Source organism: Bowmanella yangjiangensis, from assembly GCF_018531185.1.
Taxonomy (GTDB): Bacteria; Pseudomonadota; Gammaproteobacteria; order Enterobacterales; family Alteromonadaceae; genus Bowmanella; species Bowmanella yangjiangensis.
This window is the reverse complement of record NZ_JAHDJU010000001.1, coordinates 1-115,343: the sequence shown is the minus strand read 5'-3', so window position 1 is coordinate 115,343 and position 115,343 is coordinate 1. Positions and strand designations below refer to the sequence as shown.

98 protein-coding genes, 5 tRNA genes and 1 rRNA gene (1 of these 104 running past the window's edge) are annotated in these 115,343 nt (G+C 49.4%); 35 read left to right on the top strand and 69 right to left on the bottom strand.

Annotation, left to right across the window (positions count from 1 at the left end; all coding sequences use genetic code 11):
• From KJY73_RS00520 to KJY73_RS00510, 3 genes are all read left to right on the top strand, one after another.
• On the top strand, positions 1 to 640 hold the 3' portion of the coding sequence (locus KJY73_RS00520) for a carboxylate/amino acid/amine transporter (RefSeq protein WP_214339216.1). Its footprint begins 212 nt before the window's first position; only the last 640 of its 852 coding nucleotides appear in the window; the start codon falls outside the window, past its left edge; it ends in the stop codon at positions 638 to 640.
• A gap of 119 nt (positions 641 to 759) precedes the next feature.
• Complete coding sequence (gene mgtE / locus KJY73_RS00515; protein ID WP_232848356.1) at positions 760 to 2,121, top strand: magnesium transporter; 1,362 nt, start codon at positions 760 to 762, stop codon at positions 2,119 to 2,121.
• A gap of 133 nt (positions 2,122 to 2,254) precedes the next feature.
• A complete protein-coding gene (locus tag KJY73_RS00510) occupies positions 2,255 to 4,237 on the top strand; it encodes a methyl-accepting chemotaxis protein (protein ID WP_214339213.1) in 1,983 nt (660 codons plus the stop codon).
• Between the two features lie 9 nt (positions 4,238 to 4,246).
• On the opposite strand, the gene KJY73_RS00505 is transcribed toward KJY73_RS00510, so the two are convergent.
• The gene (locus KJY73_RS00505) at positions 4,247 to 5,482 is read right to left on the bottom strand and encodes an MFS transporter (RefSeq protein WP_214339211.1); all 1,236 of its coding nucleotides are present in this window, start codon (positions 5,480 to 5,482) and stop codon (positions 4,247 to 4,249) included.
• A 143-nt stretch (positions 5,483 to 5,625) separates the two neighbouring features.
• Between KJY73_RS00505 and KJY73_RS00500 the strand changes: the two genes are divergently transcribed.
• Entirely contained in the window at positions 5,626 to 7,962 is a 2,337-nt protein-coding gene (locus tag KJY73_RS00500; RefSeq protein WP_214339208.1) for a glycoside hydrolase family 65 protein, read from the top strand.
• Entirely contained in the window at positions 7,959 to 8,615 is a 657-nt protein-coding gene (gene pgmB, locus KJY73_RS00495; protein ID WP_214339205.1) for a beta-phosphoglucomutase, read from the top strand. Before KJY73_RS00500 ends, pgmB begins: the two co-directional genes overlap by 4 nt.
• Positions 8,616 to 8,647: 32 nt before the next feature.
• Here pgmB and KJY73_RS00490 read toward each other — a convergent pair whose 3' ends face one another.
• The 3 genes from KJY73_RS00490 to arcB form a co-directional block, all read right to left on the bottom strand.
• Positions 8,648 to 9,667 (bottom strand): LacI family DNA-binding transcriptional regulator, encoded by a 1,020-nt coding sequence (locus KJY73_RS00490; RefSeq protein WP_214339202.1) that lies wholly within the window; start codon positions 9,665 to 9,667, stop codon positions 8,648 to 8,650.
• 94 nt (positions 9,668 to 9,761) lie between these two features.
• Positions 9,762 to 12,014, bottom strand: coding sequence for a TonB-dependent receptor (locus KJY73_RS00485; RefSeq protein ID WP_214339187.1), 2,253 nt, complete (start codon positions 12,012 to 12,014; stop codon positions 9,762 to 9,764).
• A 339-nt stretch (positions 12,015 to 12,353) separates the two neighbouring features.
• On the bottom strand, positions 12,354 to 14,702 hold the full coding sequence (arcB, locus tag KJY73_RS00480) for an aerobic respiration two-component sensor histidine kinase ArcB (protein WP_214343155.1): 2,349 nt from the start codon (positions 14,700 to 14,702) through the stop codon (positions 12,354 to 12,356).
• A 701-nt stretch (positions 14,703 to 15,403) separates the two neighbouring features.
• Between arcB and gltB the strand changes: the two genes are divergently transcribed.
• Both gltB and KJY73_RS00470 read left to right on the top strand, forming a co-directional pair.
• Positions 15,404 to 19,870 carry a glutamate synthase large subunit gene (gltB, locus tag KJY73_RS00475; RefSeq protein WP_214339185.1) on the top strand — a complete coding sequence of 1,489 codons (4,467 nt, stop codon included), beginning with the start codon at positions 15,404 to 15,406 and terminating at the stop codon, positions 19,868 to 19,870.
• 15 nt (positions 19,871 to 19,885) lie between these two features.
• The gene (locus KJY73_RS00470; protein WP_214339183.1) at positions 19,886 to 21,301 is read left to right on the top strand and encodes an FAD-dependent oxidoreductase; all 1,416 of its coding nucleotides are present in this window, start codon (positions 19,886 to 19,888) and stop codon (positions 21,299 to 21,301) included.
• Positions 21,302 to 21,355: 54 nt separating this feature from the next.
• Here the strand turns inward: KJY73_RS00470 and KJY73_RS00465 are convergent, their stop codons facing one another.
• On the bottom strand, positions 21,356 to 21,826 hold the full coding sequence (locus KJY73_RS00465; protein WP_214339171.1) for a CBS domain-containing protein: 471 nt from the start codon (positions 21,824 to 21,826) through the stop codon (positions 21,356 to 21,358).
• Positions 21,827 to 21,912: 86 nt separating this feature from the next.
• Between KJY73_RS00465 and KJY73_RS00460 the strand changes: the two genes are divergently transcribed.
• Together KJY73_RS00460 and KJY73_RS00455 are read left to right on the top strand one after the other, a co-directional pair.
• Positions 21,913 to 22,242, top strand: a complete 330-nt coding sequence (locus KJY73_RS00460; protein ID WP_214339168.1) for a hypothetical protein — start codon at positions 21,913 to 21,915, stop codon at positions 22,240 to 22,242.
• Positions 22,243 to 22,342: 100 nt separating this feature from the next.
• Complete coding sequence (locus KJY73_RS00455; protein WP_214339165.1) at positions 22,343 to 22,912, top strand: DUF2726 domain-containing protein; 570 nt, start codon at positions 22,343 to 22,345, stop codon at positions 22,910 to 22,912.
• Between the two features lie 109 nt (positions 22,913 to 23,021).
• Here the strand turns inward: KJY73_RS00455 and KJY73_RS00450 are convergent, their stop codons facing one another.
• The 3 genes from KJY73_RS00450 to KJY73_RS00440 all read right to left on the bottom strand — a co-directional run bounded on the left by KJY73_RS00450 (position 23,022) and on the right by KJY73_RS00440 (position 24,293).
• Positions 23,022 to 23,447, bottom strand: a complete 426-nt coding sequence (locus KJY73_RS00450; RefSeq protein ID WP_214339161.1) for a GNAT family N-acetyltransferase — start codon at positions 23,445 to 23,447, stop codon at positions 23,022 to 23,024.
• An 80-nt stretch (positions 23,448 to 23,527) separates the two neighbouring features.
• A complete protein-coding gene (locus KJY73_RS00445; RefSeq protein WP_206594933.1) occupies positions 23,528 to 23,965 on the bottom strand; it encodes an SRPBCC family protein in 438 nt (145 codons plus the stop codon).
• A complete protein-coding gene (locus KJY73_RS00440) occupies positions 23,946 to 24,293 on the bottom strand; it encodes an ArsR/SmtB family transcription factor (protein WP_214339158.1) in 348 nt (115 codons plus the stop codon). The genes KJY73_RS00445 and KJY73_RS00440 overlap by 20 nt, the downstream gene beginning before the upstream one ends.
• A 171-nt stretch (positions 24,294 to 24,464) precedes the next feature.
• Between KJY73_RS00440 and KJY73_RS00435 the strand changes: the two genes are divergently transcribed.
• The 10 genes from KJY73_RS00435 to KJY73_RS00390 all read left to right on the top strand — a co-directional run bounded on the left by KJY73_RS00435 (position 24,465) and on the right by KJY73_RS00390 (position 32,257).
• On the top strand, positions 24,465 to 24,908 hold the full coding sequence (locus KJY73_RS00435) for an SRPBCC family protein (protein ID WP_214339147.1): 444 nt from the start codon (positions 24,465 to 24,467) through the stop codon (positions 24,906 to 24,908).
• Between the two features lie 181 nt (positions 24,909 to 25,089).
• Positions 25,090 to 25,794: a 5'-methylthioadenosine/adenosylhomocysteine nucleosidase gene (locus KJY73_RS00430; protein WP_206594927.1), complete on the top strand. Its 705-nt coding sequence runs from the start codon at positions 25,090 to 25,092 to the stop codon at positions 25,792 to 25,794.
• Positions 25,795 to 25,798: 4 nt separating this feature from the next.
• Positions 25,799 to 26,755, top strand: a complete 957-nt coding sequence (locus KJY73_RS00425; protein WP_214339145.1) for a cobalamin biosynthesis protein CobD/CbiB — start codon at positions 25,799 to 25,801, stop codon at positions 26,753 to 26,755.
• Complete coding sequence (locus KJY73_RS00420; protein ID WP_214339143.1) at positions 26,755 to 27,564, top strand: cobalamin-binding protein; 810 nt, start codon at positions 26,755 to 26,757, stop codon at positions 27,562 to 27,564. The genes KJY73_RS00425 and KJY73_RS00420 overlap by 1 nt, the downstream gene beginning before the upstream one ends.
• 78 nt (positions 27,565 to 27,642) lie before the next feature.
• The gene (gene ahcY / locus KJY73_RS00415) at positions 27,643 to 29,022 is read left to right on the top strand and encodes an adenosylhomocysteinase (protein WP_214339139.1); all 1,380 of its coding nucleotides are present in this window, start codon (positions 27,643 to 27,645) and stop codon (positions 29,020 to 29,022) included.
• Between the two features lie 96 nt (positions 29,023 to 29,118).
• Entirely contained in the window at positions 29,119 to 29,490 is a 372-nt protein-coding gene (locus KJY73_RS00410; protein ID WP_214339136.1) for a rhodanese-like domain-containing protein, read from the top strand.
• Positions 29,487 to 29,909, top strand: a complete 423-nt coding sequence (locus KJY73_RS00405; RefSeq protein ID WP_214339133.1) for a hypothetical protein — start codon at positions 29,487 to 29,489, stop codon at positions 29,907 to 29,909. The genes KJY73_RS00410 and KJY73_RS00405 overlap by 4 nt, the downstream gene beginning before the upstream one ends.
• 12 nt (positions 29,910 to 29,921) lie before the next feature.
• Positions 29,922 to 30,314, top strand: coding sequence for a DUF2721 domain-containing protein (locus KJY73_RS00400; protein ID WP_206594914.1), 393 nt, complete (start codon positions 29,922 to 29,924; stop codon positions 30,312 to 30,314).
• Positions 30,311 to 30,886, top strand: coding sequence for a GNAT family N-acetyltransferase (locus KJY73_RS00395; protein WP_206594906.1), 576 nt, complete (start codon positions 30,311 to 30,313; stop codon positions 30,884 to 30,886). The genes KJY73_RS00400 and KJY73_RS00395 overlap by 4 nt, the downstream gene beginning before the upstream one ends.
• Positions 30,887 to 30,907: 21 nt before the next feature.
• Positions 30,908 to 32,257 carry an NAD(P)/FAD-dependent oxidoreductase gene (locus KJY73_RS00390; RefSeq protein WP_214339131.1) on the top strand — a complete coding sequence of 450 codons (1,350 nt, stop codon included), beginning with the start codon at positions 30,908 to 30,910 and terminating at the stop codon, positions 32,255 to 32,257.
• Between the two features lie 66 nt (positions 32,258 to 32,323).
• Here KJY73_RS00390 and tyrS read toward each other — a convergent pair whose 3' ends face one another.
• The gene (tyrS, locus tag KJY73_RS00385) at positions 32,324 to 33,523 is read right to left on the bottom strand and encodes a tyrosine--tRNA ligase (RefSeq protein WP_214343154.1); all 1,200 of its coding nucleotides are present in this window, start codon (positions 33,521 to 33,523) and stop codon (positions 32,324 to 32,326) included.
• A gap of 199 nt (positions 33,524 to 33,722) precedes the next feature.
• Between tyrS and KJY73_RS00380 the strand changes: the two genes are divergently transcribed.
• Positions 33,723 to 35,009, top strand: a complete 1,287-nt coding sequence (locus KJY73_RS00380) for a peptidoglycan DD-metalloendopeptidase family protein (RefSeq protein ID WP_214339129.1) — start codon at positions 33,723 to 33,725, stop codon at positions 35,007 to 35,009.
• A gap of 18 nt (positions 35,010 to 35,027) precedes the next feature.
• On the top strand, positions 35,028 to 35,489 hold the full coding sequence (locus tag KJY73_RS00375; protein ID WP_206594896.1) for an Lrp/AsnC family transcriptional regulator: 462 nt from the start codon (positions 35,028 to 35,030) through the stop codon (positions 35,487 to 35,489).
• A 33-nt stretch (positions 35,490 to 35,522) separates the two neighbouring features.
• Here the strand turns inward: KJY73_RS00375 and KJY73_RS00370 are convergent, their stop codons facing one another.
• From KJY73_RS00370 to KJY73_RS00345, 6 genes are all read right to left on the bottom strand, one after another.
• Complete coding sequence (locus KJY73_RS00370; protein ID WP_214339117.1) at positions 35,523 to 36,017, bottom strand: SRPBCC family protein; 495 nt, start codon at positions 36,015 to 36,017, stop codon at positions 35,523 to 35,525.
• Entirely contained in the window at positions 36,018 to 37,802 is a 1,785-nt protein-coding gene (locus KJY73_RS00365) for a trans-sulfuration enzyme family protein (protein ID WP_214339114.1), read from the bottom strand.
• 206 nt (positions 37,803 to 38,008) lie between these two features.
• Positions 38,009 to 38,584 (bottom strand): glutathione S-transferase family protein, encoded by a 576-nt coding sequence (locus KJY73_RS00360; protein WP_214339111.1) that lies wholly within the window; start codon positions 38,582 to 38,584, stop codon positions 38,009 to 38,011.
• Between the two features lie 20 nt (positions 38,585 to 38,604).
• A complete protein-coding gene (locus KJY73_RS00355) occupies positions 38,605 to 40,020 on the bottom strand; it encodes a hypothetical protein (RefSeq protein ID WP_214339108.1) in 1,416 nt (471 codons plus the stop codon).
• A 142-nt stretch (positions 40,021 to 40,162) separates the two neighbouring features.
• On the bottom strand, positions 40,163 to 40,507 hold the full coding sequence (erpA, locus tag KJY73_RS00350) for an iron-sulfur cluster insertion protein ErpA (RefSeq protein ID WP_206594887.1): 345 nt from the start codon (positions 40,505 to 40,507) through the stop codon (positions 40,163 to 40,165).
• Between the two features lie 83 nt (positions 40,508 to 40,590).
• Positions 40,591 to 41,313 carry a DUF6776 family protein gene (locus KJY73_RS00345; protein ID WP_214339105.1) on the bottom strand — a complete coding sequence of 241 codons (723 nt, stop codon included), beginning with the start codon at positions 41,311 to 41,313 and terminating at the stop codon, positions 40,591 to 40,593.
• 93 nt (positions 41,314 to 41,406) lie between these two features.
• Between KJY73_RS00345 and KJY73_RS00340 the strand changes: the two genes are divergently transcribed.
• From KJY73_RS00340 to KJY73_RS00330, 3 genes are all read left to right on the top strand, one after another.
• Positions 41,407 to 43,089, top strand: a complete 1,683-nt coding sequence (locus KJY73_RS00340; protein WP_214339103.1) for a chloride channel protein — start codon at positions 41,407 to 41,409, stop codon at positions 43,087 to 43,089.
• On the top strand, positions 43,086 to 43,517 hold the full coding sequence (gene hemJ, locus KJY73_RS00335) for a protoporphyrinogen oxidase HemJ (RefSeq protein ID WP_214343153.1): 432 nt from the start codon (positions 43,086 to 43,088) through the stop codon (positions 43,515 to 43,517). The genes KJY73_RS00340 and hemJ overlap by 4 nt, the downstream gene beginning before the upstream one ends.
• An 86-nt stretch (positions 43,518 to 43,603) precedes the next feature.
• Complete coding sequence (locus KJY73_RS00330; protein ID WP_214339101.1) at positions 43,604 to 44,095, top strand: AAA family ATPase; 492 nt, start codon at positions 43,604 to 43,606, stop codon at positions 44,093 to 44,095.
• A gap of 196 nt (positions 44,096 to 44,291) precedes the next feature.
• Here the strand turns inward: KJY73_RS00330 and KJY73_RS00325 are convergent, their stop codons facing one another.
• Both KJY73_RS00325 and KJY73_RS00320 read right to left on the bottom strand, forming a co-directional pair.
• Entirely contained in the window at positions 44,292 to 45,176 is an 885-nt protein-coding gene (locus tag KJY73_RS00325) for a PhzF family phenazine biosynthesis protein (protein WP_214339099.1), read from the bottom strand.
• Positions 45,173 to 46,057: a DMT family transporter gene (locus KJY73_RS00320; RefSeq protein ID WP_214339097.1), complete on the bottom strand. Its 885-nt coding sequence runs from the start codon at positions 46,055 to 46,057 to the stop codon at positions 45,173 to 45,175. The genes KJY73_RS00325 and KJY73_RS00320 overlap by 4 nt, the downstream gene beginning before the upstream one ends.
• Positions 46,058 to 46,155: 98 nt before the next feature.
• Between KJY73_RS00320 and KJY73_RS00315 the strand changes: the two genes are divergently transcribed.
• The 3 genes from KJY73_RS00315 to hemL all read left to right on the top strand — a co-directional run bounded on the left by KJY73_RS00315 (position 46,156) and on the right by hemL (position 49,496).
• Positions 46,156 to 47,049 (top strand): LysR family transcriptional regulator, encoded by an 894-nt coding sequence (locus tag KJY73_RS00315; protein WP_214339095.1) that lies wholly within the window; start codon positions 46,156 to 46,158, stop codon positions 47,047 to 47,049.
• A 115-nt stretch (positions 47,050 to 47,164) separates the two neighbouring features.
• Positions 47,165 to 48,181: an aspartate carbamoyltransferase gene (locus KJY73_RS00310; protein WP_214339093.1), complete on the top strand. Its 1,017-nt coding sequence runs from the start codon at positions 47,165 to 47,167 to the stop codon at positions 48,179 to 48,181.
• A 34-nt stretch (positions 48,182 to 48,215) separates the two neighbouring features.
• Positions 48,216 to 49,496 (top strand): glutamate-1-semialdehyde 2,1-aminomutase, encoded by a 1,281-nt coding sequence (gene hemL / locus KJY73_RS00305; RefSeq protein WP_214339090.1) that lies wholly within the window; start codon positions 48,216 to 48,218, stop codon positions 49,494 to 49,496.
• Between the two features lie 4 nt (positions 49,497 to 49,500).
• On the opposite strand, the gene KJY73_RS00300 is transcribed toward hemL, so the two are convergent.
• Positions 49,501 to 50,415 carry a GGDEF domain-containing protein gene (locus tag KJY73_RS00300; RefSeq protein ID WP_214339087.1) on the bottom strand — a complete coding sequence of 305 codons (915 nt, stop codon included), beginning with the start codon at positions 50,413 to 50,415 and terminating at the stop codon, positions 49,501 to 49,503.
• A 206-nt stretch (positions 50,416 to 50,621) separates the two neighbouring features.
• On the opposite strand from KJY73_RS00300, the gene KJY73_RS00295 reads away from it, so the two are divergent.
• A complete protein-coding gene (locus KJY73_RS00295; RefSeq protein ID WP_214339084.1) occupies positions 50,622 to 52,736 on the top strand; it encodes a tetratricopeptide repeat-containing diguanylate cyclase in 2,115 nt (704 codons plus the stop codon).
• Here KJY73_RS00295 and mrcB read toward each other — a convergent pair.
• The 5 genes from mrcB to KJY73_RS00270 all read right to left on the bottom strand — a co-directional run bounded on the left by mrcB (position 52,733) and on the right by KJY73_RS00270 (position 62,982).
• Positions 52,733 to 55,045: a penicillin-binding protein 1B gene (mrcB, locus tag KJY73_RS00290; RefSeq protein WP_214339081.1), complete on the bottom strand. Its 2,313-nt coding sequence runs from the start codon at positions 55,043 to 55,045 to the stop codon at positions 52,733 to 52,735. The two genes, KJY73_RS00295 and mrcB, sit on opposite strands and share 4 nt — an antisense overlap.
• On the bottom strand, positions 55,045 to 57,495 hold the full coding sequence (gene hrpB / locus KJY73_RS00285) for an ATP-dependent helicase HrpB (protein ID WP_214339077.1): 2,451 nt from the start codon (positions 57,493 to 57,495) through the stop codon (positions 55,045 to 55,047). Before hrpB ends, mrcB begins: the two co-directional genes overlap by 1 nt.
• 15 nt (positions 57,496 to 57,510) lie before the next feature.
• Positions 57,511 to 59,145, bottom strand: coding sequence for a tryptophan halogenase family protein (locus KJY73_RS00280; protein ID WP_214339074.1), 1,635 nt, complete (start codon positions 59,143 to 59,145; stop codon positions 57,511 to 57,513).
• 9 nt (positions 59,146 to 59,154) lie between these two features.
• The gene (locus KJY73_RS00275) at positions 59,155 to 59,937 is read right to left on the bottom strand and encodes a hypothetical protein (protein WP_214339071.1); all 783 of its coding nucleotides are present in this window, start codon (positions 59,935 to 59,937) and stop codon (positions 59,155 to 59,157) included.
• A gap of 117 nt (positions 59,938 to 60,054) precedes the next feature.
• Positions 60,055 to 62,982 (bottom strand): TonB-dependent receptor plug domain-containing protein, encoded by a 2,928-nt coding sequence (locus KJY73_RS00270; protein WP_214339068.1) that lies wholly within the window; start codon positions 62,980 to 62,982, stop codon positions 60,055 to 60,057.
• Positions 62,983 to 63,230: 248 nt separating this feature from the next.
• Between KJY73_RS00270 and thpR the strand changes: the two genes are divergently transcribed.
• Positions 63,231 to 63,785 carry an RNA 2',3'-cyclic phosphodiesterase gene (thpR, locus tag KJY73_RS00265; RefSeq protein ID WP_214339065.1) on the top strand — a complete coding sequence of 185 codons (555 nt, stop codon included), beginning with the start codon at positions 63,231 to 63,233 and terminating at the stop codon, positions 63,783 to 63,785.
• A 76-nt stretch (positions 63,786 to 63,861) separates the two neighbouring features.
• Here the strand turns inward: thpR and KJY73_RS00260 are convergent, their stop codons facing one another.
• Positions 63,862 to 66,852, bottom strand: coding sequence for a TonB-dependent receptor plug domain-containing protein (locus KJY73_RS00260; protein ID WP_232848355.1), 2,991 nt, complete (start codon positions 66,850 to 66,852; stop codon positions 63,862 to 63,864).
• A 226-nt stretch (positions 66,853 to 67,078) separates the two neighbouring features.
• Here KJY73_RS00260 and purU point away from each other — a divergent pair, with 226 nt between their 5' ends.
• On the top strand, positions 67,079 to 67,933 hold the full coding sequence (gene purU, locus KJY73_RS00255) for a formyltetrahydrofolate deformylase (RefSeq protein ID WP_214339062.1): 855 nt from the start codon (positions 67,079 to 67,081) through the stop codon (positions 67,931 to 67,933).
• 49 nt (positions 67,934 to 67,982) lie between these two features.
• On the opposite strand, the gene KJY73_RS00250 is transcribed toward purU, so the two are convergent.
• The 16 genes from KJY73_RS00250 to rpsJ all read right to left on the bottom strand — a co-directional run bounded on the left by KJY73_RS00250 (position 67,983) and on the right by rpsJ (position 78,492).
• Entirely contained in the window at positions 67,983 to 69,050 is a 1,068-nt protein-coding gene (locus KJY73_RS00250) for a DUF3137 domain-containing protein (protein ID WP_214339060.1), read from the bottom strand.
• A complete protein-coding gene (locus KJY73_RS00245; RefSeq protein ID WP_332874142.1) occupies positions 69,047 to 69,613 on the bottom strand; it encodes a LemA family protein in 567 nt (188 codons plus the stop codon). The genes KJY73_RS00250 and KJY73_RS00245 overlap by 4 nt, the downstream gene beginning before the upstream one ends.
• Positions 69,614 to 69,728: 115 nt before the next feature.
• Positions 69,729 to 71,102 (bottom strand): Re/Si-specific NAD(P)(+) transhydrogenase subunit beta, encoded by a 1,374-nt coding sequence (gene pntB, locus KJY73_RS00240; protein WP_214339057.1) that lies wholly within the window; start codon positions 71,100 to 71,102, stop codon positions 69,729 to 69,731.
• The gene (locus KJY73_RS00235) at positions 71,103 to 72,656 is read right to left on the bottom strand and encodes a Re/Si-specific NAD(P)(+) transhydrogenase subunit alpha (RefSeq protein WP_214343144.1); all 1,554 of its coding nucleotides are present in this window, start codon (positions 72,654 to 72,656) and stop codon (positions 71,103 to 71,105) included.
• Between the two features lie 149 nt (positions 72,657 to 72,805).
• Positions 72,806 to 73,366 (bottom strand): hypothetical protein, encoded by a 561-nt coding sequence (locus tag KJY73_RS00230; protein WP_214339054.1) that lies wholly within the window; start codon positions 73,364 to 73,366, stop codon positions 72,806 to 72,808.
• A gap of 173 nt (positions 73,367 to 73,539) precedes the next feature.
• On the bottom strand, positions 73,540 to 73,800 hold the full coding sequence (gene rpsQ / locus KJY73_RS00225; RefSeq protein WP_206594823.1) for a 30S ribosomal protein S17: 261 nt from the start codon (positions 73,798 to 73,800) through the stop codon (positions 73,540 to 73,542).
• A complete protein-coding gene (gene rpmC, locus KJY73_RS00220; RefSeq protein ID WP_206594821.1) occupies positions 73,800 to 73,991 on the bottom strand; it encodes a 50S ribosomal protein L29 in 192 nt (63 codons plus the stop codon). Before rpmC ends, rpsQ begins: the two co-directional genes overlap by 1 nt.
• Entirely contained in the window at positions 73,991 to 74,404 is a 414-nt protein-coding gene (gene rplP, locus KJY73_RS00215; RefSeq protein ID WP_188693952.1) for a 50S ribosomal protein L16, read from the bottom strand. Before rplP ends, rpmC begins: the two co-directional genes overlap by 1 nt.
• Before the next feature lie 3 nt (positions 74,405 to 74,407).
• Complete coding sequence (rpsC, locus tag KJY73_RS00210) at positions 74,408 to 75,118, bottom strand: 30S ribosomal protein S3 (protein ID WP_206594819.1); 711 nt, start codon at positions 75,116 to 75,118, stop codon at positions 74,408 to 74,410.
• 9 nt (positions 75,119 to 75,127) lie between these two features.
• Positions 75,128 to 75,460: a 50S ribosomal protein L22 gene (gene rplV, locus KJY73_RS00205; protein ID WP_102794230.1), complete on the bottom strand. Its 333-nt coding sequence runs from the start codon at positions 75,458 to 75,460 to the stop codon at positions 75,128 to 75,130.
• A gap of 11 nt (positions 75,461 to 75,471) precedes the next feature.
• Entirely contained in the window at positions 75,472 to 75,747 is a 276-nt protein-coding gene (rpsS, locus tag KJY73_RS00200) for a 30S ribosomal protein S19 (protein WP_206594817.1), read from the bottom strand.
• Positions 75,748 to 75,762: 15 nt separating this feature from the next.
• Entirely contained in the window at positions 75,763 to 76,587 is an 825-nt protein-coding gene (gene rplB / locus KJY73_RS00195; protein WP_214339051.1) for a 50S ribosomal protein L2, read from the bottom strand.
• 14 nt (positions 76,588 to 76,601) lie between these two features.
• Positions 76,602 to 76,904, bottom strand: coding sequence for a 50S ribosomal protein L23 (rplW, locus tag KJY73_RS00190; protein ID WP_188693968.1), 303 nt, complete (start codon positions 76,902 to 76,904; stop codon positions 76,602 to 76,604).
• Entirely contained in the window at positions 76,901 to 77,506 is a 606-nt protein-coding gene (gene rplD, locus KJY73_RS00185) for a 50S ribosomal protein L4 (protein ID WP_102794234.1), read from the bottom strand. Before rplD ends, rplW begins: the two co-directional genes overlap by 4 nt.
• 17 nt (positions 77,507 to 77,523) lie before the next feature.
• Positions 77,524 to 78,162, bottom strand: a complete 639-nt coding sequence (gene rplC / locus KJY73_RS00180; RefSeq protein ID WP_206594815.1) for a 50S ribosomal protein L3 — start codon at positions 78,160 to 78,162, stop codon at positions 77,524 to 77,526.
• An 18-nt stretch (positions 78,163 to 78,180) separates the two neighbouring features.
• Positions 78,181 to 78,492, bottom strand: a complete 312-nt coding sequence (gene rpsJ, locus KJY73_RS00175) for a 30S ribosomal protein S10 (RefSeq protein ID WP_010179497.1) — start codon at positions 78,490 to 78,492, stop codon at positions 78,181 to 78,183.
• A gap of 358 nt (positions 78,493 to 78,850) precedes the next feature.
• Between rpsJ and KJY73_RS00170 the strand changes: the two genes are divergently transcribed.
• Together KJY73_RS00170 and KJY73_RS00165 are read left to right on the top strand one after the other, a co-directional pair.
• Complete coding sequence (locus KJY73_RS00170) at positions 78,851 to 81,073, top strand: GspE/PulE family protein (RefSeq protein WP_232848354.1); 2,223 nt, start codon at positions 78,851 to 78,853, stop codon at positions 81,071 to 81,073.
• Positions 81,074 to 81,143: 70 nt separating this feature from the next.
• Complete coding sequence (locus KJY73_RS00165) at positions 81,144 to 82,160, top strand: GGDEF domain-containing protein (RefSeq protein ID WP_214339048.1); 1,017 nt, start codon at positions 81,144 to 81,146, stop codon at positions 82,158 to 82,160.
• Between the two features lie 40 nt (positions 82,161 to 82,200).
• Here KJY73_RS00165 and KJY73_RS00160 read toward each other — a convergent pair whose 3' ends face one another.
• The 3 genes from KJY73_RS00160 to trhP all read right to left on the bottom strand — a co-directional run bounded on the left by KJY73_RS00160 (position 82,201) and on the right by trhP (position 84,317).
• Entirely contained in the window at positions 82,201 to 82,590 is a 390-nt protein-coding gene (locus KJY73_RS00160; RefSeq protein WP_214339042.1) for a GFA family protein, read from the bottom strand.
• Positions 82,591 to 82,729: 139 nt separating this feature from the next.
• Positions 82,730 to 82,975, bottom strand: coding sequence for a YfhL family 4Fe-4S dicluster ferredoxin (locus KJY73_RS00155; protein ID WP_214339040.1), 246 nt, complete (start codon positions 82,973 to 82,975; stop codon positions 82,730 to 82,732).
• A 4-nt stretch (positions 82,976 to 82,979) separates the two neighbouring features.
• Positions 82,980 to 84,317, bottom strand: a complete 1,338-nt coding sequence (gene trhP, locus KJY73_RS00150) for a prephenate-dependent tRNA uridine(34) hydroxylase TrhP (RefSeq protein WP_214339038.1) — start codon at positions 84,315 to 84,317, stop codon at positions 82,980 to 82,982.
• 271 nt (positions 84,318 to 84,588) lie between these two features.
• Between trhP and fusA (KJY73_RS00145) the strand changes: the two genes are divergently transcribed.
• A complete protein-coding gene (gene fusA, locus KJY73_RS00145) occupies positions 84,589 to 86,682 on the top strand; it encodes an elongation factor G (protein WP_206594810.1) in 2,094 nt (697 codons plus the stop codon).
• Between the two features lie 232 nt (positions 86,683 to 86,914).
• The gene (locus KJY73_RS00140) at positions 86,915 to 87,682 is read left to right on the top strand and encodes a hypothetical protein (protein ID WP_214339036.1); all 768 of its coding nucleotides are present in this window, start codon (positions 86,915 to 86,917) and stop codon (positions 87,680 to 87,682) included.
• Positions 87,683 to 87,728: 46 nt separating this feature from the next.
• On the opposite strand, the gene KJY73_RS00135 is transcribed toward KJY73_RS00140, so the two are convergent.
• On the bottom strand, positions 87,729 to 88,781 hold the full coding sequence (locus KJY73_RS00135; protein ID WP_214339034.1) for an aldo/keto reductase: 1,053 nt from the start codon (positions 88,779 to 88,781) through the stop codon (positions 87,729 to 87,731).
• Between the two features lie 123 nt (positions 88,782 to 88,904).
• On the opposite strand from KJY73_RS00135, the gene murI reads away from it, so the two are divergent.
• Complete coding sequence (gene murI / locus KJY73_RS00130; protein WP_214339032.1) at positions 88,905 to 89,753, top strand: glutamate racemase; 849 nt, start codon at positions 88,905 to 88,907, stop codon at positions 89,751 to 89,753.
• A gap of 4 nt (positions 89,754 to 89,757) precedes the next feature.
• On the opposite strand, the gene KJY73_RS00125 is transcribed toward murI, so the two are convergent.
• The 25 genes from KJY73_RS00125 to rrf all read right to left on the bottom strand — a co-directional run.
• A complete protein-coding gene (locus KJY73_RS00125) occupies positions 89,758 to 90,840 on the bottom strand; it encodes a hypothetical protein (protein WP_214339029.1) in 1,083 nt (360 codons plus the stop codon).
• Positions 90,841 to 90,918: 78 nt separating this feature from the next.
• On the bottom strand, positions 90,919 to 91,518 hold the full coding sequence (locus KJY73_RS00120; protein ID WP_206594805.1) for a TIGR02466 family protein: 600 nt from the start codon (positions 91,516 to 91,518) through the stop codon (positions 90,919 to 90,921).
• Between the two features lie 165 nt (positions 91,519 to 91,683).
• Positions 91,684 to 92,868 (bottom strand): elongation factor Tu, encoded by a 1,185-nt coding sequence (gene tuf, locus KJY73_RS00115; protein WP_214339021.1) that lies wholly within the window; start codon positions 92,866 to 92,868, stop codon positions 91,684 to 91,686.
• Positions 92,869 to 92,934: 66 nt separating this feature from the next.
• Entirely contained in the window at positions 92,935 to 95,040 is a 2,106-nt protein-coding gene (fusA, locus tag KJY73_RS00110; protein ID WP_214339027.1) for an elongation factor G, read from the bottom strand.
• Between the two features lie 15 nt (positions 95,041 to 95,055).
• Positions 95,056 to 95,526, bottom strand: a complete 471-nt coding sequence (rpsG, locus tag KJY73_RS00105) for a 30S ribosomal protein S7 (protein ID WP_188699268.1) — start codon at positions 95,524 to 95,526, stop codon at positions 95,056 to 95,058.
• Positions 95,527 to 95,605: 79 nt separating this feature from the next.
• Complete coding sequence (gene rpsL / locus KJY73_RS00100) at positions 95,606 to 95,980, bottom strand: 30S ribosomal protein S12 (protein WP_102798949.1); 375 nt, start codon at positions 95,978 to 95,980, stop codon at positions 95,606 to 95,608.
• 230 nt (positions 95,981 to 96,210) lie between these two features.
• A complete protein-coding gene (gene rpoC, locus KJY73_RS00095; protein WP_214339024.1) occupies positions 96,211 to 100,392 on the bottom strand; it encodes a DNA-directed RNA polymerase subunit beta' in 4,182 nt (1,393 codons plus the stop codon).
• 74 nt (positions 100,393 to 100,466) lie between these two features.
• On the bottom strand, positions 100,467 to 104,495 hold the full coding sequence (rpoB, locus tag KJY73_RS00090; protein WP_214343140.1) for a DNA-directed RNA polymerase subunit beta: 4,029 nt from the start codon (positions 104,493 to 104,495) through the stop codon (positions 100,467 to 100,469).
• A 282-nt stretch (positions 104,496 to 104,777) separates the two neighbouring features.
• Positions 104,778 to 105,143: a 50S ribosomal protein L7/L12 gene (gene rplL / locus KJY73_RS00085; protein ID WP_206596319.1), complete on the bottom strand. Its 366-nt coding sequence runs from the start codon at positions 105,141 to 105,143 to the stop codon at positions 104,778 to 104,780.
• A 64-nt stretch (positions 105,144 to 105,207) separates the two neighbouring features.
• Positions 105,208 to 105,702: a 50S ribosomal protein L10 gene (gene rplJ, locus KJY73_RS00080; protein ID WP_206596320.1), complete on the bottom strand. Its 495-nt coding sequence runs from the start codon at positions 105,700 to 105,702 to the stop codon at positions 105,208 to 105,210.
• Positions 105,703 to 105,929: 227 nt separating this feature from the next.
• Positions 105,930 to 106,625, bottom strand: coding sequence for a 50S ribosomal protein L1 (gene rplA, locus KJY73_RS00075; protein WP_206596321.1), 696 nt, complete (start codon positions 106,623 to 106,625; stop codon positions 105,930 to 105,932).
• 4 nt (positions 106,626 to 106,629) lie between these two features.
• Positions 106,630 to 107,058, bottom strand: a complete 429-nt coding sequence (rplK, locus tag KJY73_RS00070) for a 50S ribosomal protein L11 (protein ID WP_206596322.1) — start codon at positions 107,056 to 107,058, stop codon at positions 106,630 to 106,632.
• Between the two features lie 200 nt (positions 107,059 to 107,258).
• On the bottom strand, positions 107,259 to 107,795 hold the full coding sequence (gene nusG, locus KJY73_RS00065) for a transcription termination/antitermination protein NusG (RefSeq protein WP_206596323.1): 537 nt from the start codon (positions 107,793 to 107,795) through the stop codon (positions 107,259 to 107,261).
• Position 107,796: 1 nt separating this feature from the next.
• Complete coding sequence (gene secE, locus KJY73_RS00060; protein ID WP_206596324.1) at positions 107,797 to 108,174, bottom strand: preprotein translocase subunit SecE; 378 nt, start codon at positions 108,172 to 108,174, stop codon at positions 107,797 to 107,799.
• A gap of 167 nt (positions 108,175 to 108,341) precedes the next feature.
• Positions 108,342 to 108,418, bottom strand: a tRNA-Trp gene (locus KJY73_RS00055).
• Between the two features lie 283 nt (positions 108,419 to 108,701).
• Positions 108,702 to 109,886, bottom strand: coding sequence for an elongation factor Tu (gene tuf, locus KJY73_RS00050; protein WP_214339021.1), 1,185 nt, complete (start codon positions 109,884 to 109,886; stop codon positions 108,702 to 108,704).
• A 62-nt stretch (positions 109,887 to 109,948) separates the two neighbouring features.
• A tRNA-Thr gene (locus KJY73_RS00045) sits at positions 109,949 to 110,024 on the bottom strand.
• A 7-nt stretch (positions 110,025 to 110,031) separates the two neighbouring features.
• Positions 110,032 to 110,106 (bottom strand) — tRNA-Gly (locus tag KJY73_RS00040).
• A gap of 105 nt (positions 110,107 to 110,211) precedes the next feature.
• Positions 110,212 to 110,296 (bottom strand) — tRNA-Tyr (locus tag KJY73_RS00035).
• Positions 110,297 to 110,305: 9 nt separating this feature from the next.
• Positions 110,306 to 110,381 (bottom strand) — tRNA-Thr (locus KJY73_RS00030).
• A gap of 136 nt (positions 110,382 to 110,517) precedes the next feature.
• Positions 110,518 to 111,267 (bottom strand): type III pantothenate kinase, encoded by a 750-nt coding sequence (locus tag KJY73_RS00025; protein ID WP_214339019.1) that lies wholly within the window; start codon positions 111,265 to 111,267, stop codon positions 110,518 to 110,520.
• The gene (gene birA, locus KJY73_RS00020; protein WP_214339017.1) at positions 111,245 to 112,225 is read right to left on the bottom strand and encodes a bifunctional biotin--[acetyl-CoA-carboxylase] ligase/biotin operon repressor BirA; all 981 of its coding nucleotides are present in this window, start codon (positions 112,223 to 112,225) and stop codon (positions 111,245 to 111,247) included. The genes KJY73_RS00025 and birA overlap by 23 nt, the downstream gene beginning before the upstream one ends.
• Complete coding sequence (gene murB / locus KJY73_RS00015) at positions 112,222 to 113,211, bottom strand: UDP-N-acetylmuramate dehydrogenase (RefSeq protein ID WP_206596326.1); 990 nt, start codon at positions 113,209 to 113,211, stop codon at positions 112,222 to 112,224. Before murB ends, birA begins: the two co-directional genes overlap by 4 nt.
• A gap of 98 nt (positions 113,212 to 113,309) precedes the next feature.
• Positions 113,310 to 114,821 carry an acetyl-CoA hydrolase/transferase family protein gene (locus KJY73_RS00010; RefSeq protein WP_214339008.1) on the bottom strand — a complete coding sequence of 504 codons (1,512 nt, stop codon included), beginning with the start codon at positions 114,819 to 114,821 and terminating at the stop codon, positions 113,310 to 113,312.
• 427 nt (positions 114,822 to 115,248) lie between these two features.
• Positions 115,249 to 115,343, bottom strand: a 5S ribosomal RNA gene (gene rrf, locus KJY73_RS00005); the annotation flags it as partial.

Here is a 115,343-nt window from a genome sequence, read left to right as displayed (position 1 = left end):
GTATGGTTTCTATTACCACGCATTTCTTTATCTGACCGTGCCAGAGGTGTTGCTGTTCACTGTGATGACACCGCTCTACGTTACCTTGGTCAACGATCTTCTGGATCAGCGTTTTCGAATCAACTTTCTGATCTGTGCCCTGGTCGCAACAGCGGGTGCCGCAGCGATCCGCTACGATGGCATAGACAGTGGCTTTATTCGCGGTTTTTTCATCGTACAGGCCGCTAACTTATGTTTTGCCACTGGCCAGGTTTTGTATAAGAGAATGGCCAGTCAATTCGAGTTACCCCAACATCAGGTGTTCGGTTGGTTCTTTATCGGTGCCAGTCTGGTTGCCTGCTCCAGTTTTGCCCTATTTGGAAACCTTGAGATGTTGCCTGCCACCGCACAGCAGTGGGGTATTCTGATCTATCTCGGCGTGGTGGCGTCCGGTCTGGGATTCTTTGCTTGGAACAAAGGAGCTACGCAAGTAGATGTCGGTACCCTGGCAATCATGAACAATCTGCTGATCCCAGCAGGCATTATGGTCAACTTACTGATCTGGAACCGTGAAGCGGATCTGCTGCGTCTGACACTAGGTGGCGCTATTATACTACTGGCGTTACCGCTCAATCATTGGTTGCTACGACGACAAACATGATAATTGCCCAGGTAATGGGAGTCTGTGACTAGCTGAGCAATATTCCTGCTGACCTTACTCACCACTTACTCTAAACTAACAACAGAAAATCAATAAGTTGTACAAGGGCCTGAGCTAAATTGGAACCAGCATTCGAATCGCAATCCTCATACCAGCAGCTACAGGCCATTAACGATGCCCTGTCCAGCGGCATGTATGTGCATGTGCGTAAAATGCTCCACCACATGCCAGCGCCGGATGTGGCGTTTTTGCTGGAATCCACCCCGGCCAAAAGCCGCGCGGTATTATGGCAACTGATTGACCCCGAATTTCACGGTGACGTGCTCGAAGAACTGTCGGAAGACGTGCGAAACGGCATTATCCGCCAGATGGTGCCGGAGAAACTCGCCGATGCTCTGGAAGACATGGATACCGACGATCTGGCCGAGCTGTTGCGCGGCCTGCCGGACACTATTTTCCAGCAAGTACTGCATTCCATGGACGAACAGGACAGGGTGCGGGCCGAACAGGCGTTATCTTTCGGCGAAGGCACCGCCGGTTCTATTATGAACACCGACACCATCACCTTGCGCCCGGAAGTGACGGTTGACGTGATTTTGCGTTATCTGCGTCTCAAGGGTGAAGTACCGGAAGATACCGACGCCTTCTATGTGGTCAACCGCCACGACAAACTGATTGGGATAGTGCCGGTCATCCGTTTGCTGACCTCCACCTCGGATATGACGGTGGAAGAGCTGATGGACGAAGACGCGGAAACCATTCCGGTAGACATGCCGGAAAGTGAAGTAGCCAAGCTGTTTGAACGCTATAACTGGATTTCCGCCCCGGTGGTGGACAATGAAGATCGCTTGCTAGGCCGGATCACCATCGACGATGTGGTCGACATTATCCGCGAAGAAGCGGAACACAGCATGATGAGTATGGCCGGTTTGGATGACGAAGAAGATACCTTCGCACCAGTGATGAAAAGTACCGGACGACGCTCCATCTGGCTGGGGGTAAACCTGGTTACGGCGCTACTGGCGGCTATGGTCAGTGATTTATTTGAAGCTACCTTAAGCCAACTGGCGGTGCTCGCCATCCTTAATACCATAGTGCCCAGCATGGGCGGGGTAGCGGGTAATCAGACCCTGACTCTGGTTATTCGTGGTATGGCCCTTGGTCATGTCAGCCCCAGTAACAGCCGCTGGTTAGTCAGCAAAGAGCTGGCCATCGGCGCGCTCAACGGCGTGATCTGGGCCGTGCTGATTGCCGGGGTGGTAGCCATCTGGAAGCAGGATCTGATGCTTGGCGCTATTATTGCCTTCGCGATGATGGTCAATATGCTGGCAGCTGGTTTAGCCGGTGCCACCCTGCCGCTGTTAATGAAAAGACTGAAAATCGACCCGGCTCTGGCTGGCTCGGTCATTCTCACCACCATCACAGATGTGGTGGGCATCTTTGCTTTCCTGGGCACTGCAACCCTATTGATGATGCCCTGATAATAATGTTGCTGAGCTGTAGCGGAAGCAACTGAAAATCAAACTATTTTATTGCAAAGCAAAGTGCTTTGCGGTGTTCTTAGTCTATCCTAATGAAGCGAATCTTCCCGACACATAACAGTGAGATAGACGCATGGCAAAAGATCTGTTGATAAAGACTAAAGCCAGTTATTTAGGCGCCGGCCTGCTTGTTGCGGCCATTGTCGTTATTTACCTGGTTATGCAGACACTGGCTTTACCCGTTATTCAACAGGAAGTTGAAAAGCAAGCCTTAGTTAGGGTCTCAGACAGTGCTGCACAGCTGCGCACAGAGTTAGCTCAAGGTGCCACCCTAACCCAGAACCTCGCCGCGCTGGCACAACACCTCCCTCTGGAAGAACAACGTTTTGATAGCCTGATGCCCGTACTTATCAACCAGTTTGGTAACGTCAACATTGCCGGGGGCGGTATCTGGCCTGAACCCAATGCCTTCGACAGTAATCAAACGCGCTATTCGTTTTTTTGGGCCAGAAATAACAATGGTAGGCTGATCAAATCCAATGACTACAACGACCCAACTGGCACCGGCTACCATAATGAGAGCTGGTATCAGGCTGGCAAGCAATTAAGTACAGGTCAATGTGGCTGGTCGGAAGCCTATGAAGACAGCGCTAGTGGTGTAGCCATGGTCACTTGCACCGTGGCAATACAACGTGCGGGTAAATTCTGGGGCGTAGCCACAGTAGATTTACGTCTGGCGGGCCTGGCCAATTTATTCCGTGAGCAAAACAAAGCATCTGGCGGTTACCTTTTTCTGCTGGGTATGAACAATCAAGTGATCAGTTTTCCAGACATTCGCAGTGAACGCCTGGATATGCTGAGTCTGGATGACATCACTAACCGGGATACCAGTTTGCGCCCGTTGCTCATGGCCATTAATCAGGGCAAGAACATTACACCATTGCCAGATGGAGTTGTCGAAGGAGACAGCAGCCTGCTGGCCTTACAATCTTTACCCCAAGAGGGTATGAAGCTCGGCTTGGTATTGCCCAGTCAGGTGGTTCAAGAGCCAGTAAGTCATTTAAGTTATAGCCTGTACGGTACGCTATTACCTTTGATTGCACTTTTTGTTGGTGTACTGATGTTCTATGCCAACAAAGTGCTTGGTTGGGTAAATGAAACCACAGACCAAATCAAGCGGCTGATCAGTGGCGGAGCCTCCGCGACCTTGCAGATAGATACTCAAGATGAGATTGGTTTGCTTAAACAAGCAGTAAACAACTATGGCGAACACCTCAATGGTTTGCTACGCCAAATTGCGGCAGAAGCCGCCGAATCCAAGCTGCGTGCTGAAGAACTCAGTAAAATGGCTCACGCCCTTAAAGATCGGGCCGAACAGCAACTTGGCGAAAACAATATGCTGGCAGCGGCCATCAATCAAATGGCCAGCAGCGCGGCGGAAGTGGCCAACAACACCCGCAGTACATCAGGGACGGTGGATGATTCTCAAGGGTTGGTAAAAAGGCGCTTACAGGATGTGGTGGCCAATAATCAGGCCAACGAAGAACTATCAGGGGTACTACAACAAACCGCCAACATCATTAATCAGCTTTCAGGTGATGCCCAGCAAATGGGCGCCGTTTTGGATGTCATCAAAGGAATATCCGAGCAAACCAACTTGCTAGCGCTTAATGCGGCCATTGAAGCAGCCCGGGCTGGCGAACAAGGTCGAGGCTTTGCTGTCGTCGCCGATGAAGTCCGTACCCTAGCAGGACGCTCTCAGTCTTCGGCCAATGAAATCGAAAACATGATTGCTCAATTGCAAAGCTCTGCCAAGCAAGGGGTAGACATTATTCTCAGCTCCCAGTCGCTGTCAGAGCAGACCGTTGAGCGCTCCAATAAGGTCATCGCTGGCTTCAATGAGATTGTCGAGGCCTTTGGCGGCATCAGTGATAGCACCACACAAATTGCCACAGCAGCTAGTGAACAAGCCAAAGTGGCCAGTGAAATTCACCGACTGGCCGAAGGTATCCGCGAGAGCAATGAACTGAACTCCAGAGATGCTACTGCGCTTAGCGAGTTAAGCCGCTCCTCATCGGCACTTTCCAACCGCCTATATGAACTCAGCCATCCCTGACCCGGGCCTTCAGGCCCGGCTAACTGCCAGGGTGGCCTGACGGAAATAAAACAAACTGATCAGAATTGCAGCAATGGGCAGCAACGACAGATAAAACGCCGTCTGCCCACTAAAACTGCCAAATACAAAGCCGGTAATCAACGAACCTGTAGTACCCCCCAGGGCTGAAAATATCACTATTAAGCCCGTCATACCTGAATGCTGTGATGTTGGCAGCGAAGACAGCATAATTGAATTAATCGCCGGATATATAGGTGCCATAAACAGCCCGATTAGGGGAAAAACAAAGGCGGCCATCGGCGCACTGGTCCAACTCATATCAGGCTGAGGTTGTGCCAGGTTAGCCAGGGGCATAGAAACCAAAACAAGTAAGGCCATGGCCACCAGGCATATATTCAGCAGCAGATACCAGTTAATTCGCTGCATCAGTACTCCCGCACCCAATCGACCAATCGCCAGACAGGCAGCAAAAATGCTGGTAGCTTGCACACTCATATCTGCCGGTAGATGCAACACTTGATTGTTAAAGGTCGGTAACCAGGTTCCCAACCCTTGTTCGATCAGCACATATAAAAATGCCGACAAGATAAAGACAAGCACCAGGGGCTTATAGGTCAGCCTAAGCATGGCCAGAAATTCATCTGCGGGTTTGCTGCCCTGAACCGGAACGGGATTAGCAAAATGAGTGCGCCAAAGCAGCATCGCATTCAATCCGGCCAGCAAAGCCAAACACCAATAGACCTTTAACCAATCTCTGGAAGTGGGATCCTGCCCATCAATAAAGGCACCAAATAACCAATATCCCGACAGCACACCCAGCATAAAAATACCCTCAATGGTATTCATTACCGAGGCATGCTGTTGCTTGTTATCACTGATTAACCCCACAGTTGAATACAAAGAGACCTTTACCAGACCAAAAGCGCTACCTACACAAAAAAACAGTAGTTTGGTCATCCAAAACTCGGGAATGAGAGGCATGAGCAAGCAACTAGCAGTCACAAGCAAAGTCCCCAATAACATGGCATTACGATAACCAAGTCGCGGCAGGTAAGCAGCAAACATAAAAGACACTAAGGCGATGGGTAAGTCTTTAAACCCCTCTAAAACACTGGCAGCCTCTTTACTGACACCATAACTATTGATTACCTGCAATATCACGGTACCCACACTGTTCAGTAATATGGCAAACAGAAAATAAGTCAGCATCAGTGAATATTTCACCTGAGCTCTGTTCGTGATCATCTGATTCTCCGCATACAGCCTATTAGGGCATTTGTCTCTTATATCAAGAGAATCGAGTTTACCTAAATTTAACACAATTGCAATCGATTGCAAAAGCAGCTAATCTTGCCGTTATTCAGAGTCCATCCCAGAGTTTCAACCTTATGAATGTATTGCCCCAAAATCTGCTTTTTACACCCCAGCCCTGGCAATTAGAGGCGAATAAGCTGACAGCCGTACAAAGCATGTTGGAAGAAACTCTGTTTGCCCTGGCCAATGGCTACCTTGGTACCCGCGGGACCATGGAAGAAGGAGCCGTTGCCAATCATCAAAGCTGTGAAGGTACTTATCTGAATGGGGTATACCATAGTGAAAAAATTACCTATGGCGAAGTGGCATACGGCTATGCCAGCCACAACCAGAAGATGCAACAGGTTCCCAACGGCAAGGTCATAAAGCTCAAGCTGGACGACCAGCCGATTAATCTTGCCGACGCCATGGAAGCGACCCGATGGCTGGACTTTCGCACTGCTACCTTGCACAGACAGATGCGCTGGCAAAGTAACAGCGGTCGGCAACTGAGCCTGAATACCCGCAGATTTGCCTCGCTCAGCCACCCTAATCTGCTTTGTTTACGCATGGAAATCCTGGCCGAGAACTTCAGTGGCGATATTGAACTTAACGCATTGTTGGATGCTGGCTACCGCTTTTCTCCGAATAAAGACGATCCCAGAGTCGGCGTTCTCAGTCTGGATGACAGTTTGGCCCTTTATCAGCAGCACGCAGGTGACAACGACGCCTGGATGCTGCACCGGGTCAAAGGCGGCGAATTTAATATTGCCTCGTTAAGCACCCTTAACTGCACTGTTACGCCACGCCATATCAGTCAAATTACCCATGAAAAACAAGTGGGTCAGCAATGGCTATTGCCTCTCAAGCAGGGTGAACCAGTAATAGTGGAAAAATACATCTGTTACCAGCATAGCAAAGAACTGACATTCGAAACTCTGCTGGATGAGGCGCAACAAAAGGTGCATGAGGCCAAGATGTTGGGCTGGGATGCGTTGCATAGTCAACATCAACAGGCCGCAGACGCATTCTGGCAGAATACCGATGTGCAGATAGACGGCGACCCTGCGCTACAGCAAGGCATCCGGTTCAATCTACTGCACTTGTTTATGTCCATTGGCAAAGATGGCCACAGCAATATGGGCGCCAAAGGCCTGACAGGCCATGGCTATGACGGCCATTACTTCTGGGATACCGAAATCTATATCCTGTCGGTGATGACCGCAACAAACCCCGAATTAGCCAAACGTTGCCTGGAATATCGTTATCGGACGCTGGAGGGTGCACGCCAACGGGCACGCCAAATGTCACACTCACAAGGCGCCTTGTATCCATGGCGTACCATAGGCGGTGATGAATGCTCAGCATTTTTTCCGGCAGGTACCGCGCAGTACCATATCAATGCCGCCATTGCCCATGCTCTGCGCAGCTATTATTCGGCCACAGCAGACTGGCAATTTATGCAAGAGATGGGCGCTGAAATACTGTTTGAAACCGCCAGGCTATGGCTCAGTCTGGGTCATTTCAATGCCAGACGGGATGGCCAGTTTTGTATCGACGGCGTGACGGGCCCGGATGAATACACTGCAATCGTCAGCAACAACTTCTATACCAATGCGATGGCCAAGGCGCATCTGCGGTTTGCCGTGCAAATGGCAGCAAAATTTCGCCACAAAGATTTAACCGCCTATGAGCAGTTGTGCATCAGGTTAAGTCTGAGTGAATCAGAGATATCCGCTTGGAAACAGGCCGCTGAGAAGATGTACCTTCCCTTTGATGAAACCCTGAAAATTCACGCTCAGGATGATAGTTTTCTCGACAAGCAACCCTGGGATTTCGCCAACACCCCGAGGGATAAATATCCGCTGCTGCTGCACTTCCATCCGCTGGTAATTTACCGCCATCAGGTGCTGAAGCAGGCCGATGTGGTATTGGCCATGTATTTGCTGGACGACACCTTTGACCAAGCACAAAAGGCCCGTAATCTGGCCTACTATGAACCGTTAACCACCCACGACTCTACCCTGTCAAGCTGCATACACAGTATAGAATTTGCCGAAACGGGTGATTATCAGCGCGCTTATGAGTTCTTCCATGACACAGTGAGGATGGATATAGATAACCGCCACGGCAATACCGAATACGGCGTCCATACCGCTTGTATGGCCGGTTCCTGGATGAGCATAGTGCATGGTTTTGCCGGTGTGCGAATGCGACCAGATGGCTTAACGGTTAACCCGCACCTGCCGGATCATTGGCAGGGTTATACCTTTAACCTGCAATATCAGGGCCGGCAAATCCAAATAAAAGTCAGTAAAGACAAAGTTAGTTACTTACTCAAAGACGGCGAAAGTCTAAGTCTTCAGCAAGGCACGCAACAAGTACAGCTGAACAAAGGGCAATGGCTGAATGTATCGCGGGGCGACTTATGAGCATTTGCGCCTTTATCTTTGATCTTGACGGGGTACTAACTGATACCGCCGAATACCACTATCAAGCCTGGGCTGCCCTGGCCAAGGAGCTGGATGTCGCCTTTGACAGGCAGGATAACGAACAACTCAAGGGCGTTGACCGCATGGGCTCGCTGCAGTTTATTCTGGATAAAGGTGGGTTACAGCTTACCGCTAGCCAAAAACATGCCTTTGCCGATAAAAAAAATCGCCATTACCAGCAATTGATAGCACATATGAGCGAAGCAGATTTGTTTGATGGTGTGCATGACTTGTTCGCACAACTAAAACAAGCCGGTATAGCCATAGGTCTGGCCTCAGCCAGTAAAAATGCCGGTATGGTTATCAGTCGGCTGGGTATCAGTCAGGACTTTGATTACGTGGCAGACGCGGCAAAAATCACGCAAGGTAAACCGCATCCGGAAATATTTCTTACTGTCGCACAGGCTTTGGGCGCAGAACCTGCTCAATGTGTGGGCGTGGAGGATTCGCTGGCAGGTCTGCAAAGCATCATTGATGCAGGTATGCAGTCAATAGGCATTGGTGATGCAAAGGTACTCGAGCAAGCTCAGTGGATCTATCCACATATCAAGGACTTGCAACTGGCTACCGTACTTAAACAGGCAGCTAATTAGCCGGGGTCGCAAGGGCGCGGCCCTTCCTTGATTTAGTGCGATTTGCGACTGGACTCCCGGACAATCAATTGCACGTCCAGCACTTGCGATCGCACTGTTTTACCCGCCAGTTTATCCAGCAGTTTGTTAACCAGTAACTTACCGCCTTCCAGTGTTTGCTGACGTATGGTAGTCAGTGAAGGGTGGCAGAACATAGACAGTGCCACATCGTCAAAACCCACCAGCGCAATATCATCAGGAATTTGCTTACCCACATCCATCAGCTTCTTCAATGCGCCCAGCGCAATCACATCACTCACGGCAAATATGCCGTCCACGTCCTCTGGCCCACGCTCCACTAATTGTGTGGCACTGCGATAGCCTGACTCGCTGGTAAAGTCTGTTTCAAAGCTTAGCTTCTCGTCTATCTCAAGGCCCGCCTGCTGTAAGGCTAGGCAATAACCTTGCCAGCGCTGTTCCATTTCACTATGGCTAATGTCACCAAAAAACGCGATTCGCTTACAGCCCTGATTAAGCAAATGGTTCACCGCCAGGTATGCGCCCATCTTGTTGTCACTGCCAACTGTGCAGTAGTGGCTATCCGGCAATGTCGCTCCCCATACCACAAAGGAGCAATCCTGCTGGGCGAGTCGGTCAATGCGGGCGTCATGTTCGCCCTGCCCTATTACAATCAAACCGTCTGCACGTTTGGAGTCAAAGTAGTAATCCCGCCAATCATCCGATGCGGTACGCGTATTCGACAACAGCATATCGTAGCCATGACGGGTCAGTTCATCGGCAATGGCACCAAGCATATCCAGTAGCCAGGGATCGGAAATCCCCTGTTCGGTGCGCTCCTTAAACAATACCACCACAGCAATCACCATGGTTTTTTGCGTACGCAGAGCGCGCGCTTTAGCATTTATCTTGAAATTATGTTCGCGGGCAACGTCCTGAATACGACGACGGGTTTTCTCAGCAATCAGCGGATTGTCATTCAGAGCGCGGGATACGGTGGACTCGGAAACGCCAAGGAGTTTGGCAATGTCAGCGATGCTTTTGGCGCGAGTCATGAATCTGCTTCTTTGAGTTGTGCTTGGCCCAAGGTTATCAAATTGCTCCACCCAGAGAAAAGACAAAGGTGGCCAGTGGCCACCTTTAATTTTCCTAGAAGTTGTATCCTATGCTGAGTCGCATCGACCTTGGCATAATGTATCGACCATTAGGCGCTGTAGGGTTACGAGGATCCCCCTCGGTAAGCCCTTCTTTGTCCGTCAGGTTATCCACTGACAAGCGCACATTCAATTGGTCGGTAATTTCCCAGTAGGCGCCCAAATCCACCTTAGTGTAGCCTTTCAACTCGCCCAGGTTGTCATCACTTATCCAGCGGTCATCCACTGAAGTTAATGTGCCATACAGGGTTACAAAGTTGCCGCCATCCAATTCAATATCGTAACTTGGCGTCAGACGCATTTGCCAGCCGGGTTGACGCTGGGATTCGTTGCCAATCAGGTTTGCATTACTACTTTTTGTGATCTCGGTATCCTGGATTGTTGCATTTAGATTCAGGTTCAAACCGAAGTCAAAACTATAGTTACCATCCAGCTCTATGCCTTTGGCCTCAGTGACAGACAGGGTGGCAGGCTGCCCCGGCAAAGCCACAGTGCTGCTTTCCACTTCGTTAAAATAAGCAGTGGCGTACAGACTGTAATTGTCGGCCGCCAGCTTATAGCCCAGCTCGTACTGCTTGATATCGAAAATCAGGTCATTACCCCCTTCATACTGGGAATAATTGTCACGAAAATCGTCGAAATACGGCATTTTGCTACCGTCATTTACCCTGGCGAAGATACCGGAATTATCGGTCAGCATATAATTAACGCCTGCCGTCCAGGATGTCGTATCTTCATCGTATTGCACCGGCTTATTAATACTACCGTCCAGGCCTTCATCGACGCTGTAGTCGATTTGATGATTCTCGCGGCGAACACCGAGATCCAAGGTCAAATCATCAGTGGTCTTGTATTCCAGGGCAGTGTAAAACGCACGGGTAGCGCCGTCGCCGGTGGAACTGATATCGTAGTTCCAACCACAACTATCCAAGTTATCGTTACAATCTATACCGCTCAGGTTTTCTCCACCAGGGGCCACCACATGATAAGACTGATTGCCTAAAGACCACCAATCTTTGGCCTCAAAGTTCGAGGTATAGAGCCCAAAGGTGACTTTCAGTGCATCCAGTTGTTTGGTCAGTGACAAGTCATTAGTAAAAGACTCGATTTCCTTTAATACCACCCATCGCCCGACCTGTTGCACCAATGTACTACCCTGGTAGGTTTGACCTGTCACCGCCCCTGTGGCGCTGCTGCCGTTATCCGCCACAGCAGACAAAGCAATTGGCGCACCGTTCGGTACCAGACCATAAGTATTGGCATCGCCCTTGGTGTAGTTAAAACGATCAGAAAACTGCCAGCCATCGGCGAACTCCAATTGAATCTTACCGCCGGATACCGAGCCGTCCCAGCCCCGGCCATTGCCAAAATCAAATGCTTGGCTGGTACCCTCTGGACCAAATTGAATGCTGGCCTGACGGTTTAGCGTACCGATTTGGGTATACTCGTTGTCTACGCCAGACACCAAGGGCGTGGGTAAATACCAGACACCGTGATCATCAGTCACTCTGGTGTAGAAATTCATTTTGCCGTTATCCAGTTCTTTGGTGATATTGAGGGTAAACTGGTGCCCCTTTTCCGAGTTAAAACCCGCATCCCGAATTCCCGGCGAACTGGAGACATAACCGCCAATCATATAAAACAGATCATCCGCCAAGGCGCCGCTGACCATGGCATCCACACGCTGCAAGTCGTAGTCGGAGGTGGTGTATTTAAATACGCCCTCGGTGACCTCAGAGCCTTCCTTGAGCAGGAAGTTAGTCGTCAGCCCTGGCTGTCCATTGGAAATAACCGGGTTGGTACCACCACGTAAGGCTTCCATATAAGCCACGGTTTCATCCATACGAAATAACGTGGAGTTTTCCAGGAAAGACAATGTCGGTGGTTGAAAGAGCGGTGCGCCTTCCATCTGCACAGTCAAAAACGGGGCATCACCTGTACCAGGAAACCCGCGCACAAACACATTGGCCCCGGATACACCACCCGAGCTCTCAGACCAGACCCCCGGCACAGCCTTAAATAAATCGGCAGTACTTTTCGGGGCTAGTTTTTTGATGGCTTCAGCGGAAAGATTGGTGATAGCAAAACTTGCGTCTACCTTACGTACCGCCGTACCTGTGGGCGTACCTGTTACTACAATCTGCTCAAAGTCCTTAGCTTGTTCTTTATCATCAGGTACTTCCTGTGCCCAGGCGCTTTGCATTGCCGCCGATACGGCAATGGCCAGGATAAGTTTGTTGCTTTTCATTGCTGGTCCCCAGTTATCTTTATGATTTTGCTAACTAATCTTCAATTCTCGACGATCAATATTTAGAAAAATATTCCGCCGATTTGCCACTGTGTTGATTAAGACAGGTTAAAAATAGATCTAATTGCAATCGATTGCAATAAAATCGAAATAAAATGTTTTGAAAATGTTAAATTCAATTTAAATGGCGTGTGTGGAGAATAAGCTGGTTAACAAACGACAATTCGGTAGTGAGTTCAGGCAATAAAAAACAACATCATTTTGGAAACGATTGCATAAAACATGGGTTGTACGCTGTCTGGCTAGATAAGCCGCCAGACAGCACAAAGCCATCAGAAATCAGTCATCAATAGTTTGATCAGACAACCAATTATTGAGAGATTGAATATCCAGCTTAAGGGTATCTTGCAACTCCTCAACCCAGTCATAAACATTCTGCCACCAGGCCGGATGATCGCCCTGTTGAATTTGGTTAGCTATCTTCTGCACCCTGGACAGCCCAACAGACCCCGCTGCGCCTTTAATTTTGTGAGCCTGAGCGCAGACTTCATCCTTGTCCTTGGCACTTAAGTTGGTCAACAGGATTTCCATGTATTGCGGAATACTCTGATTGAACACGTTGACACTGGTGCTGAGCATTTCAGCGCCTATGGTATCCACCAGCATCTGTAACATGTCCAAATCCAGTACAGACTCACTCTTAGCCGGTGTACTTGTCTCAGGTAAACAAGGCAGCTCAGAGGCATCGCAGAACAGCTGGTTGAATACTTCCACCACCCGACTTTTCTTAATGGGTTTAGAAATAACGTCATCCATTCCCTGATCCAGATATTCCTGACGGGTTTTAATCACGTTGGCAGTCAATGCCACCACAGGCGTCCCAACAACAAGTTCTTCCTCATGCATGCGGCTGACCACTTCAAAGCCGTTCATATCAGGCAGTTGAATATCCAGCAGGATCAGGTCGTAATGATTAGCTCTGGCCATATCCAGTGCCTGACGCCCGGTCATCGCCACTTCCACCGTCTGCCCCAGTTTTTCGAGCAAGGCCTTAGCCACAATCACATTCAGCTCAATATCTTCTACCAGTAATATCTTCAAACCGGTAATTTTGAGTTCAGCTAATTGTGCCGGGCGGGTACTGATAGCTAATGGCAATTCAACGGTAAAACAGGTGCCTTTACCCACTTCACTGGTCACCCGGATATCGCCGTCCATCAGCTCCACCATTTTCTTACAAATGGCCAAACCAATCCCGGTACCGGTGGCGCTCTGGTGGTCTGGGTGTTTAACCTGATAGTACATGGCAAAAATCTTAGGTAATTCTTCTTCAGGGATCCCCACTCCGGTATCCGCTACTTTAAAAACTACGTTGCAGATACCGTTTTTGGGCGCCTCCGCCGACAGGCTAAAGCTCACCGAGCCCTGCTGTGTAAACTTCACCGCATTGAATAACAAATTCCACAACACCTGGCGCAGCCTGGTGCCATCTGCCTCAACAAAATCAGGCAAAGGCTCGATCATTTGCGTCTGGAAATTGAGGTTTTTGTCTGCCACCAACAACTGAATGATGCTGGACAGTTCAGAAAAGAAGTCCTTGAGGCTAACGGTCTTAAGCGCCAACTCCAGCTTATCGCGCCCCAATTTATCGATGTCTATAATGTCGTTAAAAATATTACCCAGGGTAATTGCACTGGCGTAGATGGTGCTAACCCAGGCATATTGCTCATCGGTCAGCTTAGTGTCTCTGAGCATACGACTTAAGCCTACTATGCCGTTGAGTGGCGTACGCAATTCGTGGCTGATAGTGGCAATAAAAGCAGTTTTATCGCGGCTGGCTTTTTCCAGCGCCACCTGAGAGTGTTTACGCTCGGTGATATCACGACCGAAGGCCAGTAAACCTAAGCGGTTACCTTCTTTGTCAAAGAACGGCACCTTACGCATTTCATAGTAGCGCTTGCTACCATCGGCAAACCGCAGCCATAGCTCATCGGTAATGCCAACATTGTTCTCCAATACTTCGTGATCACTTGCCACTACCTGATTAGCCAGATCTTCGTCATACACTTCATGGGGCGTCAGTCCCATCAGCTCGGCTTCGGTTTTACCTGTCATCTGTTCGGCAACCGTATTACAGCCGGCAAAACGTCCTTCTTCGTTGCGGAAATAGATCAGATCCGGGCTGGCATCGATGATTGAACGCAGCAGTGAGGACAGCCTTAATGCATGCTGTTCTTTCTCCGACTTCTCGTATATTTCCTGCTCCAGCTCAGCAAAGACTTTTTCTCTGTCTTCCTGCGCCTTGCGCCGCTCTTCTATCTCGATATTTAACTGGCGAATATTATTTTGTAACTCACGATTCAGCAGCACGTCCTCTTCACGCAAACTTTCCAACTGTGCAACCACGTCCTTGAGGTTATGACGGCTAATCTCCAACTGTCTGACCAGCTCACTGAAGAAATACAGTACCCAGGGCGCACTTAACAATGTCAGCATAATGGCAGAGGCAAAATCCTCCACATGGACTTCACCTGTCATATACAAACGAATGAAATAAGAGCCGGCGATGGTGAATATCAGGGTCAGTATCACAAACAAAATGCTAATGCGCAGGGTGCCAAAACGGTCGACAAATTGCGCGAAACGGATGGCCCAGGATTCATTTTGGCTGGAAGGTGAAGGTTGCATAGGGAAGATTTCCACTGACGACAATTGTCGGCATCCTAGCAAGAGCCAACAACAATGCCCAAGCTGATTTTAGCTTGTCCCTGCAAGTACTCTGAAATTGCTACAGTTCGCTAACAACAGATAAACATTTATATTCACATTTGATGAATATTAATTCATCCAAAAACAAATCACCCCTGCCTGCTTTTTATACGATTTTGGTCGTATACAGATATCAGTACATTTGGTTATAAGCTAACAACCAAAGCAGCAAAATGCTCAGAAGCCGACCAGTTCGGAATATTTATCCTAATTTTCCATAAAAATAACCAAATGCATTTCGAGCTTATTACTCTTGGGTAATTGATTTGTAGAAGCATTGTGGTATTTTCATTAGCCGCTCTTTATGGGTGCATAAAGATTCGTTATTGGTGCAGGCAGGCTTGAGGTCGGCCAATAACTAAATAGGAATGCGGAAAAGGCCATTGGCCAAGAGGCGTCGACGTCGGCTAAAACCGACACGATATGAACCAAGGTAGAAGGGAATAAACTGCCTTGTTCAAACAAGAAAGACTGGTAACCCCAAATAAAAATAGAACCTGTCACAGGTCATCCTAACGACACAGGCGCATGAAATAACGGACCACAAAGAGTCCAGCACATGCCACCCCTGAATAAAAACATCACCCTGCCCAGTCGAACGGTTGAAGGAGTCATGAGTAATGAGACTATATAACCCGAACGATTCTCGGGATAACTGTGGTTTTGGCTTGATTGCCCATACACAAGGGCAACCCAGCCACAGTCTGGTTAAAACCGCTATCCATGCGCTGGATCGTATGCAGCACAGGGGCGGAATTGCCGCAGATGGTAAAACAGGCGACGGGTGTGGTTTGCTGCTGCAAAAACCCGATGCTTTCTTCCGCGCTATCGGCGAGGAAAAAGGCTGGAAGCTGGCCAAGAAGTACGGCGTTGGCATGGTATTTCTCAGCCAGGATCCGGTGCAGGCCCAACAGGCTCGGGATATCCTCAACGAAGAATTGCAAAAAGAAACCCTGGACGTACAGGGCTGGCGTGTCGTGCCCACTAACCCGGAGTTACTGGGTGAGTTGGCGCTGACCGGATTACCGCAAATTGAACAGGTGTTTGTTAACGCACCGCCAGGCTGGCGTAAGAAAGACGTGGAACGCCGCTTGTTTATGGCTCGCCGCCGCACCGAAAAGCGCATGGCCCATGATGCGGATTTCTATATTGCCTGCTTGTCGAACCTGGTAACTATCTACAAGGGCTTGGTCATGCCCAAAGATCTGCCGAATTTCTATTTGGATTTGGCCGATGAACGCATGCAATCCGCCATTTGCGTATTCCACCAGCGTTTCTCCACCAACACATTGCCAAGATGGCCGCTGGCTCAGCCTTTCCGTTTCCTGGCGCACAATGGTGAAATCAATACCATCAGGGGTAACCGCGAATGGGCCGAGGCCCGTACTTATAAATTCCGCACGCCGCTGATTCCGGATTTGCATGACGCCGCGCCTTTCGTCAATTTTGAAGGTTCGGACTCCTCGTCACTAGACAACATGCTGGAGCTATTCCTGGCCGGTGGCATGGATTTGTTCCGTGCTATGCGCTTACTGGTGCCACCTGCGTATCAGAACAATGACACCATGGACCCGGACCTCAAGGCATTCTACGAGTTTAACTCAATGCACATGGAGCCCTGGGATGGCCCGGCCGGTATCGTGATGACCAACGGTCGCCACGTTGCTTGTAACCTGGATAGAAACGGTCTGCGTCCGGCCCGCTATGTGATCACCAAAGACGGCCTGATTACCCTGGCCTCTGAAATAGGGATTTGGGATTACCAGCCCGAAGACGTAGTAGAAAAAGGCCGTGTCGGTCCTGGTGAAATGCTGGCGGTGGACACTTACACAGGTAAAGTACTGCATTCCAGCGAGATCGATGAAGATCTGAAAAACCGCCATCCTTATCGTGAATGGCTGGACAAACACATCAGCCGTTTGCTGCCTATCCAGAAATGCGATGCCAGCCTGATTGGTGTACGTCTGTTTGACGATGACATGATGAACACCTACTACAAGCAGTTTAATTACAGCTACGAAGAAATTCAGCAGGTGATCAAGGTACTGGCCAAAGATGGCCAGGAAGCGGTTGGCTCAATGGGTGATGACACCCCAATGGCTGTTCTGTCAGGTAAGCATCGCACTATTTACGACTATTTCCGTCAGTTGTTTGCACAGGTGACCAACCCGCCAATCGATCCGCTGCGGGAAAACCACGTAATGTCACTGGCGACCTGTATTGGCCGTGAGCAGAACGTATTCAGCGAAACCTCTGGCTATGCCAACCGGGTGTTGTTTGAGTCGCCGATCATGGTCTATACCGACCTCAAACAACTGCGTGAGTATGACTCAGAGTACTATTACTCCGAAGTCATCGACCTCAACTACGCACCCGAAGAGGGGCTGAAAGCAGCGCTGAAACGTGTCTGTGATGAGGCCGAATACCTGGTCAGACAGAAAAAAGCGGCCTTTGTGATCCTCTCGGATCGCAAAATAAAAGCCAATCGTCTGCCTATCCCGGCGCCAATGGCAGTGGGAGCGGTGCAGCGCCGGTTGGTGGAAAAAGCCCTGCGCTGCGACGCCAATATAGTGGTAGAAACTGCCTCGGCGCGCGACCCGCATCACTTTGCCGTATTAATTGGCCTGGGCGCCACGGCGGTTTACCCCTTCCTGGCCTATGAAGTTATCGAACAGATGGCGGATAAAGGCGAGCTGGATATTCCCTTAATGGAAGCGGTACTGAATTATCGTAAGGGCATCAATAAAGGTCTGTATAAGATCATGTCGAAGATGGGTATCAGCACCGTGGCCAGTTATCGCTGCGCCAAGCTGTTCGAAGCCATAGGTATTCATCAGGATGTGATGAAGCTATGCTTCCACGGCGTACCCAGCCGTATCCAAGGTGCCAACTTCGACGATTTTGAGCAGGATATTCAAAACCTTAACCGTATTGCCTGGATTAAGCGTAAAACCATCAGTCATGGTGGCTTGCTTAAGTATGTGCACGACGGTGAATACCATGCCTATAACCCGGATGTGGTCAGCACCTTGCAAAAAGCCGTAGTCAGTGGTGAGTACGCCGACTATCAGGAATTTGCGGCGCTGGTTAATGAGCGCCCGGTGGCGCATATCCGTGACTTGCTCAAGCTGAAGTTCAGCCAGCAAGGTATCGACATCAATGAAGTGGAGCCGGTGGAAGCCCTGTATCCGCGCTTTGATACCGCCGCTATGAGTATAGGTGCCCTCAGCCCCGAAGCCCATGAAGCCCTGGCCATTGCCATGAACCGTTTGGGCGGTCAGTCCAACTCAGGAGAAGGCGGTGAAGATCCTGCGCGTTTTGGTACCGAGAAAAACTCGCGTATTAAGCAAATTGCCTCCGGCCGCTTTGGTGTTACCCCACACTATCTGGTCAACGCCGATGTGTTGCAAATCAAGGTAGCACAAGGTGCCAAGCCCGGTGAAGGTGGTCAGTTGCCGGGTGACAAGGTCAATAAATACATCGCTGAGCTGCGCTATTCGGTGCCAGGCGTGACCCTGATTTCACCGCCGCCGCATCACGATATTTATTCTATTGAAGATTTGGCTCAGCTGATTTTCGACCTGAAACAGGTTAACCCTAAGGCACTGATTTCGGTCAAGCTGGTCTCTGAGCCAGGGGTCGGCACTGTCGCCACAGGTGTAGCCAAGGCCTATGCCGATCTGATTACGGTATCCGGCTATGACGGCGGTACCGGTGCCAGCCCGCTCACCTCGGTAAAATATGCTGGTAGCCCTTGGGAACTGGGTCTGGCGGAGAGTCAACAGGCTCTGGTGGAAAACGGCCTGCGCCATAAAGTAAGAGTACAAACCGACGGTGGTCTGAAGACCGGTCTGGACGTAATCAAGGCCGCTATTCTGGGCGCTGAGAGCTTCGGTTTTGGTACTGGCCCTATGGTGGCGCTGGGTTGTAAATATCTGCGTATCTGCCATTTAAATAACTGCGCTACTGGTGTTGCCACTCAGGATAAGAACCTGCGCGACAACTACTTTATTGGTTTGCCGGACATGGTCATGAACTACTTCAAGTTTATTGCCCGTGAAACACGCGAACTGATGGCCGCTTTAGGTGTACGTAAACTGGAAGAGCTGATTGGCCGTACCGAATTGCTCGAGGTTATCGACGGCTTCAATGCCCGCCAGCAACGCCTGGATTTGTCACCGATTCTGGCCAAGCCAGAAGCTGCGGCACACACTAAGCTGTTCTGCTCCGAGGTAACCAACGCGCCGCTGGATAAGGGGGAGCTGAACCTGCAGATCCTGCAAGACGTTCAACAAGCCGTAGAGAACAAGAGCGGTGGCAGTTGGCGTTACAGCATTCGTAACACCGACCGTTCTGTGGGTGCCCGCATTTCCGGCTATATTGCCGAGCGCCATGGCAACCAGGGTATGGCCGACTATCCGCTGCGCATTACGCTGACCGGCACAGCCGGACAAAGCTTCGGCGTATGGAATGCCGGAGGTCTGGAACTGCACCTGATTGGTGATGCCAACGATTATGTGGGCAAAGGCATGACAGGCGGCAAGATCACTATTCATCCACCGGCGGGCGTGCATTACGCCACGCACGACAGCGCCATTATGGGTAACACTTGCCTATACGGCGCAACCGGCGGCAAGTTGTTTGCGGCGGGTCGTGCCGGTGAGCGTTTTGCCGTGCGCAACTCCGGGGCAGTTGCTGTCGTGGAAGGCACAGGTGATAACGCCTGTGAGTATATGACAGGCGGTATCGTCGCCATCCTGGGTCAGACCGGCGTTAACTTTGGTGCCGGTATGACAGGAGGTTTTGCCTATGTACTGGACAAGGCCAATGATTTTGATCGCCGCGTTAACGCGGATCTGGTCGAGGTACTGAGTATCGACGATAAGCCGATTCTGGCCGAGCACCTGCGTGGCTTAATCAACCAGCACTACGAAGAAACTGGCAGTGAACACTCACTGGAGATCCTCAGCCAGTTTAATCAGTACTTAAAGCAGTTCCGCTTGGTCAAACCTAAGACCAGCGATGTGAAGAATCTGCTGGGTCATATCAGCCGTTCCAGCGCCGAGTTGCGCGTTCAGGCCCAGTAAGGAGGAAGAAACACTATGGCAAAAAACGTATATCAGTTTGTCGATGTCGAGCGTATCGATCCTCCCAAAAAGCCAGCGGCCATCCGTCGTAGCGAATTTGCCGAGATCTATCAGCCGATGAGCGATTCTCAGGCTGCCGGACAGGCTGACCGCTGTCTGGATTGCGGTAACCCCTACTGTGAATGGAAGTGCCCGGTGCACAACTATATTCCGCAGTGGCTGAAGCTGGCCAACGAAGGCCGGATTTTGGAAGCCGCGGAGCTGTCACACAAAACCAACAGCTTACCGGAAGTCTGTGGCCGGGTGTGTCCGCAGGACCGTCTGTGCGAAGGTGCTTGTACCTTAAGTGACGACTTTGGCGCCGTGACCATCGGCTCCATTGAGAAGTTTATTACCGACACGGCGTTTAAAATGGGCTGGCGACCGGATATGTCCGGTGTGGTCAAAACCGAAAAACGCGTGGCCATCGTCGGTGCAGGTCCGGCAGGCCTGGCCTGCGCCGATATTTTGGTGCGTAACGGTGTCACACCGGTTGTGTTCGACAAATATCCGGAAATCGGTGGCTTGCTGACCTTTGGTATCCCGGCCTTTAAGCTGGAAAAAGACGTTATTCAGCTACGCCGCGAGATCTTTACCGAAATGGGTGTGGAGTTTGTACTGAATACCGAAATCGGCAAAGACATCCCCTTCCAGCAGTTACTGGATGAATACGATGCGGTATTCCTGGGCATGGGTACCTATCGCTATATGCAAGGTGGCTTCGATAACGAATCTGCACCTGGTGTATATGAAGCCCTACCTTACCTGATTGCCAATACCAACAAGTTGATGGGACTGGAACAAGCTGCCTTTGACTATGTGGATATGAAAGGCAAGAAGGTGGTGGTGCTAGGTGGTGGTGATACCGCTATGGACTGTGTGCGCACTGCCGTGCGCCAGGGCGCGGAAAAGGTTATCTGTGCTTATCGTCGTGACGAGGAAAACATGCCAGGTTCACGTCGGGAAGTACAAAATGCCCGTGAGGAAGGGGTGGACTTCCAGTTTAACCTGCAACCTCTGGATATAGCTGTCGATGAAGCGGGCCGAGCCTGTGGCGTTAAACTGGTGAAAACCCAGTTAGGCGCACCGGATGCCGCGGGTCGTCGCAGCCCCGAAGCTGTGCCCGGTTCCGAGCATGTACTGGAAGCCGATGCGGTGATTATCGCTTTTGGTTTTCAGCCAAGTCCGGCCAACTGGTTTGCTGATTACGGCATTATCCTGGATGAAAAAGGCCGGGTCAGAGCACCAGCTAAAGGCAAGTACCCCTTCCAGACCAGTAACCCCAAGATCTTCTCTGGTGGTGATATGGTTAGAGGCTCAGATTTGGTGGTTACCGCTATCTTTGAAGGCCGCCAGGCCGCCGAAGGTATTCTGGACTACCTCAACGTCTGATAAAGCAAACATTCGAGAAGCTAAAAACGCAGCCTAGGCTGCGTTTTTTATAGGTCAGATAATATCGTCCCGGTGCTGCAATGGCTGATGGTAAGCATCAAATTGCCTGTCGCGTTTGGCCTTCCCTTCCGACAACAAGCGCAGTATATCGCGCCAACTTAAAATTCCGATGGGTTTGCGGTGTTCATCTATTACCGGCAGGCAGGAAATTTTTTGCTGGTTCATCAGGCTAATTGCATCGTAGATGTCATCGTCTTGTGTCAGCACCCACAGTTGGCGCGTCATAATCTGATGTACTTTCTTATTCAGCGTCGCGGTATCCCGGAGGGTTTCCGAGGCCGTACCCAAATTAGGGCTGAGCGCTTTAAGCAGGTCGCGGTCCAAAACCATACCCACCAATTGGTCGTTTTCCACCACCAGCAAATGATGAAAAAGCTTGGCAGCAAAAATGCGTTGCACCTCGGCAAGACTGGCATCTGCGCCGATAGTTACCACTCGCTTGGTCATCACTTTTTCCAGACTCATCTTATACCTTTGTATCACACCGGCTATTTGTCGCCCCCTGCGGGACATTCTATAGTAACCATACCTCATTAAGAGACTTGCACACCATGGCGATTAAAAAATCCTGTTTGTTGCTGCTGGCGCTCTCTGCGTCGAGCCTGGCCGCAACAGACTGTCCCGAACAGTTCCATCAACTGCCGCTGGTTGAAAAGGCTGGTTCTTGTCACATATTTGACGACAAGCTACCGGCAACCTTGAGTTATTTCTCAGCCCTGACACCGGCACAGACTCTGGCCTTTTATCAAGACCAACTTAGCGATGCGTTACAAAGTCAAAGTAAAGACCGTCAGGTATTAGAAGACAAGCAAGGTCGCTGGGTTGTGGTGATCTCGGCCGATGGCAAGGGTAGCCAGATTGATATGCTGGTAAAAGAATAACCAGAGCCTTCACCCCGGCCAGTTCTGGCACCTAATTTGCAGACTCTCCCATACTTGCGCCAAGTGTCAAAAGCTTGGCTTATTTTCTTTGGAGACTGCTATGGAACTGACCATTGTTCTGCTAATGATGCTAATTGTGGTGGCTATCGGCGCCATTAAACTGACGGGCGAAAAGCTGGCCTTTCCGTTTAAAAAACGCAGTAACCTGTTTACCCCCGTCGAACGCACTTTCCTTGAGCTGCTCGAAAGCGCTGTTGGCCATCAATACCGGGTCATCTGCCGGGTCAAACTCAGCGATATTCTCAGCCTGCGCCAGGGCACCGACAAAAAAACCGCGCGTAGCGCGTTACAAAAAGCCGCTTCCAGACAACTGGATTTTGTACTGTGTGACAAAACCGATATGAGTCCTGTGGTGGCAGTGGATCTGGTGCATAACGCCGGAAAAGACGGCTACAAAAGTCAGCGCGACTGGTATGTCAGCAGCAGCCTGGATGCCGCCCGCATTCCACACTTGCGCATTAAGGTGAAGTCGGGTTATTCGGCCCAGGAAATTCGTGATTGCATCGAGGCCAAACTGGCCCCCATGCGTTACAAAGAACCGAAAAAGCCCCTGGTACAAGGCACGATTAAAGACGATAAGGCTGGTTTGGGCCGCGCCATAACGGCATAAGTATTTATGATGGAGCCAGGGAAGGCATTCCTATTTTAGTTGGTTGATTAACGCAGCCCGAGGTCAGCAGGCCACTTTGCGAAGAAGTCTTTTTAAAGGTTTACTACCTTCACTTTACAAATCGGCACATACCTAAGCCTAGTTCGCTGCCATTGCGTTCCAGGTAGCCGTAGTCACGATAAAAGCCTTCCTTCCCTTTGGCGGCCAATAAACCTACTGTTGCTCCCGGTCTTGCGGCTTGTTTAAGGAAATCTTCGACCCTTCCCATCAGCAAGTGGCCAATACCGCATCTTTGCCAATCGGGGTGAACAACCACATCCTGAATATAAAAGTACATATACCCATCCCCTACCACTCTGGCCATACCCACCAGTTGGTTGTTGTTACGCAAGGTGACGTGATAAAGCGAGTTTGCCAGGCTGCCAATCATCGATTGTTCGTCCAAATCATTAGACCAACCCACCAGCGCTCTCAAGTGGCGATATTCACTGGCTGACGGGGCAATCTCATCAACACTTAAACCCTCAAGTTGCATGATTAAATCATCCAGTAAAAAACCATTGATGGCCGAATAGGGAGAGAAATTTTCGCGTCATTGGTAGGTACAAATGGTGGTTACTTTGTTGACACCAGCTGCGTAGCCAAGCGTTCCAGATTATCCAGACAACCTTGCCAGCCTTCATTATGTTTGCCACGCACCTCTTCATTAGGAAATTGATGATGGGTCAGGGTTAGCTCGGTGCGATTGGGCGACAGGGCCTTAAAGTCTAGACTCACCCTGCTGTTTTGCACCAAATGGGAATTCCAGCTAAACGCAATATGGTGATAACGGTGAATGGCGCTGTACGTACCGTAATGGCGGTAATCACCTGACGGCAAATGCATAATCACTTCATACTCACCCCCCAAGGTAAAGCTGTTATTGACGGTACTGGGGGCATTTGGCTGCTGTCCCTTAAAGAACCATTTCATCATTAATGCCGGCTTGGACCAGGCATCAAACAACTGGCGCTTGGCACAGGGAAACACACGCTTAACTATGATGGGATCCATTCACCGCCTCTTGCGTCTTCAAAAAGTGCTCCAGTTCGTCAAAGCGACCAGACCAGAATGCGCTATCCATGCTGATAAAACTCAATACTTCCTGCCAGATAGCCAGCTCCAGATGACAGTAGGTTTCCTTTCCGCGTTTACTTTTAACTATCAGTTGCCCGGCTTCCAGTAAACTGATGTGTTTGGATGCGGCACTGATTTTCATCCCGACACGGGCCGCCAGCTCACCTATGGACTGTGGCCCGCCTGCCAACTCGGCTAATAACAAACGTCGCCGTCGGTCAGATAACGCGAAAAATACCGCATCCAGTTTGTCGTCATTTTCCATGTTTGGAAACCTTAGTTTTTTTGTCGCTCGAAAATGGAAATATTTTTCTTATTATTCAATTAGATATTAGAGACCAGCATTTCATTTGCATACTATTTCATTACCCTGGCAAAAGCCTAGCATAGGGTATCGACGCCAAGTAAGCGCGTCCTACTCATAAGGAGACAGGCTATGCCAAATATTTGTTTAACTTTTTCAACCTCACACCCCGCTGAAAAAATTCACCAGGCACTGACCAGACTGGAAGGTCTGAAAGCCTGGTGGACGCATGATGTTCATGGGCAATCCGGTGAAGGACAAATACTGACCTTCACTTTCAGCAACAACGGCAGTTTTGATATGCAGGTTATCAGAAACGATGGCCGCCAAGTCTGCTGGAAATGCATCAGAGGGCCAGAGGACTGGCTGGGCACCCATATTGAATTCAACATACAAGAGACTCCCGCACACAACCAATTGATGTTCCGCCACACCGGCTGGACTGAGGAAAATCCCTTCTTTCATCATTGCTCTACCAAGTGGGCAACCTTCTTGTTAAGCCTCAGAGACTATGTGGAAACCGGGCAGGGGCGGCCTTTTCCCAATGATGTAAAAATTGAAGCCAATGGCATGTAATTTCTCTTGGGTCTGGTGGAAATTTTCACTCAGGCCCCGCTCTTCGTAGCACAAGCCGATTTTAGCGTTGCCTCTCCATCGCGTCTGCCAGCTATAAACTCCTGACGCCCAATTTTTAATTCTTGGACTGACCGTCCCAAGTTATTAAACTAGCGGCCAATTTCCCCTATGAAGTAATGTCATGAAAATAGCCATTCTGGGCGCAATGGATCAGGAAGTTGCGCTGCTTAAAGAGTCTTTGAAGAACATCAACCACACCCGCCATGCGCATCTGGATTTTTATGATGGCACTATGCATGACGTGGAAGTGATTCTGGTCAAATGTGGTATCGGCAAGGTCGCCGCATCCGTCGCCACGACATTGATGATTGACCAGTTTGCCCCGGACTTTGTGATCAATACAGGCTCCGCCGGTGGCTTTGACACTGACTTAGTGGTAGGCGATGTGGTGATTGGCAGCGAAGTCTTACACCATGATGCCGACCTTACCCATTTTGGCTATCAGGCTGGACAAATGGCCGGTATGCCAGCGCGCTATACCTGTGATCCGCGCCTGATTGCGGCAGCAGAACATGCCACCCGCGATGTGCTGCATGTCAATTTTAGAACCGGCCTTATCTGTACCGGCGACGCCTTTATCGGCTGCGATGATGCCGCCGCAGTGCTTCGCGACAAATTCCCGGACATGAAAGCGGTGGAAATGGAAGGCGCAGCCATTGCTCAAACGGCGCATATGCTGGATACGCCGTTTTTGGTAATCCGCTCCCTGTCAGATATTGCCGGCACCAGCTCAAAGGTTTCTTTTGAGCAGTATTTGGAAAAAGCGGCCAAAAATTCTGCCAATCTGGTCATGGATATGATCAAGACCTTGTCGCAGTCCCGCTAAGATCATGCTGGCCGAGCTGTTCTTCCATCCCCAATTACAGGCAGTCTGGTTATTGCTTGTGGTGGTTATGGTCGAAAAGCTCTGGCGCTGGCCAGCTAAATACCATCCCTTATCCTTTTTCCGTTTGCTGGCTAGTCGCATGGCTGCCAAGGTTAACCCCAAAGGCCATAGTATTGGTCAGCAGCGTTTGTCAGGCAGCCTGGGCCCTATTGTGGTGCTCGCCCCCATTCTGGTCTGTATTGGGCTGTTTATCTACCTGGCAGAGTTCCCAGCCTTTTTTGATGCCTTCTTGCTGTTTATGGCACTGACCTACCAGCCCGTGCTGGATGCCTTAGGTAAAATTCAACGAGCCTTGGATGCTGGCAAAAAATCCCTGGCCCGAAATCTTGCCCAGCCACTACTGCTACGGGATACCGAACAACTCACCAGCATGGGCTTAAGCAAAGCCGTGATTGAAAGCGGGTTACTGCGTTTTTATCACCAGTATGCCGCTGCGCTGTTCTGGTACATGCTGCTTGGCGGGCTGGGTGCCCTAACTTACCGGCTGCTGTACGAATTCAGTCAGGTTTGGAATGTGCGTCAAGCCGAGTATCGCTATTTTGGCGCACCTTTGGCCTGGGCATGTCGCTGGCTGCAATTTTTTCCGTCCCGGCTTAGCATGTTGTTATTGCTGTTGGTACATGCGCCCCAGAAAGGCAGCAAAGCAGGCATTCAACAAGGCGCCCAACGCACGCCCAGAGTGACCTTGCTGGCTTATTCAGGTGCCGCCTTGGGTATTCAGCTAGGCGGACCGGCTTTTTACAACGGCAACAAAGTCCGCCTGCCCAAATGCGGTGGCGAGCGCCAAGCCGAACCAGCCGATATCCAGACAGCCAAGATGGCCATAGTAAAAACCCAGTGGTTGGTGATTTCACTGAGCTTGCTGTTATCTACCCTGCCCTTGTTTATCAAAGGAATATGATGAAAGGTCTTATTGTTTCCCTATTTTTATTACTGCCCGGCCTGTCAGTGTTTGCCGCTGATCGCATAGTCAGTCTGGCACCCCATACCACAGAGCTGGTGTATTCTCTGCAAGCCGGCGAGCAGCTAGTGGCAGTGAGTGAGTTTAGCGATTATCCGGAAGCGGCCAAAACGCTGCCACAAGTTGCCAGTTACCAAGGTGTGAATTTCGAAGCCCTGATGCGTTTAAAGCCGGATTTAATTCTGGCCTGGCAAGGAGGTAATAAGCCGCAGGATATTGAACGGCTGCAGTCACTGGGCTTTGAGGTATTTTTATCCAGCCCCCAAAGGCCGGAAGATATAGCCAGCGAGTTGAAGGCATTGGGTAAACGTCTGGGTAAGTCTGAACTTGCCGCACAACTGGCGGATGACTATCTGCAAAAGCTGCAAAAGCTGAGAGACACTTACGCTCAGCAAACAGAGGTAAAGGTCTTTTACTATATGTGGCCAACGCCCATGATGAGTATTGGCCCGCATGCCTGGGCCAGTCAGATGCTTGCTATCTGTAACGCGCAGAACGTGTTCGCTGATGCCCTGTCCGATTACCCCGAAGTCGCGATGGAGGGGGTGCTGGCGCACAAACCCACACAAATTGTCGCAGCCTTTGAACAGCCCAGATCACAGCTATTGGCATTCTGGCAGCCATGGAAAGCCGTGCTAGCGGTCTCTGATGAAGCCATTCACAGCGTTAACCCAGATACCCTGCATCGTTTTTCCCTGCGCTTGCCAGAAGGCATCAGCGAACTGTGTGGGAAACTTCATACTCCTTAATGCCTTTGATTTGAAAGCTTACTAAATCAATACCATGCTTATTCCATATTCACCAACCCAAATAAGGGAGCAGGATAGATGGGAGCCGGTTTATCAGGAGATTTTAAGGTAGCCAATCTGGCCCTGGCGGAATGGGGCCGCAAAGAGATACAGATTGCCGAATCAGAGATGCCCGCTTTGATGGCGATTCGGCATAAATACCAGCAGCAGCAACCCTTAGCTGGTGCTCGTATTCTCGGCTGCATTCATATGACCATTCAAACCGCGGTGTTGATTGAAACCCTTACCGCCTTAGGGGCTGAGGTTCGCTGGTCGTCCTGTAATATCTTCTCCACTCAGGATCATGCCGCTGCCGCTATGGCCGCCGCGGGAGTGCCAGTTTTTGCCTGGAAAGGTGAGACCGAAGTCGAATACGAATGGTGTATCGAGCAAACCATTGTCAAAAACGGCACGCCCTGGCAGGCCAATATGGTGCTGGACGACGGTGGCGATCTCACCGCCATGCTGCATGACAAATATCCGCAAGTGCTCGAAAAGGTCCATGGCATTACCGAAGAAACCACCACTGGGGTGCATCGCCTGCAGCTAATGCTCAAGCAAGGCCAGCTTAAGGTACCGGCTATTAACGTCAATGATTCGGTGACTAAGTCCAAAAACGATAACAAATATGGCTGTCGCCACAGCCTTAACGATGCAATCAAACGGGCGACCGACCATTTACTGGCAGGCAAAAAAGCTCTGGTGATTGGTTACGGCGATGTGGGTAAAGGATCTGCACAGTCCTTACGCCAGGAAGGCATGATTGTCAGAGTCTGCGAAATTGATCCCATTTGCGCCATGCAGGCCTGCATGGACGGCTATGAGGTGGTGTCACCCTATCGTATGGGTAACAACAGCGGCAAATTGGAAGATATCGATCAGTTGTTAATGCAAAACATCGATCTGGTGGTGACCTGCACCGGCAATATCAATGTCTGTGATGCCAATATGCTCAAGAGTCTCAAGGCTGGCGCGGTGGTCTGTAATATCGGCCACTTTGATCATGAAATTGATACGGCTTTTATGCGTAAGCACTGGCACTGGGAAGAAATTAAACCCCAAGTACATAAGATACACCGCAGCGACAATCCTCAAGATACGCTGCTGTTACTTTCAGAAGGGCGATTGGTAAACCTGGGTAATGCCACTGGCCACCCTTCCCGGGTAATGGATGGGTCTTTTGCCAATCAGGTGCTGGCACAGATACATTTGTTTGAAAAAGCCTTTGCCGATTTGGACAACGCCGAAAAAAGCGAGAACTTGCGGGTAGATGTGCTCCCCAGATATCTGGATGAAGAAGTCGCCAGATATATGGTCGAGGGATTCAGTGGTGTCATTACCCGCCTTACCGCTCAGCAGGCTGATTACATTCAGGTGGGTATAGATGGCCCCTTTAAGCATCCAGACTACCGTTATTAATAAGTTGGTGTTTACTGACAACAAGGCAAGTATGACGCTGTACTCAGACAGCCCATTGGGTTTAATATGCTTGAAAAATAACAAGGCGAGTGGTCTATGCGCATCATCACCCTACTAGTGTTTTTCTTTTCCAGTCTAGCCTTAGCGACTGAAAGCGGTTTTGCATCCATTTCGGCACAGCAGTTGTTACAAGTAAAACAAGACGTTGTAGTTGTCGACGTAAGAAGCCCTGAAGAATATGCAGAGGGTCATGTTCCTGGCGCCATCAACCTGCCGCATGACCGAATCAGCGAATTTCTGTCGCAGTTGGAAAATGACAAAAGCAGCTCGTTAGTATTGTATTGCCGCTCAGGTCGTCGTGCCAAGCTGGCCGCCAATGAACTCCATAAGCTGGGCTTTGACAACATTTCCTTGCTGGAGGGCGATATGCTTGGCTGGCAGGAACAGGGTCTTCAGGTTGAAAAATGAGCCAATACTACGGCAAAAACGACAAATACGGTCGCTACGAGCTAAGCGCCGAAGGGCCATTGCTGATTGCCAAAGTGACCGGAGTATTGGGTACAGGTCTGAGTAAAAGCTATCTAAAGAACCTGACCGAGTTAGCTGCTCAGTTTCAAAACAAGCCATGGGTATACATAGCCGATTGCAACGGTTATCAGGCATCGATCCCCGAAGCTGCGGAAAATTTGCGACGAGCTTACACCGAATGCCTGAAACTGGGATGCGTGGGCGACGCCTACTGCATTGATTCAGCGGTTGGCATCAACCAACTGGCGCAAATCCGTAGGCAAAGCCAAATAAATACTGATATTCATGACAGAATCTTCGCCGATATGGACAAAGCCAAGGCGGCCATGTTGAAATTCCTGCAGGACGCTGTTTTCTGAGCCTAATTTTCCATGAATATCACGCTAACCACTCCAGCCATGTTGTTTCCGGCTATCTCATTGCTGTTACTCGCCTACACCAATAGGTTTGTGACCTTAGCCACCATCATCCGCAATTTTGTCGATAACAGCGACAGCACCCATAAGCAAATAGCCAACCTGCGCAAACGCATTCAACTAATCAAACGCATGCAGGAAGCCGGAGTGGCCAGCTTCTTTTTGTGTGTTTTATCAATGCTGGCTATCTACCTGAATTACCAAGTAGCAGGCAGCTGGATATTCGGTCTTAGTCTGATTCTGTTACTCTGGTCTCTGTGGCTGTCGGTAGCCGAAATTCGTATTTCTGTAGAAGCGCTGGACGTTTATCTACAAAGTCTGAACATTCAAACCAATAAGAAAAAATGAGCAATATTAAGTACTTCCCCCTACATGAAGACCATTACGAGCGTCTCTTGGCACTAGCCAACGGCGTGCATGGCGATAATTACATGGATTTACCATCACTCAAAAGCTATCACCAGGCTGGCCTGGTTAATGGCATTAATGCCAGTTGGGTAGCACTGGATGGTGAACGTCTGGTCGGCTTTCGCCTCACCTGGGCTGCCGGTAACTGGCAACCGGATAAATGGTGCAGCCCCGAGTTGTGGGGACATCCTCAGGACAAGGTTTGCTACTTCAAATGCAATACCGTTGACAGCACCTATCGTGCAGCAGGTATTGGCTCGCAAATGTTAAAGTTGTCTATTCAGGAAGCTGCGAAACAAGGTGCCAAGGCAGGCCTTGCGCATATTTGGATGCAAAGCCCCGGCAACAGCGCCTTTAAATACTTCTCAAAATGCGGTGGCAAGCTGGTCAAGGAGCATCCAGGGAAATGGCAGGAGAACTGCGACAACGAAGGCTATGTGTGCCCGATTTGCGGTACGCAATGTGACTGTGTGGCAGCGGAGATGCTGCTAACCTTCGAGGATTTAAACTAACCTCTGCAAACCGGGTAGCGCATGTTGTCGAGCTTTTATGATCCACTTTTGGATAGCAACCCCGGCACGGGGCTGCCCTACCCGGAGTCTTACTGGGCACAGGGGATTAGCCCCTGGTCTGCGCCAGCCCTAAGTGGTGAACAACAAACCGAGGTAGCCATCATTGGTGGTGGTTATACCGGTTTGTCCTGTGCCTGGCATCTGGCCAGTCAGCATGGTATTCAGCCTACAGTGCTGGAAGCCAATCAGATTGGCTGGGGCTGTAGCGGGCGTAATGGCGGTTTTGTTTTAAACGGTACAGGTCGGTTGTCATTTTCCCAGATCGAAAGCAAATGGGGTGAACAAACCGCACAGGCTGTTTATGCAGAGTATCGCCAGGCCATTGATACCGTGTCAGCGTTAATCGAGGTCGGCAGTATCCCTTGCGAACCTGTTTATGGCGGCTATCTAAAGATTGCCCATAACCGCCAATCTGTTGATCAACTTAAACAGCAAGCTACGCTGATGCGGGACAAATTTGGTGATCCGCTGCGTTTTATAAGTGCCCATGAGCTGGGGCAGAACTTTTTACACAGCCCTCAAGCCCACGGCGCTCTGCATTATCCTTATAGCTTTGGCCTGCATCCGCTCAAACTGGCACAAGGTTATGCGAATATGGCGCGTCAAGCTGGCGCTAGCATCCACCCTCAGTCGCCAGTCATACAGGTACGGCCTGAAGGCAGTAAGATTCGCCTGCTGACTCCAAGCGGTTCACTACTGGCAAATAAACTGGTTATCGCCAGTAACGGCTATACACCTAACCAGTTTCATAGTGCCGTGGATAAACGCCATTTCCCAGTGCTATCCAGCATTATCGTGACTTCACCGCTTAGCGCAGCGCAGCTAGAGGCATCTGGCCTCAAGAGCGGTCTGATGGCTATGGATACCCGCACACTGAAATACTATTACCGGCTAATGCCGGATAACCGCCTGTTATTTGGCGGACGAGGCGCTATCCGCGGTAAAGACGCCAACCACCCGGTATACAAAAAACGTTTATTGAAGGCATTGATACAAACTCTGCCAGCGTTGGATGGGATCCAGGCCGAGTATTTCTGGAGTGGCTGGGTGAGCGTATCTTTGGATGATTATCCACGCATTTGCCAGGCCGATGACGAGGGCCGGGTTTTCTATGCAATGGGCTATTGCGGCTCGGGGGTCTCGTTTGCCAGCCAAGCTGGAAAACGGCTGGCCCAGCGCGTAGCCGGAGACCTGAATTTACCGGCATTACCTTTTATGCAGTCGCCTTTGCCCACGTTCCCAATGGCACAGTTTCGACGCCTGGGGCTTTGGGCTTTTTATCACTGGGGGCGTTTAAAAGACGCGCTTTAAAGGAAAGTGCAGATAACAAGAACGAAGACCGGCCTACAAACAAAGGTTTGCAGACCGGTAGATAGATTACCCTAGTGTTATTCTAGCAAACTTGCGCTTACCCACCTGGTAAACTGTTGTACCCGGCTCTGTTACGACCAATTTGCCATCTTCCAGCTTTTCACCATCCAGTTTGACTGCGCCTTGCTTAATCATACGCAGGGCCTCAGAGGTAGAACCCACCAATTCAGCCTCTTTGAGCAAATTGGCAATAGGCAGCCCCTCTGCAGGTAAGCTGATAGTCAATTCTGGCATTTCATCCGGCAGCGCATTTTTGGAAAAACGCTGGATAAAATCCTGATGGGCGGCTTCGGCCGCATCCATGTCATGGAAACGCTCAATAATTTCCTTAGCCAGCAGGATCTTCATATCACGTGGATTAGCGCCATCGGCAACCTGTTGTTTCAACGCGGCGATATCTTCCAGTGGTTTGAAGCTAAGCAGGTCGTAATAACGCCACATCAAATCATCGGAAATAGACATGACCTTACCAAACATGTCCGTAGGGCTGTCGGTAATACCAATATAGTTACCCAGCGACTTGGACATTTTCTGCACGCCGTCCAAACCTTCCAACAGAGGCATCATCAGCACTGTCTGTGGGCGCATACCTTCGTCTTTTTGCAGCTCCCGGCCCATTAGCAGGTTGAAGCGCTGGTCGGTACCACCTAATTCCATGTCACTTTCCAGCGCCACAGAATCCCAGCCTTGTACCAGCGGGTAGAGGAATTCGTGAATAGCGATAGGCTGTCCACCAGCGTAACGCTTTTTAAAATCGTCCCGTTCCAGCATGCGCGCTACAGTCTGACGCGCCGCTAGTTTAATCATGCCATCAGCTCCCAACTGGCTCATCCATTCGGAGTTGAACCGCACTTTGGTTTTGGCTGGGTCGAGAATTTTGAAAACCTGCTCTTTATAGGTCTCGGCATTCGCCAGTACATCTTCCCGGGAAAGTGGCTTACGGGTTACGTTTTTGCCGGTGGGGTCACCAATCATGCCGGTGAAGTCACCAATCAGAAAGGTTATCTCATGACCTAACTGTTGCAAGGTACGCAGCTTATTGATCAGCACCGTATGGCCCAGATGCAGATCGGGGGCCGTGGGATCAAAGCCGGCCTTGATCTTCAGAGGCTTGCCCTCTTTTAGCTTCTCGATCAATTCCTCTTCCAGCAGGATGTCTTCGCTGCCTCGCTTAATCTCCGCAAAGGCGGTTTGCCAATCTGTCATCAACTTGCTTCTCATTCGGTCCGGGACATAAAAATAGCTGGCCATTCTAGCCTTGCCCTTGGGGTAATAAAAGGCACGGGAGTAGAAATTCTCGCCAGAAGCATATATTCTGCGCTGAAGCGCCCGTTCTGTGGAACCCTTTTTCATGCCACAGGTCTGAATGCCGTTGTTATGAATTTTGAGTAAGAGGTTGTAGTAGGTGGTAAAGCAAACCTTAAAACAACTACCCAAGCCACATAAGTGGATGATTGCAGGTTTAGGCTTGGTGGCTTTTTTGGCATTTGTATTGCCCTCTGAGCCCGCCACAGCATCCCGCCAAACGGAAGAGCTGGAACTGGGTAAACGCTATCCGTTGCAGTTAACAGTGGATGAGCTCCCGTCTCTGCATGTTAGTGAAAGCCGTTTTCAATGGAAAAAGTTCAAAGTTGAGCGTGGAGACAACCTCGCCAAGATTTTTTCCCGTGCCGGATTGAGCCCTCAAGATACCTATAAAGTGTCCAACGCAGGGAAAGACGCCAAGACGCTGTTAAAAATGATGCCGGGCGACACCTTGCGACTGGCTATTGACGAACAAGGACAGTTCCAAGCGCTAAGCTACAACATTTCAGCTACCGAAACCTTATTCATACAACCAGATGATCAAGGGCTCCTAACCAGTAGCATAGAAAACAAAGACGTGGATGTACGCCTCGGTTATGCCAGCGGCACCATCAAGAGCAGTTTCTGGAACGCCGGTATTGCTGCCGGTATGTCTGAAGCCCAAATCATGAGCCTGGCCAATATCTTCGGCTGGGATATCGACTTTGCGCTGGAATTGCGTGAAGGCGACAATTTTAATCTGGTATTTGAAGAAGAGTTTATCGACGGCGAGTTTATTGGCTACGGCAAAATTCTGGCAGCAGAATTTACCAACCAAGGCGAAGTATATCAGGCCATTCGTTACGAAGATGGCAATTACTACACCCCGGAAGGACGCAGTATGCGTAAGAGTTTCCTGCGGGCGCCGGTAAACTTTAAATACATCAGTTCCAACTTCAATCCCAAGCGTTTTCACCCTATCCAAAAACGGGTGAAACCACACAATGGCATTGACTATAGAGCCAACACTGGCACACCTGTGGTCGCCGCGGGTGACGGTAAGGTTATCGCGTCGGCTTACAACAAATACAATGGCAACTATGTGTTTGTTCAGCACGGTGAAAAATACATGACCAAGTACCTGCACTTCTCCAAACGTGCGGTGAAAAAAGGCCAGACCGTTAAACAAGGTCAGGTGATTGGTTATGTCGGCTCCACTGGTATGTCACAAGCGCCGCACTTGCACTATGAATTCCTGGTTGATGGCGTACACCGCAATCCTCGTACCGTCACACTGCCCAAAGCCGAGCCGATTGCCAAACAGGACAAGACCAAATTCCTGGCCCTGGCCGAACAGTATATGGCTCATTTGGAAAACAACCGCCGCATTATGCTGGCCATGCGTTGAGGCACACCGGCACCTATCATGCGCCCCCTAGACAATACGGATTTGCAGATTTTAGCGCTGCTATACAAGGACGCGCGACTGACAAACAAGGAACTGGCCAGTCGCGTTGGGTTAGCTCCATCCTCTTGCCTGGAGCGTGTTAAACGCTTGCAGGCTGAACAGGTTATTCAGGGCTCAAGCTTGACGCTAAATATGAGCGCACTAGGCGGTCATATACAAGCGATGATTGCGGTAAGACTATCAAACCACAACCGTGAAACCGTAGATGCCTTTATGGCTGACTTGTTGCCTATGCCGGAAGTCATGCGCCTTTATCATATGGGTGGTGAAAATGATTTTCTGGTACATGTCACGGTATCGGATACCCATCATCTACGTGACTTTGTGTTTAATGCGGTTACCGCCAGGGCCGAGGTCAATCACGTGGAAACCGCACTGGTCTACGATTACTGCCAGAGCCAGAGCCTGCCAGAGTTTTAACTAAAACAGCTGACGCCAGCCATCCAGTAACTTTTACAATGTCAGTAGAGACAATTTTTCCAGGCAACCTATCCAACCGGCCTGATGGTCGTCAGCCATCGCTTGATCGGTAAAGCCACTGTGAGTAAGAGTTAGCTCAGAGGTGTGCTGGTTGATACCGGCAAAATCCAGACTCACTTCAGTAACCAGCTCACTACCCTGCCACTGCCAACTGAATACCAGTTTCTCGTTGTCCTTAATTTGTAAGTACTCGCCCATCACGATGTGATGATTAAAATCCGTATCCTGCATCACCAGACGAAACTTTCCTCCTTCCTGAAAGCTGGACATAAGCTGAGCCACTAACATGTCGCCCGGCGCCCACCATTGCTGCATTAATTCTGGCTTGTGCCAGGCATCAAACAAACGAGACAGAGGCGCATCAAACTTAACATTCAGGGTGAATTGATACATAGGTTGTCCATAAACAAACTGCAATGCCCTATCATCGGCAGACAGGGCATTATCTGCAATCTTTTTATCCGGCACTCATTCCAATAACACCGCCATACTGGGGCCAGACGTATAGTGCTGCTCGGCACTGGTAATAGCCACACGCTGATACAAGGCATCGATGTCGGCTGGCGACATGAATTTTTCACTGAAGCCTGGTCTTAACGGATCAATATGCAATTTGGCACTTTGGATAAACTGGGCAATTAACTCCTTAACGTTGTCGGTACCCATCGCCACGCGCATGGTGGTAAGAAAGATACCGGCAGCATGTTGGTCAGCTTCGGCCAGCTCAGAATGAGACGTCAGGGCCGGGCATAAAATAATGGTGTTGTTCTGTCCAATAGATACCTGATGACTAAAAGCTGGCTCCAGGGAGTCAAAAAAACGCACAAAGGTCTGTCTATCCAGACTGGCGCCTTCCATATCAACGGTAAACAGCGAACAGGGCCAGCCATGACGCATCAGCTTGCGACGCAGCTCGGCATTAGGATGCCCCTCTACCGCGTGGCTATTCACCCTAAAATCTGGGTGAGAAGCCAAAAAGCGGCAAAAGACCTGGGTGTTAATCACCTTGGATAACATGCGCTGCTCCAGGGTTTTCATGCCGTTAAGCACATCAAAGGCTTTCTCGGAGTCCAGAAACGCGCCTTTGATGTAAAACACATCCCAGAACATGGTTTGTGACCAATCCACCCCATTAACCTTATCCCCCTTGGCCTGGAACATGCGGTGATTCTCGCCTATCACTACCCCGGCTGTGGTGGCACCGCTTCCACAAATATCTTTGGTGTAGCTGTGTACCAGATAATCCGGTCGCTCAGCCTTGTCAGCACATTGCAGTGGCTGACTAAGTACCGGTGTGGCCAGGGTGGCATCCAACATAACCAGATGATTTCCCTGATGAGCAAGACGGCAGATACCCGGCACATCCAACACATAGCCGTGGGGGTTACAAGGCGATTCCAAATAAACGTGTAACTTCTTGCCCTGCGCCAGACGGTCAGCGTGTTTAGCTTTAACCCCTGCTAAAAAATCGGCAAATTCATCGGCCTGATAACCGTCAAACCACTCAAGCTGAATCGCCAGGCGGTCTGCTCTGGCAAAGTAGTCATGCAGTAACTGAAACACGCCGCCATAAATATTACGCGACACCACTAACACATCACCATGTCGCAGCACGTTGGACAACATGCCGTCTATCGCCGCCATTCCGGAATTAAAATTCCAGGCCAGATACTCTGCCGCATAAGACCCAGCCTCCAAGTCAACAATGGCATTAGCCAACGAAATAGCGGTTGGATTTAACAGGCGAGAATAAATCTGGTGGGTCGCTTCTTTGCCCTGAAAAGCATCATCCACCCATTCGGTGCAGGCATAAACATAGGTTGCAGTGCGCACCACTACCGGCGTTGCTGAAAACAGCGCCGTGACATTGTCAAACAGCGGATAGTGATTGCGAGCCAGCTGTGAGCCTTGCTGGCGGTGCAAACTTTGATGTACTGCCCGAAAGGGGTTTTGCAGGGTATCTAATACCTTAGCTATTTGGAATGACAGAAATTTTTTGGCATTAAAACGGGCAATCTTATCCTCCCGACTAAGCCCTTCCAGGGTGTTCTGGGTAACCTGCCAGAGGCGGGCAACATCCCCCTGGGTCTGGTATAGATGCAACGCCGCCTGATAGAGCGCCTGACCATAGTCCGACGTAGCATCAATACCAAAGTGCTGTAATTGTTCCTGTGCCAACTCCTGCACTGTTTCTGCGTGAGAGCTATTGCGCCGCGGAGAGAGTTGCTTTGCTTGCTGAATATTATCTGACATAAATCTGCCTAATAGGTACGAATTGCAACCAGCCTAAACAGAATTATATTTTAAATAAACAAATTTTTAACAAATAAAAGATGGATGAATTCATATTAATCCAAACAATAAACAAAAAAGAAAACTATGTAAGGTGACTCAAGCTAGAAACAATAGGCGAAGCAGGCAGCCCCGTCTGGCGGGGCTATTTAAGAAGGGAAAACAGGCTACTCGCGTGGATCGGTTGCCTGAGATTCTGCTTTAGTCGCGTGTTTGGCATGAAAAGCCATTAGTGAAGGATAAGTCTGCACATCATGCAATTCACGGAACAGTACCCAGTCCAATAAGCAATACAAACAAATCGCTGGATAATCCCATTGGTCGAATTCACCGTCTGCCGCAAGTTTTTCCAATTCAGCAAACACGGTTTCAATGCGCTCTTGCTGCAGGCGGAAAATAAGTTTGGCTGAGTCGGCCACAACATCAGAACGCTTCATTAGCAGCGCCTGTACCAGGGCATCATTGACCGAATCAATCAAGGTCAGGGTATTTTCCTGTGCCCAGCTCAACCTGGTCAGTCCCAACTTCTCACTCAGGTAACGAAAAATCACCCGAGAATCAAAAATCACTTCACCATCATCGTCCAGCATGGGGATTTTCAAGGTCGGGTTTAACGATCGCAGCAATTCTCTATCTGCACCTTCGAAAATCTGCATATTGATAAACTCATGGTCGTGATCGACCAACAGCAGGCGTAAACGGCGCACAAAAGGTGAAGTGGTTGAGCCGTATAGCTTAAGCATGGCAATGCTCCATTTGATGTTTAAGGGGATTTTGTTAGACGAGCCTGTTGATAGCTGGCCTGGTCAGGAAAGTAACCAGCTGCTGCGCCAGATGCAACCAAATGCCGGAAACTCTGCTCAAAAATTTTCCTTAGTAAATGACCACGACTGGTATTTTGAAATACCACGAACAAAGGTAGGGCTTCTTTGATCTCACGCTGCACGTAGATAGCCTTTTCCTCATCACTCAAGTTGTAGCTAAAATCCACCAGCAGATCCACACGCTGGCTTTGCAGTAGCTTGACGCAGTCCAGCAGGTTGCTGGCCTCATAAATCTCAAGATTGGCGGGTAGCCAACTGGCGAACTCATAGCCCAGCACATGGCAGGCCTTACCTGGTTTCCCCCCGTCTAGCATGGCCGTCAGGCGGGAAGCATCCGCCGCCACAGCCACCACGGGATACTCATAGTCAATATGCACATTGGAACGAAGGGCACCCGCTGGAACTTCATAAGCGTAGGCCCCTACCAGCATGTCAAAGCGGCCTTCCACAAACTCTTGTTTAGCGCGTTTCCAGTTTGATTGCCGCGTTTCCAGCTCCACGGCCTGATCAGCAAAAACCTCGGCTAACATGCGCCAATATGTCGACTGTGGGGTGTCCGTGTAGCCCTGCCAATTGCCCGATATCGCAGACACTTTGCTGCTTGGCCCTAGGGAGGGGGCGATATGTATTGGTGGGATCCCATACTTCTGACGTAGCCGCCACACTTCACCGGTCAACTCCATCTCTTCCAGTTTGCTCGCCAGCTTTCTGGCCAGCGAAGCATGCTTTGCGTGTAAGTAATGAAATATGGAGGCATTATCCAGTGGGTATTGGATCCAATGTGCTGAGCTTTGATAAAAGCTCGCTGGCACAATCAATTCGGTCATGATTGCCGCATCCACCCGCTTTAACCTCAGCATGTCCAATACCGCGTTGGTATCACCTAGTTTCAGGATTTGCGGATGCACCGGCTGACGATTGAAATAGTCTTCCTGAAACTGAAATCCCCTTAATGTCACCAGACTATTAAGGTCGCCCAGTTCACATAGTCCACAGCGACGCCGGTCAGCCAGCAACACTAAATTGAAATCGTAGAGAGGGAAAGGCACTTGAATCAGATTTGGGTACACGCTTCCTATGCTCTGCCCCCTGTCTCGCAAGCCATCCAAGCGCCCTTCGTCAGCCTCAATAAAGCTGCGCCCAAGGGGCATGGACTCAAGCTCGAGACGATAACCAAGAGAAGCATAAGCATTCCCCAGCAGTTCCCCAACAAACTGGCTGTAAGGACTATCCGGCTGAATGGGGCTGTCCATTTTAAGCGGTTTTAGCTCCTCGTCTGCCAACAGCGGTCCGCTAATAGCGATAAGGAGTAACCCGGCCCAACACATCAAACGGGCTCGGTAATATCTATTCAAATGGAACAAACTCACAAGCTAAGTAAGAATTAATACCATACTAGAGCGTGTTAAATATTTGTATATGAATTTTGTTTTTGGCAGGAAAGTTTGGCCTAAGCCAGAGAATTGCTGGCCCGCAACCTATTACGGGCCAAATTGGTCAGATGCTGAAGCTGGAGCCACATCCACAGGTGGTGGTGGCATTCGGGTTATTAACCAGGAAACGGCTGCCATCAAGCCCTTCGCTGTAGTCAACCGTGCCGCCTACCAGATACTGCAAACTCATAGGGTCAACCACTAATGTCACACTGTCTTTATCAATGGTGGTATCACCATCGTTAACCTTTTCATCAAAGGTAAAGCCATATTGAAAGCCCGAGCAACCACCGCCAGTGACAAACACCCGTAACTTGAGGTTCGGGTTTTCTTCTTCTTCAATCAACGCTTTGACCTTGCGGGCCGCCGCATCGGAGAATTCAACAGGATAGGCTGATTCGACAGACATCTTTAACCTCAATCAGGACCGAAAAAACCGGGTGCACCGGTTGTATGCAAACGCCGCTATTATCTTATACCTGACTATTTCAATCAACTATTCAGTTCGGCCGTTTCCGACACCGACAACAACCACTCAAAGCTGCGTTTTTGCTCACCCTTTTTAGGCTTCGTCAGGCTGCAATCCACTTCGAGACGCTGAGGAATAAAGCCTTCTGGCAGTTGGAACAACCCTTCCAGCACCTCAAAATAGCGGAATCGAAAGCCTAGGGGCTTGCTGTCATCGCCCATTAAGTCAGTAAGTACCAACTGCGACGGCGTGCCATCCTTACTACCATGAATCACTACCTGTGCTTGGCCTTGCACCAGATCTTTACGCTTATCTTTTTGCATCATCACCAAAGCAAAACGAAAATAGCCCGGGCTGTTGGTCGCTTCAATATCCAAGGAATCGACCACCACCCCCTGCTCTTGCATCTCTGGGGCCATGACTTTCTGGTAGAAGGACAATTCCCGACGAATCTCCGCCTGCTTTTGCATACTCTGGGTAAGACTACCCTGCATTTGCTGGCTGGCTAAACGCTCAACCTCCAGTTCCACGCCCAGGATATTCAGGCTTTTGGTCAACTTGTTATTTTCCGCCGTGACGTTCGCCAAACTTTGCTCGAGGGCCTCAATCTGACGCGCTTGGTATTCATACTGATGGTTACCCCAACGAATTCCCAGGTAACCAACCAATACCAGCAGGGCGATCATCAGCCAATAAAAGCGCATGGCGCCCAACTTCGTTTTCAATGCTTTAGGAGACAGCAACATCCATTTCCTCTTTGACCAAAGTGTCTGTCATATCAGGGTTTTCTTCTGCTGAGTTGTGATAGACTTGCGATAAATCGCCTTGCCAACCACACCATGAATTTACAGGGACTGCGCCAGGAACTCGCTCATCCACGCACCTCAGTGCAACTTTGCCTGCTCGGCATAGTCGGCGGTGTTTGTGCCGCTGTGGTGATAATTCTGTTTCGCCTGACCATCGAGTTATTGCAGGGATTGTACCTGCAACAGGGCGACAATTTTACCACTATGGATGCAGTTGACCGATTTATTCTACCCATCATCGGCGCCGCCCTGATCCTGCTGTTTGCCTTTGTCACCGGCTTTAAGCATTACCGTATGGGCATTCCCTACGTGATCCACCGGGTTAAACATCGTTATGGTCACATTCCACTGCGTACCAGCATAAACCAGTTTTTTGGTGGCGTCGTCGCCCTGGCCAGCGGATTTTCAGTTGGCCGTGAAGGCCCTAGCGTGCATTTAGGGGCGGCGGGCAGTAGCTTCTTAGGTCAGTGGTTAAAACTCCCCTATAACAGTATTCGAATTCTGGCTGGGTGCGGCATTGCCGCGGGCATTTCCGCTTCCTTTAACACCCCCTTTGCGGCGGTCATTTTTGTCATGGAAGTGGTGCTGCGTGAATACAAAATTCATATTTTTATTCCTGTCATGCTGGCTGCCGCCTGTGGCTCGGTGCTAACGCGCCTGGTATTTGGCGAAGGCAGCGAACTGGCACTGCTTAACTTCGGCCAGTTTAATAACTGGTTCTATTTGTACCTGATCCCTGTGGGTGTGCTGCTGGGTGCTATGGCCACCTTATTTAATAATCAGTTAATGAATATGATTCGCTGGTTTCGCCCCTTGAATATGGCCAGCCGTTTGCTACTCGCTGGCCTGTTAACCGGCATGGTTGGCTATCTTCTGCCGCAGGCGATGGGCTCGGGCATGAGCTCCATCCAGTTTGTAGTAAGTTCACCGGATAATCTCGTATTGTTATTTGCCATTCTGGCCGCCAAGTTCCTTCTGACCTTGATAGCCTTGGGCCTGGGTGTACCCGGCGGGGTAATAGGTCCGGTTATCGGTATGGGAGTATTAACCGGCGCTATTATGCTGCTGCCCTTGGGGCTGTTTATGGATGATACCTCCGCCTATACCGGCACCTTTGCCTTGTTAGGTATGGCGGGTTTACTCAGCGCCGTGTTACATGCACCTTTGGCGGCCTTATCAGCGGCCATGGAACTGTCGTTGTCTCCACAAATTATCTTGCCAGCCATGCTGGTGATTGTGCCAGCCTATGTCACGTCGACTCAGTTATTTAAAAACCGCTCCATTTTTATTCGCCAACTGGATTACCAGAAACTTAGCTACACCACGTCGTCGATTCGTGAGCACCTGCAAAAAACCGGGGTTATGGCCGAAGCCAACAAAGACTTCAAGCTGTTTCAGGATAGCCCAGAGCAACTTATGCTCAACCACTTGCAGCAACAGCCCACGGATTTAATAGTGCTGGCGCAAGATTTTGAAATTGGCATGCAATATTCTCTTGTACAGTTTGATGTAAGCCTGAGTCCGGACCAAAGTCACCCGCTTAAATATGTGGTGATGGAAGGTGTACCTGCCCAGGCAACCCTCGCCGAAGTATACGAAATTCTGCAAGCCGGTCGTGACGGCGCCGTTTATATTTATGAAGACACCCCCAGCGACATTGTCGGAGTAATCACCTGGAACGGCTTGCGTGCCCAATTAATGAAGGAGCAGTACTGATGATTTTGTGGTTCAAGGCCTTACATGTTTTCTTTATGGTGGCTTGGATGGCCGGGATTTTTTATCTGCCCCGCCTGTTCGTTTACCATGCTCAAACTGACAACCAGGCCGTCAAAGACCAGTTTAAAGTCATGGAACGCCGCTTGTGGTGGTTTGTAACCCCCTTTGCTGTTCTGACCCTGGTATTCGGCTTGGCGCTGATCTTTACCTACGGCCGCGATTGGTTTCGCGCTTCCATGTGGCTGCATTACAAACTCGTTGGCGTGATTGCCATCTACGCCTATCACTTCTACCTCTATCGGCTGCTTAAACAATTTGCCAAAGATGAAAATCGTCATTCACCGCGCTTCTACCGTTTTTTGAACGAAGCGCCAGTATTAATACTGCTGGCAATAGTTTGTCTGGCGGTGGTTAAACCCTTACTCTAAAGAGATAGTTGGCAGAGGCTGAATAGGTTTGCCAAGACTAGCAAAACTGTTTTGATTGAGTAAAAAAGAGGTGCATTTTGGCTGGCATGGGAACGCTGTTCTTTTTTTGCGGAAAGATGGGGGCCGGTAAGTCTACCTGGTCGCAAAAAGTGGCATCTGAAAACAACGCGGTGCGCATTTCAGAAGATGACTGGCTTTCTGCGCACTATCCCAATCAAATCGAAACATTCGAAGACTACCTGAGACTCGCAAGCACCATCAGACCCTTTGTTAAAAGGCATGTGCAGCAGATCCTGGCGACCGGTACCAATGTGGTTATGGATTTTCCAGCTAACACCGTACGGCAACGAGCTTGGTTTGTGGCCTTGTGCAGTGAACTGGGTGCGAAGCATCAGATGATTTTTCTGGATCTGACTGACGAGCAGTGCCTGGCACAAATTGCAAAACGCCGTATTGAACAGCCGGAACGCGCCCACTTTGACACCGAGGCGGTATTCAGACATGTCACTGAATTCTTTGAGTTTCCTGGTGATGACGAAGAGTTAGATATTGTCAGTTACCACCACACTAGCCGCTAGCGCCATTCCTAAGCTATTGTTCGATCAGAGGTCGGTTAACCTTAATCAAAGAAAGCTGAGATAAGAAAACCAGGCAATAAGCCACATATACTCGATTGACAGCGCACTACAGCTGAGGGGGAGCTTCACCCAACACCTGCGTAGTGCCTCCCACTAAAGTGAATAACTCCTCAATAAACATATTCCTCTGTTCATACTAATTTGCGTCTTCGTCCAGATAAAAGTGCTCGCAAACATGCAGTTCGGCTTCAAGAGCAACAGAAGAAATCATGTCATGGCCCGCCATAGATACCCGAGCATGACTCAGTTGCGCATGATGTTTTCCTTGCGAAACATTAAGATAATCAGGTCCGCTAAAGCCAGATTTGGCACATATATAGTTGGCTAACGAAACTGCTGCAATCGCCGAATTGCCATTATAAATGTCCTCATCAATACCTATGTGAGGGGCAAAAAAGCGCCCCACCATGCTCTCCCGTCTCGACACACAATAGGTGAATGCAAAACATCCTGTATGCTGCTCAGATAAAAACGCCGACAACCTCACATTGCCTGGGTGCAAACGAAACAAAGTAGCCTCATCAGGCAGCAGAATGGCACATCTTGAACGCCCGTTATCATTGGTCAGATGGAAAAATGGATATTGGTTTCCTTGGATGTTCAGTGCGGCCAAAAGTGACACAGGAGCAGATGACGCTTTTTTAATATGCCAGGCGCGATCAAACAGTGAAAAATGCGTTTGGCTTCGCTGTTTTTTTTCCACAATCAAAGGCTCACCATGAAGCAGAAAGCAGATAGTTTTCCCTGCCGAAGGGTATGCCATGTCCACTGCACAAGCGGCTGCCAAAGAAGCATGACCACAGGACCGCACCGGAACAACAGGCGTAAAAAACTCTAGAACAAAACCTGATTGCATGCGGGTTACAAAAGCCGTTTCTGCGGTACCTAGCTTTTTTGCCAGGCGCTGTTTAACGACTGCACTAAGCGCGCGGTCAGACAGTATCACTGAGGCCGGATTTCCACTTTCACTTGAGCAAGAGAAAACATTGATTCTAAAACATAGCAAGGCAGAGCTTTTCATTTTGCTGATGCTCCTTTTGCTGTTTTGCTTTGAGCTTGTTTGTCACCGGCCAACAAAATAGCACTAGCGAAAATAATGCACCCACCCAAAACCATAGGTAAATCGAGATTATCATTGAAAAATGAGACACCTAGCGCAGTGGCAAATACTAACCTCAGGAAATCGATAGGAAGCACTCGACTTGCTTCAGCCAGAGACATAGCGCGCACCAGGCAAAACTGTGAAAGTATCACTCCGCCACCAATCAAGAGCAGTATGGGTAAATGTTCAGTTTTAGGTGTCGTCCAATTGAAATAGGCCACAATACAACTCAATGGCAACAAGAATATAAAAGGGTACGCCACTGTTTTACTGTGCTGCTCCACTGATGACAGGCGCTTAACCATCAAAAAGGCTACAGCAGTCATACACGCCCCGAGATAGGCGGCAACCAAACCGTAAGAAGTCACATCAAAACTGGGACGCAAGGTAACAAGCACACCGGCGAACCCCAATCCCAACGCCGTCAGACGAACCTTGGTCAAGCGTTCCTTGAAAAACCAAAGTGCGCCCAGGCTAGCAAACACAGGCGCACTGAAAGACACAGAAACGGCCGACGATAAGGGCAACAACGCGACAGACAAAAAGATGGAAAATCCTCCAATGAAGGCTGCTGCCGCCCGAACTAAATGACTAACTAAATAGTCGGTTTTAAACAGACCTAAGCCATGCATCCGCAACAGAGGAAGTATCGCAAACGCGCCAATCAAATTCCGGAACAAAAAAATGGTTTCGGTTGATAATTCGCCAGATAAGTGACGAACCAATGCCCAGATAGCAGACTGGATAATGGCGTAAAGCCCCATAAAAGAAGCGCCGTTTAATGAGATAGCAGGTTTCATATGTGCACCCGTTAAGTAAGCAGATGGCACATTTTAAATTCTTTCCTACACGGATATAATCAGTCAAATAGAAAGACATAATTTCCACAGAGGAAAATATGAGAGCAACCCCCGATAAACTCTTTTTAATGAAAGTCTTCACCGTTGCAGTTAGGCAAGGCTCTTTTACCAAAGCCGCTTTCGAAATGGCCAGTACGGTGTCGTCGATAAGCAAAGCTATTAGCAAATTAGAAAGGGCTGTTGGACACCAGTTGATTAAACGCACAACCAGAACGCTGGAACTAACCGACATAGGCGCACGTTACTTCGACTTTGCCGCCCGCCTGCTCGAGGATGTCAGTGAATTTGAAGAGTCCATGCAACGAGTTGGGGACGAACCGTTCGGCACCATTAAGATTTTAGCTCCTGGAGCCATTGGACAGCTCATCATCGCCCCAAAACTACCTGAACTAATGAAGACTTATCCCCAATTAAATATACAACTGACCTTGTCCGAACAACGCTATGACACCTTTGACGAACAGTTCGATATACAGATCACCTCGGTCAGGCCTCCGGCAAACGCCCGGGCTTATTGCCGGCAATTGGCGGCGCGTCGCAGGGTTATTGTGGGCGCGCCTGAATTCTTTGAAAAATATGCCAAACCCGATCAACCTCTGGCGTTAGAAACGCTGCCACTGCTGAGATACCAAGGTCAGCAAGTATCAGACACATGGGAATTTCAACAAGGCGAACAGCGGACAGTCATTCACCCCGGACGTTATTTTGTATCAAATAGCTATCCCGTTGTTTTGCAAGCAGCATTATCTGGGGTCGGGCTGGCCAATTTATATGAATATCTTGTTCGGGAATACGTGAAAAATGGTGATTTGCTGACGTGTCTGGATGACTGGACACAAGAGACCCGCTTTGTTTATGCGATTTACACGCACAAGAGGGAAGCTTCGCACAAGATTAGGCTGATTCTGGACTTTCTGGACAAGGTCTTTTAGCGCAAAACATCTCTAACCAGATAGAGAATTAAATGCCAGGCAACCCAGTACCGGGATAGTCTTCACCGCTCGGTCTTGCTAAAATCCACCCACTCCCAACTAAGCCGATATCCCCATGAACCAGTTCAAAGGTCAGCACATTCTTTCTGTCAATCAATTCAATCGCGACAACATTCAGCAAGTGTTTCAGGTAGCAGACAGAATGCGCCCTTACGCGCATCGACAGAAGCGCACCAAGGTGTTGGATGGCGCTATTTTAGGTAACTTGTTTTTTGAAGCCAGCACCCGTACCAGGGTCAGTTTTGGAACGGCGTTTAACCTGCTGGGGGGAGAAGTCAGAGAAACCGCGGGTATGGCCACTTCAGCACTGTCTAAAGGCGAGTCGTTGTTTGATACGGCCAGGGTACTGTCAAGCTATTCAGACATTGTCGCTATGCGTCACCCGGATGCAGGCTCGGTGGCCGAATTTGCCGAAGGCAGCCGGGTGCCGGTAATTAACGGCGGGGACGGGCCCAACGAGCACCCCACTCAGGCCTTGTTGGATCTCTATACCATCAGCAAGGAGCTGCAATTCCACGGCGACAGCATCGAAGGTATGCATATCGCCATGATAGGCGACCTGAAACATGGCCGCACTGTGCATTCATTATCCAAACTGCTGTGTCTGTACAAGAACATTCGCTTTACCCTGATTTCCCCGCAGGAACTGGCTATGCCGCAATACATCATGGATGAAATTGAGAATGCCGGTCACAGTCTTAAGGTTACCGATCAGTTGGAAGGCAGTGTAGATGCTGATATCTGCTACCAGACTCGCGTTCAGGAAGAGCGCTTTACCAGTAAAGATGAAGCCAACAAATACCGCGGAAAGTTCCGTCTTAATCAGGATATTTATACCCGTCATTTCCAGTCCAAAACCGTGATTATGCACCCGCTGCCACGCGACTCCCGCGCCGATGCCAATGAACTGGATAATGATTTAAACCTTAACCCCAATCTGGCTATCTTCCGCCAGGTAGATAATGGGGTATTGATCCGTATGGCACTGTTCGCCTTAACACTTGGTGTAGAAGATATTGTTGAGAAGTACGATTGCGACGTGCAGTGGTACAGCAACAAACAAAACATTTAGCGCCTTTTTCTTTTAACTTATTCAGGCTGATAACATGCAAAAATCCATTCAGTTGTTCGAACGCGCCCAACAGCACATTCCCGGTGGCGTTAATTCTCCGGTTCGCGCCTTTAAAGCCGTTGGTGGCACGCCATTGTTTATTGAGCGGGCCGATGGGCCTTACCTGTTCGACGCCGATGGAAAACGCTATATCGATTACGTGCAGTCGTGGGGCCCTATGGTACTGGGGCACAATCATCCAGCTATTCGCCAGGCGGTACTGGACGCGGTGGAAAAAGGCTTAAGCTTCGGCGCCCCCACCGAAATCGAAGTGCAGATGGCCGAACTGGTGAGCCAACTTGTCCCTTCCATGGAAATGGTGCGCATGGTCAACTCAGGCACCGAAGCCACCATGAGCGCCATTCGTTTGGCACGTGGCTATACAGGCCGCAATAAGATCCTGAAATTTGAGGGCTGCTACCATGGCCATGCCGACGCGCTACTGGTAAAAGCCGGTTCAGGCGCCCTGACCCTTGGCGTACCCAGCTCCCCAGGCATTCCTGCCGATTTTGCTCAGCACACTCTGACAGTGGAATACAATAATCTGGACAGTGTTCGCCAGGCATTTGCTGAGGTGGGCGATCAGATTGCCTGTATTATCGTTGAACCTGTTGCCGGCAATATGAACTGTATTCCACCGGTTGAAGGCTTCCTGCAAGGCTTGCGTGCCATTTGTGATGAATATGGCTCGGTATTGATAATCGACGAGGTCATGACAGGGTTTCGTGTCGCACTGGGCGGCGCGCAAGCGCACTATGGTGTGACTCCGGATCTGACTTGCTTGGGTAAAGTACTGGGCGGCGGTATGCCGGTGGGTGCCTTCGGTGGTAAAGCCGAGATTATGCGCCATATCGCGCCCACCGGGCCCGTCTATCAGGCTGGTACCTTATCCGGTAACCCTGTTGCTATGGCCGCCGGTATTGCGTCTCTCACCGCTATTCAGCAACCCGGCCTGTATGAGCAGTTAAGCCAAACCACCAAGCAATTGGCTGAAGGCTTTAAAGCCTTGGCGGATAAACACGGCATCCCGATGAGCATCAACTATGCAGGTAGCATGTTTGGCTTGTTCTTTACCGATGTTGAGCGAGTGACGAATTATCAGCAAGCCATCAACTGCAACCAAGAGCAATTTAATCGCTTCTATCATGCCATGCTGGCTGAAGGCGTGTATCTGGCCCCAGCTTCCTATGAAGCGGGCTTTGTATCCGCCTGCCACGATCAGGCCATTATCGAGCAAACCCTGGCAGCCGCAGATCGCGTGCTAGCGGCCCTATAAAGTCTTAAGATGGGCGGCTGATAACACAATTTCGGCCGCTATTCTTTGCCTGATAAAGTCCATCGTCGGCCCGTTTCATCAAGCTTTCTATTTTATCTTCACTCTGTAGCGTACTGACGCCAGCACTGATGGAGATGGAATAAGACTCACCGAGTTCCTGTTTAAAATCATAACCAGCAACAGTCTTGCGAAGCCGCTCTGCAAGCTGAACCGCATCAACCAAGTTGGTATTGGGCAACAGTACCGCAAATTCTTCCCCGCCATGTCGGCAAAGCAGATCCTGCTGGCGGAGCTGCTTTTGGCACAAGTTCGTGATAGTGAGCAACACCTTGTCACCGGCAATATGGCCAAACTTGTCATTGACGCCTTTAAAACGGTCCAAATCGAAGATAATCAGAGATAAGGGATGGTGATAACGTTGATATTCCGCGAAGCGTTCTTCCAAGGCTTCCATCATCTTGCGCCTATTGAAAGCGCCGGTAAGTTCATCCTGCTCGGATAAAATCTTAAGTTGCATCTGCATGTTGTAACGTTCAGTGATGTTTCTGGCCACCCACACCACGGCACGCTCACCTTTCACGGGCTTTCGCAGCGGCTGAATACGCCCTTCGAACCAGATTTCCTCATCGGGTCCTTCGGCTAATTCCAACCCCTTAACATCTCTGGCCCCCAAGGCATATTCAACAGTTCGAAGGCGTCCTTCGCTGATGGTTTGCTGGATTTCCTGTAAAAACCAATCAGCCCGCTCTTTGGGCAAAACATCATGCAGGCTGAAATTCACTAAATGTGAACCATCATGGTAATACCTGGCATCATGACCACCTATCAAAGCGACATACTTGCCTGACTCTGAGAGAACAAAGACAGGATCCGGCAAAGCCGCCAACATCTCCATCAGCAGTTCAAGATTTTGCTTCAATCAGGTTGAACCTCAACAACGTAACAACAAACGCCTTATTCAAAACCGAAAGACAGGGCAAGTTTTTGGTCTGCCTGGACGGGAATCAATACGGCCCAACAAATGTAACACTCCGGTTAATTTTATATTAGCATGAGTCAAAATGTTTGATAGACCAAGCAGGTGGTAGCAAGGATGATAAACCGAAGCACGATGAGCAGCAGGGCATGAACAATCTGTTACACAGGTTGGTAATAATGTTCTGCCTGCTGTTTGATTCAGGCTATGTCCTGGCACAAAGCAGTCATGTCCGAGTGCTTCTCGACGAGGCGCGGCAACATCGTGAAATGGGGCAAATTGAGCAAGCCACAAAGGTTGTTGAACTAGCCCTCTCTTTGGCAAAAGACAGTGGTAATGACAGCGATATCGGTCGTGCCATGATTGAACAAGGAGAGCTAGCGGGAGAGCAGGGTGACCTCAATCACGCCATGGAAATATTCGACCATGCTCAAGCTTTGCTGGAAAACACTCAGGACATCCAAGCCAAGGCTAAGGTGTTAGGAGCCAAAGCAGGCAATTTACGTATGCAAGGGCAGCATCCTCAAGCCCTGATTCTAAGTCAGCGAGCGTTGGCGCTTTATCAAAGCATAGGCGATGAACTTGGTATCGCTGACGAATTCACTGCCATCGGCGTTTCATTGGAATGGCAGGGTGTATGGCAGGACGCCCTGCATGCTTACGGCCAAGCATTAGAAATAGCCAAAAAACACAATGACACCGTGAGATTAGCCACATCATTTTACAATATTGGTGAAATTCATCGTGATATGGGAGACCAGGAAACTGCCCTAACTTATTTCCAGGATGCATTACGCTTGGATATTGATTCTGGTCAGCCAAAGAACATTGCCTACAGCCACACCAAAGTCGCCAACGTACTGAAAGACTTAGGCAGAATTGATGAGGCCCGTCAGCAAGTCATACTGGCACAGGCGCTATTTCAACAAATAAATGCCGAGCGTGATGCCCTTTGGGCCAAATTGGTACTAGCGCGCATCGAGTTTGCTGCTGGCAACATTCCGTTGGCAGAGCAGCTGCTGCTGGAAGGTTTACGGGGCGTTCAGGAAAAGGAGGTATTAGATCTGAATGTTAATGCCCTCTTGCAGCTGTCCGAACTTTATTTGAAGCAAAACAACCTTGAATTAGCAAAGCAGCATATTGAGCAAGGTTATTTATTGGCATCTCAGCAGCAGAGCAAAGAGAAGTTGGCAGATTTTGAAGCACTCAGAGTCAAACTCTTTGCTCAGCAGAATGACTTTCATCAGGCTTTTCTAGCGCAGCAGAAAGTCCAACAATTAAAAGACGAACTGTTGGATACCCACCGAGCTGAATCCTTGGCACGGATGCAAAGCCAGGCCGAATTCACCCGCCGCGCGCAAGAAATAGCGCTGCTAAAGAAAGACCAGGAGCTACAGCTCACAGCCGCCGAGCGTGAACGTTTTCTCTGGTCATTATGGATTGTGGCATTAACCAGCGGCTTTTTAGTGCTGTTCCTGGCGTATGGCAAATACAGTCAGCGTCGCTTAACTCGTCAACTCAGCGAACAGGTGGCCCAGCGTACCGCCCAGTTAAATAGCAAAAATCAGGAACTCCAGGAAGCCTATCGTCAGGTCGAGCAGGCCAGCACCACAGACCCGCTTACCGGTCTGCGTAACCGACGCTTTCTGGAACAGAATCTACAACCTGACTTGCAGCGCAGCTTGCGCCTGCATCAAGATCATCCACAGAATGACGGCAATGACGATAGTGACTTGCTGTTCTTCCTGGTAGATCTGGATGACTTTAAACAAGTTAACGATGTACACGGGCATAGTGCTGGGGATTTGGTGCTACAACAATTTGCCGCGTTACTCCAACAGGTATTTCGCAGCTCTGACTATCTGGTGCGCTGGGGTGGTGAGGAATTCTTAGTTGTCTCGCGTTTTACCAACCGCAGGCGAGCAGCCGAGCTGGCACAGCGATTACTCGATACTGTGCTGGAGTACCCCTTTACCTTAAGTGATGGCACCCTGTTACCAAAAAGCTGTTCCATTGGTTACAGCTGCTTTCCTCTTATGCCGGAACACCCACAACAGGTAAGCTGGCATCAGGTTCTGGAAGCCGCTGATGCCAGTCTTTATGCGGCTAAGTCATCGGGCAAGCATTGCTGGATTGGTATTGAAGGAGTCCAACCTGGCTATTTACCTTCGCCCTCTGATCAATGGGCAGCACTAGCCCGCCAAGACAAACTGATGACCAACGCTTCTACAGACCAGGTACTGTGGCCATCGCACCCGGATTAATCACCAAATAAGCGCTCCCAGAAGCTCTGTTTTTTGGGGGCTTGCTTGGGTTCCCTTTTGCCTTCGCAGTGCTGCGCAGCCGCCAGTGCATCGAGTACCGCAGGCACACTAATACTCTGTGGACAACCAGGCTGCAGATGCTGGCCGGTCACACTATCAAAATGTGCGATACCCAATCCTTGTGGGAAAGGTCTCACCAAGGATTTAGGATGCTGGCGCTTCAAATAATCAATATACAGAGGCAGTGCACCTGTGGCGCCAGCCAGGCCTGTGGCTTCGTTGTTGTCTTTACCCAGCCAGATAGTCACCAGATTATTGCGGTCAAACCCGGCATACCAAGCATCACGATAGTCATCCGTGGTGCCGGTTTTACCGGCCAGATGCAAGTTCGGGAAGCTTTGCTTAAGCACTTTAGCGGTGCCATCCCGGGTCACTTTGTTCAGGGCATAGTTGAGCAAGTACACCGCCTTACGATCTGCCCGGCGTTCACCAGTCAGCTTTTGCTGCCAAATCAGACGCCCGTCCGAATCAGTAACGGTGTCGATAGTATGCAAAGGAATATACAGCCCTTCATTTGCCAGTGTCTGGTACATCTGATTGACTTCAAGAGGTGTAAAGGCCGCTGCGCCTAGGGTTAATGCCGGATAAAGACTCACGTCTTCCTCCACGCCCAAACGTTTCAGGGTATAAGCAATTTCACTTAAGCCAACCTCCATCCCCAGGCTAACCGTGGGCACATTAAGGGAATGGCTCAAGGCCGTCAGCAATGATACTTCGCCTCTGAATTGGCGGTCAGCGTTTTGCGGCGACCACAGCTGCCCCTGGCTGCTTTTCAACTTAATAGGTTCGTCTTTCAACGGGGTTGCCAGATTGTAATAAGCCGGTTGTTCCAGTGCGGTCAGGTATACCGCGGGTTTAATAATCGAACCTATCTGCCGCCGTGCATCCAAGGCCCGGTTAAAGCCCTGATAATCGGTATTGCGACTACCCACCAAGGCCCGAATTTCACCGGTAGCAATGTCACTAACCACCATAGCGGCTTCCAGTTCGCTGATCTTGCGCCGCTTTTCCAGCCCATCCAAACCCTGACTGACTGATTGCTCAGCCTTGCGCTGGGCCAGTGGATCCAAGGTAGTAAAAATTTTAATCCCAGCCTGATGCAAAGAGGGATCAGGCAAGGCAACATTGAGCTCACGGCGTACCTGATCCATAAAGGCCGGGTGTTTTCCCTTTGCCAGCTTCGAACCTTGCGCCAATCCAAGCGGGGTTTTTAACCAGGCCGCATACTGCTGAGCGGTAGCTTGCTGGTCATCAAAATACAACCGCAGTACCAGGTTGCGCCGTTCCAGTACCCGCTCTTCATGGCGACGTGGATTGAAGAATGATGGGCCTTTGATGATGCCCACCAGCATCGCCATTTCCGGGATGCTAAGCTCATCCAATGGACGGTCGAAGTAAAAATAGCTGGCCAACCCGAAACCATGCACGGCGTTGGCACCATTTTGCCCGAGGAACACTTCGTTAAGGTACGCCTCCAGAATCTCATCCTTGCTGTAACGCAGCTCAATTAACAGCGACATCAAGGCTTCATTTAGCTTTCTGCTCAGGGATTTCTCCTGACTGAGAAAGAAGTTTTTCACCAACTGCTGTGTCAGGGTGCTGCCCCCTTGTACGGCCCGCCCAGCACTAACATTCGCCACCAGGGCGCGCAGAATAGCCAAAGGAGCCACACCAAAATGCTGGTAAAAATCCCGGTCTTCCACCAGCAACAACATTTGTACCAGTTCAGGCGGCACATCAGCGAGCTCAACCAACATACGGTCTTCCTGACTGTTGTTGGCAAACCGGGTTACCAGCCAAGGTTCAAGGCGCAGGCTGTTCTGGGCGCGCCCACCGTCAAGTTGGATGCCGGCAAGCTCTCCATTGGCAAAAGTCAGTGTTACCCGGGCTTCGTCCTCAAAGCCTCCGGCAAATTCAAAGGCGCGACGATGGAAGATCAGCTGATTACCCTGTCGATTGAACTGACCGCTGCCTTTCACCGAAGGTACCCTACGGTAGGCCAACCATTCGAGCTCTTCGACGACTTCGTCCATCGCCAATTCCTGGCCAACCTGAAGCAACATCGGCCTGGCATAAATTTGGGCCGGCACCTGCCATTTACTGCCACTGAACTTGTCTTTTATTTGCGCATCCAGGTACAAGCAGTAAGCTGTCAGACACACCAACCCGACCAGAACAATCTTGAGACTGTGGCGCCATAACCACTTAAATGGATTGCGGGATGGTTGTACTGCTTTGCGTTTTGTCATTACATCGCCTTCTTGGTTCGCGTGGTCGCCTGGGCAGAGGCCGGATTGTCCGGCCAAAAATGTTTGGGGTAGCGCCCTTTCATTTCCTTCTGCACATCCTTGTAAGTTCCTGCCCAGAACCCGGCCAGGTCACGGGTCTTTTGTAATGGACGCCTAGCCGGAGACAAGAGTTCAATAATTGGGATGATACGCCCCTCTGCAATAGTCGGTGTGTCGGCCTGACCATACATTTCCTGCATGCGTACCGACAAGGTAACCTGACCATCTTCGCTGTATTCCAGTGCACAGCGACTGCCGCTTGGTACGACGAAATGGGTGGGCAAGGCTTTATCCAGCCAGCTTTGCATATTCCAGTCCAGACGATTGCGCAGCAATGCGGCGAAATCCAGTGCTTGTAGCTGTTTTAAGGTGCGTACGTCAGCCAGGTAAGGTATCAGCCAGTCGGCAAGACTGTCCAGCAGGGTGGCGTCTGTCCAGTCCGAGAGTTCAGGCTGGCCAAGGGTTTTAGCGGCCAGATGAATACGGTTTAACAGCTGCTTGGCATTGTCTGCCAATGGCAACCATGTCAGGCCTTTTTCACGGATAAGGGACACCCAGATCTGCTCGAGTTGGGCCTTATCCGGGTTAGCCATCACTTCATTACGTACCACAATACTGCCAAGTTTCAACAGCTTACGAGCACGGATCTGCCCAACGTCATCATGCCAGTCACAGCTAACACTGGATGTCAGCCAATGGCCCGCTTCCGCTTCCAGTACCGGCCAATCAAGTCTGGCCGTCAATCCCGCCCGGATATCGCCACCGGCACCAGTCTGAATCAGATCCGCCACCAGCAGGTAGTCGTGATCACAGAGTGGATCTTGCTCTTCCAGCTTGATACCAATACCTCTGGCAAGCAGATAGCGCCCTGCGCCACGAGACTTAGCTATCCGGTCTGGAAATGCGTGAATAAGCAGGCGTGCCGCATCGCGGCTATCAACCTTGTCGACAAACTCGCCCTGTAAGCGCCGCATCCAGTTTACCGCCAGTTGCATAATGGGGTCCTGACGATGGCGCAGCAGCCAGTCGATACGTTCACTAATACACAAGGTATGCGAGGTTTTCAGGGGGTCTTTACTTTCCAACAAGGCGGCCAGCATACAAGCTAATGTGAGTGCCGCCGGCCCCAATTGCTTCGCGTGCAACATCATATTGGCTAGGCGGGGGTGACACCCCAACTGGCATAGTGCTTTACCGTGACGGGTAATTCGTCCGTCGGTATCCACTGCATCAAGCTGCACCAATAAATCCCTGGCTTGAGAAAGCTGGGCTTGCGTCGGATAATCCAATAGCGGCAATGCCGTCAATTCCGTCCCCCAGGCAGCCGCCTCCAACATCAGCGGCGCCATGTCAGCAAGCAAGATTTGCGGCTGACTTTGACTGGCCATGCGCCCATGCTGATCCTGTCCCCACAACCGGTAGCAACGACCGGGGCCGACCCGCCCTGCCCGTCCTGCCCTCTGCGTGGCAGATGCCTGAGAAATTCGCTGGCTGGTCAGGTGAGTCACGCCCTGATTCAGGTCAAAGCGAGCCACCTTTTCCAGGCCACAATCAATCACCTGGCTAATATCTTCAATGGTAAGACTGGTTTCTGCTATGTTGGTAGCAAGTACCAACTTTTTCATCCCAACAGGCAATGGCTCCACAGCGGCCATTTGCGCTTGTTTACCCAGTTCCCCATACAAACAATGCAACTGCACCTTGCTATCCAACTGCTCAGACAAAAGCCCAGCCAACTTTCGGATCTCGCCCGCGCCAGGCAAAAACGCCAGCACCCCGCCATCTTGCGTCAATGCCTGTCGAATAACACTAGCCATAAAGGGCAGCCATTGCTGCTGAGATGGCGGAACGTGGTAAGAGTAGTCAATAGGGAAACTTCGCCCCTCACATTGCAGCCAAGCGGCATCCGGCAATAAACGCTCTAGGCCTAGCTCATCGAGGGTGGCCGACATGAGCAACAAGCGCAGGTCCTCACGCAAGGCGCTTTGGCTTTCCAGACACAAGGCCAGGGCAAAATCGCTATGCAGATTACGCTCATGAAACTCATCAAAGATAACTATCGCGGTATCTGCGAGCTCAGGGTCCTGCTGCAACTTGCGCGTTAGCAGGCCTTCGGTCAGAATTTCCAGACGGGTGTTCTGACTAGTTTTATTCTCCCCACGCACCCGATATCCCACGGTCTGTCCGACCGGCTCCCCTAACTGAGACGCCAGATAACCGGCAATAGCCCGCACTGCAACCCGTCGGGGTTGCAACATCAGGATTTTCTTATCTTTAAATGATGGGTTTGCCAACAGCCATAAGGGAATGGCTGTCGACTTACCGGCTCCGGGTGGAGCACTTAAGATAACGTTGCGACGACCAATCTCTTCAAGTAATTGGGATTTAATACTGACAACAGGCAGAGACATGCTCGGAATTTCACCTTAGGCTACCCACCCTGCTGGTTTGGCGGCGGCGGGATACACCGGCATGCCAAGTATCCGCTGCAGCCAGACGGCATGCGGGGGTAATTTGTTTCTGGCCATCTGCAACCGTTGCAATATGGCAGGCGGAATTGTAGCAGGAGGGCGGTTGTGACCAAACCACTCATTGCATTCCTGCTCCAGAAAGCCCATACCATAAAGAATACATTCATAGCTTTTATGGCCCCACAAACCTGCTGTATCTACGGGTGGACGTTGATCCATTGCTCCGCCCCAAGCTGCTATGCCGCTCTGTTGTCCAGGAAACCAGCCATCTTCAAAATCAGAGGCGGTTGGCGGCTTCATGCGCCAAAAATCAAGCTTGGCCGCTAATCTGGGGTTGATTCGCTCAGGACGCTGCACTTCCTGCCAAAAATCGGTATCGGTGCGCTTGGTCAAGCAATAATGCATGTTAATAAAATCAAGGATCTCATAAAATCTATTGCTGAGAATACGATTGTACCGGCAGGCCATGCTTTCCAACATGTTATCTGTATAGGGGAAATGTTCGGCCAGCATCACAACACCGAGATCACTCAAATACAAGCCGGTGGATTCTAAAGGCTCAATAAAGCCGGCTGATAGCCCTATAGCCACGCAATTTCCTTGCCAGGCCTGATGTCTGCGTCCAACCTTAAAATGCACAAAGCGGCTTGGTAATGACTCGCACCCGGGCCCTTGATAAGCCCGCAATTCTCTTTCTGCTTGTTCTGGTTCAATAAAAGCGCTGCTATGCACATAACCTACCGAGCGCTGATGCTGCATAGGGATATCCCAAATCCAGCCATTGGATTGGGCACTGGCGGTGGTATAGGGACGAACCTGGCCGGGATAAAAGTTGTCATAAGGCACATGCATAGTGACAGCACGGTCGCATAAAAGCCATTGGGAACAATCCTCAAAACCGACCTGCAAACTTTGCTCTATTAAACGTGCGCGAAATCCTGTGCAGTCCACAAATATATCGGCCTCAATTTCCTCGCCCTGATCGGTGCTTACAGACTGGATATGCTGGCTGTCCCTGAGCTTAACCTCTTGCACATTTGCCAGAGTATGCTGCACACCTCTGGCCACCGAGAAATCGCGCAGATAGTCGGCAAACTTTTGTGCATTCATATGATATGCGTAGCTAAGAGGGGCACCAAAATCCCACTGCCCCATCATCAGCGGGGAGAGCCCCATTTCACAGATAAGGGGCTGTGCCGAGCAGGTTTCCATAAAAGGGATCTGCCGGTCACTTTTAAGCCAGCGTTGACCCGACACATCCAAAGGCTGCAATTGGATCCGGCTAAAGGGATGATGATAAAAGCTGTTATCTTTCTGTACCCAGTTGACGTACTTGATCGACTGTTTGAATGTCGCATTTGTCGCCCGCATAAAATCCATCTCATCAACCCCCACCACGGCCAGTAAGTGGCGCATGGAGGGAATTGTGGCTTCGCCAACGGATATCCTGGGAATATCCGGTGATTCAATCAGGCGAATTCTGACATTTTGCTCTTCGCCCTTATTGTTTAGCGCACCATTCAAGTAAGCCGCTGCCATCCACCCTGAGGATCCACCACCAACAATCAACACACTGCGAGCCTTGCGCATAGACATCCCCTAAAAATACCCTAATAAGCGTCTCAAACCCGGCGCGGCAAACTCCACGAGTTGCTTCTGCATCGTCGGCAATTCATCAGGTAATTGGATTGGCTGACCACTAAGATTCTCCCTGGCTGTGCCACTATGCTGGCGATCCGAGCCAATCTTCACTCTTTCACGCCAGTCTGAAGGCAGGGGTCCCAAAGGGGCAAGTAAGTCTCTAAAGAAAGCTTCTGCATCCGGGGTATCCAGTTGCTTCAGCTGTCGGATAACGTCTTCGTATCTGACCAACTTAACGCCTGTGCCTAACCAGGCAGCAGCATTGTGCGTGTATATTTCTAATAAGCTCGGTGCCCGCTGGTGGATACCGAAAATCATCATATTGAGCATTTGCTCTACGTTGACTCTGCCACCTTTGAGGTGTTCCATGGAACCAACAAAGGAATCCGAGAGAAAAAATCTTGCCCTGGCCAACACCCAGTCGAAAGGATCCCGCACAATCAGAAGCTGCTGCACCCCTTTCATCGCCATCGCAGACTCATCACTGAATAATAAATGCCCCCAACTTAGCTTAGGATGTGCCCCATCAAAGGCCCGCAGGTGCTGGCGTAGAATGGGAATCTGAATGAACTCATCATGGTATTGCTGCGCCACAGGCACAAACATACGAAAAATATTTCGCATCAAATGCGTGCCGCACTTGGGAACGGAATTAATAAACACAGGGTGATTCAAAGGCGATTGAGCGAAGGCTTGGTTGAGCTCATTTAAATTATCAGCCTTGGCAATAACTCTAGGCATACTGCGCACTTATAATGATTGTAATCTGCCCAGATTACCGTGCAGTTACACAGATGCAAGTCAAGCCAGTCGTTATTGTAAAAGAAAACCGGCCTAAGCCGGTTTTCTGTATCAAGGTTAGAAGTCGTAAGACATGGTCAGGAAGAATCGTCGCCCCAGCCAGTCGTATTGACTATAGAACGCTGAATTTCCTGAATAATCCAACTCCCCAACATCTAGTGTGCTGACACGCGGCGGTTTCTTGTTGAACGCATTGGCAACACCGAAAGTAGCGCTAAGGCCGGAGTCACCGAAGGTCTTGCTGGCAGAGAAGGCATGATAGAAGGTGCCATCATCATGCAAAATCACCCTTACCGTTTCGCCACGATAGCTGGCATCAAAGCGCTCTTCTTCATCATTACCATAGCTTAGGTAATTGGAGACTTTACCAACGTAACGCACATTCCAGTTGAAGCTCCATTCATCCTGATCAAGCGCCATATTGAAGGTAGCTACGTGTTTAGGATCACCAAATTCACCGTTAGTGTCTTCAATTTTGCTATCCGCAAACAGCTGCTGCTCAGACTCCGTCTGGAAAGTATGGTCCGTACTTAACACCAACATACCGTACTGAGTTTCGGTACGATATTTCAGACTGATATCCACTCCCTTGTTGGTCTGCGTTGCTACGTTCAGGTAGCTGTCCCGAATTTCTTCAATACGGTTATCTACGTCACTACGCTGGAACTGGCGACACAAGGGTTCAGTAGCAAAGGTATCCGAGTCATAACATTGCCGCACAATAGTGCTGGCACCGAGTTTGGTCACCTCGTCTTCAATCAAAAAGTCAAAGTAATCCACCGACAGACTGATGTCTGCAAACCCAGGCTGCCATACAAAACCAATGGTCTTGGCTACGGATGTTTCAGCTTCCAACACCCCTGCTCCTCCACCAGTTAGGACATCAGCACTGATCGCACCGCCAGCGTAGTCGCCGGGGATACCATCAGCAGCACAGTTTTGAGCAATGGTTTCAGATATGGAGTTATTGGCCAGGTTGGCTTCCCAACGAATACAAGGGTCGACGTTTCGCTGATTGGCAAAACTCTTCTGATTAGCAAGATAGAGTTCAAACAGAGCTGGCGAACGGAATGATGTACCACGAGACGCTCTGACACGGAATCCATCAAACAATTCCCAGTTCAAACCAATTTTGTATGTGGTATCACTGCCATAGGAGTCGACATCTGTGTAACGGGCGGACAAGCTGAGATCAAGAAAATTAGCCATCGTCACGTCGCGCAATAACGGAATTTGCAACTCCCCAAACACAGCTGTTGAGTTATCATCTCCAGCAGTAATACCAGCGGTTGAAGCGCCCCATACATTGTCCGCCAATGTATGCTCTCCCGGTACATCTTCGATTTCATCCTTTTGGTAGCTGGCACCGAATGCAGCGCCCACAGGCCCCGCCCAGATATCCATCAAGTCACCGGAAATAAAACCTTCAATGGTGCTTTGCTTGTATATTGTCTTGCCAGTTTCCTGTCCGAACATAAAATCTCTGACTTGCTGGGATATATTTCCTCTCAGTAATTCCGGATCCAACCAGGGTATATCCACACAGGGTACCCCTCTTACCGAGGTTACATCCCCTTCACAGGAGCCGCGTAAGAAATTCTGATCAGAAATAGCATCATCAAAAATGATCTTGCTGGTGTACTTACCCTCAGAACGACTGTATTGGTAAGACATATCCCAATACCATTCACCCAGGTCCCCGGTCAGACCCAATACAAAACGTTGATAGTCAACTTCAATCTTGCTACCGGAATGGTCCGTAATTGGCGTCGGGCTTAACCACTGAGCACCAGTCCAGCCCGCACTTAGAGGGTTGCCAGCGCCCTCTGCTACACCATTTTCAAAATCAAAGTTGCTGTTATAGATGTAACCCCAATACTGACGATAACCGTTGACTTTATTGGTTCGACGACTCAACAAGGCTTCAGAATATAAGCTGATATCGTCGGTTAACTGATAATCTGCCTGAGCAAAGAAGGTGGCCAACTCAGTCTTGGGAATGTGAGATTCCAAGTCCTGAAATGGGTGGTCTGCATCGGTTACCGAGTCGGACGCTCTGTCATAGTTGACCGGATACCAACCTGCTGGTGTTCCCATGTAGTCTGGGTTATTTGGATCTGTCGCAAAACCTGGAATGTACTGGCCAAGGTTGCCACCATAATCATATTGGGCCTTAGCACCTGAAGGCACGTTACCGTCATCCTGATAATCGTAGATCCAGACATGTCCCCACAGCAAATCTTCACAATGGTAATTGCCACTTCTGGGGTCAATATTGTCCCGTCGTTCACCTGTATCAGGATCGAAAATATATAGTTCACCGCAATCAAAATAAGAGCGGTCACCTTTGGCCAACTCCTTATCAAGCTTGTAGTCGGCCGTTACGCGGAATGACCCACGGTCAAAAGACTGACCATAAGTAGCATTGATTCGGAATTGCTCTCCACCGCTAGTTTGAGGCTGTGTATAGGAGCCCTCAATATTGCCGCCATCGCCTTTCTTAGTGATGATATTGACCACCCCAGCGACCGCATCTGAACCATACAACGAGGAAGCACCGTCTTTAAGGATTTCAACCCTGTCGATAACAGACAATGGCAATACGTTGAAGTCAAATGCTGAAGTTTCACCGCGGGTACCGGCAGGACCGGCACGACGACCATTTAACAAGACTAATGTGCGGTTGGCACCTAACCCACGCAATGACAAGGTTTGTGCTCCCGTTCCACCAGCCTGGACAAAGGCGGTTGAACTGGCCGCGGTTACCTGGGGTGAACCGGCCGCAACGGTTGATGAGCGAAGCAATTCGCCGATGTCGCCAATCCCCTGCCCAGAAGCCATACTGGCGGATATCACTTCCACCGGCACCGCTCGCTCAAATCCGTCAGCACGGATCCTTGAACCAACGACTATGATTTTTTCTGCGTCTTCCTGAGCGGTCTGCTCCCCCTCAGTAGTTTGTGTTTCCTGAGCTGACGCTCCCATTGATGCTGCTGTCATAATACTAGTGATCAAGCAGGCAAGCGGTCTTTTGCGTAAAGGATACGTATACGCCATGATGTGCTCTCTTATTGTTGTTGATTTGCTTCCTAAAAAACACAGAACGAAAAACGTTCTGAACCCATACTAGCAATTTGTTTGAATTTTATGCAAAAGGTTACGAGATATTTCATCGGATTTTATTCCCCAATGCGGCGTATAATGCGCAGAAAGTGAGAAACCAGCGGCCCCCCATGCGACTCTTCTTTGCATTAGCGTTATCAGGTCAAGACAAACTGAAAATTGATGAGTGGCGCAACAAAATGCTGCCCGCCTTACCTCACCCGGTGACCACCACTAATCTGCATATCACCTTGGCCTTTCTGGGTGAGATACCAAACAGCACTTTGGAGACCTTGACCGAATTAGCAGCAAAGATTCAGGGAGTCCCCTTTTGCATGCAAATTAATCAAACGGGCTATTTCCCCAAACCCAAGGTTTATTGGATAGGGCCATCACAACACCCACCCGCCTTAACTGAATTAGTTGAGCAGCTCAGACAGCGATTACGCAGCGCGGGCCTGCCAGCTGAGCGCCGGCCACTTCAGGCACATATCAGCTTATTCAGAAAGCAATCGATTAATCCTCCCGCACCGTTATGCGCACCTGACTTAGCGTTGCAATTTAATTCTTTTAGCCTGTTTGAGTCTAAATCCGGAAGCAAAGGCGTGCAGTACGAGGAATTGCAACGTTGGCCATTAACAAACAGGGGAAGTGTTCGTGAGCGATTAAGAAAAGGTCAGTTTTGAGCAAGGGAAAAATGCAGTAACAAGGTCAGTGTCATTAAAAAAAAAGCCGGCCGCAGCCGGCTCCAGTTGAGCAGCTTTAGAACTTATAAGAAAGGTTCATAAAGAAGCGTCGGCCCAGCCAGTCATACTGACTGTAGAAGGCCGAATTACCAGACGTGTTCAGGTCGTCTAGGTTAAGTGTGGTAATTCTAGGTGGCTTTTTATCAAAAGCATTAGCTACTCCCACTGTGGCGACAAAACCACTGTCAGCAAAGGTTCGGGTCGCTGAGAACGCATGATAGAAGGTGCCACTGTCATGCAAAACCACCCGCACTTCTTGGCCTCGGTATGTCGCCGTGAAGCGTTCTTCTTCATCGTTGCCGTAGCTCAGATAATTCGACACTTCCCCTACATAACGTACGTTCCAATTGAACGCCCAGAGATCCTGGGTCAGATTGGCATTAAAATTACCCACGTGCTTAGGGTCACCGAATTCACCATTGGTGTCTTCGTACTCACTGTCAGCAAACAACTTCTCCTTAGACTCTGTCTGGAAGGTATGTTGTGTACTCAGGGTAAGCAGACCATATTCAGTGTCTTTACGATAGGTCAGATTAACGTCAAAGCCTTTGTTGGTTTGTGTCGCAATATTCAAGTAACTGTCATTCACCACATCGATACGATTGTCAGTGCTGCTGCGCGAGAACTGATTACACAAAGGTTCGTTGGTAAAATCTGTGGAGTCATAACATTCGCGCACTATAGTTGCAGCGCCGAGCTGAGTAACTTCATCTCTAATTAAGAAATCGAAGTAATCCACAGAGAAGCTGATATCGGCAAATTGAGGCTTCCACACCAGGCCAATGGTCTTGGCTACTGAAGTTTCAGCCTTAAGCAGCCCCTTTCCGCCACCTCCGGTATACACATCTGCACTGCTGGCGCCACCGGTGAAATCAGGGGCTATGCCGTCGGCCGCACAGTTCTGCGCTATACGTTCGGAGATTGAACCTTCCGAAAGGTTGGTCTGCCAATTGATACATGGGTCAATTGAACGTTGCGATTTAAAGTCTCGCTGATTGGCGAGATACATTTCAAACAACGCCGGGGAACGGAACGACGTGCCTTTCGATGCGCGTAATCTTAGTCCATCAAACAACTCCCAGTTCAACCCTATTTTGTAGGTTGTGTCACTGCCGTATGAATCAACGTCTGTGTAACGTCCTGATAATGTCAGGTCGAGCATGCTGGCCATCGGGGCATCACGTAACAGCGGGATTTGCGCTTCCATAAACAACGCTGTGGAATTGTCATCCCCCGCAGTAACACCAGCGGTGGTTGCTCCCCATACGTTATCTGCCAGAGTTGTAGCTCCAGGCGTGTCTTCCAGTTCATCCTTCTGATAGCTGGCGCCCACAGCGACACCCACAGGACCTGCTGGCATATCAAACAAGTCGCCTGAAATATAACCTTCTAGGGTACTCTGCTTATAGATAGTGGTACCTGTCTCCTGACCAAACAGGAAGGCCCGCATTTCCGGAGAGATGTTTCCGGCCAGGAACTGTGGGTCAAGCCATGGGATGTCCACACAGTCGACACCACGAACAGACGTCTTGCTACCAGCGCATGAACTATGTAGGAAGTTCTGATCTTCCACAGCGTCGCGATAAATCAATTTTGTGGTGTAATCCCCCTCTGAACGACTGTGCTGGTAGGATAAATCCCAATACCAGTTGCCGATATCTCCGGTGAGTCCGAGCACAAAGCGCTGGTAGTTGACTTCTACTTCGCCGCCACTGTGGTCAGTAATTGGCGTTGGGCTAAGCCACTGAGCACCGCTCCAGCCTTGACTTAACGGGTTGCCTCCCATTCCTTCGAAATCGAAGTCACTGTTGTAGATATAGCCCCAGAACTGGCGGTAACCATTATCTTTCGTGGTACGACGACTTAACAAGGCTTCAGAATAAAGCTGCACATCATCTGTCAGTTGATAGTCAAACTGACCAAACAACGTCACCATCTCCGTTTCCGGGATGTGAGTTTCTAGATCCTGGAAGGGGTGATCGGCATTGGCCACAGCATCTGAATTTCTATCATAGCCAACCGGAAACCAGCCAGCTGGCGTGACCATATAGTCAGAATTGCTTGGGTCTTTTGCCAGTCCTGGTATGTAGTTGCCAAGATCACCGTCGTAGTCGTACTGCATTTTAGCACCAGGCGCTACGTTGCCATTTTCATCCTGATAGTCGTAAAGCCATACATGGCCCCACAACAAATCATTGCAATGATACTCGCCTGTACGGGGATCAATAGGATCGGCTCGCTCTCCGGAGTCTTTATCAAAGATAAAACGTTCACCACAACTGAAGTAGTCTCTGTCGCCTTTCCTCAGCTCCTTATCCATTTTATAGTCGGCTGTTACTCGGAATGAGCCCCGATCAAAACTAGAGCCATAAGTACCATTTAATCTAAAGGTCTCCCCACCACTTTCCTGTGGTTGAGAGTAAGCAACATCCACATTACCACCATCCCCTTTCTTGGTAATTATGTTCACCACGCCAGCTACGGCATCTGAACCATACAAGGATGACGCACCATCCTTAAGAATCTCGACGCGATCAATCACCGACAGGGGTAAAACGTTAAAGTCAAAAGCGGATGTCTCGCCTCGCGTGCCAGCAGGACCGGCCCGCCGACCATTCAGAAGAACGAGTGTACGGTTGGCACCGAGTCCTCTCAGAGACAGGGTTTGTGCACCTTTACCGCCCGCCTGTACAAATGCTGTTGACGAAGCAGCGGTTACTTGCGAGGAGCCTGCGGCCACCGTTGAGGTACGGAGTAATTCGCCAATATCACCAATACCTTGCCCCATGGCATCACTGGCAATCATAACTTCTACCGGCAAGGCCCGATCAAAGCCATCGTTACGAATTCGTGAACCTACAACGACGATTTTTTCTGATTCTTCGTCAGCTTGTTGCCCCTCATTTTGCGCTTCTTGCGCAAAAAGTGCTGGGGAAGACACCATTGCAAAACACCCCATGGCTAACGCCAGAGGACTGCGCTTCATCTTTTCCAGATTATTTTTCATTTCCGTCCTTTTTGTATTTAATTTGGGTCATAGTGCGCCCAGCAGAATTAAACCATCGTCGCTAAAAATTAACAATTCTATTAAATTCATGCAGTTACATAAATTGTAAGGCGATGTTTTCCATAGCACAGACCTATACACCAATAAATATTCATTCTCCGTCGCGCTTTTCCCCTGGCTGGCGAGCTGGTATAAAAGTCAGCTAAATTGCTCAAATGGATGCACAATGCAGCAAACTTTTCGTCTTGTTATAGATTGCCCTGATCAGGTGGGTTTGGTTGCGGCGGTTAGTCAGTTTTTAGCCAGCCACAACGCCACCATAGTAGAAGCTAGCCACCATACTGATCTGCAAACAGGCCGCTTCTTTATGCGTCACGAAATTAGGGCCGACTCACTCCCACTCAGCCTGGAAGCATTTCGTTCAGTATTTAAGCCTTTAGCAGAGCAGTATAAGATGAATTGGCGCCTGGCCGATTCACATCAAAAACAGAATGTCGTCTTGCTGGCCAGCCATGAATCCCATTGCCTGATAGATTTACTGCATCGCTGGCATACCAATGAGCTCTATTGCGATATTCCCTGTATTATTGCCAATCACCCGCATATGCAGCAGTTTGCGGATTGGTATAACGTTCCCTTTCACTGGGTAGACTTTCAGGCACTTGGCAAGGACAAAGCCTTTGCAGAAATTCATAATCTGCTCAATCACTATCAGGCTGACCTCACTGTATTAGCCAGATTTATGCAGATTCTTCCCAATCAGCTTTGCGAAGCATTGGCAGGTAAAGCGATTAACATTCATCACAGCTTTTTACCATCCTTTGCTGGTGCAAAGCCTTATCAGCAGGCCTATGACAGAGGGGTAAAATTAATTGGTGCCACCTGTCATTACGTCACCTCTGATTTGGACGAAGGACCAATTATTGAACAGGAAGTTATGCGTATCAGTCATAGCGACTCAGCAGCCGATATGGTACGAAAAGGCAAGAACTGTGAAAAACAAGCGCTGGCTAATGGCGTTCGCTATCACCTGGAAGACAGAGTGATTATTCACCAGCATAAAACGGTAGTATTTGCCTAACAAAAGAGTCCGCCTATTGCCCTGCCTAATTGCTGGCAGGGCGGCACTTTCAAGATATCGATGGCGCGTATCGATCGACAGCCTGATTCCGGGCCGTCAAATAATCCAGCTTTAACTGTTTAATCAACCCGGTAATCATCGCCAGTTCCTGCTCTAGCAAAGGTAGCTTGTCGAGATCATAGGCTGAAGTATTTAAATCAGCGGTATCCAGCAGGTCGCCAAAGTAAGAAATCATCAGCAGCACCTGATTGCCCTTAAACTCACAGCTTAGCCCCGAGCCTTTAGCTCGCGCCCGAAACAGGTCATCTAACGCCAGTAAACGCTCCATCATCGCCGGTGAAAGCAAATAACGGGCATACTGCTGGTCTGTACTAGTGACCTCAAAGCGTTTTTCAAACTCGGGATTTTCCAGTGCCACTTTGCGCCTGGCCATAGAGGCGGCAAACATATTACCAAGCTTGCCGTAGTCCATCCCCACTACAGTATGACCATGTAGCTGAAACGGCACATTAAGCACCACAGCCCCACCGCGAAACACCGTTGTTGATGACTTGTGCCCCTTACGTTCAAGCTTAAGTTCACAGAACTCAAACTCGATATCTTCAATTTTCCCAGCAATATGATCCTCATGGGATTTGCTTGAAAAAGACGGCATAGTTTCCAGAGCCTTGACCGCATCGATATCTATACAGCCAGTCTCTCTATAGCGAAAATCACCAAACGCCTTTAGCAATACCGGCATTAACATCTGCTTGTAATGTTTGCGATACTGCATCTCAGGATAAATAATCCAAATGCCCATGCCTGCTGCGACAAAGAGCACACTGATATGCAGGTCACCACTAGCCAGATACAACAAGTCCCAAATCAAAGCGGGTAACCAGAGCATCCAGCCAAGCCACAGCACCCATTTCTTGTTACGCTTTTTGGTCGCAAGCTTCTCTAGGCGAAAAGCTTCCAGTGGCTCAAGTAAGGGTTTAACGTCGGATTCAATCAATGCCTTAAATTCATCCGACAAGGGAACATTGGTATCAACATGACGTTTAAAGGCCGAACCATCCACAAGTTGGCGGATGGCAACACCAGCCTGTTGAAAAGTATGCAGAAAATTACTCATGATTGCAGGAAGCTATCGGCATCGATAGGTTTACGCTCAGTGTCAGGCACCTCAAAAAAAGGCATAGGTTTTAAACCCAGGATGGCAGCGATAAGATTACCAGGGAAGATCTGAATAGCGTCACGGTAACGCTTACCTGCCGCATTATAACTGCGTCTGGCAGCAGAGATATGCTCTTCCACATCGGCATATACTCGCTGCGCTTCCAGCATATTCTGTTGAGACTTAAGCTCAGGATAATTTTCTACCGCCACCAGCAAGCTGCCCATTTTCTGCGACAAGTCTGCCTCCAGTGCAAAGCGCTCCGATTGAGCGGCTTGCCCGGTGGCTTTTAAAACTTCTGTTCGCAAGCGGGTAATGTCTTCCAATAGGGATTTCTCGTGCTGCATAAAACTGGCGGCAATTTTTAGAATATTGGGAATTAAATCGGTACGTTTTTTCAACTGCACATCAATTCCGGCAAATGCTTCTTCCGTCGCATTGCGTCGGGAAATGATGGAAACATACCAGATGTACAAAAGAATCAGGGGGATGGCCAAGATGGCAAGGGTCGTCCAAGTCACTACTACACTCCGTTGATTTGGTTAGCACGGAAGATTATTTGTTCTCTCACTTGTGGGTCAAGATTTTCCTGCCAAATAAAAAAGGGGCCTCAGCCCCTTTTTACGAAAATAGGCATTACAACGCCTTAAAGATGGCCTCAACTGAGGCTTTGGCGTCGCCAAACAACATGGCGGCATTATCTTTAAAGAACAGCGGATTCTGCACGCCAGCGTAGCCAGTATTCATGGAACGCTTAAACACAATCACCTTACGCGCTTTCCAAACCTCCAATACCGGCATACCGGCTATGGGGCTGGATGGGTCTTCGGCAGCCGCAGGATTGACAGTGTCATTCGCACCTATAACCAACACCACATCTGTGGAGGCAAAATCCTCATTGATTTCATCCATCTCCAATACGATGTCATAAGGCACTTTAGCTTCGGCCAGTAACACATTCATATGCCCGGGCAAACGCCCTGCGACCGGGTGAATACCAAAACGCACCTCAACACCCAGGCTGCGCAGCTTCTCAGTAATTTCATACACTGGGTATTGTGCCTGGGCTACCGCCATACCGTAGCCAGGGGTGATAATCACTGAACTGGCGTCCTTTAACAGCTCCGCCACCTCTTCAGCCTGTACTTCCCGATACTCCCCCATCTCTTCGTCACCCGAAGACACCCCATCCGTGCCAAATCCACCGGCGATCACGCTGATAAATGAACGATTCATCGCCTTACACATAATGTACGACAGAATCGCGCCAGAACTTCCCACTAAGGCGCCGGTGACAATCAGCAGATCATTGGACAGCATAAAACCGGCCGCCGCAGCCGCCCAGCCTGAGTAGGAGTTAAGCATCGATACCACCACGGGCATATCCGCACCACCAATGGAAGCAACCAGGTGCCAACCAAACGCCAGAGCGATTAAGGTCACTAATAACAGCGCTAACGCTGAGCCCTGGGCACTAACAAAATGCGAAAGCAGTAAAACTGATACCACCACAGCGGCTAAATTCAGCTTGTGACGGTGGGGAAGCATCATAGGCTTAGAAGAGAAAATTCCCTTTAGCTTGCCAAAAGCTACGATGGAGCCAGTAAAGGTTACCGCGCCGATAAATACACCGAGAAAGATCTCTACCAGATGAATACTTAGCATGGCCCCATACAAAGGAGGATGATCTATAAAAGTGTTGTACCCAACCAATACCGCCGCCAACCCGACAAAACTGTGCAGTATGGCCACCAATTCTGGCATCTGGGTCATTTCCACTTTACGCGCCAGATGCATACCGATTGCCGCACCAATAACCATGGCCAATGCAATCCAGCCCAATCCGGCTGATGTCGGACTAAAAATGGTCGCCAATAAGGCAATAGCCATACCTGCCATGCCAAAATAATTGCCGGCTTTAGCACTTTCCTGTTTAGACAGCCCCGCCAGACTTAATATAAATAGCAAGGCGGCAATGATATAAGCAGCTTGAACTAATCCGGCAGACATCTACTTGTCCCCCCTGCGAAACATCTCCAGCATTCGCTTAGTCACGGTGAAGCCGCCAAAGATATTGATACTGGCGATCAGCACAGCGATAAAGGACAAAAAGGTCACGAAACCGTCACCCTGCCCTATCTGCAACAATGCTCCCACCACGATAATCCCCGAAATCGCATTGGTCACTGACATCAAGGGGGTATGTAAGGCGTGCGTAACGTTCCACACCACGTAGTAGCCCACCACACACGCCAGCACAAATACCGTAAAGTGGGACAAGAACTCCGGCGGTGCACTGCTCGCCAGCCAGCCAAATAAAAAGGCTGCAATCGTCATCAACAGGTACTTTCGTTTAGGATCCATTGGCGTTTCGGGCGCCTTGGCTTTTTGTGGCTGTGGCTTGGCTTTAGGTTGCGCAGACACTTTGATAGGGGGGGCGGGCCAGGTAATCTCACCGTCTTTGACTATCGTAACGCCCCTGATCACCACATCTTCAAAATCCAGTTCGATTTGGCCGTCTTTGTTTTTACATAGCAGCTTGGCCAAGTTAACCAGATTGGTGGCGTACAACTGCGATGACTGAGTGGGTAACCTGCCTGTCATATCGGTATAGCCAATGACTTTCACCCCACCGGGTGTGGTGACCAGTTTATCCGCTTTGGTGTAAGCACAATTACCGCCATTGGCTGCGGCCAGGTCTACCACCACACTACCGGGTTTCATACTGTCGATCATTTCCTGACTTATCAGCTTAGGCGCCGGCTTACCGGGTATCAGTGCGGTTGTAATAATAATATCCACATCTTTAGCTTGCTCGGCATATAAGCGCTCTGCGGCCTGATTAAACTCAGCAGAGGTCTCTTTTGCGTAGCCATCACTGCTCTGTTCCATGCCTTTCACGTCAACTTCAAGGAATTCAGCACCCATGCTTTGAACCTGTTCCTTGACCTCAGGACGCACATCGAAGGCGCGCACTATCGCCCCCAAACTGCCCGCCGCCCCAATTGCCGCAAGTCCAGCAACACCGGCTCCAGCCACCAGCACTTTTGCCGGTGGTACCTTACCCGCAGCGGTTATCTGCCCGGTGAAAAAACGGCCAAACTCATGTGCGGCTTCCACTACGGCACGATAACCGGCAATGTTGGCCATGGAACTCAAGGCATCCAAAGACTGAGCGCGTGAAATTCTCGGTACTGCATCCATGGCAAGCACACTGACTTGCTTCTCCGCCAGCATGCTGATTAACTCCGGATTTTGCGCAGGCCAGATGAAGCTGGCGATAGTGCTACCGGCTTTCATTAATGCAAATTCGTCTATCTTTTTGCGGCCATTTTTCATCGGCGCATTGACCTTAAAGATGATGTCGGCCTGCCACACCTCTTCCCTGCTGGCTAACCTTGCGCCTGCATCCACATACGCCTTGTCAGTAAAACTGGCGAGCTCCCCTGCACCGGCTTCAATCACTACATCAAAGCCAAGTTTCAGCAGTTGCTCGACTGTCTTTGGGGTCGCAGCCACACGGGTTTCGTGGGTAAGGATTTCTTTGGGTACACCAATGAGCATAGGCAGGTCCTTGTTGGCTTTACTGGTCATTTAACAACCAGTTCTACCGAATGACGCAAACCTAATCAATCTTTTTATAAAAGGGGACAACAAACAAAAGCGAGAAAATAGCACGCCCGGAAAGACACACTACCCTAGGATCATGGCAATCAGAAGATCACAGAATAAGACAATTGCAACTGGGTTTCTCTAAAGCTCTGACCGTCCTGACGACCGGAATTAAAGCGGTTTTGATACGCCACATTATTCAGTGTCATCATCAAACTTTGCTGCTCGGCCAACGCCAATTTTGCATTAAGCAACCACCCCTGGCGACTGCCAAGCAACATAGTCCGCGATTGGTTTAGCGATAGCTCTCCGGCGTGCGCCAGCTGCCAGCCCAAACCGACGGATAAATCTTCGGCAAATCTGAACTGCGGCACCAATGAAAATTCTAATTCAGAAATACGGTGGCTGTTCGGACAGGCAGAAAGTGTCTTGTCTTTCTTGCTCACTTGAAAAGAGAATTGCACATCTTCATTCACCGGATGCAACCATCTGATCTGCTGCTGACGATAACGAAACAATTCATGACTGCCAGACTCCCAGCGCTGATAGCGTACGGCCCTCTCAGATTGCGACTGGTCTTCAAAGATAACACCTGCCTCTGTAGGCCCGGCAACGACTTTGCAGGTCAGTAAACTGAGCAATAACCACTTGTACTTGCGCATAACCGCCATGCCTTGTCACTCTGATATGAGACTCAAGCATAGCTCGCTTCCTAACTTGAATAAGTAACGCTAGTCATACCTGATTATCTTTTAAGCAGCCTATTGGTTGGTTAACTCAAGATTCAGGTATAAAAAAAGCGCCCGAAGGCGCTTTTTATAAAATCCAGAAAGGCTTAAACCTCAGTGGACTTCTCAACAACGGTAACCAGAGTGAAGGTCTTTGTCTTAGACAAAGGACGGCACTCTCTTACAGTGACGATATCGCCAATGTTGCACTCGTTGTTTTCATCATGTGCATGCAGTTTAGTAGTACGCTTGATGAATTTACCGTAGATCGGGTGCTTCACCTTGCGCTCGATAGCCACAACAATGGACTTGTCCATCTTGTTGCTTACGACACGGCCCTGCAGTGTACGTGTATTTTTTTCAGTCATTAGGCACCTGCCTTCTGAGTCAGAATGGTCTTAACACGCGCAATACTGCGACGCACTGTTTTCAACTGGTGAGATTTTTCCAGCTGACCTGTGCTGTGTTGCATACGCAGGTTGAACTGTTCGCGCAGCAGGTTCAGCAGCTCTGCGTTCAGCTCTTCTACGCTCTTGTCTTTCAGTTCAGTAGCTTTCATTACATCACCGTCCGAGTTACAAAGGTTGTCTTGAAGGGCAACTTAGCAGCAGCCAGTGAGAATGCTTCACGAGCCAGCTCTTCAGAAACGCCTTCGATTTCGTAAAGTACGCGACCAGGCTGGATCTGGCATACCCAGTATTCAACGTTACCCTTACCTTTACCCTGACGAACCTCAAGAGGTTTCTCAGTGATTGGCTTATCGGGGAACACTCGGATCCAGATTTTACCTTGACGCTTAACGTGACGAGTCAGGGCACGACGAGCAGCTTCGATTTGACGAGCAGTCATGCGACCACGGCCAGTGGCTTTTAAGCCGAAAGTACCGAAGCTTACCTTACCGCCTGCAATTGCCAGACCGCGGTTACGACCTTTGTGCTGCTTACGGAATTTCGTACGTTTTGGTTGTAACATCTCTTAGCCCCCTTGCTTAGCGCTGCGGCCTTTCTTCTTAGGTGCTGGAGCTGGAGCTTGCTCTACAGCGTTAGCTGCTGGCAGACCGCCCAGAACTTCACCTTTGAAGATCCACACTTTAACGCCGATGATACCGTAGGTAGTGCTGGCTTCAGAGGTAGCGTAATCGATGTCGGCACGGAAAGTGTGCAATGGCACACGGCCTTCACGATACCACTCAGAGCGAGCGATTTCAGCGCCGCCAAGACGACCGCTTACTTCAACCTTGATACCTTTGGCACCAATGCGCATAGCGTTTTGAACCGCACGCTTCATAGCACGACGGAACATTACACGGCGCTCCAGCTGGCTGGAGATGCTGTCGGCAACCAATTGAGCATCTAGCTCAGGCTTGCGAACTTCCGCAATGTTGATCTGTGCAGGAACGCCGGCCAGGTTAGAAACGTGCTTACGCAGTTTTTCTACGTCTTCACCTTTCTTACCGATAACCACGCCAGGACGCGCAGTGTGAATAGTCACACGGATGCTCTTGGCTGGACGCTCGATTACGATCTTAGAAACTGACGCATTCTTCAGTTCTTTGGTCAGGAACTGACGTACCTGATGGTCATTGAACAAGTTGTCTGCGTATTCTTTAGTATTAGCGTACCAGGTAGAAGTCCATGGTTTGCTGATACCCAGGCGTATACCTGTAGGATGTACCTTCTGTCCCATTATCTACTCCTAGTTATCAGCCACAACAACAGTGATGTGACTGCTACGCTTGAAAATACGGTCCGCACGGCCTTTAGCACGAGGCTTAATACGCTTCATGGTCGGGCCTTCGTCGACGAAGATCTTCGCTACTTTCAGCTCGTCGATATCTGCACCTTCGTTATGCTCAGCATTGGCGATGGCAGACTCAAGAACCTTCTTTACCAGACCAGCCGCTTTCTTAGGGCTGTAAGTCAGAAGTTCCAGAGCTTTCTCAACGTGCATTCCGCGAATTTGATCCGCAACCAGGCGCGCTTTCTGAGCCGACGTACGGGCAAAACGGTGTTTAGCTAATGCTTCCATTATCCTACCCCTTAACGTTTAGCTTTCTTATCCGCGACGTGGCCGCGGTAAGTACGCGTTGGCGCAAATTCGCCCAACTTGTGGCCGACCATTTCGTCAGTAACCAGTACTGGAACATGTTGGCGACCGTTATGGACTGCAATGGTCAACCCAATCATATTTGGGATGATCATGGAACGACGTGACCAAGTTTTGATTGGACGACGATCATTCTTTTCCACCGCAGTCTCTACCTTCTTCAACAAGTGCAGGTCAATAAATGGACCTTTCTTGAGAGAACGTGGCATGGTGAATCCTCGCTATTACTTATTACGACGGCGTACGATGAGCTTATCGGTACGCTTGTTATTACGGGTCTTCTTACCCTTGGTAGGTTTACCCCAAGGAGAAACTGGGTGACGACCACCAGAGGTACGGCCTTCACCACCACCGTGAGGGTGATCAACCGGGTTCATGACAACACCACGAACGGTTGGACGAACACCTCTCCAGCGAGTAGCACCCGCTTTACCCAATTGACGCAGCATGTGCTCAGCGTTGCCTACTTCACCAATGGTGGCGCGACAATCAGCCAGAACTTTACGCACTTCACCACTGCGCAGACGCAGAGTGATGTAACCGCCGTCACGGGCCAGAATCTGAGCATAAGCACCAGCAGAACGTGCCATTTGGGCACCCTTACCAGGCTTCATCTCGATGGCGTGTACTGTTGTACCAACAGGCATATTGCGCATTGGCATAGCATTACCAGCTTTGATTGGTGCAGCAGCACCAGACAGCAACTGATCGCCAGCACTGATTCCTTTAGGAGCCAGGATGTAACGACGCTCACCATCTGCATACAGAACCAAGGCAATGTTAGCAGAACGGTTAGGATCGTATTCCAGACGCTCAACTACAGCAGGAATACCGTCTTTGTTACGTTTGAAGTCGACAATACGGTAGTGTTGCTTATGACCGCCACCAATGTGACGAACAGTGATGCTACCGCCGTTATTACGACCACCGGTCTTGCTTTTCTTTTCCAACAAAGGTGCATAAGGGGCGCCTTTGTGCAGATCAGGGTTGACGACCTGAACAACGTGACGACGACCGGCTGAAGTTGGATTCGCTTTCAATAATGGCATGGTTAAATCCCCTATTACTCAGCGCCACCGACGAAGTCGATGTCCTGACCTTCTTTCAGCTGTACGTAAGCTTTTTTCCAGTCGCTGCGCTTGCCAATACGCATACCGGTACGCTTGGTTTTACCCTTTACGTTTACGGTGCGAACAGCATTGACTTCAACTTCAAACAGTTTCTCAACCGCTTGCTTGATTTCAGCTTTGGTCGCGTCTCTCAACACTTTGAAAACTACAGTGTTGTTGCCTTCGGCAGCCATAGTAGATTTTTCAGAGATGTGTGGCGCCAAAACCACTTTCAGTAGACGTTCTTCGTTAATCATGCCAACGCCTCCTCAAGTTGCTTCACTGCGTCAGCAGTGATCAACACTTTTTCAAACGCGATCAGGCTAACAGGATCGATACCGGCTACGTCACGTACGTCAACCTTGTACAGGTTGCGAGCAGACAGGAACAGGTTCTCGTCAACTTCTGCAGTCACGATCAACACGTCTTTCAGATCCAGGGCTTTCAGCTTCGCCAAAAGTTCCTTGGTCTTAGGTGCTTCAACACCGAACTTCTCAACAACAATCAGACGCTCCTGGCGAACCAGTTCAGACAGGATGCTTTTGATAGCACCACGGTACATCTTCTTGTTTACTTTCTGATCGAAGTCACGAGGCTTAGCAGCAAACGCACGGCCACCACCAACCCAAATTGGGCTGCGAATAGTACCAGCACGTGCACGGCCAGTACCTTTTTGGCGCCATGGCTTCTTACCACCACCGCTGACTTCAGAACGCGTTTTTTGCGCTTTGGTGCCCTGGCGTGAGCCAGCACCGTAAGCTACTACTACCTGGTGTACCAGAGCTTCGTTAAACTCACGTCCAAAGGTAGCTTCGGATACTTCAAGAGCGCTGTTCGCGTCTTTCAATACTAATTCCATCACTATTCTCCCAGACGTTACGCTTTAACTGCAGGCTTGACGATCAGATCGCCGCCTGTAGCACCGGGTACTGCACCACGAACCAACAACAGGTTGTTGGCAGCGTCAACACGTACAACTTCCAAAGACTGAACAGTAACTTGCTCATCACCTAAGTGACCAGCCATCTTCTTGCCTTTGAAAACCTTACCAGGTGACTGGTTCTGACCGATAGAACCAGGGGCACGGTGAGACAAAGAGTTACCGTGCGTGTTACGCTGGTGACGGAAGTTCCAACGCTTAATAGCACCGGCGAAACCTTTACCTTTAGAGGTACCGATTACGTCAACCTTGGCATTCTCAGCAAAGATTTCAACAGTGATTTCACTGCCAACTTCAATGCCTTCGCCTTCATTTTCATTCAGGCGGAATTCCCACAGACCACGGCCCGCATCAACACCAGCTTTAGCAAAGTGACCTGCTTCAGCCTTAGTTACGCGGTTAGCTTTCTTGGTACCTGCAGTGACTTGCAGCGCGCGATAACCGTCTTTCTCTTCAGTACGCAACTGAGTGACGCGGTTAGGCGTTGCTTCGATAACAGTCACAGGGATGGACACGCCATCTTCAGTGAAGATGCGGGTCATACCTACTTTACGACCGACTATACCAATCGCCATTGTTAAAACCCTCTCTTGTTAGCCCAGGCTGATTTGAACATCAACGCCGGCAGCCAAGTCCAACCTCATCAGCGCGTCTACTGTTTTATCAGTAGGCTCGATGATGTCCACCAGACGCTTATGGGTACGGATTTCATATTGGTCACGTGCATCTTTATTTACGTGAGGAGAAATCAGAACCGTGTAGCGTTCTTTGCGGGTAGGCAGAGGAATAGGACCGCTAACCTGAGCACCAGTGCGTTTGGCAGTTTCAACGATTTCAGCCGTAGACTGATCGATCAACTTATGATCAAACGCTTTCAAACGAATACGAATTCTTTGATTTGGCATCGACCAAGCTCCAATCAAAAGAACAAAAAAAATTCACCCTCACCAACCTGAAAAACCAGGGGGAGGATGGGTGTAAACCGCCGACCCAAAATTAGGGTCTTGTGTTCGCTTTTGGTTTGATTGCTCATTCCAAAAACGTCTGCCTTTTTGGCAGTGGGCGCGAATTATACCTACGTCGGTTTTTTATGCAACCTAAATCCAACAAATAATCTGAGATTTCGATGTCTGCCCATGAGTCGGCATTCGCAGCTTTAAAAGCTGGCGGGGATCGCACAAAATAGTCCTTAGCTATATCCTCCACACGGGTGGTCGGCTATAGTAGCCCTAACATAGTAAGTACATGATAACTTTGTAAAACATGATCACGAGCAAATCTGACCGCCAGCTAACTCAAATTCGTCAGCTATTAGACGATTACAGCGGCTTGATGGATGCTTATGAAAAGCTGGAGAGCATTGTGCTGGGCATGTTCAATGCCGAGCGCATGAGTATATTCCAACGCAGACGCCAGCATCAGGACTTAGTAGCCCGCTTTAAAACCGGCCGTGAAGTACGTGAAATCAAAGTTCAGATTACTCCTCAGTCTATCGCCGGTTATGTGGCACTCAGCCAACTGCCACTGCTTATCTCCGACCCTTATAATGCAGAAGAGTTAGCCGGTATTCACCCAAGACTCAGATTCGCCGACAGATTCGATAAGTCTTCATCTTTTGTTACCCGCAATATTATTTGCGTGCCGGTGATGAATGCCGGCGTGTTGCTTGGGGTGATGCAGATCATCAACAAGCGCCAGGGTGATTTCAATTCAGATGATTTAGAACTGGCGAATCAACTTGGTGCCATGATTGGCGAAAAGTTTCGCTTTGAATTGGGGGGCACCAATAAGCCGTTTCAGTACTTAGTACACAAAGAACTGATATCGGAAGCCAACCTGGACAACTTGCTAGAAAGCTATAAAGACCCTAAACAGCTGATACAAAGGCTTGTCAGCGAATATCGGATAGCCGAAAACGAATTAGGGCACGCCCTGTCGGTGCATTATCAAGTACCATTCCTGGCTTACTTGCCGGACAAATATCATATCTACCAGGGTAACAGTAAGCTCAACCTGTCATATCTGAAGCGCAATTATGTGGCCGTTGTTGCCGACGTTTCAGAAAATCCCATCATTTTAATGGCAGAGCCCAATAACGCTGCCCTGCTGATGGAAATTGAAAGCGCGCTGGGTATAGAAAGTTACGATATTCACGTCTCACTCCCCAGCCACGTGTTGCAGTATTTAGGAGAGAGCGCCGGTGGTGCCGTGGCACCTGGTGAAATGGATGAGATACTGGATGAGATCGGTGGCGGTGGCGAAGACCTCGAAGAGCAGCAAGACGACCTGTCCGATGATGCCCCAGCCGTAGTGAGGCTGGTGAGCCGCATATTGCATGACGCCAAACGGCTGAATGCCTCAGATATTCACGTCGATGCAGAGAAAAGCGGCCCCACAAGGGTAAGAATGCGGGTGGACGGTGTATGTCGGGATATCACCCAGATCCCAGCCTCCCACCACAGCGCCGTTGTGGCCCGCATTAAAATTCTGGCTAATCTGAATATCGCCGAGAAGCGCGTTCCGCAGGACGGTAAACTGGCAGTGAAAATGTCGGGGCAATTAGTGGAAGTGCGGGTAGCCACTATCCCCACCGTCGCTGGCGAAGGTGTGGTAATGCGGATCTTGGCATCCGGCGGCGCTCTGCCGATGGAAAAGCTTAATTTGGCACCAGACAATTCAAATCGCCTCAAAGAGATGATCAAAAAGCCCCACGGCATTATCTTGGTTGTAGGTCCAACCGGCTCAGGAAAGACTACTACGTTGCACGCCGTGTTAGGCGACCTGAATACGCCGGAGAAAAAAATCTGGACTGCGGAAGACCCAGTGGAAATTACTCAGGCCGGCCTTCAGCAAGTGCAGGTAAGTCCCAAAATCGGCTTTACCTTTGCCAATGCCCTTCGCGCCTTTTTGCGTGCCGACCCGGATATTATCCTTATCGGTGAAATGCGGGATAAAGAAACCGCTCACGCAGGCATTGAAGCCTCCTTAACGGGCCACTTGGTGCTTTCTACCCTACATACCAACTCAGCACCAGAAACCATCACCCGTCTTCTGGACTTAGGGTTGGACCCGGTTAACTTCTCAGACGCTTGTGTGGGAATATTGGCCCAGCGCTTGATTCGAACCCTCTGCCCTAATTGCAAAGAGGAATACCAGGCAAGCGATGCCGACATTGGCTTCATTCATCGTCAGTATGGTGAAGAATATATCGATGAGTTGAATCTGCCTGAACCTTTGATGTTATACCGTGCTAAAGGCTGTGAGGCTTGTGGCGACATTGGTTATAAAGGAAGAACTGGCGTACATGAATTGCTGGCGATGACGCCAGAACTCAGAGCGTTGGTATATAAGGAAGCCGCCGTGTCGGCCATGAAAGAGCAGGCAATGAAGGATGGCATGCGCACCCTAACCCAGGATGGCATATATAAGGTGCTTAAAGGGGATACAGACATTGCCCAGGTGCAAATTATCAGCGGCGCAGAGTGATGGCAGGCAAGTGACTCGCAGGCCCTTTGCTACACTCTGTTTATCTACGCTGCTCAACTGAGTGAACGTCATGGCAGATGAATTGGAACAATCATTTCAGACCCTTAAGCAAACTATTCCGTTACTGCTTAAGCATCAAATTTCTGCCATTCCGACCAATTATGCACTTTGGTATACCTATGCCAGCAATCAGTCAGCCCCCTTAAATGCTGAGCTAGACAAGCTGACACTAAATGACCAGCCAATATCCACGGCCAAACTTCAGGAGCTCTACCAACAGCATGTGGCCGGTGGATTGGAAGTCGGCGCTTGGCAGCTACGACAGTCTTTGGAAGCTATGCTGACTGAACTGTCTCAATCGCTGCTGGATACCCGAAGTGACACGCAGAATTTCAAACAAAGTATCGATAACCGCCTGTCGGATCTGGATAAGGTCGAAAAAGAGGGCTGGTCCGTTGAAGAGGTGATGCAACTCGTTCGCTCACTGGTTAAAGAAACCCAGCACATTAAACGTAGCACCCTGGATTTTGCAGCGGCCCTGGCGACCGCAGAAAAGGAAATAACCGAGCTACGCGCTCAGTTGAAGGACAGTCAGCAGCATGCTTTGTACGATGCACTAACCGGTCTGCATAATCGCCGTTACCTGGATGAAGAATTAAAGGTGATGAAACCAGACATGGGAACCTGTCTGATTATGGTCGACATAGATCACTTTAAATCTATCAACGACCAATTTGGTCACCAAATGGGTGACAGAGTGCTCAAAGCCGTGGGCAAAAAACTCAAAGACTGCTGCCGAGAAAATGCCATGGCATTCCGCTTTGGCGGCGAAGAGTTTGCCGTTCTACTAAAAGCCAGCAAGTTAAACCAAGCCATTCATCAGGCAGATGTAATGCGCCGTGCCATAGAGAAAGTCAGTGTCATTGACAGACGCACCGGCAAAACCCTGGATGGCATCAGCGCCTCATTTGGCGTTGCCGAATTCACCGGCACCATGCGTAACAGCGATTTACTCGAACAGGCGGATAAACAACTTTATCAGGCCAAAACCTTGGGTCGTAACCGTGTCATGCCATTGAACAAATAGCGCGGCCAAATTATTGAATACGAATCGGCTTAACAGACTTTCACGGAAACGCCTGGTGCTCAGGCAAGGATGTATGCAACTCATACCAGCAGGCCTTGTCTGACAACCAGATATGCATAGCTTCCTGGCTGCAGGGGTCATCATCCAGCGACCCCAGTCTCAATATAATGTGTGAGGTATTTTCCCGTTTCGCATAAATTTGTGTGCCACATTGTCGACAAAAATATCGATGTTTACCCGGCGAAGATTCAAATTGGTTTAACTGCTCAGCGCCTTCAAGCTGGAAGTCAGCATCTGCTACTGCAGCCACACTGGAAAATGCCGCACCATGCGCCTTGCGACAAGTGCTACAATGACAATGCACGATATCGCCAACTTTACCGGCTATTCGATAACTAACCTGACCGCATAAACAGCTGCCTTTTATCACAATCCTTTCCTTATTAACGGCATGGCAAATTCACCACAGAGTGAAGACCGACATAAGGCGCACGTTATTGCATAATATGTTACTGATAGAAAGCCCACAGAGCCTTGCGATACAGGTTTACAAAGAGCTTTCCCCGACGCTATCCATACATAGACAAGAACTTATCATGCAGTTGTTCCTGGCTTTCCGGGTGCGAGGGGTCGGGCTCGATGCAATCAACAGGGCAGCAGGCCACGCATTGTGGCTCATCATAATGCCCCACACACTCAGTACACTTATTAGTGTCTATTACATAGATCTCTGCTCCCATGCTTATCGCCTCGTTGGGGCATTCCATAGGGCAGACATCACAGTTGATACATTCTTCAGTAATGTAAAGTGCCATTGGCTTAACTCCCGACCTGATAGAAAGGTTGTCTGGTGGTACTTTGCAGTGGTAGGTTGCGCATCAAGATACCCATGTCAGCTCTGACGTTATCAGGTCCCTTGACCCACACTTTATAGCCCGCGCCCGGCGCTACTTGCATCGGCAACCCAGACTCGGTATGCATTTGGGTCAAGGTAAAATCATAGTTCCCGCCTGGTGTCATTAGCTCGAGACTACACCCCTGCATAAACTTATTTTTGACCTCCACCAGCAAGCTGCCGTCAGCACGTTGCTCCAACACCTCACCAACCAGTTGCTGACTGTCACTGACAGAACTGCCATCTTCGTAGTTCTGATACTCATCATGAGTATGCCGACGTAAAAATCCTTCGGTATAACCTCGGTTGGCAAGCTTCTCTAACTCTTCTAGTAACTGCACGTTAAAAGGCTTGCCCGATACGGCATCATCAATCGCTCGCCGATAAGCCTGAGCGGTGCGGGCACAATAGTAGAACGACTTGGTTCTTCCCTCGATTTTTAGAGAATCAACCCCTATCTCGATGAGCCGCTGTACATGTTGCACGGCTCTGAGATCTTTGGAGTTCATAATGTAAGTGCCGTGCTCATCTTCAAATACCGGCATCAACTCATCCGGACGCAAAGCCTCTTGCAAAAACGCTTGCGGCTTAGCAGTCTCTTCTTCTTGAGCCCCTCCACATTGACTCCCTTGCATACCATGCACCTGATATTGCCATCGGCAAGCGTTAGTACAGGTTCCTTGGTTAGGGTCGCGCTTGTTCATATAACCGGATAGTAAACAGCGGCCTGAATAGGCCATGCACAATGCCCCGTGCACAAAGACTTCGAGTTCAATATCCGGGCAGCGCTGACGGATCTCCTCGATCTCTTCCAACGCCAACTCCCTAGATAATATTACCCGCTTGATACCTTCCTGCTGCCAAAAGCGCACAGTCGCCCAGTTCACGGCGTTAGCTTGTACCGATAGATGGATATCCAGATTGGGAAACGCATCTCTGGCTAACATTATTAAGCCAGGATCTGACATGATCAGGGCATCCGGATTCATCTCCACCACCGGGCGCAAATCCTGTAGAAAGGTTTTAAGCTTACTATTATGTGGAGCTATGTTATTCACGACATAGAGCTTCTTTCCTTGCGCGTGCACTTCATCTATAGCTTCAGCCAACCTGGCATGATTGAACTCGTTATTCCTAACCCTTAGTGAATAGCGAGGCTGGCCGGCATAAACGGCATCGGCTCCATAAGCCAAGGCATAGCGCATATTTTTTAGGCTACCTGCCGGACTTAGCAGTTCCGGTTTGCCCTTGGTGGTGGACATAAAATAACTCCGCGAAGAATATGGGATACTGGCATACTACGCAGAATTTCGATGGCAGGTGTTAATCAGGATCAATAAACTTAGGTTAAACTGTACAGGTTATTCGGTGAGCCGTTACACCGTGAATAAAGGGGCAACCATGGGTTTTGTCTGCCCTTACTGACGGCTGTAAGAACTTTTGCACAAATATTTAGCAGAAAACGGGTTTTTAACTGTGTTTTCCTGTATACTTGCGCGCGATTTTTTTCCCTTAAACTTTGTGAAGGAAACCATGGCAGATTTATCCCTCTACAGAAATATTGGTATTTTCGCCCACGTTGACGCGGGTAAAACTACCACTACAGAACGCATCCTGAAGCTCACTGGTAAGATCCACAGACTGGGTGAAGTGCACGATGGTGAATCCACCATGGACTTCATGGAGCAGGAAGCCGAGCGCGGTATTACTATCCAATCAGCAGCAACAACCTGCTTCTGGAAAGGCCACCGTTTTAACGTTATCGACACTCCCGGACACGTTGACTTTACGGTTGAAGTATACCGTTCACTGAAAGTTCTGGACGGTGGTATAGGTGTATTCTGTGGTTCTGGCGGTGTTGAACCTCAGTCAGAAACCAACTGGCGCTATGCTAACGATTCTGAAGTTGCTCGTCTGATCTTCGTCAACAAGCTTGACCGTATGGGTGCAGACTTCTACCGCGTTGTTAAGCAAATCAAAAACGTACTGGGCGCAAACCCACTGGTTATGACCCTGCCTATCGGCCGTGAAGACGAGTTCGTTGGCGTGGTTGACGTACTAAACAAACAAGCGCTTGTTTGGGACGATAGCGGACTGCCAGAGAATTTCGAAGTTAGAGAAATCCCTGAAGACATGGTTGATCTGGTAAATGAGTACCATGAGCAACTGGTCGAGACTGCCGTTGAGCAAGACGATGATCTGATGATGGCCTACATGGATGGTGAAATCCCATCAATTGAAGACCTGAAGCGTTGTATCCGTAAAGGTACTATCAATCTGTCTTTCTTCCCTACCTTCTGTGGTTCAGCCTTTAAGAATAAAGGTATGCAGCTGGTATTGGACGGCGTTATTGATTACCTGCCAAGCCCAACAGAAGTTCAGCCTCAGGATCTGACCAACGAAGAAACCGGCGAGCCTACTGGTGAAGTGGCTACTGTTTCTGTTGATGAGCCTTTCCGCGCTCTGGCATTTAAGATCATGGATGACCGTTTCGGTGCCCTGACCTTTATCCGTGTTTACTCTGGTAAGCTGAACAAGGGTGATACCATCCTGAACTCTGCTACCGGTAAAACCGAGCGTATCGGCCGTATGGTAGAGATGCACGCTAACGACCGTAACGAGCTGACTGGTTGCCAAGCCGGTGACATTCTGGCGTTCGTAGGTATGAAGAACGTGAAGACTGGTCACACTCTGTGTGATCCTAATCACCCTTGTACTCTGGAACCTATGATCTTCCCTGAGCCGGTAATCTCTATCGCCGTTGCACCAAAAGACAAAGGTGCTTCAGAGAAGCTGGGTAACGCATTGTCTAAGATGATCGCGGAAGACCCAACTTTCATCGTTGAAACCGACGAAGACTCTGGCGAAACCATCCTGAAAGGTATGGGTGAGCTGCACCTAGATATCAAAGTAGACATCCTGAAGCGTACTTTCGGTGTTGAACTGGTTGTAGGTAAACCTCAGGTTGCTTACCGTGAAACTATCACTAAGCCAGTTGAAGATTCATACACCCACAAGAAGCAGTCTGGTGGTTCCGGTCAGTTCGGTAAGATTGATTACCGCATCCGTCCTGGTGAGCCAGGTACAGGCTACAAGTTCAGCTCTACTGTTGTAGGTGGTAACGTTCCTAAGGAATTCTGGCCTGCCATCGATAAAGGCTTCAAGAGCATGCTGGACGAAGGTACCCTGGCTGGTTACCCGGTTCTGGATCTGGAAGTAGAGCTGTTTGACGGTTCATTCCACGCGGTTGACTCATCAGCCATCGCGTTCGAAATTGCCGCTAAGGGCGCCTTCCGTCAGTCTATTCCAAAAGCTGCACCACAGCTGCTGGAGCCGATCATGAAAGTTGACGTGTTCACTCCTGAAGATCACGTAGGTGACGTTATCGGTGACCTGAACCGTCGTCGTGGCATGATCAAAGATCAGGAAGCTGGTGTAACTGGTGTGCGCATCAAGGCAGATGTACCTCTGTCTGAAATGTTTGGCTACATCGGTTCACTGCGTACTATGACTTCTGGTCGTGGTCAGTTCTCTATGGAATTCTCACACTACCTGCCTTGCCCGGCCAACGTGTCTGAGAAAGTCATCGAAGAAGCGAAAGCGCGTAAAGCTGCTGCGAAGAAGTAATAGCTTCAAAGCCTAAAGAAAAGCCGACCTTATGGTCGGCTTTTTTATGTCTGAAATTAATTCCATCACTGCCCCGCATATCCTTGTTTGCATCCGAAAGCAAAGCATCCTTGAGCTTTTTTTAACCAGTCGGGTTAAGTTGTTTGTTCAACAGGGTATGGAAGTACTGCGTGGCCAAACAAAATTGGTATGATAGGCTCAACGATTTATATTGGCGCTTCAGAGGGGACCCATGTCCAAGACAGATGATATGCCCAGCATCCAGCTGGAACCGGAAGATAGAGACGCCTATCTGAATAAACGCAGCAAGCAACCAAAGACAGACAAAGCTGCTGTTGAAGAACCCACTACTGCTGCACCTAAAGGCGGGGCAGGCAGGGGTTTGGTCTTTTTCGTTATGCTGCTGGCCCTAGGTGGTCTTGGGGCAAATGGCTGGCTTTACCAGCAACTGGAGCTGGAAAAACAGAATCTGCAAGCGGCCAAAAATCGTATCGAGGATCTCGAGGGTAAACTGTCGGCAACCGGTGAGGAGATGGGCGAGTCCACCGTGGCGTTGCAAGCCAAGCTCAAGGCGGTCACAGAGAAAACCGACGAGCTTTGGGAGCAGATGGATAAGCTGTGGGCCTCAGCCTGGCGCAAAAACCAGTCGGAAATTAAAGAGCTGTCTACCGCTTTGGGTAATCTGCAGAAACAGCAACAATCCGTAGCTGAAAAAGCTCGCTTGTTGGAAACTGACATCTCCATGAGTACCACTCGGGTCAGTGCCATTGAAGAGCAGTTTACCAAGCTACAAAATGGCCAGGATACCCTGCATACCAGTTTGATGAAGATCAGCTCCGCGCAGCCACAGCTAAACAGTCAGTTGGAAGAGCTTAAGGGTAAACTGCGTGACAGCCTACAGAATATCCAGGATCTGGGGTTGCGTATCACACAGCTGGAAAACATCATCCAGGCACCGACCGCATCTACATCCGCACCGGCCTCAAACACCGGCGAGTAAGTATTTAAAAAGCCCCGATTAAGGGGCTTTTTTGTTCAAACTATGATTAGAAGGCCACGGGAAAGCGCTGATGAACAGCGGCTATTGCAGCTAACTGGGTATCACTTAGTCTATGCTCAAAAGCCCCGATATCCTCTTTTAGCTGTACCATACTGGTTGCACCAATAATGGTTGAAGTCACCCCATCAACCTGATTGACCCAAGCCAAAGCGAGCTGGCATGGGGTCATAGACAGTGACGCCGCTAAATCGACATATTCCTTCACAGCCGCCTGAGACATTGGCGTGTCCCGGAATAAACCATTGCGCTGAGTCAGTGTCCAGCGGCTACCTTCAGGTCTCTGACCATTTAGATACTTACCACTTAGCATACCACCTGCCAAAGGAGACCAGGGAAGATAGGCAACATCAGAGTGCACGCATTGTTCCACCAGATAAGGCCAGTCCTTGGTATGCAGTAAATTAAACTCGTTTTGAATAGATACCATACGAGGCAGACTGTATTTCTCACTCAAACGCAAATATTCTGCAATTCCCCAAGTGGTATCGTCAGACAAACCACAATAACGGATTTTGCCGGCCTTCACGCAAGTATCCAGCGCCTGTAAGATTTCCAGCATCTGATTACTGTGTTTTAATGTATCGACATCGGTAAAGCTTACCTGGCCAGGCCAATGCTTACCAAAATGCGGAGTAGTTCGGTTCGGCCAGTGCAACTGGTAAAGATCGATGTAGTCGGTTTGCAGTCGTTGTAACGAGGCATCTACCGACTGAATCACCGCCTCTGCGGTAATATCCCCTCCGCCACGAATATAAGAAATACCGGGGCCGGCAATTTTACTGGCAACAATCAACTCTTTGCGTTTACTGGCATTTTTTGCCAGCCAGTTCCCTAGTATTGTTTCGGTCTTGCCGTAGGTGTCGGCGCTCGGAGGTACCGCGTACATTTCAGCTGTGTCTATAAAGTTAATCCCCAGATTAAGGGAATATTCCAACTGCGCGTCAGCGTCTGGCTGGTCATTCTGCTTACCCCAGGTCATGGTACCCAGACACACTCTTGATACCTGTAAATCGCTGCTGCCTAATCTGCTGTATTGCATGGTTTACCTCTTTATTCGGCGTAATTTTGTTTTATTGGGGCAGAGCCTGGCAAGCTCAACCCTTGCTTCAGCATTACCTGGCTGCGAGGCGATATACAGAGCGACCAACAGCAGGTACCATACTTGCTTCTTTTAGCTATTTCACTCGCCTTAGCCATTATTCCTATGTCAGCCGACTACGATGCGCAAAAACCTATTGGTGTATTTGATTCAGGACTTGGCGGGCTCAGTGTACTTCGCGAGATCTATCGCCAATTTCCAGACGAAAGACTTATCTATGTGGCAGACTCGGCCCACGCCCCCTATGGAACTAAAACAGCAGATTTCATCACCTGGCGCTGCGAACAGATAGTCGCTTTTCTTGAGGAACAACAGTGTAAAGCAGTAGTAGTAGCCTGTAACTCCGCCACGGCAATCTGCATTGAGCACCTGCGAGCAAACTCAAATTTGCCGATCATTGGCATAGAGCCCGCGATTAAGCCGGCAGCAGCATCCAGCCATAGCCGACGAATTGGACTTTTAGCCACCCAGGCAACACTGAATAGCAAGAGACTCATGACACTGCAGCAATCCTGGGCGCAGCAATGTGAGGTAATCTGCGTACCCTGCCCTGGCTTTGTGGAATGTGTTGAGAGAGGTGATATATCCGGTCCTCATGTAAGAGCATTGGCTTCCCCCATATTGGAACATCTAACTCAGATGGGCGTTGACACATTAATCCTCGGCTGCACCCACTATCCCTTCCTGCTTCCCCTGTTCAACAAACTGGTAAAAAATGAGATGCGCATTATTGACCCGGCGCCTGCAGTTGCCAAACAACTAGGTCTGCGTCTTAGTCAACAGGGGTTGCTGGCAAGGGGGAATAACACGGAAGTAATAGGTTTTTATTCAAGTGCTCCTGAACTTATCAACCAACAAATAATTCAGCAACTGTGGGGAACATCACTGCGCATCCAATCACTTCCGGCATGATATTTTATTGATTATCAGAATTGGGATTTAACTTCGCCAACTCCCTTTTCGCGGCCTTGAGTTCCTGCTCAGCTGCCAGCCTGGCTTCAACCATCTCATTGGCGACGGCAGCCAGCGAACGAAACTCGGCAAACCCCAACTTACGCTCATCCAGACGCTGGTATTGACGTTTACAGCGATAGAAAAACTGGATAAAGGCGGAGAAGGCTCGCTGAAATGTCACCAGGCTTTGTATTAGTACCAACATCAGCGTTGCCAGTGTGAACAACATAATAAGCAGCCCCGTGCGTTCCACTCGCTGTTGCTCTGCATTAAGCAATGGTTTCAACACCTCATCCAATTGGTGCAGACGCATTTCCATATCCTGCGCAATACTACGAAACTCACCTTTTAAACCGTCATCCTGCCTCAAGCCGATTTGTTGGTAGGAATGCACCAGTTGTTCAAACCCAGCCTGATAACCAGATAACAGGCCTTGTAATACGTCCTTTTGCGGAGCATCATCAATCGCCGACTGGAATTGTAAAAGAAGCTGGTGTTGGCGCTCGACATACTCCAGGCGCTTACGCAGCATAAAGTCTTTTTCACTGCGGCGAATTTGTAAAAGCAGCACTTGCCACTCGGCTTGCCCACTTTGCTGCAATTGGGTTTCTAAAGCATGTACAGCTTCACGAAACTGCCCCTGCTGCCCTTTTGTTTCGTCAAAACCTATACGTGACTGTAAGGTTACTAACTGGGCAAACTTATCCTGATAAGCGCTGACGGCACTGCTTAGTTCATTCAACGATGCAGGGATAATCTCGAGTCTCTCTAAGTGTCTTGCGAGTTGGTTCAGATTGGTGATCAGCTCAGCCGCTTGTTCGTTTAACATTTCCACATCGCGCGGATCCGCTCGTAACAGAAAGTCTTTCTCATGTCGGCGTAATTGCAACAGCTGATTGTGCAACAACACCAATTGCATACGCTGCTGACTGAGGTCGATGAGGCGATCTGTGGAGTATAGTTGGGTCCCAACCAACAGAGCCATACCAAACAAGCAGACAAGAATAATCAGTAATAGTCGATACTTAATGGAGTCTAGTTTCATTTGCTGCTCCTTGGGTAACCTTAGGAGCATAACAAGGGATTGTGACGTTTCCGTGGCGGCTAAAGGAGCGTCAACAGGTCATATGACGTATATATTAAAGCTGACGGAAACCCGCATTGCATCACTGCGATTAGGCATCACAGCATGGGGCACATGTGAGCGAAACAGCATTAGTCTATTTTCTACCGGGGCATAACAGGTTTCATAGTTTTCAATGCTCCCCTGTGGGTTTGGTATCGCCGTCTGCATATTCGGATGATAAAACTTGATATCCCCGCACCCCACAGGAGCCGATAAATAAAACACACCGCTCAGGAATGAGGGATGGATAGCATGCAGATGGTTATGCACCTCCTGGCTATCTCCGGGTGCGTAGAAGTTAAACCAACTCTCTCTTACCTCGATACCCTGAGCATCAGGATAGAGTTTACTCAGAAAGGCGCCAGCGTGACGAATGAGGAAGTCATGAAACGCTGTTAGGTCATACTTTTGAATAATCTGTCGATGCGCCGACAAGCGTGACTGAATATAAGAACGACTGTTGGCATCACTGCGAGTCAGAATTTCATCCAGTTCCTGTTGGACCACTGATTGCAGTTCGGCTCTTACTCCGGCAATCTCACTCTCGCTGGCATCATGATGATAAATAGCAGTGGGAAACCAAAGCTCAATTTTCATAACAATATTATCCGATACAACTCTCGAGTCGAGGGTAACGTATCACTGCGTCAAGCTCCACTGTCAATGCTAACTATCTGTAACATTGGCGACCTATCAATGTCTGGATGTTGGCAATAAAAAAGGCTCCCTAGGGAGCCTTTTCAATCACTTAAGCAATTAAAATCACTCAAGGATCTTAGATACTACGCCTGCACCTACGGTACGGCCACCTTCACGGATAGCGAAGCGCAAGCCTTCGTCCATCGCGATTGGGCAAATCAGGTCTACAACAAACTTCAGGTTGTCGCCTGGCATTACCATCTCTACACCTTCTGGCAACTGTACTGAACCAGTTACGTCAGTGGTACGGAAGTAGAACTGTGGACGGTAGCCTTTGAAGAATGGCGTGTGACGGCCACCTTCTTCTTTGCTCAGTACGTATACTTCTGCTTCGAACTTGGTGTGTGGCTTGATTGAACCAGGCTTACACAGTACTTGACCACGCTCTACGTCGTCACGCTTAGTACCACGCAGCAGCGCACCGATGTTCTCACCTGCACGACCTTCGTCAAGCAGCTTACGGAACATCTCTACACCCGTTACTGTAGTAGTAGTGGTAGGGTTGATACCTACGATTTCTACTGAGTCACCTGTGTTTACAATACCACGCTCTACACGGCCTGTTACTACAGTACCACGACCAGAGATAGAGAATACGTCTTCGATTGGCAGCAGGAACGGCTTATCGATGTCACGCTCTGGCTCTGGGATGTAAGTGTCCAGGGCTTCGCCCAGCTCTACAATCTTCTTCTCCCACTCTGCGTCGCCTTCCAGCGCCTTCAGAGCTGAACCACGGATTACCGGCAGGTCATCACCTGGGAAGTCATACGCTGACAACAGCTCACGTACTTCCATTTCTACCAGTTCCAGCAGCTCTTCATCGTCTACCATGTCACATTTGTTCATGAATACGATGATGTAAGGTACGCCTACCTGACGACCTAACAGGATGTGCTCACGCGTCTGTGGCATTGGACCATCAGTCGCCGCTACTACCAGAATCGCACCGTCCATCTGCGCTGCACCGGTGATCATGTTCTTAACATAGTCAGCGTGTCCAGGACAGTCTACGTGTGCGTAGTGACGGCTAGGAGTATCGTATTCTACGTGTGACGTAGAGATAGTGATACCGCGGGCCTTTTCTTCTGGCGCGTTGTCGATTTGGTCGAATGCTTTCGCAGAACCACCGTAGGTCTTCGCCAATACAGTAGTGATTGCTGCTGTCAGTGTAGTTTTACCGTGGTCAACGTGGCCGATAGTACCTACGTTCACGTGCGGTTTCGTACGTTCAAACTTTTCTTTTGCCATTTTACTAAGTTCCTAAGTTAAAAGTCCGGCCCCCTGTTTGGGACAGATTACCGGACCAGACCTTCATTAAGATTTTCTAGCTTCAATAATCGCGTTAGCCACGTTATTTGGTGCTTCCGCGTAATTAAAGAATTCCATGGAATAGGATGCTCGGCCCTGGGTTGCGCTCCGCAGGTCAGTTGCATAACCGAACATTTCAGACAGTGGTACTTTCGCACGCACAATCTTAATGCCGGCAACGCCATCTTCCATACCTTCAATGATACCGCGACGACGGTTCAGGTCGCCGACCACATCACCCATCCAATCCTCAGGCGTCGTGACTTCGACTTTCATCAGCGGCTCAAGCAACACAGGGTTCGCTTGGGCAGCACCTTTCTTGAAGCCCATCGAGCCTGCGATCTTAAACGCCATTTCAGAAGAGTCAACATCGTGATAGGAACCATCAAAGAGAGTTACCTTCACGTCGAGTACAGGATAGCCAGCCAGAACACCATTTTGCATTTGTTCCTGGATACCCTTGTCAACTGCCGGGATGTATTCTTTTGGAATAACACCACCAACAACGGCGTTGACAAACTCGTAGCCCGCCCCTTCTTCTTGGGGCTCGATCTTCAGCCATACGTGACCAAACTGACCGCGACCACCAGACTGACGGACGAACTTGCCTTCTACTTCAACTGCCTTTCGCAGTGTTTCACGGTAAGCAACCTGAGGTTTACCCACATTGCATTCCACCTTGAACTCACGCTTCATGCGATCGACTATGATATCCAGGTGCAGTTCACCCATACCTGAAATAATAGTCTGCCCAGTCTCTTCATCGGTTTTAACCCGGAATGAAGGATCTTCGGCAGCCAACTTGCTCAGTGCGATGCCCATCTTCTCCTGGTCCGCAACAGACCTCGGCTCAACTGCTACCGAAATAACAGGTTCAGGGAAATCCATTTTTTCCAGAATAATGATGCTGTTCGGGTCACATAAGGTGTCCCCGGTCGTGACATCTTTAAGACCAATGGCGGCGGCAATATCACCAGCCCGCACTTCTTTGATCTCTTCACGGCTGTTAGCGTGCATCTGCACGATACGACCAAAACGTTCACGTTTGGCTTTTACCGAGTTAAATACGGTATCTCCTGAATTCACCACGCCGGAATAACAGCGGAAGAATGTCAGTGTACCGACAAAGGGGTCCGTGGCAATTTTGAAAGCCAGGGCAGAAAACGGCTCACTGTCATCTGCGTGACGTTCAGCTTCAGACTCATTGGCATCATCCAAATGGCCCTTAATAGCTGGCACGTCCACTGGTGCAGGTAAGAAATCAATAACCGCATCCAGCACTGCCTGTACGCCTTTGTTTTTAAACGCAGACCCACAGGTAGCCAAAACGATCTCGTTGTTCAACGTACGGGTACGCAGACCGAGTTTGATTTCTTCTTCTGACAGCTCGCCCCCTTCCAGGTATTTATCCATCAGCTCTTCAGAAGCTTCAGCAGCGGCCTCGACCATTTCCATGCGTAACTGCTCGGCTTTCGCTTGCAACTCCGCTGGAACCTCTTCATAGCTGAAACTCATACCCTGGTCCGCTTCGTTCCAGTTGATGGCTTTCATCTTGAGCAGGTCAATAACGCCTTTGAAGTGCTCTTCAGCACCGATGTTTAATTGGATAGGTACGCAGGTTGCACCAAGACGACTGCGGATCTGACTGACCACGCGATCAAAATCAGCACCTGTGCGGTCCATCTTATTGACGAACACCAAACGAGGTACGTGATATTTGTCGGCTTGACGCCATACTGTCTCGGATTGAGGCTCAACGCCAGATGAACCGCAAAACACCACCACGGCACCATCTAACACCCGCAATGAACGTTCAACTTCGATAGTGAAGTCTACGTGTCCAGGCGTATCAATGATGTTGACACGATGCTGTTCGAACTGCTGGTTCATTCCAGACCAAAAGCAGGTGGTAGCAGCAGAAGTAATGGTAATACCACGCTCCTGCTCCTGTTCCATCCAGTCCATGGTGGCTGCGCCATCATGGACCTCACCGAGTTTATGCGATAAACCGGTATAGAAGAGTACGCGCTCGGTAGTGGTGGTTTTACCCGCATCCACGTGAGCGCAAATACCGATATTACGATAACGCTCAATAGGAGTCTTACGAGCCATAACGTCCTCTCTCTATTACCAACGGTAGTGAGCAAACGCCCTGTTGGCTTCGGCCATACGGTGCACGTCTTCACGCTTCTTAACCGCGGTACCTTTATTCTCAGAAGCATCCAGCATTTCAGCAGCCAGGCGCTGAGCCATAGACTTCTCGCCACGCTTACGAGCGGCTTCTACCAACCAACGCATGCCCAGGGCATTACGACGAACAGGACGAACCTCTACAGGTACCTGATAGGTAGAACCACCTACACGGCGGGACTTAACTTCCACAGACGGACGGATATTATCCAACGCGTCCTCGAACACATCTAAGTGTGCTTTACCGGTTTTCTCGGCAACGATGTCGAGTGCACCGTATACGATTTTTTCAGCAGTAGATTTTTTGCCGTCCAGCATGACAACGTTCATGAACTTGGCAAGCAATTGTGATCCGAACTTAGGATCAGGCAGGATCTTACGTTGACCTACGACTCTTCTTCTAGGCATCTTCTTTCTCCGTTGAATTCAGGAATTACCCAAAACTCTCAATAATTACTACAGTTTGGCCTTACTAAACGGAGAACCGTTAGGACTTGGGCCTTTTCGCGCCGTACTTAGAACGGGCTTGCTTACGAGCGTTAACACCGGCGCAGTCCAAAGTACCGCGAACAGTGTGGTAGCGAACACCTGGCAGGTCTTTAACACGACCGCCACGGATCAGTACAACGCTGTGCTCTTGCAGGTTGTGACCTTCACCACCGATGTATGAGCTGACTTCGAAACCGTTAGTCAGACGAACACGGCATACTTTACGCAATGCAGAGTTCGGTTTCTTAGGAGTGGTGGTATATACGCGAGTACATACACCACGTCGTTGTGGGCAAGCTTGCAGCGCAGGTACATTGCTTTTTTCAGCGACCTTTGCGCGGGGCTTACGCACCAACTGGTTAACTGTTGCCATTAACTAGCTCCTGATAAAAATAACTACTACTGAAAAATCAAAAACGGTTACCAATCATTCAGCTTAGCCGATGATTTGCTCCCGTGTTGCTGCAATTGGCCATCCTGCCTCGCAGCCTATTCACTTCCATGCAAATAAAAAACCGCAACCCTAAAAAAGGGTCGCGGAATTCTATAGACCAAAGATTAACCTGTCAACCCAAGCCGGACTTAGTCCGGCTTGGCTAACGCTTAGTCTTCGGACTCGTCGTTGCCGACTTCTGCATTCAACGCTTCAGACAATGCCTGTTCAGCTTGAGCTGCAGATACAGAAGGATCTTCCACAGTCAAGGACTCGACTCTTCTGCGCTGACGTTTCTGGTGGTAGGCAAAGCCGGTACCAGCAGGAATCAGTCGACCAACGATAACGTTTTCTTTCAGACCACGCAGATCGTCTTCCTTGCCTTGTACTGCCGCTTCGGTCAGTACGCGCGTTGTTTCCTGGAACGACGCAGCAGAAATAAACGATTCGGTAGACAGTGAGGCTTTAGTAATACCCAACAACTGCGTTTCGTACTGGGCAGGGAATTTACCCTGTTTTTCCAGCTGACGGTTGGCAATTTTCACATTGGATACTTCAACCTGTTCACCTTCCAGGAACAGGCTGTCGCCTGGGTGGGTGATCAAACACTTACGCAGCATCTGGCGAATAACCACTTCGATGTGCTTATCGTTGATCTTTACACCCTGCAGACGATAAACGTCCTGCACTTCGTTCACGATATAGTTAGAAACCGCACTGATACCGCGCAGGCGCAGGATATCGTGAGGTGACTCTGGACCGTCGGAGATAACTTCACCGCGCTCCACTCTTTCACCTTCAAACACGTTCAGCTGGCGCCACTTAGGAATCATTTCCTCATAGGCTTCACCTTGCTCAGGCACGATGACCAAACGCTTCTTGCCTTTGGTTTCCTTACCGAAGTTAATGGTACCGGAAACCTCGGCCAGGATAGCTGGCTCTTTCGGCTTACGCGCTTCGAACAAGTCAGCTACGCGTGGCAGACCACCCGTAATGTCGCGTGTCTTCGAGCTTTCCTGAGGAATGCGCGCCAGTACATCACCCGCTTTAGCCACAGAACCGTCAGCGGCTTCAATAGTGGTAAAGCTCGGCAGACGGATTTCCTGCAGGCCGGTTTCAGCACTTTCCAGAATCAGCTTAGGCTCTTTCGCATTGAACTTGGACAGGTCTTTAACCACGATACGAGTCAAACCGGTCAGTTCGTCCTGCTGCATCTCAGTGTTACTGTCGTCTACGTCAGCAAAACTGATCTTAGCCTGGCGCTCAGTAATGATTGGGTGTGAGTGTGGATCCCAGTTGGCAACAATGTCACCCGCTGCCACTTTTGCACCATCATCCACAGACAATACCGCACCGTAAGGCACTTTATAACGCTCTTTCTCACGACCTTGATCATCAATAATTGTGATCTCGGTGGAGCGAGAAACGATAACCACTTTGTCATCAGCGTTACGCACATACTTGGCGTTATGCAACTTCAGACTACCGGTAGTTTTCACTTGCACGCTGTTCTCGGCAGAGGCTCTTGAAGCCGCACCACCGATGTGGAACGTACGCATGGTTAACTGTGTACCTGGCTCACCGATTGACTGAGCAGCGATAACGCCCACAGCTTCACCGATACCGACCAAGTGACCACGGGCCAAATCACGGCCGTAACACTTGGCACACACACCAAAGTCATTCTCACAGGTAATTACAGAGCGAACGATAACCTGGTCAACAGAGTGAGACTCAAGCAAGTCTACCAATGCTTCGTCCAGCATCATGTTGCGCTCTACCAGTACCTCGGCAGTACCAGGGATCAGCACGTCTTCAGCGACAACACGACCCAGTACGCGCTCGCGCAATGGTTCTACTACGTCACCACCTTCGATCAACGGAGTCATCTTAACCCCTTCGAACGTGCCGCAGTCGTCATTGTTGATAACCAGATCCTGCGCAACGTCAACCAGACGACGGGTCAGGTAACCTGAGTTAGCTGTCTTCAAGGCCGTATCTGCAAGACCCTTACGTGCACCGTGGGTAGAGATAAAGTACTGAAGTACGTTTAGACCTTCACGGAAGTTTGCCGTAATTGGGGTTTCGATGATTGAGCCATCTGGCTTCGCCATCAGACCACGCATACCAGCCAACTGACGAATCTGAGCTGCACTACCCCGGGCACCGGAGTCCGCCATCATAAACACAGAGTTAAATGAGGGTTGCTGCTCTTCTTCACCGTCACGGTTAATAACAGTTTCAGTCTTCAGGTTGTCCATCATCGCCTTGGACACGCGCTCGTTAGCCGCAGACCAAATGTCGATAACCTTGTTGTAACGCTCACCGGCTGTTACCAAACCTGACTGGAACTGGTCCTGGATCTCGGCAACTTCCGCTTCGGCAGCATCGATAATCTGGGCTTTCTCATCAGGGATTACCATGTCGTCGATACCGATAGAGGCACCAGCGATCATCGCGTAATGGAAACCTGTGTACATGATTTGGTCAGCAGCAATAACGGTATGCTTCAGACCCAGCGTACGGTAACAGGCGTTCAACAGACGAGAAATCTGCTTCTTACCCATGGCTTGGTTGATCAGCTCAAACGGCAAACCCTGTGGCAGAATCAGAGACAAAATAGCACGGCCAACAGTAGTGTCGGTCAGTGTCACTTTCTCGGTTTTGTTACCTGCTTCGTCAACTTCAAATTCTTTGATTCGAACTTTCACGCGCGCGTGCAGCTCCGCAACTTCAGTGCGGTAGGCTTTCTCGGCTTCGTGAGCGTTCTTGAACACCATGCCTTCGCCTTTGCCATTCACACGGTCACGGGTCATGTAGTACAGACCCAGTACCACGTCCTGTGAAGGTACGATGATAGGTTCACCGTTGGCTGGCGACAGGATGTTGTTGGTAGACATCATCAGCGCACGAGCTTCCAACTGCGCTTCGATGGTCAGTGGTACGTGGACGGCCATTTGGTCACCGTCGAAGTCGGCGTTATAGGCCGCACACACCAAGGGGTGCAACTGAATCGCTTTACCTTCGATCAGGGTAGGTTCAAAGGCTTGAATACCCAAACGGTGCAAAGTCGGTGCACGGTTCAATAAGACAGGGTGCTCACGGATAACTTCGTCAAGTACGTCCCAAACCTCTGGCGCTTCGCGCTCAACCATCTTCTTGGCAGCTTTAATAGTCGTAGCCAGGCCGCGACCTTCCAGCTTGCCGTAGATGAAAGGTTTGAATAGTTCCAGTGCCATTTTCTTAGGCAGACCGCACTGATGCAGGCGCAGAGTTGGACCTACGGTAATAACTGAACGGCCAGAGTAGTCAACACGCTTACCCAACAGGTTCTGACGGAAACGACCTTGCTTACCTTTAATCATGTCGGCAAGAGATTTCAGAGGACGCTTATTGGAACCTGTGATAGCACGACCACGACGACCGTTGTCAAGCAACGCGTCCACGGCTTCCTGCAACATACGCTTTTCGTTACGTACGATGATATCAGGCGCAGCCAGATCCAGCAGGCGCTTCAGACGGTTGTTACGGTTGATCACGCGGCGATACAAATCGTTCAGATCAGAGGTCGCAAAACGGCCGCCATCCAGTGGTACCAAAGGACGCAGGTCCGGTGGCAGCACAGGCAGAACAGTCAGGATCATCCACTCTGGGCGGTTACCAGAAGCCTGGAAAGACTCCAGCAATTTCAGACGCTTAGTGATCTTTTTCTTCTTGGTTTCAGAGTTGATGCTTGGCAACTCTTCACGCATGGAAGCAACATCGCCGTCAACGTTCAGTGCTTTAAGCAGATCGAATACCGCTTCGGCACCCATCTTGGCTTCAAACTCGTCGCCGTGCTCTTCCAACGCATCCAGGTATTCTTCTTCGGTCAGAAGCTGTGAACGCTCCAGCGTTGTCATACCGGGTTCAGTCACCACATAGCTTTCGAAGTAAAGTACGCGCTCGATATCACGCAAGGTCATATCCAGCATCAAACCAATACGGGACGGCAGTGATTTGAGGAACCAAATATGCGCAACCGGGCTGGCCAGTTCAATGTGCCCCATACGCTCACGACGTACTTTGGTCAGGGTAACTTCAACGCCACACTTCTCACAGATTACACCGCGATGCTTAAGGCGCTTGTACTTACCACACAAGCACTCATAGTCTTTAACCGGACCAAAGATACGCGCACAAAACAAGCCATCACGCTCTGGCTTGAAAGTACGATAGTTGATGGTCTCTGGCTTCTTCACTTCGCCATAAGACCAAGAACGGATCATGTCCGGTGAAGCCAGACCGATTCGGATATTGTCGAACTCTTCGGTCTTATTCTGCTGCTTCAGAAACTTCAATAAATCTTTCACGATTTTCTCCCTGCGGAGTCATTAACCTTGGGGAGCCATCGGGCTCCCCACATGCCCTAAATACCCTGGTCGGATTAATTCTCTTCCAACTCGATGTTGATACCCAGAGAGCGAATTTCCTTCAGTAATACGTTGAAGGATTCCGGCATTCCAGGTTCCATACGATGGTCGCCGTCCACAATGTTCTTATACATTTTGGTACGACCATTCACATCGTCGGACTTGACCGTCAGCATTTCTTGCAGAGTGTAAGCGGCACCGTATGCTTCCAATGCCCACACTTCCATCTCCCCGAAACGCTGGCCACCGAACTGTGCCTTACCACCCAGCGGCTGCTGAGTAACCAGGCTGTAAGAACCGGTGGAACGGGCATGCATCTTGTCGTCAACCAAGTGGTTCAGTTTCAGCATATACATGTAGCCGACCGTTACCTTACGCTCGAAGGCGCGACCGGTACGACCGTCATACAGTCTGATCTGACCATCTTCAGGGATGTCAGCCAGCTTCAGCATCTGCTTAATTTCTGCTTCATTGGCACCGTCGAACACAGGCGTAGCAATAGGTAGACCTTTACGCAGGTTACCAGCCAAACGCTCGATTTCATCGTCGCTGAAGCTGTCGATATCCACTTTCTGATGAGACTCACCCAGATCGTAGACTTCTTTGATAAAGCTACGCAGCTTGGCTTTTTCCTGCTCTTCTTTGATCATGCGGTCGATCTTGGCACCAATGCCGTGTGCTGCCATACCCAAGTGGGTTTCCAGAACCTGACCGATGTTCATACGAGAAGGTACGCCCAATGGGTTCAACACGATATCAACAGGTTGACCGTGCTCATCATAAGGCATGTCTTCAACAGGCATAATGGTCGAGATAACACCCTTGTTACCATGACGACCAGCCATCTTGTCACCAGGCTGGATCATGCGTTTAACCGCTAAGTAAACCTTAACAATTTTCAGCACGCCAGGGGCCAGATCATCACCCTGAGTAATCTTACGACGCTTAACTTCAAACTTCTTATCGAAGTCATCTTTGATCTCACCATACTGCTCAGCAATCTGGTCCAGACCGTTTTGCGCGTCTTCATCCTTCAGAGTCAAATCAAACCATTTCTCACGTGGCAGGCTGTCCAGCTTGCTGTCAGCAACACCGCTGTTGATCAGCAGGTTACGTGCACGAGAGAAAATACCATCGGCTAGGATGTTGAATTCGTCAGACAAGTCTTTCTTAACCTGACGTAACTGCATGTCTTCGATTTCGATGGCACGTTTGTCTTTTTCTACGCCGTCACGGGTAAAGACTTGTACGTCAATAACGGTACCATGCACGCTGTTAGGTACACGCAAGGAGGTGTCCTTAACATCAGAGGCTTTCTCACCGAAGATAGCGCGTAACAGTTTTTCCTCTGGCGTCAGCTGGGTTTCACCTTTAGGTGTTACTTTACCCACCAGAATATCGCCGCCTTTTACTTCAGCACCGATATAAACAACACCAGATTCATCCAGTTTGCCCAGGGCAGACTCACCGACGTTAGGGATATCGGCAGTAATTTCCTCCGGCCCCAACTTGGTGTCACGAGCAATACAGCTCAGTTCCTGAATGTGGATAGTGGTGAAGCGATCTTCCTGAACCACGCGCTCAGATAACAAAATCGAGTCTTCGAAGTTGTAACCATTCCAAGGCATGAAGGCGATACGCATATTCTGACCCAGCGCCAATTCACCCAAATCAGTAGACGGGCCGTCTGCCAGAACATCACCGGCAACAATTGGCTCACCAACCTTACAGGTGGGCTTCTGGTTAATACAAGTGTTCTGGTTAGAACGCGTGTACTTAGTCAGGTTATAAATGTCGATACCCGCTTCGCCGGCAAAGGTCTCTTCTTCATTAACCTTGATAACGATACGGCTGGCATCAACGTAATCCACCACACCACCGCGCTTGGCAACCACAGTTACACCTGAGTCAACAGCGATGGTTTTCTCCATGCCGGTACCGACCAGTGGCTTTTCAGCGCGCAGGGTAGGAACGGCCTGACGTTGCATGTTCGCGCCCATCAAGGCACGGTTAGCATCGTCGTGCTCCAGGAACGGAATGATGCTGGCAGCAACAGATACGATCTGTTGAGGAGAAACGTCCATATACTTAACATCGGCCGCCGGCATCAGGGTGAATTCACCACGGAAACGGCAAGATACCAATTCGTCTGCCAGGTGACCTTCGTCATCCAACTCGGCATTCGCCTGAGCGATAGCATGCTGACCTTCTTCGATAGCAGACAGGTATTCTATTTCGTCAGTGACGATACCGTCGACAATCTTACGATAAGGCGTTTCCAGGAAACCAAAATCGTTGGTACGCGCATAGGTTGACAAAGAGTTGATCAAACCGATGTTTGGACCTTCAGGTGTTTCGATGGGACAAACACGACCATAATGGGTAACGTGTACGTCACGTACTTCGAAGCCTGCGCGTTCACGGGTCAGACCGCCTGGGCCCAAAGCAGAAATACGACGTTTGTGCGTTACTTCTGACAGCGGGTTGTTCTGATCCATAAACTGAGACAACTGAGATGAACCGAAGAACTCTTTCACCGCGGCAGAAATCGGCTTGGCGTTGATCAGATCCTGCGGCATCACGTTGTCCAGGTCACCCAGGCTCAAACGCTCTTTCACTGCACGTTCAACACGAACCAGACCTACACGGAACTGGTTTTCGGCCATTTCACCAACGCTACGAATACGACGGTTACCCAAGTGGTCGATATCATCGACCTCGTCTTTACCGTCACGGATAGCAATTAATTGCTTCATCACCGCAACGATGTCAGCTTTATCCAGAGTACCTTCACCGGTCAGCTCTTCACGACCTAAGCGGCGGTTGAACTTCATACGACCAACAGAAGACAAATCGTATCGGTCGTCAGAGAAGAACAGGTTATCAAACAAGGTCTCGGCCGCATCTTTTGTCGGCGGCTCACCAGGACGCATCATACGATAGATTTCTACCAGCGCTTCCAGTCGGTTGCTGCTTGAATCGATGCGAATGGTATCGGAGATGTATGAACCGTGGTCCAGCTCGTTGATGTACAGTGTCTCGAAGCTTTCGAATCCGGCTTTTTTGAGCGCCAGCAAGCTTTCCAGCGTTAACTCTTCGTTAGCGCCGACAACCAGCTCACCTGTTGCTTCGTTAACATAGTTACGTGCAACCACTTTACCAACCAGATATTGAGGCGGAACTTCCAACTCAGTGATGTTGGCTTTTTCCAACTGGCGAGTATGGCGAGCAGAAATACGACGTCCGGATTCAACCAGCACGTTGCCTTCTTTATCCATAATGTCGAACTGTGCCACTTCACCACGCAAGCGGTCTGGCACAACGTCCATCATCAGGCGATCTGCAGCAATGCGAACTTGGTTCTTTTCAAAGAACAGACCCAGGATCTCTTCCGTACCCATATCCAATGCACGCAGGATAATGGTCGCAGGTAATTTGCGACGACGGTCGATACGGACAAACAGGTTGTCCTTAGGATCGAATTCAAAGTCCAGCCAAGAGCCACGGTAAGGAATAACGCGCGCGTTATACAATACCTTACCGGAAGAGTGGGTCTTACCTTTGTCGTGATCAAAGAACACGCCAGGTGAGCGATGCAGCTGAGAAACGATAACACGCTCGGTACCGTTAATAACAAAAGTACCGTTTTCAGTCATGAGCGGTATTTCGCCCATATAGACTTCTTGTTCTTTAATATCTTTTACTGTGCCAGGCGCTGCTTCTCTATCGAACAACACCAGACGCAACTTGACCCGCAGAGGTGCCGAGTATGTTACACCGCGAATTTGACATTCTTTGACGTCAAAAACCGGTTCACCTAAACGGTAGCTCACATACTGTAATTCAGAGTTACCTGAATAACTTTTGATTGGAAATACTGAACGGAATGCTGCTTCCAAACCGTATTGGCCTTCGGCATCAATCTCGATGAATTTCTTGAAAGAATCTAGTTGGATTGACAGAAGATAAGGTATTTCCAATACCTGCGGGCGTTTGCCAAAATTCTTACGAATACGTTTCTTTTCGCTATAAGAGTAAACCATGGGTTCCTCAGCCTGCTGATTTTTGACCCAACTTGCCTTTACTGCACTCACATGAAAATGAGCAATAGACAAACTTCCAGCACCGTTTCGAGGATGAACACCGTATCAATCAACATGCTGTTAAAACAGCAAATTAATGGGATGCCAATGAACAATCCTGTGCGCAATAAATAGACAGTCAAGAAACGGTGTAAGTGACTATCCTACAGCGCAAAAAGGCTGGTGATCAAATGATCACCAGCCTTTGCCTGAAATCAGGCAAATAATCTGTCCACAGACAGATTATTTAACCTCAACTTTAGCACCAGCTTCTTCAAGCTCTTTCTTCAGTGCTTCAGCTTCTTCTTTGCTCACGCCTTCTTTGATGGCTTTAGGAGCAGCTTCTACCATGTCTTTGGCTTCTTTCAGACCCAGACCGGTTGCACCACGTACGGCTTTGATAACAGCAACTTTGTTGCCACCAATTTCAGCCAGAATTACGTCGAACTCAGTCTTCTCTTCAACAGCAGCAGCAGGACCAGCAGCAACAGCTACGGCAGCGGCAGCAGATACGCCGAATTTTTCTTCCATGGCAGCTACCAGCTCAACAACGTCCATTACAGACATTTCAGCGATAGCGTCGATGATTTGCTCTTTAGTCACTGACATTTCTCAGATTCCTAAATTAAGGGGAAAATTCCCGATTAAACTCTTAATCAAGCCGCTAATAAAATTAGGCAGCTTGCTCTTGTTTCTGGTCGCGAACCGCAGCAATTGTGCGAACAAGTTTGCCAGCTGCAGCTTCCTTCATGGTGCTCATCAAACGTGCAATTGCTTCGTCGTATGTTGGCAACGTGGCAAGCAGTTCGAAGTCAACGGTTTCGCCATTGAAAGCCGCACCTTTCAGTTCGAACTGTTTATTGTCTTTGGCGAAATCTTTAAAGATACGCGCCGCAGCACCTGGGTGCTCTTTAGAAAAGGCAATAACAGTCGGACCTACGAATACATCTTTCAGACACTCGAATTCAGTGCCATCTACTGCACGGCGTGCCAAAGTGTTACGGACAACTTTCATCCATACACCGGCTTCACGAGCTTGCTTACGCAAAGCTGTGATTTTGCCTACAGTGACACCACGAGCGTCTGCGACTACCGCAGATAAAGCACCTTTGGCAGCTTCATTGACTTCAGCAACAATTGCTTTTTTGTCTTCAAGCTTAATAGCCATTGGCTCTTAACTCCTGGTTCATCCAGACTTACGTCTGGTTTCCTACACATAGTTGGCGGATGCCAACTCGCGATTTACGGTGAAAAACCAGAGAATCTAAGTTCTTCTGGGGTCTTCACCGTCTGCGCAGGCTGTTAGATTAAGCGTCCCCGGAAACCCGAGTTCGCGCCTGCGGTCTTGGACGGAAGCCTCGTTGAGGCTCCAACCCATAACCTTCAACTATCGAATTAACCAGCCAGACTGGTTTGGTCGATAGCCACGCCTGCGCCCATAGTGGTGCTCAGGCTAACTTTCTTCACATAGGTACCCTTGGCAGTAGAAGGCTTAGCCTTCTTCAGGGCATCTAGCAGAGACTCAAGGTTCTCTTTGATTTGGTTGGCTTCGAAGCCAATCTTACCAATACTGGCGTGAATGATACCGTTCTTATCGTTACGATAACGAACCTGACCAGCTTTAGCGTTCTTAACCGCAGTTACTACGTCAGGAGTCACAGTACCAGTCTTAGGGTTAGGCATCAGGCCGCGAGGACCCAAGATCTGACCTAAAGTACCTACAACGCGCATTGCATCTGGAGAGGCGATAACAACATCGAAAGGCATCTCGCCTTTCTTAACTTGCTCAGCCAGGTCGTCCATACCAACGATGTCTGCACCAGCAGCTTTAGCTGCTTCGGCGTTTGCGCCCTGAGTAAATACTGCTACGCGCACGTCTTTACCAGTACCGTGAGGCAGTACAGTAGCACCACGTACGTTCTGATCAGATTTACGCGGGTCAACACCCAAGTTGATTGCTACGTCAACGCTTTCTGCAAACTTGGCAGTGGCCAGTTCCTTCAGAAGAGCAACGGCATCGTTGATTTCATATTCTTTAGTTGCGTCAACTTTTTCTTTGATGACGCGCATGCGTTTAGTCAATTTAGCCATTTGATTAGCCCTCTACTACCAGACCCATACTACGCGCAGAACCTGCGATAGTACGTACAGCTGCTTCCAAATCACCGGCCGTCAGATCAGGCTCTTTAGTTTTGGCGATTTCTTCCAGTTGAGCACGGGTAACCTTGCCAACTTTATCTGTATTAGGACGGGCAGAACCACTCTTCAGACCAGCCGCTTTCTTCAGCAAATAAGATGCTGGAGGAGTCTTAGTCTCAAAAGTAAATGAACGGTCTTCATAAACAGTAATCACAACAGGGGTAGGAGCACCCTTGTCCAGGCTTTCTGTTCTGGCGTTGAACGCTTTACAGAATTCCATGATGTTTACACCATGTTGACCCAGTGCAGGACCAACTGGTGGGCTGGGGTTTGCAGCACCCGCAGCGACCTGAAGCTTAATCAAGCCTTTAACTTTCTTTGCCATGTTTTTAACCTCTAAAGTGGGTATAACGCCTCGTAAGCATTGAGGATGCTTACTCAAACGGCTCCCCGTTCAATAAAAAGGGCTGCGGATTATATTTTAATCTACAGCCCGGTTCAAGCCGAAACTTGCAAATTGCGCAATTTTCAGCTTGGGGAATGAATATTCAGTTGATGGGCTCACCCATCAAGAGAAAAACCGGATTAGCCTTTTTCTACTTGACCGAATTCCAGTTCAACCGGTGTAGAACGACCGAAGATCAATACAGACACTTTCAGGCGGCTCTTTTCGTAATCGACCTCTTCAACTACACCATTGAAGTCTGCGAAAGGACCGTCGTTTACGCGGACCACTTCACCGGGTTCGAACAACGTCTTAGGCTTAGGTTTATCAACAGATTCCTGCAGACGGTTAAGAATGGCGTCCGCTTCACGCTTGCTGATAGGCGCGGGGCGATCTGAAGTGCCGCCGATAAAACCTAATACGCGGGGGACACTTTTTACCAAGTGCCAAGAGTCTTCGTTCATTTCCATTTCGACCAATACATAGCCGGGGAAAAACTTACGCTCGCTCTTACGCTTTTGACCAGCACGCATTTCAACGACTTCTTCAGTCGGAACCAGGATCTCGCCAAAGTAATCTTCCATACTATGGATTTTGATATGTTCTTTCAGAGACTGCTTTACTCGGCCTTCAAAACCGGAGAAAGCTTGTACTACATACCATTTTTTATCGGCCATCTTAGACTCCCAATCCGGTTACCAGTGAAACCAAACGTACCAGAATGCCATCAAGGCCCCACAGTACCAATGCCACAATCACAGTAGCAACCAGCACGATCATTGTTGTCTGCGTCGCTTCCTGACGAGTTGGCCAGACAACCTTACGCACTTCCATGCGAGATTCTTTAGCGAAAGTCATAAAACGCTCGCCCTTATCTGTCTTCGCAGCAATAAAGCCAGCGATAACAACCAAGGCGATGATGGAAACTGCACGGATCAGCACAGACAGTTCTTCATAGACATAATTACCTGCAATAGCTGCAGCCAAAAGGCCTATAACGAGTACCCATTTGATCGAATCCATTGCACCGGATGTATTTTCTGTATTGACGCTCATGCAATTTACCTATTACTGCGATTAGCTGTTTTGTACAGCAAGTACAAAACCTTCGTTTACGCCCTGCGCTTTTTGCAGGCCGTCTGGCTACATATATGCACAACTCTTGAACTTTCAAGTGCCAGCATGTACTGGCTTCCCGCGCCACAACACGGGGACAATATATATGGCAGGGGTGGAGGGACTCGAACCCCCAACCATCGGTTTTGGAGACCGCTGTTCTACCAATTGGAACTACACCCCTATATCCCACTTACGCAGCGTATCTTTCTAATCAGAGGGAGATATTAAGCAAGCATAAGGAGGGTGCGGTATTATACCTGTTGATGCTCGTTATACAAGCTTCCCGAGTTCCATCTCCCCACAGGACATAGCCGTCAGGATTCATCCCTTGCCAGGGAACAAATAAGGGCAGCATAAATCATGGAATATTAAGCCGTACTCCAGAATTATTTGAGATGCTTATTAAAAGTACGCAATAAAAAAGGCTCCCTAGGGAGCCTTTTCAATCACTTAAGCAATTAAAATCACTCAAGGATCTTAGATACTACGCCTGCACCTACGGTACGGCCACCTTCACGGATAGCGAAGCGCAAGCCTTCGTCCATCGCGATTGGGCAAATCAGGTCTACAACAAACTTCAGGTTGTCGCCTGGCATTACCATCTCTACACCTTCTGGCAACTGTACTGAACCAGTTACGTCAGTGGTACGGAAGTAGAACTGTGGACGGTAGCCTTTGAAGAATGGCGTGTGACGGCCACCTTCTTCTTTGCTCAGTACGTATACTTCTGCTTCGAACTTGGTGTGTGGCTTGATTGAACCAGGCTTACACAGTACTTGACCACGCTCTACGTCGTCACGCTTAGTACCACGCAGCAGCGCACCGATGTTCTCACCTGCACGACCTTCGTCAAGCAGCTTACGGAACATCTCTACACCCGTTACTGTAGTAGTAGTGGTAGGGTTGATACCTACGATTTCTACTGAGTCACCTGTGTTTACAATACCACGCTCTACACGGCCTGTTACTACAGTACCACGACCAGAGATAGAGAATACGTCTTCGATTGGCAGCAGGAACGGCTTATCGATGTCACGCTCTGGCTCTGGGATGTAAGTGTCCAGGGCTTCGCCCAGCTCTACAATCTTCTTCTCCCACTCTGCGTCGCCTTCCAGCGCCTTCAGAGCTGAACCACGGATTACCGGCAGGTCATCACCTGGGAAGTCATACGCTGACAACAGCTCACGTACTTCCATTTCTACCAGTTCCAGCAGCTCTTCATCGTCTACCATGTCACATTTGTTCATGAATACGATGATGTAAGGTACGCCTACCTGACGACCTAACAGGATGTGCTCACGCGTCTGTGGCATTGGACCATCAGTCGCCGCTACTACCAGAATCGCACCGTCCATCTGCGCTGCACCGGTGATCATGTTCTTAACATAGTCAGCGTGTCCAGGACAGTCTACGTGTGCGTAGTGACGGCTAGGAGTATCGTATTCTACGTGTGACGTAGAGATAGTGATACCGCGGGCCTTTTCTTCTGGCGCGTTGTCGATTTGGTCGAATGCTTTCGCAGAACCACCGTAGGTCTTCGCCAATACAGTAGTGATTGCTGCTGTCAGTGTAGTTTTACCGTGGTCAACGTGGCCGATAGTACCTACGTTCACGTGCGGTTTCGTACGTTCAAACTTTTCTTTTGCCATGATTCCCCCAGCTTAGGTTGGCTGCTACTTTGGTTAAACGCAGAATGAGCTGGGGAGAGAAGTGGTGCTGATAGGCAGATTCGAACTGCCGACCTCACCCTTACCAAGGGTGCGCTCTACCGACTGAGCTATATCAGCACTTTATTGGAGCGGGCAGCGGGAATCGAACCCGCATCATCAGCTTGGAAGGCTGAGGTAATAGCCATTATACGATGCCCGCGATCCTGATCTCTTGAGGCCACCTCATCCCAAGAATTTTTGGGCTTTGCCTGGATACATCGCCTTGCTTGCCCGGCACTCGCTAATATAGCCAATGCCTTTAAAGTGGTGGAGGGGGCTGGATTCGAACCAGCGAAGGCTGAGCCGTCAGATTTACAGTCTGATCCCTTTGGCCGCTCGGGAACCCCTCCGAATTTTGATGGTGCCGGCTGCCGGAATCGAACTGGCGACCTACTGATTACAAGTCAGTTGCTCTACCAACTGAGCTAAGCCGGCACTGCATCAAGTGGGGCGCATTCTAGAGGAAGCTTTTGGAGGACGCAACAGGTAATTTGCAAAAAAATGCCATTTACGCACCGCTTGCTCACAATATCGCCACCAATGCTTATATTTGCTGCATTTTGGTGATTGTTCAGCCACATTTCAGCGCAATTTGCTCGGCATATTCTTGCATGCCAAGGAACACCAAAGCGCTTTCATGACGGACTCTTTTATCGGTAAGCTGCTCAATTCTGACAAAATCACCACCACACACGAAAATAACCGGGTTATCACCCAAATCTTCAGCTTGTTGGATTGCCATTGTAAGAATACCCGCCGCCGCGGCTGCACAACCGCTATCAACGGCTTTTTGAGTATTCTTACCGGCCTTAAGGTCCAGTGATCGGCCTAACTGCCCCTTTACCTTATCAGTTCCTTTAAATAAGGAGCTGTAGAGTAGCTGGATACCAGGTGCAATCCAGCCTCCAATATAGTTTCGTTGCTCGTCTACAAACTCAACATTAATGGCCGTGCCAAAGTCCGCGATCACAAAAGGGCCATCGGTTAATGTTGATGCGCCAATGACGGCCAACCATCTATCACAGCCCATTTGTTGAATGTTCTCATAAAGGTTTTCTATGCCAAGGAAAGAGCGTTTCACCTCTACCTCAAAACAAGGCACATTTAAAGTGCGGCATCGCTCTTGCAGCTCGTTCACCCAATCCCGCTGACCTACCGACGCTATCAATATTGCGTCGACCTGAGCCAATATACTGCTAAGTTGACAATGAGATTCGATAACCCCCAACATTGTCATAGCACCTGCCGAGTAGCTAGCCGCTTTTATACAACTATTACCGGCGTCAATGAAAAGCCAATTAACGCGAGAGACTTCTGACACTCACTTCTCCCCCATAAAATGCCCGGGTTCCAGTGGCGAGCTTTACCAATAATGCGCCATCTTGATTAACCCCGAGACAGACTCCTTCAAATTCATTGGTACCACATATCATCCGGACGGGCTTATCCTTAAAGAGATTCAACTCCTGCCATCGAGGTAAAAAACTCGAAATTCCTTCAGCTTCAAATCTATGCAAATGCTGTTGAAGTAAGTCCAGCACCAGAGCAGCCAAATGATTTCTATCAATGGCATGGTCAAGCGAATGAGTTAGATCTGTGTAAGGCTGGTCAATCTCTTCGTGCACCGACTCAGGCAACTGCACATTCAAGCCAATGCCAATAATGCAGTGACTCTGATCATTGATCTGCCCCTCCACCTCAACCAAGATACCGCCCAACTTCTTATCTTCCAGGTAAATATCGTTAGGCCATTTAAGTTGCAACCCTTCAATGCCCAACTTACCCAAAGCCTCAACGACGGCTACACCTATGACCAAACTCAGCCCGCCGATGGCCTGATAGCCACCAATGAATGACCAATACATAGACAAATAGAGACTCGCTCCAAAGGGGGACAGCCACTTTCGCCCCTGACGGCCTCGTCCGGCAGTTTGTGCTTCAGCCAAACAGGCCGCCCCATTTTGATGGAGATCAGTATTCAATTTTAAATAGCTATTGGTTGAGTCTATAACGGACAACACTCGCAATGGTGATTGAGAACCCTCACGTAACGCAGAGATTAAATTTATGTCGAGAAGTTTGAGTCTATTGGAAAGACGATAGCCCTTTCCTGTGACACTGAAGATCTCTAATCCAAGGGATTCAAGACCTTTAATATGCTTACTGATGGCGGCCCGAGAAATACCAAGCAAAGCGCCAAGGTCTTCACCGGAGTGAAACTGTCCATCCGCCAACTGAGCCAGTATTTTGTGGCGTTTATCATCACTATGCGCGGTCACAATCTGACAAGTCCTTCAGCACCTAGCAGCCTTACTTCATTTTCCAAAGTAATGGAAAAACGCCCCAGCACTTCATCACGAATACGTCGGGCTAAGCTAAGCAGCTCCTCCCCTGTCCCTCCGCCCTGATTAACCAGCACTAAGGGTTGATTAGCATGACAAGCAACTCCCCCGACATGTTTACCTTTAAAGCCTAACTTATCAATAAGCCATGCCGCGGGAATCTTGGTATTAGATTCGTCAACAGGAAAACCAGGAATATCCTCCCAGCTGTCCTTTAATAAAAGATAATGTTGATGGCTAATAACAGGGTTTTTAAAGAAGCTTCCTGCGTTACCCAACTTTGCAGGATCAGGTAACTTTTGTTGACGTACTTCCACGACCTTATTGAATACTTGCTGCGGTGTAGGAGCCGTCCCAAGGGACTTCAGTTCACCATACTCAGCCTGCACTTTGGCTTCTTTAGGGAAACGGAAAACGACTTGGGTAATTAGCCAAGAGGCCATGTCAGGCTGCTTGAACACACTGTCACGGTAACCAAACAGACACTGCTCACGGTCAAGCCAACGCATTTCACCAGTTCGGATATCCACGCATTCAACCTGATGGCAAAAGTCAGCTAACTCTCGACCATAAGCGCCTATGTTCTGAATTGGCGCGGCCCCTACTGTGCCAGGTATCAAGGCGAGATTTTCAGCACCATGAATTCCAGCTTCCAGTAAGCTAACCACCAATTTGTGCCAGTTCTCTCCGGCACCTACCGTTACCTCGTGGAAACTAGCGCGTTCTTTTACCTCAACACCGGTTAATCTGACTTGAACAACACAGCCTTGATAGTCTTCAAGGAAAACCGTATTACTGCCTTCGCCGAGGATGAAGTATTGCTCAGCGTCAAAAGCTCTTAGTTGAGAGATATCGTCAACGACCAACAAGTTGCGAGCCTGTGCATGCAAGCCAAAGGTATGTAAGGGGGTTAAATCAACCAAAGCAACCGTCTTTATTCATTCTGATAATCGGTTTGCTAGTTTAAGTAACCCCTACCTTTAGGTCGAGCCTGGTGTTCAAATATTCTCAATCTCTTGCGTTACATCCTGCCATGCTGTTCAAAATTTACATGCCAGCTAAAGGCCTCTTCGAGTAAATGAGGTGTATGCATACCACGACCACTTGCACAGGCCCTCTCATAGTAATCCATTAATCTGTCCTTAAATTCCGGGTGTGCACAGTTTTCTATAATGCACTTAGCACGCTGTTTAGGCGCCAATCCGCGCAGATCAGCCAGGCCCCGCTCTGTTACTATGATCTTGACGTCATGCTCGGTGTGGTCGACATGAGAGACCATAGGGACAATAGACGAAATAGCACCTTGCTTAGCGGTGGAAGGTGTCATAAAGATAGAAAGATAACCATTTCTGGCAAAGTCTCCTGACCCACCGATGCCATTCATCATGCGGGTTCCCATGATATGGGTGGAGTTAACATTGCCGTAGATATCTGCCTCGATCAGACCATTCATAGCAATTACCCCCAACCTTCTCGCCAGCTCTGGGTGGTTACTGATATCCTGCTGTCGCAAGATAATCTTATCTTTATAGAAATCGATATTGTTATTGAATTCATCTAGTGCATCCGGACTCAAGGAAAACGCAGTAGCCGAAGCAACTTTCAATGTGCCTGATTTAAGCATTTTCAACATGCCATCCTGGATCACTTCTGTAAATGCACTTAGGTTTTTATAAGGGCCATTATTAAGCCCTTCTAACACCGCATTAGCGATATTTCCCACACCGGATTGAATGGGCAACAGTTGTGCAGGCAAACGCCCTTTTTTCACTTCATGAGCGAAGAAATCAAGGATGTGATCAGCGATAAGTGCGGATGTCTCATCAGGAGGAGTAAAAGCTGAGTTACGGTCAGACGACGAAGTCTCTACAACGGCAATGACCTTATCCAAAGGGCAATGTAAATAACGCTCCCCGATACGGTCACTAGGCTCTGTTAGTAAAATAGGCTTGCGATTCGGGGGCAGAGCAGTACCGTAGTAAACATCGTGCATACCTTCCATCTTAAGACTTTGCTTGTCATTCACTTCTAAAATGACTTTGTCAGCTTGCTCAATCCAGGTTTTATTATTGCCAATCGAAGACGACGGTATTAGACGTCCGTCTTCCAGCACAGCTGCAACTTCTATTACCGCTACGTCAAGCTTGCCCAGAAAACCCGACCAAGCATATTGAGAAACTTCGGATAGGTGAATATCCAGATATTGCATCTGCCCCTCATTAATCTGCTTCCTACATACAGCATCGGATTGGAAAGGCAAACGCATGTTGATCCCATCAACTTCAGCTAATGCACCGTCTAGCTCTGGTGCCGTAGAGGCTCCCGTCCAGATATTTACCCGCATCGGCGAACCAGCGTCTCTTAACCTTCTAATACGTTCGGCTAACGCTTTAGGCACTGCCTTAGGGTAACCTGCCCCGGTAAATCCACTCATACCAATGGTTGCTCCGGGGGGGATAAGCTCAGCCGCTTGCTCAGCTGACATGATTCTTTGACTAAGTTGGGAGTTTAAGATTCTGGATGTACCTGACATCTGCCATTACCTCTGTGAATACATTTACGTTCAGGCTTGGAGCAGTGTTACTTCCGCCCATGGCCTAATATACCCACATTCTAGTTTGGCCAATGCCATATTTGTATATGACGTTAGTTCAATATTTCCCTTTAAATTCAATAACTTTGTTACTTTTTTGATATTTTTCAGGTGAATTGAAATCTTAAGCAGCGCAATTTTGCAACACTAAACACAGCAGATTTACAAGACTAAGGGTTTTGCTAGAAGGAGTAAAAACTGGCAGCCAGAAGATCTAAGCCATTTATTGGATAAACTCAGGGTTAAGTCCAGGGACTTTCATTAAAGGTTGTGAGAGTGGCAATCAACGTGAACTGCGTTGATTGAAGGTAAATCGCGCACAATAAAAAAGGGCCATCCAATCGGATAGCCCTTCTTCGTATTGGGAGCCTGGCGGTGTGCTACTCTCACATGGGGAGACCCCACACTACCATCGCCGCTGTTACGTTTCACTTCTGAGTTCGGAATGGAGTCAGGTGGTTC

Excerpts from the sequence above, each read along its gene's own strand:
- KJY73_RS00345 (WP_214339105.1), bottom strand. The coding sequence starts at position 41,313 with ATGTTGCTGTCTCCTAAAGCATTGAAAACGAAGTTGGGCGCCATGCGC.
- rpmC (WP_206594821.1), bottom strand. The coding sequence starts at position 73,991 with ATGAAAGCTACTGAACTGAAAGACAAGAGCGTAGAAGAGCTGAACGCA.
- rpsG (WP_188699268.1), bottom strand. The coding sequence starts at position 95,526 with ATGCCTAGAAGAAGAGTCGTAGGTCAACGTAAGATCCTGCCTGATCCT.
- KJY73_RS00325 (WP_214339099.1), bottom strand. The coding sequence starts at position 45,176 with ATGAAAAGCTCTGCCTTGCTATGTTTTAGAATCAATGTTTTCTCTTGC.
- KJY73_RS00405 (WP_214339133.1), top strand. The coding sequence starts at position 29,487 with ATGAGCCAATACTACGGCAAAAACGACAAATACGGTCGCTACGAGCTA.
- KJY73_RS00420 (WP_214339143.1), top strand. The coding sequence starts at position 26,755 with ATGAAAGGTCTTATTGTTTCCCTATTTTTATTACTGCCCGGCCTGTCA.
- rplK (WP_206596322.1), bottom strand. The coding sequence starts at position 107,058 with ATGGCAAAGAAAGTTAAAGGCTTGATTAAGCTTCAGGTCGCTGCGGGT.
- rplJ (WP_206596320.1), bottom strand. The coding sequence starts at position 105,702 with ATGGCTATTAAGCTTGAAGACAAAAAAGCAATTGTTGCTGAAGTCAAT.
- rplP (WP_188693952.1), bottom strand. The coding sequence starts at position 74,404 with ATGTTACAACCAAAACGTACGAAATTCCGTAAGCAGCACAAAGGTCGT.
- mrcB (WP_214339081.1), bottom strand. The coding sequence starts at position 55,045 with ATGACAAAACGCAAAGCAGTACAACCATCCCGCAATCCATTTAAGTGG.
- KJY73_RS00250 (WP_214339060.1), bottom strand. The coding sequence starts at position 69,050 with ATGAGTAATTTTCTGCATACTTTTCAACAGGCTGGTGTTGCCATCCGC.
- rplA (WP_206596321.1), bottom strand. The coding sequence starts at position 106,625 with ATGGCTAAATTGACTAAACGCATGCGCGTCATCAAAGAAAAAGTTGAC.
- KJY73_RS00170 (WP_232848354.1), top strand. The coding sequence starts at position 78,851 with ATGATCACGAGCAAATCTGACCGCCAGCTAACTCAAATTCGTCAGCTA.
- KJY73_RS00360 (WP_214339111.1), bottom strand. The coding sequence starts at position 38,584 with ATGCTTAAGCTATACGGCTCAACCACTTCACCTTTTGTGCGCCGTTTA.
- rplV (WP_102794230.1), bottom strand. The coding sequence starts at position 75,460 with ATGGAAGCATTAGCTAAACACCGTTTTGCCCGTACGTCGGCTCAGAAA.
- rpsQ (WP_206594823.1), bottom strand. The coding sequence starts at position 73,800 with ATGACTGAAAAAAATACACGTACACTGCAGGGCCGTGTCGTAAGCAAC.
- trhP (WP_214339038.1), bottom strand. The coding sequence starts at position 84,317 with ATGTCCACCACCAAGGGCAAACCGGAACTGCTAAGTCCGGCAGGTAGC.
- KJY73_RS00375 (WP_206594896.1), top strand. The coding sequence starts at position 35,028 with ATGCGCCCCCTAGACAATACGGATTTGCAGATTTTAGCGCTGCTATAC.
- rplB (WP_214339051.1), bottom strand. The coding sequence starts at position 76,587 with ATGCCATTATTGAAAGCGAATCCAACTTCAGCCGGTCGTCGTCACGTT.
- rpoB (WP_214343140.1), bottom strand. The coding sequence starts at position 104,495 with ATGGTTTACTCTTATAGCGAAAAGAAACGTATTCGTAAGAATTTTGGC.
- rpsS (WP_206594817.1), bottom strand. The coding sequence starts at position 75,747 with ATGCCACGTTCTCTCAAGAAAGGTCCATTTATTGACCTGCACTTGTTG.
- nusG (WP_206596323.1), bottom strand. The coding sequence starts at position 107,795 with ATGGCCGATAAAAAATGGTATGTAGTACAAGCTTTCTCCGGTTTTGAA.
- ahcY (WP_214339139.1), top strand. The coding sequence starts at position 27,643 with ATGGGAGCCGGTTTATCAGGAGATTTTAAGGTAGCCAATCTGGCCCTG.
- KJY73_RS00440 (WP_214339158.1), bottom strand. The coding sequence starts at position 24,293 with ATGGAAAATGACGACAAACTGGATGCGGTATTTTTCGCGTTATCTGAC.
- rplD (WP_102794234.1), bottom strand. The coding sequence starts at position 77,506 with ATGGAATTAGTATTGAAAGACGCGAACAGCGCTCTTGAAGTATCCGAA.
- KJY73_RS00425 (WP_214339145.1), top strand. The coding sequence starts at position 25,799 with ATGCTGGCCGAGCTGTTCTTCCATCCCCAATTACAGGCAGTCTGGTTA.
- KJY73_RS00330 (WP_214339101.1), top strand. The coding sequence starts at position 43,604 with ATGGGAACGCTGTTCTTTTTTTGCGGAAAGATGGGGGCCGGTAAGTCT.
- KJY73_RS00430 (WP_206594927.1), top strand. The coding sequence starts at position 25,090 with ATGAAAATAGCCATTCTGGGCGCAATGGATCAGGAAGTTGCGCTGCTT.
- purU (WP_214339062.1), top strand. The coding sequence starts at position 67,079 with ATGCAGCAAACTTTTCGTCTTGTTATAGATTGCCCTGATCAGGTGGGT.
- KJY73_RS00500 (WP_214339208.1), top strand. The coding sequence starts at position 5,626 with ATGAATGTATTGCCCCAAAATCTGCTTTTTACACCCCAGCCCTGGCAA.
- KJY73_RS00135 (WP_214339034.1), bottom strand. The coding sequence starts at position 88,781 with ATGCAATACAGCAGATTAGGCAGCAGCGATTTACAGGTATCAAGAGTG.
- rpsL (WP_102798949.1), bottom strand. The coding sequence starts at position 95,980 with ATGGCAACAGTTAACCAGTTGGTGCGTAAGCCCCGCGCAAAGGTCGCT.
- KJY73_RS00505 (WP_214339211.1), bottom strand. The coding sequence starts at position 5,482 with ATGATCACGAACAGAGCTCAGGTGAAATATTCACTGATGCTGACTTAT.
- secE (WP_206596324.1), bottom strand. The coding sequence starts at position 108,174 with ATGAGCGTCAATACAGAAAATACATCCGGTGCAATGGATTCGATCAAA.
- KJY73_RS00320 (WP_214339097.1), bottom strand. The coding sequence starts at position 46,057 with ATGAAACCTGCTATCTCATTAAACGGCGCTTCTTTTATGGGGCTTTAC.
- rpsC (WP_206594819.1), bottom strand. The coding sequence starts at position 75,118 with ATGGGACAGAAGGTACATCCTACAGGTATACGCCTGGGTATCAGCAAA.
- gltB (WP_214339185.1), top strand. The coding sequence starts at position 15,404 with ATGAGACTATATAACCCGAACGATTCTCGGGATAACTGTGGTTTTGGC.
- KJY73_RS00120 (WP_206594805.1), bottom strand. The coding sequence starts at position 91,518 with ATGAAAATTGAGCTTTGGTTTCCCACTGCTATTTATCATCATGATGCC.
- erpA (WP_206594887.1), bottom strand. The coding sequence starts at position 40,507 with ATGTCTGTCGAATCAGCCTATCCTGTTGAATTCTCCGATGCGGCGGCC.
- pgmB (WP_214339205.1), top strand. The coding sequence starts at position 7,959 with ATGAGCATTTGCGCCTTTATCTTTGATCTTGACGGGGTACTAACTGAT.
- KJY73_RS00010 (WP_214339008.1), bottom strand. The coding sequence starts at position 114,821 with ATGTCAGGTACATCCAGAATCTTAAACTCCCAACTTAGTCAAAGAATC.
- KJY73_RS00165 (WP_214339048.1), top strand. The coding sequence starts at position 81,144 with ATGGCAGATGAATTGGAACAATCATTTCAGACCCTTAAGCAAACTATT.
- KJY73_RS00485 (WP_214339187.1), bottom strand. The coding sequence starts at position 12,014 with ATGAAAAGCAACAAACTTATCCTGGCCATTGCCGTATCGGCGGCAATG.
- KJY73_RS00230 (WP_214339054.1), bottom strand. The coding sequence starts at position 73,366 with ATGCGCAAGTACAAGTGGTTATTGCTCAGTTTACTGACCTGCAAAGTC.
- KJY73_RS00465 (WP_214339171.1), bottom strand. The coding sequence starts at position 21,826 with ATGAGTCTGGAAAAAGTGATGACCAAGCGAGTGGTAACTATCGGCGCA.
- KJY73_RS00260 (WP_232848355.1), bottom strand. The coding sequence starts at position 66,852 with ATGAAAAATAATCTGGAAAAGATGAAGCGCAGTCCTCTGGCGTTAGCC.
- KJY73_RS00450 (WP_214339161.1), bottom strand. The coding sequence starts at position 23,447 with ATGCAACTTGAGGGTTTAAGTGTTGATGAGATTGCCCCGTCAGCCAGT.
- KJY73_RS00410 (WP_214339136.1), top strand. The coding sequence starts at position 29,119 with ATGCGCATCATCACCCTACTAGTGTTTTTCTTTTCCAGTCTAGCCTTA.
- KJY73_RS00490 (WP_214339202.1), bottom strand. The coding sequence starts at position 9,667 with ATGACTCGCGCCAAAAGCATCGCTGACATTGCCAAACTCCTTGGCGTT.
- KJY73_RS00140 (WP_214339036.1), top strand. The coding sequence starts at position 86,915 with ATGTCCAAGACAGATGATATGCCCAGCATCCAGCTGGAACCGGAAGAT.
- KJY73_RS00455 (WP_214339165.1), top strand. The coding sequence starts at position 22,343 with ATGGAACTGACCATTGTTCTGCTAATGATGCTAATTGTGGTGGCTATC.
- tuf (WP_214339021.1), bottom strand. The coding sequence starts at position 92,868 with ATGGCAAAAGAAAAGTTTGAACGTACGAAACCGCACGTGAACGTAGGT.
- rplW (WP_188693968.1), bottom strand. The coding sequence starts at position 76,904 with ATGATTAACGAAGAACGTCTACTGAAAGTGGTTTTGGCGCCACACATC.
- KJY73_RS00275 (WP_214339071.1), bottom strand. The coding sequence starts at position 59,937 with ATGCCTAGAGTTATTGCCAAGGCTGATAATTTAAATGAGCTCAACCAA.
- rplL (WP_206596319.1), bottom strand. The coding sequence starts at position 105,143 with ATGTCAGTGACTAAAGAGCAAATCATCGACGCTATCGCTGAAATGTCT.
- fusA (WP_214339027.1), bottom strand. The coding sequence starts at position 95,040 with ATGGCTCGTAAGACTCCTATTGAGCGTTATCGTAATATCGGTATTTGC.
- pntB (WP_214339057.1), bottom strand. The coding sequence starts at position 71,102 with ATGTCTGCCGGATTAGTTCAAGCTGCTTATATCATTGCCGCCTTGCTA.
- KJY73_RS00390 (WP_214339131.1), top strand. The coding sequence starts at position 30,908 with ATGTTGTCGAGCTTTTATGATCCACTTTTGGATAGCAACCCCGGCACG.
- KJY73_RS00470 (WP_214339183.1), top strand. The coding sequence starts at position 19,886 with ATGGCAAAAAACGTATATCAGTTTGTCGATGTCGAGCGTATCGATCCT.
- KJY73_RS00280 (WP_214339074.1), bottom strand. The coding sequence starts at position 59,145 with ATGCGCAAGGCTCGCAGTGTGTTGATTGTTGGTGGTGGATCCTCAGGG.
- hemL (WP_214339090.1), top strand. The coding sequence starts at position 48,216 with ATGCAAAAATCCATTCAGTTGTTCGAACGCGCCCAACAGCACATTCCC.
- KJY73_RS00395 (WP_206594906.1), top strand. The coding sequence starts at position 30,311 with ATGAGCAATATTAAGTACTTCCCCCTACATGAAGACCATTACGAGCGT.
- KJY73_RS00400 (WP_206594914.1), top strand. The coding sequence starts at position 29,922 with ATGAATATCACGCTAACCACTCCAGCCATGTTGTTTCCGGCTATCTCA.
- KJY73_RS00125 (WP_214339029.1), bottom strand. The coding sequence starts at position 90,840 with ATGAAACTAGACTCCATTAAGTATCGACTATTACTGATTATTCTTGTC.
- KJY73_RS00315 (WP_214339095.1), top strand. The coding sequence starts at position 46,156 with ATGAGAGCAACCCCCGATAAACTCTTTTTAATGAAAGTCTTCACCGTT.
- KJY73_RS00510 (WP_214339213.1), top strand. The coding sequence starts at position 2,255 with ATGGCAAAAGATCTGTTGATAAAGACTAAAGCCAGTTATTTAGGCGCC.
- thpR (WP_214339065.1), top strand. The coding sequence starts at position 63,231 with ATGCGACTCTTCTTTGCATTAGCGTTATCAGGTCAAGACAAACTGAAA.
- fusA (WP_206594810.1), top strand. The coding sequence starts at position 84,589 with ATGGCAGATTTATCCCTCTACAGAAATATTGGTATTTTCGCCCACGTT.
- KJY73_RS00270 (WP_214339068.1), bottom strand. The coding sequence starts at position 62,982 with ATGGGAGCGTCAGCTCAGGAAACACAAACTACTGAGGGGGAGCAGACC.
- rpsJ (WP_010179497.1), bottom strand. The coding sequence starts at position 78,492 with ATGCCAAATCAAAGAATTCGTATTCGTTTGAAAGCGTTTGATCATAAG.
- tyrS (WP_214343154.1), bottom strand. The coding sequence starts at position 33,523 with ATGACAGATTGGCAAACCGCCTTTGCGGAGATTAAGCGAGGCAGCGAA.
- KJY73_RS00310 (WP_214339093.1), top strand. The coding sequence starts at position 47,165 with ATGAACCAGTTCAAAGGTCAGCACATTCTTTCTGTCAATCAATTCAAT.
- KJY73_RS00295 (WP_214339084.1), top strand. The coding sequence starts at position 50,622 with ATGAACAATCTGTTACACAGGTTGGTAATAATGTTCTGCCTGCTGTTT.
- KJY73_RS00445 (WP_206594933.1), bottom strand. The coding sequence starts at position 23,965 with ATGGATCCCATCATAGTTAAGCGTGTGTTTCCCTGTGCCAAGCGCCAG.
- KJY73_RS00460 (WP_214339168.1), top strand. The coding sequence starts at position 21,913 with ATGGCGATTAAAAAATCCTGTTTGTTGCTGCTGGCGCTCTCTGCGTCG.
- KJY73_RS00435 (WP_214339147.1), top strand. The coding sequence starts at position 24,465 with ATGCCAAATATTTGTTTAACTTTTTCAACCTCACACCCCGCTGAAAAA.
- hrpB (WP_214339077.1), bottom strand. The coding sequence starts at position 57,495 with ATGTCTCTGCCTGTTGTCAGTATTAAATCCCAATTACTTGAAGAGATT.
- KJY73_RS00155 (WP_214339040.1), bottom strand. The coding sequence starts at position 82,975 with ATGGCACTTTACATTACTGAAGAATGTATCAACTGTGATGTCTGCCCT.
- rplC (WP_206594815.1), bottom strand. The coding sequence starts at position 78,162 with ATGGCGATTGGTATAGTCGGTCGTAAAGTAGGTATGACCCGCATCTTC.
- arcB (WP_214343155.1), bottom strand. The coding sequence starts at position 14,702 with ATGCAACCTTCACCTTCCAGCCAAAATGAATCCTGGGCCATCCGTTTC.
- tuf (WP_214339021.1), bottom strand. The coding sequence starts at position 109,886 with ATGGCAAAAGAAAAGTTTGAACGTACGAAACCGCACGTGAACGTAGGT.
- KJY73_RS00235 (WP_214343144.1), bottom strand. The coding sequence starts at position 72,656 with ATGCTCATTGGTGTACCCAAAGAAATCCTTACCCACGAAACCCGTGTG.
- KJY73_RS00340 (WP_214339103.1), top strand. The coding sequence starts at position 41,407 with ATGAATTTACAGGGACTGCGCCAGGAACTCGCTCATCCACGCACCTCA.
- KJY73_RS00365 (WP_214339114.1), bottom strand. The coding sequence starts at position 37,802 with ATGTCAGATAATATTCAGCAAGCAAAGCAACTCTCTCCGCGGCGCAAT.